Origin of the sequence: Streptomyces sp. NPDC001816 (genome assembly GCF_042892235.1) — a bacterium.
In the GTDB taxonomy this organism is placed as follows: domain Bacteria; phylum Actinomycetota; class Actinomycetes; order Streptomycetales; family Streptomycetaceae; genus Streptomyces.
In genome coordinates, this window is the sequence record NZ_JBIATY010000001.1 from 510955 (window position 1) to 625642 (window position 114688).

General features: G+C 71.5%; 100 protein-coding genes and 2 pseudogenes (1 of these 102 cut by a window edge). 50 read left to right on the forward strand and 52 right to left on the reverse strand.

The window, feature by feature from the left end; translation table 11 throughout:
- Positions 1-328 carry the 3' portion of an ATP-binding protein gene (locus ACFYZZ_RS02315; RefSeq protein ID WP_389170403.1) on the forward strand. Its footprint begins 71 nt before the window's first position, so the window shows 328 of its 399 coding nt (coding positions 72-399); the start codon falls outside the window, past its left edge; it ends in the stop codon at positions 326-328.
- Here ACFYZZ_RS02315 and ACFYZZ_RS02320 read toward each other — a convergent pair.
- From ACFYZZ_RS02320 to ACFYZZ_RS02355, 8 genes are all read right to left on the reverse strand, one after another.
- Positions 321-1640 carry a jacalin-like lectin gene (locus tag ACFYZZ_RS02320; RefSeq protein ID WP_389171969.1) on the reverse strand — a complete coding sequence of 440 codons (1320 nt, stop codon included), beginning with the start codon at positions 1638-1640 and terminating at the stop codon, positions 321-323. The two genes, ACFYZZ_RS02315 and ACFYZZ_RS02320, sit on opposite strands and share 8 nt — an antisense overlap.
- A 155-nt stretch (positions 1641-1795) precedes the next feature.
- Positions 1796-4666: a glycoside hydrolase family 2 TIM barrel-domain containing protein gene (locus ACFYZZ_RS02325; RefSeq protein WP_389170406.1), complete on the reverse strand. Its 2871-nt coding sequence runs from the start codon at positions 4664-4666 to the stop codon at positions 1796-1798.
- 12 nt (positions 4667-4678) lie between these two features.
- Entirely contained in the window at positions 4679-5545 is an 867-nt protein-coding gene (locus ACFYZZ_RS02330; RefSeq protein WP_389170409.1) for a carbohydrate ABC transporter permease, read from the reverse strand.
- Positions 5542-6507 carry a carbohydrate ABC transporter permease gene (locus ACFYZZ_RS02335; protein WP_389170412.1) on the reverse strand — a complete coding sequence of 322 codons (966 nt, stop codon included), beginning with the start codon at positions 6505-6507 and terminating at the stop codon, positions 5542-5544. The genes ACFYZZ_RS02330 and ACFYZZ_RS02335 overlap by 4 nt, the downstream gene beginning before the upstream one ends.
- A gap of 20 nt (positions 6508-6527) precedes the next feature.
- Positions 6528-7790, reverse strand: a complete 1263-nt coding sequence (locus ACFYZZ_RS02340; RefSeq protein ID WP_389170415.1) for an ABC transporter substrate-binding protein — start codon at positions 7788-7790, stop codon at positions 6528-6530.
- Between the two features lie 239 nt (positions 7791-8029).
- Positions 8030-9871 (reverse strand): glycoside hydrolase, encoded by a 1842-nt coding sequence (locus tag ACFYZZ_RS02345; RefSeq protein WP_389170418.1) that lies wholly within the window; start codon positions 9869-9871, stop codon positions 8030-8032.
- 122 nt (positions 9872-9993) lie between these two features.
- Positions 9994-11235, reverse strand: a complete 1242-nt coding sequence (locus ACFYZZ_RS02350) for an ROK family transcriptional regulator (protein ID WP_389170420.1) — start codon at positions 11233-11235, stop codon at positions 9994-9996.
- Positions 11236-11373: 138 nt separating this feature from the next.
- The gene (locus ACFYZZ_RS02355; RefSeq protein ID WP_389170423.1) at positions 11374-12627 is read right to left on the reverse strand and encodes an FAD-binding protein; all 1254 of its coding nucleotides are present in this window, start codon (positions 12625-12627) and stop codon (positions 11374-11376) included.
- 108 nt (positions 12628-12735) lie between these two features.
- On the opposite strand from ACFYZZ_RS02355, the gene ACFYZZ_RS02360 reads away from it, so the two are divergent.
- The 5 genes from ACFYZZ_RS02360 to ACFYZZ_RS02380 all read left to right on the forward strand — a co-directional run bounded on the left by ACFYZZ_RS02360 (position 12736) and on the right by ACFYZZ_RS02380 (position 18750).
- Positions 12736-13743 carry a hydroxyacid dehydrogenase gene (locus ACFYZZ_RS02360; RefSeq protein WP_389170426.1) on the forward strand — a complete coding sequence of 336 codons (1008 nt, stop codon included), beginning with the start codon at positions 12736-12738 and terminating at the stop codon, positions 13741-13743.
- A 55-nt stretch (positions 13744-13798) separates the two neighbouring features.
- Complete coding sequence (locus tag ACFYZZ_RS02365; protein ID WP_389170428.1) at positions 13799-14860, forward strand: LacI family DNA-binding transcriptional regulator; 1062 nt, start codon at positions 13799-13801, stop codon at positions 14858-14860.
- 103 nt (positions 14861-14963) lie between these two features.
- A complete protein-coding gene (locus tag ACFYZZ_RS02370) occupies positions 14964-15638 on the forward strand; it encodes a pyridoxamine 5'-phosphate oxidase family protein (protein ID WP_389170431.1) in 675 nt (224 codons plus the stop codon).
- Between the two features lie 57 nt (positions 15639-15695).
- Positions 15696-17015: a radical SAM protein gene (locus ACFYZZ_RS02375; protein ID WP_389170434.1), complete on the forward strand. Its 1320-nt coding sequence runs from the start codon at positions 15696-15698 to the stop codon at positions 17013-17015.
- Positions 17016-17250: 235 nt separating this feature from the next.
- Positions 17251-18750: a cellulose binding domain-containing protein gene (locus tag ACFYZZ_RS02380; protein ID WP_389170437.1), complete on the forward strand. Its 1500-nt coding sequence runs from the start codon at positions 17251-17253 to the stop codon at positions 18748-18750.
- A gap of 10 nt (positions 18751-18760) precedes the next feature.
- On the opposite strand, the gene ACFYZZ_RS02385 is transcribed toward ACFYZZ_RS02380, so the two are convergent.
- The gene (locus tag ACFYZZ_RS02385; RefSeq protein ID WP_389170440.1) at positions 18761-19714 is read right to left on the reverse strand and encodes a CHAT domain-containing protein; all 954 of its coding nucleotides are present in this window, start codon (positions 19712-19714) and stop codon (positions 18761-18763) included.
- 432 nt (positions 19715-20146) lie between these two features.
- Between ACFYZZ_RS02385 and rsgA the strand changes: the two genes are divergently transcribed.
- From rsgA to ACFYZZ_RS02410, 5 genes are all read left to right on the forward strand, one after another.
- Positions 20147-21241, forward strand: a complete 1095-nt coding sequence (gene rsgA / locus ACFYZZ_RS02390; protein ID WP_389170443.1) for a ribosome small subunit-dependent GTPase A — start codon at positions 20147-20149, stop codon at positions 21239-21241.
- 169 nt (positions 21242-21410) lie between these two features.
- The gene (locus tag ACFYZZ_RS02395) at positions 21411-22805 is read left to right on the forward strand and encodes an AlkA N-terminal domain-containing protein (protein ID WP_389171972.1); all 1395 of its coding nucleotides are present in this window, start codon (positions 21411-21413) and stop codon (positions 22803-22805) included.
- Positions 22805-23296, forward strand: coding sequence for a methylated-DNA--[protein]-cysteine S-methyltransferase (locus ACFYZZ_RS02400; protein ID WP_389170446.1), 492 nt, complete (start codon positions 22805-22807; stop codon positions 23294-23296). Before ACFYZZ_RS02395 ends, ACFYZZ_RS02400 begins: the two co-directional genes overlap by 1 nt.
- 44 nt (positions 23297-23340) lie before the next feature.
- Entirely contained in the window at positions 23341-23892 is a 552-nt protein-coding gene (locus tag ACFYZZ_RS02405; RefSeq protein WP_389170449.1) for a hypothetical protein, read from the forward strand.
- 123 nt (positions 23893-24015) lie between these two features.
- A complete protein-coding gene (locus tag ACFYZZ_RS02410; RefSeq protein ID WP_389170451.1) occupies positions 24016-25230 on the forward strand; it encodes a GDSL-type esterase/lipase family protein in 1215 nt (404 codons plus the stop codon).
- A gap of 143 nt (positions 25231-25373) precedes the next feature.
- On the opposite strand, the gene ACFYZZ_RS02415 is transcribed toward ACFYZZ_RS02410, so the two are convergent.
- A complete protein-coding gene (locus ACFYZZ_RS02415) occupies positions 25374-25856 on the reverse strand; it encodes a DUF456 domain-containing protein (protein WP_389170454.1) in 483 nt (160 codons plus the stop codon).
- A gap of 36 nt (positions 25857-25892) precedes the next feature.
- The gene (locus ACFYZZ_RS02420; protein ID WP_389170457.1) at positions 25893-26882 is read right to left on the reverse strand and encodes a helix-turn-helix domain-containing protein; all 990 of its coding nucleotides are present in this window, start codon (positions 26880-26882) and stop codon (positions 25893-25895) included.
- A 1141-nt stretch (positions 26883-28023) separates the two neighbouring features.
- On the opposite strand from ACFYZZ_RS02420, the gene ACFYZZ_RS02425 reads away from it, so the two are divergent.
- The 3 genes from ACFYZZ_RS02425 (at position 28024) to ACFYZZ_RS02435 (ending at position 31681) form a co-directional block, all read left to right on the forward strand.
- Entirely contained in the window at positions 28024-29046 is a 1023-nt protein-coding gene (locus ACFYZZ_RS02425; RefSeq protein WP_389170461.1) for a protein phosphatase 2C domain-containing protein, read from the forward strand.
- Positions 29047-29115: 69 nt separating this feature from the next.
- A complete protein-coding gene (locus ACFYZZ_RS02430) occupies positions 29116-30858 on the forward strand; it encodes a pyruvate dehydrogenase (protein ID WP_389170464.1) in 1743 nt (580 codons plus the stop codon).
- Between the two features lie 373 nt (positions 30859-31231).
- Positions 31232-31681, forward strand: coding sequence for an ATP-binding protein (locus ACFYZZ_RS02435; protein ID WP_389170467.1), 450 nt, complete (start codon positions 31232-31234; stop codon positions 31679-31681).
- 109 nt (positions 31682-31790) lie between these two features.
- On the opposite strand, the gene ACFYZZ_RS02440 is transcribed toward ACFYZZ_RS02435, so the two are convergent.
- A complete protein-coding gene (locus ACFYZZ_RS02440; protein ID WP_145880481.1) occupies positions 31791-32834 on the reverse strand; it encodes a DUF2637 domain-containing protein in 1044 nt (347 codons plus the stop codon).
- Between the two features lie 434 nt (positions 32835-33268).
- Here ACFYZZ_RS02440 and ACFYZZ_RS02445 point away from each other — a divergent pair, with 434 nt between their 5' ends.
- A complete protein-coding gene (locus ACFYZZ_RS02445; protein ID WP_389170470.1) occupies positions 33269-34024 on the forward strand; it encodes a GntR family transcriptional regulator in 756 nt (251 codons plus the stop codon).
- A gap of 125 nt (positions 34025-34149) precedes the next feature.
- On the opposite strand, the gene ACFYZZ_RS02450 is transcribed toward ACFYZZ_RS02445, so the two are convergent.
- The gene (locus ACFYZZ_RS02450; protein WP_389170473.1) at positions 34150-34917 is read right to left on the reverse strand and encodes a hypothetical protein; all 768 of its coding nucleotides are present in this window, start codon (positions 34915-34917) and stop codon (positions 34150-34152) included.
- A 166-nt stretch (positions 34918-35083) separates the two neighbouring features.
- Positions 35084-36757: a PucR family transcriptional regulator gene (locus tag ACFYZZ_RS02455; RefSeq protein WP_389170476.1), complete on the reverse strand. Its 1674-nt coding sequence runs from the start codon at positions 36755-36757 to the stop codon at positions 35084-35086.
- Between the two features lie 343 nt (positions 36758-37100).
- Between ACFYZZ_RS02455 and ACFYZZ_RS02460 the strand changes: the two genes are divergently transcribed.
- The 5 genes from ACFYZZ_RS02460 to ACFYZZ_RS02480 all read left to right on the forward strand — a co-directional run bounded on the left by ACFYZZ_RS02460 (position 37101) and on the right by ACFYZZ_RS02480 (position 43829).
- Positions 37101-37994 (forward strand): FAD binding domain-containing protein, encoded by an 894-nt coding sequence (locus tag ACFYZZ_RS02460; RefSeq protein WP_389170479.1) that lies wholly within the window; start codon positions 37101-37103, stop codon positions 37992-37994.
- Entirely contained in the window at positions 37994-38575 is a 582-nt protein-coding gene (locus ACFYZZ_RS02465; protein ID WP_389170482.1) for a (2Fe-2S)-binding protein, read from the forward strand. Before ACFYZZ_RS02460 ends, ACFYZZ_RS02465 begins: the two co-directional genes overlap by 1 nt.
- 1 nt (position 38576) lies before the next feature.
- Positions 38577-40961: a xanthine dehydrogenase family protein molybdopterin-binding subunit gene (locus tag ACFYZZ_RS02470; RefSeq protein ID WP_389170485.1), complete on the forward strand. Its 2385-nt coding sequence runs from the start codon at positions 38577-38579 to the stop codon at positions 40959-40961.
- A 208-nt stretch (positions 40962-41169) separates the two neighbouring features.
- The gene (locus ACFYZZ_RS02475) at positions 41170-42627 is read left to right on the forward strand and encodes an NCS2 family permease (RefSeq protein WP_389170488.1); all 1458 of its coding nucleotides are present in this window, start codon (positions 41170-41172) and stop codon (positions 42625-42627) included.
- Positions 42628-42677: 50 nt separating this feature from the next.
- Positions 42678-43829 (forward strand): XdhC family protein, encoded by a 1152-nt coding sequence (locus ACFYZZ_RS02480; RefSeq protein ID WP_389170491.1) that lies wholly within the window; start codon positions 42678-42680, stop codon positions 43827-43829.
- Positions 43830-43857: 28 nt separating this feature from the next.
- Here the strand turns inward: ACFYZZ_RS02480 and ACFYZZ_RS02485 are convergent, their stop codons facing one another.
- The 3 genes from ACFYZZ_RS02485 to ACFYZZ_RS02495 form a co-directional block, all read right to left on the reverse strand.
- Positions 43858-44019, reverse strand: coding sequence for a hypothetical protein (locus tag ACFYZZ_RS02485; protein WP_389170493.1), 162 nt, complete (start codon positions 44017-44019; stop codon positions 43858-43860).
- 75 nt (positions 44020-44094) lie between these two features.
- Positions 44095-44220, reverse strand: a complete 126-nt coding sequence (locus ACFYZZ_RS02490; protein WP_389170495.1) for a hypothetical protein — start codon at positions 44218-44220, stop codon at positions 44095-44097.
- Positions 44221-44702: 482 nt separating this feature from the next.
- A complete protein-coding gene (locus ACFYZZ_RS02495; protein ID WP_389170498.1) occupies positions 44703-45368 on the reverse strand; it encodes a TetR/AcrR family transcriptional regulator in 666 nt (221 codons plus the stop codon).
- A gap of 57 nt (positions 45369-45425) precedes the next feature.
- On the opposite strand from ACFYZZ_RS02495, the gene ACFYZZ_RS02500 reads away from it, so the two are divergent.
- The 4 genes from ACFYZZ_RS02500 to ACFYZZ_RS02515 all read left to right on the forward strand — a co-directional run bounded on the left by ACFYZZ_RS02500 (position 45426) and on the right by ACFYZZ_RS02515 (position 48286).
- Positions 45426-46874, forward strand: a complete 1449-nt coding sequence (locus tag ACFYZZ_RS02500) for an MFS transporter (protein WP_389170501.1) — start codon at positions 45426-45428, stop codon at positions 46872-46874.
- Entirely contained in the window at positions 46871-47266 is a 396-nt protein-coding gene (locus tag ACFYZZ_RS02505; RefSeq protein WP_389170504.1) for a cupin, read from the forward strand. Before ACFYZZ_RS02500 ends, ACFYZZ_RS02505 begins: the two co-directional genes overlap by 4 nt.
- A gap of 7 nt (positions 47267-47273) precedes the next feature.
- Positions 47274-47459: a hypothetical protein gene (locus ACFYZZ_RS02510; protein WP_389170507.1), complete on the forward strand. Its 186-nt coding sequence runs from the start codon at positions 47274-47276 to the stop codon at positions 47457-47459.
- Positions 47460-47728: 269 nt separating this feature from the next.
- Positions 47729-48286 (forward strand): GNAT family N-acetyltransferase, encoded by a 558-nt coding sequence (locus tag ACFYZZ_RS02515; protein ID WP_389170510.1) that lies wholly within the window; start codon positions 47729-47731, stop codon positions 48284-48286.
- Positions 48287-48299: 13 nt separating this feature from the next.
- On the opposite strand, the gene ACFYZZ_RS02520 is transcribed toward ACFYZZ_RS02515, so the two are convergent.
- A complete protein-coding gene (locus ACFYZZ_RS02520; RefSeq protein WP_389170512.1) occupies positions 48300-48740 on the reverse strand; it encodes an SRPBCC family protein in 441 nt (146 codons plus the stop codon).
- 193 nt (positions 48741-48933) lie between these two features.
- Here ACFYZZ_RS02520 and ACFYZZ_RS02525 point away from each other — a divergent pair, with 193 nt between their 5' ends.
- Entirely contained in the window at positions 48934-49950 is a 1017-nt protein-coding gene (locus ACFYZZ_RS02525) for a DUF2278 family protein (RefSeq protein WP_389170514.1), read from the forward strand.
- Between the two features lie 36 nt (positions 49951-49986).
- On the opposite strand, the gene ACFYZZ_RS02530 is transcribed toward ACFYZZ_RS02525, so the two are convergent.
- Complete coding sequence (locus ACFYZZ_RS02530) at positions 49987-50754, reverse strand: polysaccharide deacetylase family protein (protein WP_389171975.1); 768 nt, start codon at positions 50752-50754, stop codon at positions 49987-49989.
- 183 nt (positions 50755-50937) lie between these two features.
- On the opposite strand from ACFYZZ_RS02530, the gene ACFYZZ_RS02535 reads away from it, so the two are divergent.
- From ACFYZZ_RS02535 to ACFYZZ_RS02565, 7 genes are all read left to right on the forward strand, one after another.
- Positions 50938-51588: a phosphoribosyltransferase gene (locus tag ACFYZZ_RS02535; protein ID WP_389170517.1), complete on the forward strand. Its 651-nt coding sequence runs from the start codon at positions 50938-50940 to the stop codon at positions 51586-51588.
- A gap of 15 nt (positions 51589-51603) precedes the next feature.
- A complete protein-coding gene (locus ACFYZZ_RS02540; protein WP_389170519.1) occupies positions 51604-52062 on the forward strand; it encodes a TIGR03668 family PPOX class F420-dependent oxidoreductase in 459 nt (152 codons plus the stop codon).
- Between the two features lie 163 nt (positions 52063-52225).
- Positions 52226-53866, forward strand: a complete 1641-nt coding sequence (locus ACFYZZ_RS02545; protein WP_389170522.1) for a trypsin-like serine peptidase — start codon at positions 52226-52228, stop codon at positions 53864-53866.
- A complete protein-coding gene (locus ACFYZZ_RS02550) occupies positions 53863-56136 on the forward strand; it encodes a tetratricopeptide repeat protein (protein ID WP_389170525.1) in 2274 nt (757 codons plus the stop codon). Before ACFYZZ_RS02545 ends, ACFYZZ_RS02550 begins: the two co-directional genes overlap by 4 nt.
- Positions 56137-56175: 39 nt before the next feature.
- Positions 56176-57708: a VWA domain-containing protein gene (locus tag ACFYZZ_RS02555; protein ID WP_389170528.1), complete on the forward strand. Its 1533-nt coding sequence runs from the start codon at positions 56176-56178 to the stop codon at positions 57706-57708.
- Positions 57705-58739 carry a hypothetical protein gene (locus ACFYZZ_RS02560; protein WP_389170530.1) on the forward strand — a complete coding sequence of 345 codons (1035 nt, stop codon included), beginning with the start codon at positions 57705-57707 and terminating at the stop codon, positions 58737-58739. Before ACFYZZ_RS02555 ends, ACFYZZ_RS02560 begins: the two co-directional genes overlap by 4 nt.
- Positions 58736-60028, forward strand: a complete 1293-nt coding sequence (locus ACFYZZ_RS02565; RefSeq protein WP_389170532.1) for an extracellular solute-binding protein — start codon at positions 58736-58738, stop codon at positions 60026-60028. The genes ACFYZZ_RS02560 and ACFYZZ_RS02565 overlap by 4 nt, the downstream gene beginning before the upstream one ends.
- Positions 60029-60053: 25 nt before the next feature.
- On the opposite strand, the gene ACFYZZ_RS02570 is transcribed toward ACFYZZ_RS02565, so the two are convergent.
- The gene (locus tag ACFYZZ_RS02570) at positions 60054-60923 is read right to left on the reverse strand and encodes a LysR family transcriptional regulator (RefSeq protein WP_389170535.1); all 870 of its coding nucleotides are present in this window, start codon (positions 60921-60923) and stop codon (positions 60054-60056) included.
- A 152-nt stretch (positions 60924-61075) separates the two neighbouring features.
- Here ACFYZZ_RS02570 and ACFYZZ_RS02575 point away from each other — a divergent pair, with 152 nt between their 5' ends.
- Both ACFYZZ_RS02575 and ACFYZZ_RS02580 read left to right on the forward strand, forming a co-directional pair.
- A complete protein-coding gene (locus ACFYZZ_RS02575) occupies positions 61076-62296 on the forward strand; it encodes an MFS transporter (RefSeq protein ID WP_389170539.1) in 1221 nt (406 codons plus the stop codon).
- A gap of 7 nt (positions 62297-62303) precedes the next feature.
- Entirely contained in the window at positions 62304-63221 is a 918-nt protein-coding gene (locus tag ACFYZZ_RS02580; protein WP_389170542.1) for a TIGR03854 family LLM class F420-dependent oxidoreductase, read from the forward strand.
- Positions 63222-63242: 21 nt separating this feature from the next.
- On the opposite strand, the gene ACFYZZ_RS02585 is transcribed toward ACFYZZ_RS02580, so the two are convergent.
- Together ACFYZZ_RS02585 and ACFYZZ_RS02590 are read right to left on the reverse strand one after the other, a co-directional pair.
- Positions 63243-63842, reverse strand: coding sequence for an NADPH-dependent FMN reductase (locus ACFYZZ_RS02585; RefSeq protein ID WP_389170545.1), 600 nt, complete (start codon positions 63840-63842; stop codon positions 63243-63245).
- A gap of 67 nt (positions 63843-63909) precedes the next feature.
- Positions 63910-64032: pseudogene (locus ACFYZZ_RS02590) on the reverse strand (CorA family divalent cation transporter); the annotation flags it as partial.
- 495 nt (positions 64033-64527) lie between these two features.
- Between ACFYZZ_RS02590 and ACFYZZ_RS02595 the strand changes: the two are divergent.
- From ACFYZZ_RS02595 to ACFYZZ_RS02605, 3 genes are read left to right on the forward strand one after another with little or no spacing between them, the layout of a single operon-like run.
- Entirely contained in the window at positions 64528-66072 is a 1545-nt protein-coding gene (locus tag ACFYZZ_RS02595) for a circularly permuted type 2 ATP-grasp protein (protein ID WP_389170548.1), read from the forward strand.
- Positions 66069-67001 carry an alpha-E domain-containing protein gene (locus ACFYZZ_RS02600; RefSeq protein ID WP_389170551.1) on the forward strand — a complete coding sequence of 311 codons (933 nt, stop codon included), beginning with the start codon at positions 66069-66071 and terminating at the stop codon, positions 66999-67001. Before ACFYZZ_RS02595 ends, ACFYZZ_RS02600 begins: the two co-directional genes overlap by 4 nt.
- Before the next feature lie 2 nt (positions 67002-67003).
- Positions 67004-67858, forward strand: a complete 855-nt coding sequence (locus tag ACFYZZ_RS02605) for a transglutaminase N-terminal domain-containing protein (protein WP_389170554.1) — start codon at positions 67004-67006, stop codon at positions 67856-67858.
- A gap of 183 nt (positions 67859-68041) precedes the next feature.
- Here the strand turns inward: ACFYZZ_RS02605 and ACFYZZ_RS02610 are convergent, their stop codons facing one another.
- The 4 genes from ACFYZZ_RS02610 to ACFYZZ_RS02625 form a co-directional block, all read right to left on the reverse strand.
- The gene (locus tag ACFYZZ_RS02610; protein WP_389170556.1) at positions 68042-69064 is read right to left on the reverse strand and encodes a LacI family DNA-binding transcriptional regulator; all 1023 of its coding nucleotides are present in this window, start codon (positions 69062-69064) and stop codon (positions 68042-68044) included.
- 77 nt (positions 69065-69141) lie between these two features.
- Positions 69142-69978 (reverse strand): ATP-binding cassette domain-containing protein, encoded by an 837-nt coding sequence (locus ACFYZZ_RS02615; protein ID WP_389170559.1) that lies wholly within the window; start codon positions 69976-69978, stop codon positions 69142-69144.
- Positions 69975-70988, reverse strand: a complete 1014-nt coding sequence (locus ACFYZZ_RS02620) for an ABC transporter permease (protein ID WP_389170561.1) — start codon at positions 70986-70988, stop codon at positions 69975-69977. Before ACFYZZ_RS02620 ends, ACFYZZ_RS02615 begins: the two co-directional genes overlap by 4 nt.
- Before the next feature lie 168 nt (positions 70989-71156).
- Positions 71157-72173, reverse strand: coding sequence for a sugar ABC transporter substrate-binding protein (locus ACFYZZ_RS02625; protein ID WP_389170564.1), 1017 nt, complete (start codon positions 72171-72173; stop codon positions 71157-71159).
- A 245-nt stretch (positions 72174-72418) separates the two neighbouring features.
- Here ACFYZZ_RS02625 and ACFYZZ_RS02630 point away from each other — a divergent pair, with 245 nt between their 5' ends.
- The gene (locus ACFYZZ_RS02630) at positions 72419-73381 is read left to right on the forward strand and encodes a carbohydrate kinase (protein WP_389170567.1); all 963 of its coding nucleotides are present in this window, start codon (positions 72419-72421) and stop codon (positions 73379-73381) included.
- 51 nt (positions 73382-73432) lie between these two features.
- Entirely contained in the window at positions 73433-73735 is a 303-nt protein-coding gene (locus tag ACFYZZ_RS02635) for a putative quinol monooxygenase (protein ID WP_389170570.1), read from the forward strand.
- 251 nt (positions 73736-73986) lie between these two features.
- On the opposite strand, the pseudogene ACFYZZ_RS02640 reads toward ACFYZZ_RS02635, so the two are convergent.
- Positions 73987-75000: pseudogene (locus tag ACFYZZ_RS02640) on the reverse strand (glycoside hydrolase family 32 protein); the annotation flags it as partial.
- Positions 75001-75011: 11 nt separating this feature from the next.
- A complete protein-coding gene (locus tag ACFYZZ_RS02645; protein WP_389170573.1) occupies positions 75012-76154 on the reverse strand; it encodes a magnesium and cobalt transport protein CorA in 1143 nt (380 codons plus the stop codon).
- A gap of 156 nt (positions 76155-76310) precedes the next feature.
- Here ACFYZZ_RS02645 and ACFYZZ_RS02650 point away from each other — a divergent pair, with 156 nt between their 5' ends.
- The gene (locus ACFYZZ_RS02650; protein WP_389170576.1) at positions 76311-77420 is read left to right on the forward strand and encodes a winged helix DNA-binding domain-containing protein; all 1110 of its coding nucleotides are present in this window, start codon (positions 76311-76313) and stop codon (positions 77418-77420) included.
- A gap of 196 nt (positions 77421-77616) precedes the next feature.
- On the opposite strand, the gene ACFYZZ_RS02655 is transcribed toward ACFYZZ_RS02650, so the two are convergent.
- The 3 genes from ACFYZZ_RS02655 to ACFYZZ_RS02665 all read right to left on the reverse strand — a co-directional run bounded on the left by ACFYZZ_RS02655 (position 77617) and on the right by ACFYZZ_RS02665 (position 82464).
- Complete coding sequence (locus ACFYZZ_RS02655; protein ID WP_389170579.1) at positions 77617-78408, reverse strand: S1 family peptidase; 792 nt, start codon at positions 78406-78408, stop codon at positions 77617-77619.
- A 203-nt stretch (positions 78409-78611) separates the two neighbouring features.
- Positions 78612-81455 carry an ATP-binding protein gene (locus ACFYZZ_RS02660; RefSeq protein WP_389170582.1) on the reverse strand — a complete coding sequence of 948 codons (2844 nt, stop codon included), beginning with the start codon at positions 81453-81455 and terminating at the stop codon, positions 78612-78614.
- A 172-nt stretch (positions 81456-81627) separates the two neighbouring features.
- Positions 81628-82464 (reverse strand): response regulator transcription factor, encoded by an 837-nt coding sequence (locus tag ACFYZZ_RS02665; RefSeq protein WP_389170583.1) that lies wholly within the window; start codon positions 82462-82464, stop codon positions 81628-81630.
- Between the two features lie 137 nt (positions 82465-82601).
- Here ACFYZZ_RS02665 and ACFYZZ_RS02670 point away from each other — a divergent pair, with 137 nt between their 5' ends.
- The gene (locus ACFYZZ_RS02670; RefSeq protein ID WP_389170586.1) at positions 82602-84275 is read left to right on the forward strand and encodes an AMP-binding protein; all 1674 of its coding nucleotides are present in this window, start codon (positions 82602-82604) and stop codon (positions 84273-84275) included.
- A complete protein-coding gene (locus ACFYZZ_RS02675) occupies positions 84272-85864 on the forward strand; it encodes an AMP-binding protein (protein WP_389170589.1) in 1593 nt (530 codons plus the stop codon). The genes ACFYZZ_RS02670 and ACFYZZ_RS02675 overlap by 4 nt, the downstream gene beginning before the upstream one ends.
- 35 nt (positions 85865-85899) lie before the next feature.
- On the opposite strand, the gene ACFYZZ_RS02680 is transcribed toward ACFYZZ_RS02675, so the two are convergent.
- Positions 85900-86640 (reverse strand): hypothetical protein, encoded by a 741-nt coding sequence (locus tag ACFYZZ_RS02680; RefSeq protein ID WP_389170592.1) that lies wholly within the window; start codon positions 86638-86640, stop codon positions 85900-85902.
- 193 nt (positions 86641-86833) lie between these two features.
- Between ACFYZZ_RS02680 and gcl the strand changes: the two genes are divergently transcribed.
- Positions 86834-88621, forward strand: coding sequence for a glyoxylate carboligase (gcl, locus tag ACFYZZ_RS02685; RefSeq protein ID WP_386576327.1), 1788 nt, complete (start codon positions 86834-86836; stop codon positions 88619-88621).
- Between the two features lie 101 nt (positions 88622-88722).
- Here the strand turns inward: gcl and ACFYZZ_RS02690 are convergent, their stop codons facing one another.
- The 18 genes from ACFYZZ_RS02690 to ACFYZZ_RS02775 form a co-directional block, all read right to left on the reverse strand.
- Positions 88723-89448, reverse strand: coding sequence for a TIGR04222 domain-containing membrane protein (locus tag ACFYZZ_RS02690; protein WP_389170595.1), 726 nt, complete (start codon positions 89446-89448; stop codon positions 88723-88725).
- Between the two features lie 158 nt (positions 89449-89606).
- Positions 89607-89840, reverse strand: coding sequence for a hypothetical protein (locus ACFYZZ_RS02695; protein ID WP_053657434.1), 234 nt, complete (start codon positions 89838-89840; stop codon positions 89607-89609).
- A 351-nt stretch (positions 89841-90191) separates the two neighbouring features.
- Positions 90192-91649 (reverse strand): catalase, encoded by a 1458-nt coding sequence (locus tag ACFYZZ_RS02700; protein ID WP_389170599.1) that lies wholly within the window; start codon positions 91647-91649, stop codon positions 90192-90194.
- Between the two features lie 172 nt (positions 91650-91821).
- On the reverse strand, positions 91822-92736 hold the full coding sequence (locus ACFYZZ_RS02705; protein ID WP_389170602.1) for a 2-hydroxy-3-oxopropionate reductase: 915 nt from the start codon (positions 92734-92736) through the stop codon (positions 91822-91824).
- Between the two features lie 56 nt (positions 92737-92792).
- Positions 92793-93623: a TIM barrel protein gene (locus ACFYZZ_RS02710; protein ID WP_389170605.1), complete on the reverse strand. Its 831-nt coding sequence runs from the start codon at positions 93621-93623 to the stop codon at positions 92793-92795.
- A 152-nt stretch (positions 93624-93775) separates the two neighbouring features.
- The gene (locus ACFYZZ_RS02715) at positions 93776-94534 is read right to left on the reverse strand and encodes a hypothetical protein (protein WP_389170608.1); all 759 of its coding nucleotides are present in this window, start codon (positions 94532-94534) and stop codon (positions 93776-93778) included.
- A 34-nt stretch (positions 94535-94568) separates the two neighbouring features.
- Positions 94569-95042, reverse strand: a complete 474-nt coding sequence (locus ACFYZZ_RS02720; protein ID WP_389170611.1) for a hypothetical protein — start codon at positions 95040-95042, stop codon at positions 94569-94571.
- A gap of 11 nt (positions 95043-95053) precedes the next feature.
- Complete coding sequence (locus ACFYZZ_RS02725) at positions 95054-96328, reverse strand: MCE family protein (protein ID WP_389170614.1); 1275 nt, start codon at positions 96326-96328, stop codon at positions 95054-95056.
- Positions 96325-97599, reverse strand: a complete 1275-nt coding sequence (locus ACFYZZ_RS02730; RefSeq protein WP_389170617.1) for an MCE family protein — start codon at positions 97597-97599, stop codon at positions 96325-96327. The genes ACFYZZ_RS02725 and ACFYZZ_RS02730 overlap by 4 nt, the downstream gene beginning before the upstream one ends.
- A complete protein-coding gene (locus ACFYZZ_RS02735; RefSeq protein WP_389170619.1) occupies positions 97596-98720 on the reverse strand; it encodes an MCE family protein in 1125 nt (374 codons plus the stop codon). The genes ACFYZZ_RS02730 and ACFYZZ_RS02735 overlap by 4 nt, the downstream gene beginning before the upstream one ends.
- Positions 98717-99718 carry an MCE family protein gene (locus ACFYZZ_RS02740; protein ID WP_389171978.1) on the reverse strand — a complete coding sequence of 334 codons (1002 nt, stop codon included), beginning with the start codon at positions 99716-99718 and terminating at the stop codon, positions 98717-98719. Before ACFYZZ_RS02740 ends, ACFYZZ_RS02735 begins: the two co-directional genes overlap by 4 nt.
- Positions 99719-99987: 269 nt before the next feature.
- Complete coding sequence (locus ACFYZZ_RS02745) at positions 99988-101028, reverse strand: MCE family protein (RefSeq protein WP_389170621.1); 1041 nt, start codon at positions 101026-101028, stop codon at positions 99988-99990.
- Entirely contained in the window at positions 101025-102281 is a 1257-nt protein-coding gene (locus tag ACFYZZ_RS02750) for an MCE family protein (RefSeq protein ID WP_389170624.1), read from the reverse strand. Before ACFYZZ_RS02750 ends, ACFYZZ_RS02745 begins: the two co-directional genes overlap by 4 nt.
- A 5-nt stretch (positions 102282-102286) precedes the next feature.
- Positions 102287-103111: an MlaE family ABC transporter permease gene (locus ACFYZZ_RS02755; protein ID WP_386576312.1), complete on the reverse strand. Its 825-nt coding sequence runs from the start codon at positions 103109-103111 to the stop codon at positions 102287-102289.
- A 3-nt stretch (positions 103112-103114) separates the two neighbouring features.
- A complete protein-coding gene (locus tag ACFYZZ_RS02760; protein WP_389170627.1) occupies positions 103115-103885 on the reverse strand; it encodes an MlaE family ABC transporter permease in 771 nt (256 codons plus the stop codon).
- The gene (locus tag ACFYZZ_RS02765) at positions 103882-104811 is read right to left on the reverse strand and encodes an ABC transporter ATP-binding protein (RefSeq protein ID WP_389170630.1); all 930 of its coding nucleotides are present in this window, start codon (positions 104809-104811) and stop codon (positions 103882-103884) included. The genes ACFYZZ_RS02760 and ACFYZZ_RS02765 overlap by 4 nt, the downstream gene beginning before the upstream one ends.
- A gap of 123 nt (positions 104812-104934) precedes the next feature.
- On the reverse strand, positions 104935-105933 hold the full coding sequence (locus tag ACFYZZ_RS02770; protein ID WP_389170632.1) for an RNA polymerase sigma factor: 999 nt from the start codon (positions 105931-105933) through the stop codon (positions 104935-104937).
- A gap of 114 nt (positions 105934-106047) precedes the next feature.
- Positions 106048-107004: a lytic transglycosylase domain-containing protein gene (locus tag ACFYZZ_RS02775; RefSeq protein ID WP_389170635.1), complete on the reverse strand. Its 957-nt coding sequence runs from the start codon at positions 107002-107004 to the stop codon at positions 106048-106050.
- Between the two features lie 325 nt (positions 107005-107329).
- Here ACFYZZ_RS02775 and ACFYZZ_RS02780 point away from each other — a divergent pair, with 325 nt between their 5' ends.
- The 7 genes from ACFYZZ_RS02780 (at position 107330) to ACFYZZ_RS02810 (ending at position 113053) form a co-directional block, all read left to right on the forward strand.
- A complete protein-coding gene (locus ACFYZZ_RS02780) occupies positions 107330-107578 on the forward strand; it encodes a hypothetical protein (protein WP_386576306.1) in 249 nt (82 codons plus the stop codon).
- Positions 107575-107943: a helix-turn-helix domain-containing protein gene (locus tag ACFYZZ_RS02785; protein ID WP_389170638.1), complete on the forward strand. Its 369-nt coding sequence runs from the start codon at positions 107575-107577 to the stop codon at positions 107941-107943. Before ACFYZZ_RS02780 ends, ACFYZZ_RS02785 begins: the two co-directional genes overlap by 4 nt.
- Positions 107944-108071: 128 nt before the next feature.
- A complete protein-coding gene (gene uraD / locus ACFYZZ_RS02790; RefSeq protein WP_389170641.1) occupies positions 108072-108584 on the forward strand; it encodes a 2-oxo-4-hydroxy-4-carboxy-5-ureidoimidazoline decarboxylase in 513 nt (170 codons plus the stop codon).
- A gap of 4 nt (positions 108585-108588) precedes the next feature.
- Positions 108589-108990, forward strand: coding sequence for a hydroxyisourate hydrolase (uraH, locus tag ACFYZZ_RS02795; protein WP_386576302.1), 402 nt, complete (start codon positions 108589-108591; stop codon positions 108988-108990).
- 8 nt (positions 108991-108998) lie between these two features.
- Positions 108999-109934, forward strand: a complete 936-nt coding sequence (pucL, locus tag ACFYZZ_RS02800; protein WP_389170644.1) for a factor-independent urate hydroxylase — start codon at positions 108999-109001, stop codon at positions 109932-109934.
- A gap of 119 nt (positions 109935-110053) precedes the next feature.
- Entirely contained in the window at positions 110054-111433 is a 1380-nt protein-coding gene (locus ACFYZZ_RS02805) for an 8-oxoguanine deaminase (protein ID WP_389170647.1), read from the forward strand.
- A 225-nt stretch (positions 111434-111658) separates the two neighbouring features.
- Positions 111659-113053: a nucleobase:cation symporter-2 family protein gene (locus ACFYZZ_RS02810; RefSeq protein ID WP_389170650.1), complete on the forward strand. Its 1395-nt coding sequence runs from the start codon at positions 111659-111661 to the stop codon at positions 113051-113053.
- 107 nt (positions 113054-113160) lie between these two features.
- Here the strand turns inward: ACFYZZ_RS02810 and ACFYZZ_RS02815 are convergent, their stop codons facing one another.
- Both ACFYZZ_RS02815 and ACFYZZ_RS02820 read right to left on the reverse strand, forming a co-directional pair.
- Positions 113161-113757: a 3'-5' exoribonuclease domain-containing protein gene (locus tag ACFYZZ_RS02815; RefSeq protein ID WP_389170653.1), complete on the reverse strand. Its 597-nt coding sequence runs from the start codon at positions 113755-113757 to the stop codon at positions 113161-113163.
- Positions 113758-113801: 44 nt separating this feature from the next.
- Positions 113802-114599 (reverse strand): helix-turn-helix domain-containing protein, encoded by a 798-nt coding sequence (locus ACFYZZ_RS02820; RefSeq protein WP_389170656.1) that lies wholly within the window; start codon positions 114597-114599, stop codon positions 113802-113804.
- Positions 114600-114688: the final 89 nt, after the last annotated feature.

Genomic DNA, 114688 nt, shown 5'->3' on the forward strand with positions numbered 1-114688 from the left:
GAACCGGATGAATGTATGGGGGTTCGCACACGGAAGCGAGGTGAGCGACACCGTCACCCTCATCGCCGCCGAACTCGCCGCGAACGCCGTACGACACGGTCGGGTCCGGGGGCGCGGCTTCCGCGTACGGCTGTTGCTGGACGGGGAGGTCGTGCGCGTGGAGGTGCTGGATGCGCGCGTGGAACGGCTCCCCATGCGGGCGCAGGGGGAGCCGGACGAGGGCGGGCGCGGGCTGCTGATGGTCGAGGCGCTGGCGGAGAAGTGGGGTGTGGAACTCCGCCCGGACGGCGTGTACAAGGCGGTCTGGGCGGACGTCCCGCTCAGCTGATCGGTGCGTACAGCACTCCCAGCTTGTCGATCTCGTCGCCGGAGCGGCCGGTGAAGCCGACGATCTGCCAGCCGGACGGCGCGGTGAAGGTGGCGGTGTCCGTGGTGGCCGTACCGGCGGAGAGGGTGTGGCCCTTGTCGGTGCCGAAGGTGGCCGAGAAGATCCGGGTGCGGCCGTCCTTCTGGCCCTCCGTCAGTTTCACCGAGGTGAGGTGCTCGCCGGAGGCCAGGGTCAGGGAGGTCGCCGTACCGCCCGTACCGCCGTGGCCGAGGACCGTGCCGCCGTCGTGGGTGAGGGAGACCGCGTCCAGGCGGGCGGCGCCGCGCAGGGTCAGCGTGCGCGGGGCGAGGGCGGCCGGGAGGTCGTCGGCGTCGTTGAAGGCCGTGCCGTGCGGACCGCCGAAGAAGTCGCTCGCGCGGAGCTTGGGGTTGAGGGTGTAGGAGAAGTCGACGGTGTGCGGGAAGTGGTCGGAGAGGTTGCCGCCGGACGAGTCCAGGAACTTCGCCCACTCGTCGTTGTAGCGGGTGGCCGTCAGGTTCACCAGGTTGCTGCCGCGGTAGAGGACCTTGTCGACCACCTCGCAGTCGTTCGACGGAGCCGACGTCGGGCACAGCAGCGGGTCGGCGCCCTGCGTGGGTGCCGTACCGCTCGACACCTGCTGCACCCACGCGTCGGTCAGGCCGTTGTCGTCGACGAGTGTGCGGATGTTGTCGCCGGCGCGGGTGTAGCGGGTGTTGGTGTCGCCCATGACGATCACCGCGTTGCCCGCCGAGTTGGCCTTGATGAACGCCGACACCTGGGCGATGTTGGCGCGGCGGGCGGCGAGGGCGTCGTCGGTGTCGTCGGCGTTGGGGTGCAGGTTGTACAGGTCGACGAAGACACCCTCGGCCAGACGCACCCGGGCCAGCGTGAAGCCCTTCGGGGTCAGGCAGTTGGTGCCGGTGCAGTCGTTCCACTTGACCCGCTCGAAGTCCTCGAACGGGTACTTCGAGAGGGTGTTGAGGCCGTCTCCGATGCCGGCGCCGCCGCTGGTGGCCGTGCGGTACGGGTGGTTGTCGCCCGCGTACAGCGCCGCGTGGTAGTTGAAGTCCTCCTGGACGTTCACGATGTCGTAACCCGCCAACCGCGGTGAGATCAGCGGGGTGTTGGTGTCCGGATGGCTGGAGCTGAGGCCCTCCGGGAGGCCGGCCACGTTGTACGTGAGCACGTTGAACGTGCCGGTGGTGGTCGCGGCCTGGGCGGTGCCGGTGGAGGCGGTGAGTCCGGCGAAGGTCAGGGCGCCGGCCGCGAGGGCGGTGAGGAGTCGTCTCATGGGTCGCATGGAGAACATGTTCATGCCAAGTCCAGCCAAGATGTTGGATTTTGAAGGATAGTTGGGAAAACTGTTCAACATTAATGTGTGACGCACCCGTGGCCGGCCGGGCGAACAGGCGCCGTCCGGCCACGGGTGCGTCGGGACCCTGTCGGTCAACCGGTCTTCGAGGAGGGCGTCTCGGAGAGGACGAACGAGAACTCCGCGGGCTCGGCAAGCAGGTAGTACTGGGGCAGTGGGCCGGGGCCGCAGGACTGGGAGCCGAGGCCGTGCTGGCCGTGGTCGAGGTTGACCCACACAGCACTGCCGGGGGTGAGGTCGGTGCGGTGGGCCGCCGCGTCCAGCTGCTCCGTGGTCCAGCGGCGGGCGGTGAAGTAGAACTCCGGGTCGCCCTCTACGCGCAGGCCGCCGATCTCCGCCCAGCGGACGTCGGCCCGCGCGCCGTTCTCCTGCGGACGGACGTACGGCGTCTGCAGGTCGTCCACGGTCGACTCCCAGCGGCCGACCGCGGACGCCGTCCTGCCGTCCGGGTACGCCTCACCGGGGCCGCCGCCGTACCACCGCACACGGTCGGCCGCGGACAGTCCGAAGCGGATGCCGAGCCGGGGCAGCGGCACCGTCCAGTCGCCCTCCGGTGTCACGGACACGGTCAGCCGCAGACGGGTTCCGTCCGACGTCCAGCGGTACACGGTCGACAGCCCGATCTCCCGGGCCGCGGGCGCCACCCTGGTGCGGACCGTCAGCGCGTCGTCGCCCAGCTCCACCGCGTCGAGGCGGTGCCGCATACGGTGCAGGCCGAGACTGCGCCACAGCAGACCGTGGCGGATGCCCGTCTGCCAGGCCGCGCCGTCGTCGTTGTCGGTCGTCGCCCGCCACACGTCCAGGCGCAGCCCGGTGACGGCCACCCCGCCGACGGTGCGCAGCGCGCCGGTGCGGGCTTCGAAGGAGGCCGGGCCGAGGGTGATCAGGCCGTCCCCGAGCACCGGACCGTCGGTCGCCGCGACCGCCGGTGCCTGGCGCGCGGACACGGCGAACTGCCCCCAGGCGACGACATGGTCCCGGGGCGCCCAGGGGGTGTCGGCGGCGAGCACCGCCCGTACCGTCCAGTGAGCCTCGCCCGCGGGCGCGCCGGCCGGCGGCTCGGGCAGCTTCACCTCGGCCGACTCGCCGGGCGCCAGCGCGGGCACCGTCAGCGCGCCGGAGTCGACCGTCTCGCCCTCCACCTGGTACGACCACGTGAACGCCAGCGCGGACAGGTCGGCGAAGTCGTACTTGTTGGTGACGCGGACGGTGCCGCCGCTGCCGTCGCCCTCGACGGCGACCGGCTCGATCACCTTCTTGAACTCGACCAGGCCGGGTGAGGGCTGCCGGTCCGGGAACAGCAGGCCGTCGCAGACGAAGTTGCCGTCGTGCAGCTCTTCGCCGAAGTCGCCGCCGTACGCGTAGCCGTACCGCTCGTCCTTGATGCCGTGGTCGATCCACTCCCAGACGAAGCCGCCCTGGAGCCGGTCGTACGACTCGAAGAGCCGCTGGTAGTCGGCGAGTCCGCCGGGGCCGTTGCCCATGGCGTGCGCGTACTCGCAGAGGATGAAGGGGAGTTCACGGCGCTCGTGGGTGCCGCCGTCGAGACCGCGGCCGATCTGCTCGACCTCGGCGTGGTCGGCGTACATCCGCGAGTACATGTCCGTGTCACGGCAGTTGATGTCGCCCTCGTAGTGCACGAGGCGCGAGGAGTCCCGGCCGTGGATCCACTCGGCCATGGCGGTCAGGCCGCGGCCGGTGCCGGCCTCGTTGCCGAGGGACCAGATGAGGACCGAGGGGTGGTTCTTGTCCCGCTCGACCATGCGGGCGGCGCGGTCGAGCAGCGCCGGGGTCCAGCGGTCGTCGTCGACGGGGTTGTCCCGCCAGGACTGCTCGGTGAAGCCGTGGGTCTCCAGGTCGCACTCGTCGATCACCCACAGGCCCAGCTCGTCGCACAGGTCGAGGAAGGCGGGGTGCGGCGGGTAGTGGGAGGTGCGGACGGCGTTGATGTTGTGCCGCTTCATCAGCAGCACGTCCTCCCGCATGGTCTCCAGGTCGAGCGCGCGCCCCTTCTCCGGGTGCCACTCGTGCCGGTTGACGCCCTTGAAGAGCACTGCCCTGCCGTTGACCTTGATCAGGCCGTCCGACAGTTCCACCGTGCGGAAGCCGATGCGCAGTGGCACCCGCTCGCCCTCGGTGGCCAGCACGCCGTCGTACAGCTGGGGACGCTCCGCCGTCCACGGTTCGACCGGCACCGTCACCGGCTCGCCGGTCGCGGTGTCGATGCCGAGGCCGGGGACGGTCACCCGGCCGTCCACGTCGGAGTCGACCCGCAGCGTGCCGGTGCCGGTCACATGGTCGTAGGAGGCGTGCACGAAGAAGTCGAGGGCGCTGCCGGCCGGGCGGTGCAGCAGCGTGACATCACGGAAGATGCCGGGCAGCCACCACTGGTCCTGGTCCTCCAGGTAGGAGCCGGCCGACCACTGGTGGACGCGGACCGCCAGGACGTTTCCCTCCGCCTTCAGCAGATGGCCGACCGCGAACTCGTGCGGCAGCCGGGAGCCCTTGAACTCGCCGATGTCCGTGCCGTTCAGCCAGATCCGGGCACAGGACTCCACACCGTCGAAGCGCAGGACGGCACCGCCGTCGGCCGGCCAGTGGGCCGGCAGGTCGAAGACGCGTAGATGGTCGCCGGTCGGGTTCTCGGTCGGGACGTGGGGCGGGTCGACCGGGAACGGGTAGAGGTGGTTGGTGTAGATGGGGGAGCCGTGCCCCTGGAGGACCCAGTGGCCGGGGACCGACACCTCCGCCCAGCCACCGGCGTCGTACCCGTCCTGCGCGAAGGAGTCGTCCTCGGCGTCGGCCGTGTCCGACAGTCTGAAGCGCCAGCTGCCGTTCAGCGAGAGGGACGTGGCGTCCGAGGACGCGTACCAGGCCCGGGGCGGCAGCGCCCCGGATCCCGGCGAGACGTCCTCGACGTACTTGGTGGTGGTGCGGAAGGACATCGGTCTCCTAGCTCAGCCCTTGATGCCGGTCTGCGCGATTCCCTGGACCAGCCAGCGCTGGAGGAAGAGGAAGACGAACAGCAGGGGCAGGATGGAAATGGCGGTCGCCATGAAGATCAGGTGGTAGTTGACGGTCTGGTTGGTCATGTACGACGACAGCGCGACCTGGACCGTCCAGGCGCTCGGGTCCTGGCCGATGACCAGCGGCCACAGGAACGAGTTCCAGCCGTTGATGAAGGTGATCGTGGCGATCGCGGCGAAGAAGTTCAGCGAGTTCGGCACCACGACACGCCAGTAGGCGCCCCAGTAGCCGAGCCCGTCCACGCGCGCCGCCTCCTCCAGCTCCTTCGGGAACCCGAGGAAGTACTGCCGGAACAGGAAGCAGGTGAAACCGCTGAAGAGACCCGGGATGATGAGGCCGCGGTAGCTGTCGACCCAGCCGAGGGACGACACGAGGACGAAGCTCGGGACGAAGGTGACGGCCGTGGGGACCATGAGGGTCACCAGGACGCCGTAGAAGATCTTGTTGGCGTGCCGGTAGGGGATGCGGGCCAGGGCGTAGCCCGCGAGGGAGCACACGAGCAGCGTGCCGACCGTGTGCAGAATGCCGACGAACAGCGAGTTCCACATCGACTGGCCGAAGTCGACCGTGGGGTCGTCGAACGGCTCGGTGATGTTGCCCCACTGGAGGTGGGTGGGGAAGAACTTCCAGTTCTCGCCGGTGATCTCCGGGTCCGTGGACAGGGCGTTGCGGACCAGCAGGTAGAAGGGGACGAGGAAGAGGAGCGCGGCGACGCCGGTGGCGATGTAGAGGCCGGTGGAGCTCATCACGCCGCCGCGTCGGGCGCGCTTGCGGGTCCCGGGCACGGTGGTGGTCACCTGGACTCGTCACCCCTTCCGAATCCCATGATCCTGCCCTGGAACAGGGTGACGACGCAGATCAGCACGGTCAGCACCATGGCGCCGGCGCTGCCCTTGCCGTAGTTCTGGTCCTGGCCGAGGGCGGTGTAGTACAGGTCGACGAGCGGCGGGCGGCCCCAGGTCGTCTTGGACAGCAGGTTGAAGAACTCGTCGAAGGCCTGGTAGGCGGCGACGAGCAGCAGCAGGATCACGGCCGTGGACGTGGCTCGCAGCTGCGGCAGCGTGATGTACCGGAAGGTCTGCCAGCCGGGCCTCGCGCCGTCGATGGCCGCGGCCTCGTACAGCTCCTGCGGGATGTTCTGCAGCGCGGCCAGGAACAGGATCATGTAGAAGCCGGACTGCAGCCACAGCCGGGCGGTGACGATGACCAGCCAGTACCAGGGCGGGTCGGGGTTGGCGAGCCAGGCGACGTTGTCGACGCCGAACCAGCCGAGGACGGTGTTCGCCAGGCCGAAGCGCACACCGTTGAAGAGGGACATCTTCCAGATCAGCGAGGCCGCGACATAGCTGCACGCCGTCGGCAGGAAGAACACCGACCGGTAGAACGCCCGCATGAACCTCAGGCGGTTCACCAGCAGGGCGAGGCCCAGGGAGACCGCCCAGGTGGTGGGCACGATGAACGCGGCGAAGACGGTGAAGGTGACCAGCGAGCCGGTGAACTGGCTGTCCGAGAAGATGTCCCGGTAGTTGTCCAGGCCGACGAAGTCGCTGGGCGTGACGGTGAAGCGGGCCTCGAAGAAGCTGAGGTAGAGGCTCCAGAGGATGGGGATGTAGACGAAGACGATCAGCCCGAGCAGGAACGGGCTGGTGAAGAGCCAGAAGTTGAAGGTGCGGCCGGCGCGCAGCCCCCGCCGCGGCCGGGGCTTGGTGACCTCGGCCGGGGCGGGGCTCGCGAGGCCGCGCGTGGTGGTCGTCGACATGTCGTGGTCCGCCCGGCGGCCTATCCGAACAGCTTCTTCAGTTCGGCGTTCACCGTCTTGTCGCACGTGTCGAGCGCGGCCTCCGGGTCACCGCCCTTGCGGACGCAGTCGGCGAAGACGTTCTCCGTGGCGGTGATCATCGCCTGGGTCCAGCCGATGTTGTCGAAGTGCCCGTACTCGTCGAAGAGCTTCACACCCTCGGCCGGCAGGCCCGACTTCAGCTTGCTCGCCGACTGCGCGAGGGAGGCGCGCGGCGGGATGTGGAAGCCGTACGAGGTCGCCCAGTCCTCCTGGTACTTCTTCTGGTCGATCCACAGCCACTTCACGTACTCCTTGGCCGCCTCGACGTTCTTGCCCTTGGCGTTGACGAACATCGACCAGCCGCCGTTGTAGACGGACGGCTTGCCCGCGTCGGTGACCTTCGGGAACGGCATGACGCCGAGGTCGTCGCCGAGGGTCTGCTGGAACTGCGGCATGGCCCACATGCCGCAGAACTGGATGGCGCACAGGCCCTGGTTGAGCGCGGACGGGTCCCAGAAGTCGGCCGGGGCGTCGAGCAGCAGGTGGCCGCTGGTGAAGAGCCCCCGCATCTTCTTCAGACCCTCGACCACGCCGTCCGTGTGGTAGGCGATCTGGTTCTTGTCGTCGAGGGTGTCCGCGCCGGCCGACCAGATCAGCGGGTTGATCACCGCGTGCAGGTCGTTGCCGAGGAAGAGGCCCTTGACCTTGCTCGTGGTGAGCTTGGCGGCCGCTTCGATCAGCTCGTCCAGGGTGGTGGGCGGCTGGATGCCCGCCTTCTCCAGCAGGGACTTGCGGTAGAAGAAGAACTGCGGGTCGTCGATCATCCGGACGCCGTAGATCTTGCCGTCGACGGTGTGCGACTTGATGTCGGCCTGGTTGAAGTCGTCCTTGACCGGGTCGATGAGGTCGGTCAGGTCCGCCACCTGCCCGCTCTTGACGAGCTGGATCTGCGGGTGGAACTCGAACAGGTCCGGCGCCTGGTCGGTGAGCAGCGACGCGAACAGCTTGCTCTCGAAGTTCGAGCCGGTGATCCACTGCGTGGTCACGTCGGCCTTCGAGTACGCCTTGGCATAGCGCTTGATGGCCTGCTCGGTGCCGGCCTCGCCGTACGCGTGGAAGTACTGGACGAGGTTCTTGCCCGAACCGGAACCGCCGCCACGGCCGTTGTTGCCGCCGCACGCGGCGAGCGTGCCGGCGGCGGCCAGGCCCGCTGCGGCCCGGAATATCGATCGGCGGTCCCAGTTGCTGCTCAGTGCCGACATGCTGACGTCCTTGTCTGTCGAGTGCTGCCGCGGCTCTGCACCTGAAAGCCAGTTGGCTCGAATTGCCTTGCGGTGCGGGGACGTTAACCTTCGGCTAATGCTTCGGCAAGGGGTTGGACGAAGTCTGTTCGAAGCGTTGTGTCCGGTTCGGAATTCCGAACAGGGCTTCGGGGAAAGGGAGATGAGGGCCGCCGGGTTCAGGGATGTGGCCGGCGGCCCTCGGTCATGGGTGGCGCGGACTACTGCCTGGTCCAGGCCTCGTTGGTGCCGCCGTTGCAGCTGTAGAGGATCACCTTGCTGCCGTCGGCGGTCGCCTGCCCGCTGACGTCCAGACACTTGCCCGAGGCCTCGTTGACGATCTGGCCGTTGGAGTTCAGCAGCCAGCGCTGCGTTCCGTCACCGGTCGCGGCGGACGATGTCAGACCCGAACCCCCGGCCGTCAGATAGCCGTTGGCACCCTTGAGCGTGCCGTCCGCGTCGTACGACCACGACTGCCCGGCCGAGCCCGTGCAGGTGGCGAGCGCCGCACCCGTGGCGTCGGCGGTCAGGCACTTGCTCGACTGCTTGCCCACCAGCGCCCCGGTCAGCGCCGAACTGCCGTGACCCCGCTGGTCGAAGACGTACGTCGTGATCGAGCGGGCCGCGAGCGTCGCCGTGGCCGTACCGCCGCCGACGGCCGGCCTCGCGACCTTGGCCCAGTTCTCGTCGGCCGAGGTGCGCACGGCCTGGGTGGCCCGGACCGGCGTCGCGCTGTTGAAGTGAAGGTTCAGGGGGGTGGCTGTGGTGTTGTGGTTGTTCACCACGACGACCCACTGTCCGTCCCGGTCGTAGGCCGACACCTCCACGCCGTCCGGCGCCCCGGTCACGTTGTGCGCGACCGAGCCCGGCTGCACGAACTTGCTGTACTGGCCCAGCGCGTAGTAGCGCTTGGTGAAGTACAGGCTCTGGTTGCCGTTCGTGGCGTAGTTCGGGTCGTAGTAGATCAGGCCGTCGTTCCAGCCGTGGTCGTTCTTCGCCAGCGGGTCGCTGCCGGTCATCTCCGACAGGGCCACCCACCACTGGAACGCCGAGTCATGGGCGGTCGCGAAGTCCTTGTAGATGATCCGCGACAGGTTCAGCCCGCCGTCGATCGTCGGGTCGTACTCCTGCGCCCAGCCCGTACCGCCCTTGCCGAAGCAGCAGATCTCCGTCGACCAGGACTGCTTTCCGGCCGCCTTGGAGGTCTCGTAGACCTTCGCCCGGTCCGCGTCCGACGGGTTGTCGTACGTGTGGTGGGCCAGCTTGGACACGTACTGGGCGGTGTCCGGCTGCGAGATCCACTGCGGCAGCTCGGAGTTGAACTGAGTCGTCTTGCTGGACTCGTCCGCGATGATGCCGGTCTTCTGGTGGCGTGCCCGCTGCTCGGCGCCCAGTGCGCGCACGATGTCGTCGCGCTGGTCGACCGGCACCGGCATGCCCTCCTGACCGCAGTCGGCGAAGCTGTTGTCCGGCTCGTTGAAGGGGCTGATGTAGTCGAGCCGGACGCCCTGCCGGGCGAAGTGGTCCGTGACGTCGGCTATGTACTTGGCGAAGTCCTGCTCGTTCTCGGCCTTGAGATAGCCGCCGCAGCTCTTGCCGTTCGTCTTCCAGGCGGCGGGGGCGCTGTTGACGAACCCGATCAGGTCCTTCACGCCGTACTTGGCGGCCGCGTACAGGAAGTACCGGCCCGCCTTGTCCTTGCTCCAGTCGTAACCGCCGTCGGAGTTCAGGAAGTCCTCGGGGGCACGCGGCGCGTATGTCACGCCGGTGCCGCCTCCGCCGATGTTGTAGCGGTACGCGCTCAGGTCCAGGCCCTGCCGCGAGAACAGCAGCTCGGCGACGCGGGCCTGGACCTTGGGGTCGAAGTTCTTGAGGTCGTTGACCCACCAGGCGCCCGAGGCGCCGAAGTCGTCGATGGTCTGGGCGGCGTGGGGGGAGACCTCGGCGGGGGCGGGTTCGGCGGCGTTCGCGGCCGGGGAGGTGAGGAGCGCTCCGGAGACAACCAGCGCGGCCGCGGCTGTCAGCAGGACGGATCTCCTGGTGCGGGGGTGAGACACGTGCATCCCTTCCGTCGTCATGAAGGCGGTGCGGTACGGCTCCTTGCGGGTGCGGTGGTGCGCTTCGTGCCGGTCGTGTTGATTCCTTTGCGGGGCGCCTCAAGCCGGTGTCGAGGGCGCGACCGTGCTCAGCCCTTCGGGCCTCCGCGCGCTCGCGCCCTCGACACCGGCGCGCCCCGCTGCCCTACGGACTGCAGCGCCCCCTCCAGCGCGAACGTGGCCGCGCCCAGGGACACCGGGTCGGTGGGGATCGGGGAGAGGACGATCTCGGTGGCGGCCAGCGGCCGCCGCAGCGCGTGCCGGGCGACGGCCGCGCGTACCTCGCCGAGCAGCGGCTCGCCCAGCCGGGACGCCACCCAGCTGCTGAGCACGACCACTTCGGGGTTGAGGAGGTTGATCAGGTCGGAGATCCCGGCGCCCAGGTAACGGGCGGTGTCCCGGACCACCTTGAGCGCCACCGGGTCGTCCGCGGCGACCGCCCGGGCCAGCGCGTCGATGGTGGCCGTCTGGTCCTCGGGGTGCAACAGCGTGGACTGCGGGCTGAGTTCGCGCAGGTTCTGCATGATGCCGGGCGCGCCGACGTACGTCTCCACGCAGCCGTGGTTGCCGCAGTGGCACAGCCGCCCGTCCAGCACGAGTGTGGTGTGTCCCCACTCGCCGGCACTGTTGCTCACGCCCCGGTGCAGCCCGCCGCCGAGCGCCAGGCCGGCGCCGACCCCCGTGCCGAGATTGACCACCACGGCGTCCCCGCGGCCCCGCGCGGCCCCGAACCACAGCTCGGCCACCGCACAGGCGGGCAGCGGGTTGTCCAGATACAGGGGATAGGCGATGTGTTCGGCGAGCAGGTCGAGCAACGGGACGTCGTGCCAGTTCCAGTTGGGCGCGTACTCGGCGATGCCGGTGTCCCGGTCCACCTGGCCCGGCACGCTCACCCCGACGCCGAGCACCCGGGCCGCCTCGACCCCGGCCTGGGCGACCACCGAACCGACGGCGGCGGCGACATGGCCGACCACCTGCTCGGGACGGCTCTCGCCGGGCCGCATGTCCTCGTCGGCGCGGGCCAGCACGTTCAGCGCCAGGTCGAACAGCTCGACATGGACGTAGGTCTCCGCGATGTCGACGCCGATCAACGCGCCCCCCGACGCGTTGACGGCGACCAGGCCCCGGGGGCGGCCACCGGCGGAGTCCTCGAAACCGACCTCGGTGATCATGCGCAGGTCCAGCAGTTCGCCGACGAGGGTGGCGACCGTGGCGAGGCTCAGTCCGGTGGCCGCGGCCAGTTCCTGCCGGGAGGTGGGAGACTCGGCGATGATCTGGCGCAGCACCTCGTAGCGGTTCGCGGTGCGGATGTCACGTGATGTGCGCTTCACGGAGCTGCCCCTCCCATCCCGTCGGACCGGGCCGGGGCGAGGTCGGCACCGGCGCGGCGTCAGGCTATGGGCTGGGAGGGGCTTTCGACAAGGGGTTAGGAAAGGGGGTGGAGAAAGTCCGGCGTCCGTGGTTGTCCGTCAGTCTGCCAGGACGTCCCGGACGAAGGCGTTGGTGAACTTGCCCGTGGGGTCCAGGGCTTGGGCCAGGGTGCGGAAGTCGGCGAGGTGTTCATACCGTCGGCCGACGACGGTCGCCGGCAGGGTGAAGACCTTCCCCCAGTGCGGGCGCGGGTCGAAGGGGTCCAGCACCGCCTCCAGCCGGCGGACCACCGGCAGCACGGCCGCCGTGTCCTCGACCCAGGTGAAGTGCAGGGCCACCGAGTCGCGGCCGTGGGCCGGGCTGAGCCACTGCGGGTCGGCGGCGACCGTACGCACCTCGCAGGTCTGCAGGACAGCGGCGACCGTCGACCGCATGCCGTCGATCGCGGCCAGCGCGTCGACGGCGGCCGATCGCGGCAGCAGATACTCCGACTGCAGCTCGTCACCGCTGCTCGGTGTGAACTCCGCCCGGAAGTGTGGCAGCCGCTCGTGCCACGGCCCCGGCACCCCGAACTGCTCGGTGCAGTTGCCCGTGGGCATGCCCGGTACCGGATGCATCGCCTCGGTCGCGGGCGCGGCCCACGGGAAGTCCACCGGTGCCTGATCGGTGCGGCGCTTGGCCCACACCTGCCTGAAGCCCGGCTCCCGCCAGTCGGTGAACAGACTCACGCTGTACGCCGCCCCCGCCACTGCCCCGAAGTCCAGTGCCGCCAGCGGCAGTTCGGTGAACACGTACTGCTCCACCTCGTACGACGGCTCCAGGTCGAGCGTGAGCGCGGTGACCACACCGAGCGCGCCGAGGGAGGTCACGGCACCGTCGAAGCGGGCGTCCCCCCGCGCGATCGACACCGACGAGCCATCCGCGGTCACCAGCTCCACCTCCCGCACCGCCGCCGCGAGCGGTCCGTTGCCCACGCCCGAGCCATGGGTGCCGGTCGCCACTGAGCCGGCCACCGAAATGTGCGGCAGGGAGGCCATGTTGGGCAGCGCGAGGCCGTGGGCGTGGACCGCGCGGGCCAGCTCGGCGTACCGGACGCCGCCCGAGACCCGTACCGTACGGGCCCCGGTGTCCACGTCGATCACCGGTGGCAGGTCGGCGATCGACAGCAGAACGCCGTCGGCGCCCGGGTCGGCGATCTCGTTGAAGGAGTGGCCGCTGCCCAGCACACGCACCTTCGGGCTCCCGGCCACCAGGGTCCGGAGCGCGTCGAGCGAGCGCGGGCGGCGGAACTCCTTCGCCGTATAGGTGATGTTGCGCGCCCAGTTGGTCACCGTGCCGGCCGTTCCCGTCATCCTGTCGTCCCTCCGGGTGAGTGCGTGTCCATTGACCCTCTCATTCGCGGCGACCTACCGTAGAGACCGGTTGCTATCCGTGCGTCACCGAGCCGGAAGGTCACTTCCTTGCCCGAGCGTCCCCAGGCACTGTTCGCCATGACCGCCCAGAACGTGCCGCACATCTTTCCGCCGGAGGTGCTCGCGCGGCTGCGTGCCTGCGTAGAAATCGATCCCACTCTGGTGGCGCACGACTTCACCGAGCCACGGGTCCGGGAGGCCCTCGCCCGCACCGAGGTCCTCGTCACCGGCTGGGGCTGCCCCCGCCTGGACGCGGCCGCCCTGGACGCCGCCCCCAAGCTGCGAGCCGTGCTGCACGCGGCCGGCTCGGTCCAGGGGTTCACCACCCCCGAGGTCTGGCAGCGCGACATCGTCGTCTCCTCGGCTGCCGCCGCCAACGCGCTGCCCGTCGCCGAGTACACCCTCGCGATGATCCTGCTCGCCGGGAAGGACGTCTTCGCCTTCCGGGACCTGCTGCGCGCACGCCGCACCTTCCCCTACGGCGACGTCGTCCCCGGCATCGGCAACCACGGCCGCCGGGTGGGCGTCGTCGGCGCCTCGCGCATCGGCCGCCGCCTCATCGAACTCCTCCGGCCCTACGACCTCCACGTCAGCCTCGCCGACCCGTACGTGGACGCGGCCGAGGCCGCGCGGCTCGGCGTACCCCTGCTGCCCCTCGACGACCTGCTGCGCACCTCGGACATCGTCACCCTGCACGCCCCGCAGACCCCCGAGACCCGGCACCTCGTCGGCCCCCGCGAACTGGCCCTGATGCCCACCGGATCGGTGCTGATCAACACCGCGCGCGGCGCCCTCGTCGACCACGACGCCCTGATCGGGGAACTGCGCACCGGACGCCTGAACGCCGTCCTCGACGTCACCGACCCCGAGCCGCTGCCCGCCGACTCGCCCCTCTTCGACCTGCCCAACGCCTTCGTCACCCCGCATCTCGCGGGCTCCCAGGGCAACGAACTGGCCCGGCTCGGCCTGACCGTGGTGGAGGAGGCCGAACGACTGCTGTCCGGGGGCGAGTTGGCCTACGCCATCGACCACACCGCGCTGGAGAGGGCGGCGTGACGGGGCGCCCGCCTCGTAAGGTGACCTGAAGACGCGAGGAAGGGGGGGCCGAGCGGTGGTCAAGCGGACACAGCCCGCACCGAACGGGGACGCCTCGACCGTGCGGGACGTCGCCGCGCTGGCCGGGGTGTCCGCGTCGACCGTCTCGCGGGTGCTGGGCGGCACCTACCCGGTGGCCGCGGCGACCCGCGCCAAGGTGCTCAAGGCGATGCGCGAGCTGGACTACGTGGTCAACGCGCACGCACGGGCGCTCGGCGGCGCGACCAACAACACGGTCGCCTTCGTGGTGGACGACGTCACCGGCCCCTTCTACGCGCACATCGCCCGCGGGGTGGAGGAGCAGGCCTCGGCGGAGGGCCGGCTGTGCATGCTGTGCACCACGCACGGCGACCCGAAGCGCATCCTCGCCGTCGTCGAGACCATGCGCGAGCAGCGCGCCGACGCGGTGATCGTGGTGGGCGGCGCCTGGGAGGACAAGGCCTACCAGGACCGCATGACCCACTTCGCCCACGCCCTGGACCGGGCCGGATCCCGGCTGGTCCTGGTCGGCCGCCCGCCGCTCGGCCCTGGAGTCCCCGCCACGGTCGTCGACTACGACAACGAGGGCGGCGCCTTCGCCCTCACCACCCACCTGCTCTCCGCCGGCCACCGCCGCATCGCCCACCTCGGCCGGGTCCCCGGCCTGTCCACCAGCGCCCAGCGGATCAGCGGCTTCACCCGGGCCCATGAACTCCTCGGCCTCACCCCCGACCCCCGGCTGATCGTCGACGGCACCTTCTCCCGCTCGTTCGGCTACCGGTCCACCCGCGAACTCCTCACCTCCGGACCGGAGTTCACCGCGATCTTCGCCGCCACCGACATGATCGCCACCGGCGTGATCCAGGCCCTGCGCGAGGCGGGCCGCCGTATCCCGGACGACGTGGCGGTGGCGGGCTACGACGACATCCCGGTCGCCCGCGACGTCCACCCCGCCCTCACCACGGTCCACGTCCCCCAGGAGGAACTGGGCCGCGCCGCGGTCCGCCTGGCCCTGCACCGCACGGAACTGCCCGACAGCCAGCATCTGGTGCTGGGGACGCATGTGGTGTTGCGGGACTCGACCCGTAGGAGTGACTGACCGTGGCGGCGGGAAGCTACGGATTTCGTTGTTTGCATCCCATCAAGTGATGGAATGGAAATATCTCTAGCCTCAGATATGCGATATCGGTAACGTGCGGTCCATGGCTTCGACACCGCTGCCTCCCCGGCTCCCCGAAACCGACCTCACCCGCCACCGCCGCCTCCGCGACCAGGGCAGCCTGGAGCGGGCTGAGCTGGAGGCGATTCTGGACGCTGGTTTCGTCTGTCATCTGGGTGTGGTGGTGGAGGGGCGGCCGCTGGTCGTGCCGACCGTGTACGGGCGGGACGAGCGGGAGCTGTATCTCCACGGGTCCGTGGCCAGTCGCAGCCTGGCCGGTGATCTCCCGGTCTGTGTGACCGTCACGCACATCGACGGGCTCGTGCTCGCCCGGTCCGTCTTCGAGCACGGGGTGAACTACCGCAGTGCCATGATCCACGGCACCGCCCGCAAGGTCACCGACCCCGAGGAGAAGCTGGAGGGGCTGCGCCGGCTCACCGAGCACGCGACGCCGGGGCAGTGGTCGTACGCCCGGCGGCCGAACCGGAAGGAACTCGCCGCCACCACCCTCCTCGCACTCTCCCTCGAAGAGGCCTCCGTCAAGATGCGGAGCGGCGCTCCTGACGACGGCGACGGGCCCGACGCGGAACTCGGTCTGTGGGCCGGGGTCCTGCCGCTCACCTCCGTCTGGGGCGAGCCCGTCGCGGACCCGGCGCTGCCGTCCGGCACCGCCGTACCGGGACACGTCGCGCGCCGAGCGGGGACCCGGCACGGCTGACCCGGAGGCAGGGGCATACGGTGAGGGGCGAACGCCTGAGCCGGGAGGAGATGACGGATGGGCAGTCGCACCGCGCTGGTCGAGGATCTGATGGAGAGGTTCCCGCATGTACCGCGGGAGGCCGTCTTCAAGGAGGACCTGCTTCGAGGTGGCGTCGCCTTCGACCCGTCCGCACTCAGTGACAACGAGGGCGGCGAGGTCAAGCCGAAGTCGTACTTCATCTTCTCCTTCGACCACGGCACCCTCCCCGAGCTGGGCGAGGCCGCGCTGCGCCGGCCCCCGGAGGAGATCATCCTCACCGGCGGCCCGTACGACCTGCGCCGCACGGTGGTCTCCGTACGAGTGAACCCGGCCTCGCCGTACCGGGTCGCCGCCGACGACGAGGGGCTGCTCGGGCTGTACCTGGACGGGAAGCGGATCGCCGACGTCGGTGTGCCGCCGATGCCCGAGTACTACCGGCACACCCTGTCCAACGGGAAGTCCGTCATGGAGGTCGCCCCGACCATCCAGTGGGGCTACCTGATCTACCTCACCGTCTTCCGGGTCTGCCAGTACTTCGGCGCCAAGGAGGAGTGCCAGTACTGCGACATCAACCACAACTGGCGCCAGCACAAGGCGGCCGGGCGGCCGTACACCGGGGTCAAGGACGTCGAGGAGGTGCTCGAAGCCCTTGAGATCATCGACCGGTACGACACCCAGAAGGCGTCCACCGCCTACACCCTCACCGGCGGTGCGATCACCAAGACGGTCGCCGGCCGGGACGAGGCCGACTTCTACGGGCAGTACGCCAAGGCCATCGAGGAGCGCTTCCCCGGGCGCTGGATCGGCAAGGTCGTGGCCCAGGCGCTGCCGCGCGACGACGTGCAGCGGTTCAAGGACTACGGCGTGCAGATCTACCACCCCAACTTCGAGGTGTGGGACCGCCGGCTGTTCGAGCTGTACTGCCCCGGCAAGGAGCGGTACGTCGGCCGGGACGAGTGGCACAAGCGGATCCTGGACTCGGCGGAGATCTTCGGCGCGCGCAACGTGATCCCCAACTTCGTGGCCGGTGTCGAGATGGCCGAGCCGTTCGGCTTCACGACGGTCGACGAGGCGATCGACTCCACCACCGAGGGCCTGCGCTTCTTCATGTCGCAGGGCATCACGCCCCGCTTCACCACCTGGTGCCCGGAGCCCACCACCCCGCTCGGCAAGGCCAACCCGCAGGGCGCGCCGCTGGAGTACCACATCCGGCTCCTGGAGGCCTACCGGGCCACCATGGACGAGTTCGGCCTCTCCTCGCCCCCCGGCTACGGCCCGCCCGGACCCGGCCGCGCGGTGTTCTCCGTCAGCTCCTTCATGGACAGCCTGCCCGCCGCCGAGCCGGCGGAGGTGTGATCCGCGCCGAAAAACCGTCGGGGCGGTGAGCAGAACGGCGCCCGCATCCGTATCAGAGGCCGGAGTTGTGGCCCTGCGCGGATGCGGTCACGTCACGCGACCTCCTCGTCACCGGATTTGAATACAGCGCTTGTCAGTTGTGGCGAAGACGTGAAAGGCTCCTGTCGCCGCGAGGTTCCCCCCAACTTTATTTCCTCTATGGTGAGTTGACCTCGCACGTGGATGCAGGAGTCCCATGCCCGACCTGCCGACCCCCCAGGACGCCACCGAGGCCGCGCTGTTCTCGGAGTGCTGGGACGCGGTGCTCTCGTACGCCGACCTGTGCACCTCCGGCTCTCTGACGGCACATCAGCTGGCGACCGAGGCGTTCACCCTCGGCATGCGCGAGGTCCGCGCCTCCGGGACCGTGCCCGCGCGCGGCCCCGGCCGGCGCGCCGGCCGGCTGCCGACGATCCCGGAGCTGCTGACCGCCGTACGCAACACGGCCGCGAGCTGGGAGGCCGACGGCGAGGGGCACAAGCTGGACCCCGACCTGAGGCTGTGGCTCAACTCCGGCCAGGCCGCCCGCTACACCGGCCCGCCGCTGCAGCGCCCGGTCGCGCTGCGCGGCCTCAGGGACATGCAGGAGGCGGACGCCTCGCTGCTGTGGCTCGCCGAGGTGGAGGCGCTGCCGCTGCCGACCGTGGCCCGCCGGCTCGGCCTCGACCCGGCCACCATCGCCGAGGAACTCGACCAGGTCCGCGGCCTGTTCCGGGACCGCTGCCACCGCGCGCACGTCGACACCCCGATGGACGCGCAGTGCCGCAGCTACGCCCGCCTGCTGGACGCGGTCACCCGCTCGCCGGCCGCCGACACGCCGGGCGACCTCTCCCGGCACCTCGCCACCTGCGTCCAGTGCGCCGAGGCCGCCGCCTGTCTGCGGCTGCACGGGGGCGGGCTGCCCGCCGCGCTGGCCGGCGGGGTCATCGGCTGGGGCGGCCTCGCCTATCTGGAGCGCCGGCGCCGCGCCGCCGAGGTCCGGCTCGGGGTGGGCCGGCCGGGCGCGGCCGAGGCCGACGGCGGCGACTCCGAGGAGAAGGAGGGCCGCAGCCGCGTCCTGCGCAACGGCCTGCTCGCCGCCGCCGTCCTGCTGTCGCTCCTGGCCCTCGGCGTGTCGATGATGCCGTTCGACGGCTCGGGCGACTCCCGCGACGACAGGGCGGCAGCGGCCCGCGACGACCGACAGCCGGTCGCCGACCCCGCCGACCCCGAGACCGCAACCGCTACAGCCACCGACCCGACCCCCTCCCGCACGCCCTCGACCACCCCGTCCCCGACCGCCTCCAAGGGCAGGTCCGACCGCAAGAACCCCGACCCCGAACCCCAGGGCACCTCGGCCGCCACCACCAGCGCCGGCCCGACCCGTACGACCGCCCCCGCGGCCGGCTGCCGGGTCGACTACCACCTGGACAGCCAGTGGACCGACGGCTTCCAGGCCACCGTCACCGTCACCACCGACCAGGCCCTCACCGACTGGCAGGTCGCCTGGCGCTTCCGCGACGGCCAGCAGGTCGGCCAGATGTGGGACGCCACGGTCGACCAGGACGGCTCCCGCGTCACCGCCTCCGCCGCCGACTACAACAAGTCCGTGTCCGCGCACGGGACCCTGACGTTCGGGTTCCTGGGGTCCTGGCAGGGGGAGAACCGGGCGCCGTACGGCTTCACGCTCAACGGGGCGGCCTGCGCGACGGACTGAGCGGCTCGGCTCACGGGCCGACGTGCAGGAACGCCGCCCACCGCAGGGGATCGGTCGGATCCTGCGCGCGGTGCTCGGCCAGAGCCTCGTGCAGGGCACGGGCGGCTCCGCCGGCACCCGGCCGACCGGTGCGGGTCAGCGCGGAGTAGAAACGCGAGGCGATGTCCGGTGCCGATCCGTCCTGGATGCTCCACTGGGTGGCGACGACATGGCGGTAGCCGGCGGACTGCAGTGTCGAAGCCAGATGCATCCCTTCGTCCGGGAGGTTCACTCCGCCGACAGCCGTCTCGCACGCCGAGAGGTACGCCAGTTCCGCCGAGGGAAGATGCAACTCCAGCAACTCGGCGGTGGTGAGGCGGCCGCCGTGGAGGAGGAAGGCGCTCTGCGCGGGATCCATCAGGTCCTGTTCGGCGTGGCAGGCGAAGTGCACCCAGGAATGGTCGTGCAGCGCCTCTCGTACGGCCCCCGGCGTCGCCTTCGGGCCGATCAGATCGCCCGTCGCACCGCCGGTCGCCGGGATGCGCGCGCGGACCTCGCCGCACTCGCGTTCCACCCCGGGCAGCGCGGGACGACCGGGCGTCTGCGGCATCCCCACGGTCAGCAGGCCGCGGAAGACACCCTCGTCCGTACGCTCTCGGGCCCGGCGCAGCGCCGTGAGTGTCGAGGTGTACGAGGAGACGACACGGTCCGGCACGGACTGTGCCGCGCCCCCTCGGTCCTGGTTCCCCGCGGTGCGGTGGCGCGGATGGCGGCCGGCGGCGTGCAGCGGGAGCAGGGACAGCAAGCCCGCGGGGCACCACCACAGGCGGGGCAGCGGTTCGCCACTGCGGCCGTCGAACCCGAGATGGTCCAGCACAGGCCGCGCGATGCGTTCCCACAGCCACTCCAGCACGTCGTGCACCGCGTGCCGGCCGCGCTCCCGGCGTAGGAAGGGCTGCTCGCCCCGACGGCGGGCGAGCAGCACGTTGAGGGGCGCCGGCCGACGAGGGAAAGGACAAGCCGGTCTACCTCAAGGTGAGCCACCCCGGCGGGCCCAGCTGCGGCACGCTGGCCTCTGCCGACGGTGGCCGCTTCCGGCTGAGGATCCCCGGACGGCACGAGCCCGTCGTGGTGCCGCTCCGTGACGTCACCAACGTCGCCGTCGTCAGAAGCTGCCGGTGAGCGCGGACACCAGGGACGGGGGCGCCCGAAAAACCGGTGGCGCGCCATCGCCGTCCGGAACTAGGGTCTGACCCGACCGCACAAGCGAGCAGGAACTGGGAGGTGTTGACCGATGGCTGTCACTGCGCTGGGCGCTGCCCTCATCCAGGAACTCCTCAAGTCCACCTCCGTGGCCACCGGCTGACCGACCTGCGCTGAACGCGCCTGCCGGGGCCACCCTTGTGAAGGGTCTCCCTTGACTTCCAGCTCTGCTGTTTTCACCGCGCTGGCTCCCTACGGCTGGGACGACGCCTGGGCCGACGCGTTCACCCCGTACGAGTCCGAGGGGCTGCTGCCCGGACGGGTGGTCCGGGTCGACCGCGGTCAGTGCGACGTGGTCACCGCGGGCGGTGTGCTGCGTGCCGACACCGCCTTCGTCACCCCGCACGACCCCCTGCGGGTCGTCTGCACCGGCGACTGGGTCGCCGTCGAACCCGGCGGCAACCCCCGCTACGTGCGCACGTATCTGCCACGCCGCACCGCCTTCGTGCGCTCCACCTCCTCCAAGCGGTCCGAGGGGCAGATCCTCGCGGCCAACGTCGACCACGCCGTCGTCGCCGTGTCCCTCGCCGTCGAACTCGACCTCGGGCGCGTCGAACGGTTTCTGGCGCTGGCCTGGGAGTCCGGTGCACAGCCCGTGGTCGTGCTCACCAAGGCCGACCTCGTGCCGGACCCGGTGACGCTGGGCCACCTCGTCCAGGACGTCGAGACGACCGCGCCCGGCGTGCCCGTGCTCACCGTCAGCGCCCTGCACGGCGACGGCCTCGACGCGCTCGTCTCCCTCGTCGGCTCGGGCACGTCCGTGCTGCTCGGGCAGTCCGGCGCGGGCAAGTCCACCCTCGCCAACGCCCTCGTCGGCGACGACGTCATGGACGTACAGGCCGCCCGTGACGTGGACGGCAAGGGGCGGCACACCACGACCACCCGCAACCTGCTGCCACTGCCCTCCGGGGGCGTGCTCATCGACACCCCCGGGCTGCGGGGCGTCGGCCTGTTCGACGCCGAGAGCGGGGTCGGGCAGGTGTTCTCCGAGATCGAGGAACTGGCCGAGCAGTGCCGCTTCCACGACTGCGCCCACGAGAGCGAGCCCGGCTGCGCGGTCCGCTCCGCGGTGGACAGCGGTGCCCTCCCGGTCCGTCGGCTGGACAGCTACCGCAAGCTGATGCGGGAGAACCAGTGGATCGTCGCCAAGACGGACGCCCGGCTCCGCTCCGAGATCCGCAAGGACTGGAAGCGGAAGGGAGCGCAGGGCAGGGCGGCGATGGAGGCCAAGCGGGGCCGGTGGCAGTAGGGCCCCGAGGATGAGGGCGCGCTCCTGGCGGGTGGCTTCGGCCCCCGCCGGGAGCCGCAGTGCTCAGGCGCGGGCGGCGCGAGACGACTCCGCCCTCCAGGCGCCGCCCAGCTGCGCGTCCGATTTCCGCCAGCCCGCCCCGTCGCCACGCCTCACACTGGAACACGTGATAGACGAGGACACCAGGTACGAGGCGGTGCGCAGCCGGGACGGGCGGTTCGACGGGGCGTTCTTCTTCGCCGTCGAGACGACCGGGATCTACTGCCGGCCCAGCTGCCCGGCGGTCACCCCGAAGCGGCGCAACGTGCGGTTCTTCCCGACCGCCGCCGCCGCGCAGGGCTCCGGCTTCCGGGCCTGCCGGCGGTGCCGGCCGGACGCCGTGCCCGGGTCCGCCGAGTGGAACGTCCGCGCGGACGCCGTCGGCCGGGCCGTGCGCCTGATCGCCGACGGTGTCGTGGACCGCGAGGGCGTCGCGGGCCTCGCCTCCCGGCTCGGCTACAGCGCCCGGCAGGTGCAGCGGCAGCTCACCGCCGAACTCGGCGCCGGACCCGTGGCGCTCGCCCGCGCCCAGCGGGCGCACACCGCCCGGGTGCTGCTGCAGACCACCGAGCTGCCGATCACCGAGATCGCGTTCGCGTCCGGGTTCGCCAGCGTGCGGCAGTTCAACGACACCGTGCGCGAGGTGTACGACTCGACGCCGACCGAGGTACGGGCCGCCGCACCCCGGGGCCGGGGCACCCGCCGGGCCACCCCGGGCGCGGGCATCCCCCTCCGGCTCGCCTATCGCGGCCCCTACCAGGCCACCGCCGTCTTCGACCAGCTGGCCCGGGAGGCCGTACCCGGCGTCGAGGAGGTGAGCGGCGCCCCCGGCCGCCGCACCTACCGGCGCACCCTGCGGCTGCCGTACGGCACCGCGCTCGTGGCCGTCGAGGAGCGCACCCAGGGGCCGAAGGCGGGCGGCGGCACGCATCCGGGCGGCTGGCTCGACGCGCGCCTGCACCTCACCGACCCACGGGACCTGACCACGGCCGTGCAACGGCTGCGGCGGCTGTTCGACCTCGACGCCGACCCGTACGCGGTGGACGAACGGCTCGGCGCCGACCCGCGGCTCGCCCCGCTGGTCGCCGCCCGGCCCGGACTGCGTTCACCCGGCGCCGTCGACCCGCTGGAGCCCGCCGTACGGGCGCTGGTGGGCGTGACCGGAGCGGAGGACCTGGTCCGCCGGTACGGCAAGGCACTCGACGCCCCCTGCGGCAGCCTCACTCACCTCTTCCCGGAGGCCGCCGCCCTCGCCGAGGCCGGCCTGGGCGGACCACTGGGCGCACTGGCCCTCGCCCTCGCCGACGGCACCGTGCGCCTGGACCCCGGCGCCGACCGCGACGCCACCCAGGAGGCGCTGCTCGCCCTGCCCGGCCTGGCCCCGTCCGCCGTCGCCACCCTGCGCGTCCGCGCCCTCGGCGACCCCGACGTGGCTCCGCCCGGAGCGGACGTACCCGACAGCTGGCGGCCGTGGCGTTCCTATGCCGCCCAACATCTGTGCATCACAGGAGAGTTGAGAGACTGATGGAAGCGACCTACTGGACGGACATCGACACGCCGCTCGGCCGGCTCCTGCTCACCGCCGACCCGGACGGAGCGCTCACCTCACTGTCCATGCCGGGCCAGAAGGGCGGACGCACCGACCTGGACGGCCTGCGACACGACCCCGGCCCCTTCCGCGCGGCCGAGGAACAGCTCACGGCCTACCTCGCGGGCGAACTCAAGGAGTTCCACCTGCCGTTGCACACCCACGGCACCGAGTTCCGCGAACGGGTCTGGGCCGCGCTCGACTCCGTGCCGTACGGCGCCACCACCACCTACGGGGAGATCGCCGCCCGCATCGGCGCCCCGCGCGCCGCCGTCCGCGCCGTCGGCGGAGCCATCGGCGCCAACCCCCTGCTCATCGTGCGCCCTTGCCACCGGGTGATCGGCGCGGACGGCTCGCTGACGGGGTACGCGGGCGGACTTGAGCGCAAGGTGTGGCTGCTGACGCTGGAGGGCGCGCTGTCGGCTTAGGGTTTCCCTTTCGGAACAGGGAAAGGGAAGACGGGGGGCTCCGGATGACGGACACGGCCACGACCGACGAGTGGTGGAATCTGCTGCCGGCCGGGATCCGCGAACAGGCCGACGGGTACGTGCTTCAGGACTCCTATATGCAGGCGGTCCGTGTCGTCTGCGAAGGCGGACGTGCGCACGGTCTGGGGGTCATCGAGGCCCAGAGGGTCGTCCACGACCGCTACCTCCACCACGGCGACAGGATCGCCCGCACCCCGGACAGCCCCCTCGACCTGGAGTCACTGGCCGCCCGTGCGGCCGGCTGCCCCGGCCGCGTCCTGGCGATCGAGGCGGTCTGGGACGGCGACACCAGGCACGACTGGTTCGTGATTCTGCTGGCTGTCACCGCCGACCCCACCGGCGAGCATCCGCTGGCCACCATCTACCGGAGCACGGCCGTAAGGCACCTCGGAGAGGACGGGGATCACGGTCCGCTGCATCCCTCGGCGACAGCGGCCACCAGGGCAGGCACAGCCCTGGCCGCCCAGCTCTCGGTCCCCTTCCACTTCGCCAGCCCCGACACGCCGGACGACCAGGCACCGCGCTGGCGGCCCTGACGCGCCGACCCGTGCCGGACGCCGTACGCCGAGCGGGTGGACCGGTGCGGATGTTCCGGCGCCCTGAGGCGGGCGTGTGGGACGGTCACCTGCGACGGGCACGGGGGAAGGGCGGGTGCAGGCATGGGCAAGGTCGGACGGGTCCTCGGGTCGCTTCTGCTCGCGGTGCTGCCGGGCACGACGACGACGGCCGTCGCCCAGCCCACGAAGCCGGTGTGGACCGGCAGTTGGGAGACGGCCCCCTCCGGCACCGCAGCGGCGCTGCCCGGGGCCGCCGTCCGCAACGTCGTCCACCTCAGCGTCGGCGGCGCGGCCGTGCGGATCCGGCTCAGCAACCGGCTCGGCACCGCGCCCTTGCAACTCGGCGCGGTCACGGTCGCGCTGCGCCGGGGCACCGGACCGGACGCGGTGCCCGGCAGCCTGCGCACCGCCACCTTCGGCGGCGTCCGGACGGCCGTCGTCCCGGCGGGACAGGACCTGGTCACCGACCCGGTCCTGCTGCCCGTACCGGATGCCGCCGACCTGCTGGTCACCGTGCTCACCCCGGTCGACTCCGGGCCGGCCACCTACCACCGCACCGCCCTGCAGACCAGCTACCTCGCCCCCGCAGGCACGGGTCACGCGGCCGACGAGGACGGGTCCGCGTACACCACGCCCATCGCCTACTGGTACTACGTCACCGGCGTCGACGTCCTCGGCACCGCCGCCGGCAGCGTCGTCGCCTTCGGTGACTCCCTGACCGACGGCACCGGCTCCACCACCGACACCAACCAGCGCTGGCCCGACAGGCTCGCCCGGCACCTGCGAGACGACCGGCTCGGCGTCCTCAACGCCGGCCTCGCCGGCAACCGCCTGCTGCGCGACGGCGTCGGACCGAGCGCCCTGGCCCGCCTGGACGCCGACGCCCTGGACCGGGCCGGGGTACGGGCCCTGATCGTGTTCGAGGGCATCAACGACATCAAGGGCACCCCCGAGGCGAACGACCCCGCCGCCTTCGCCGACGCGTACCGCACCCTCGTCGCCCGCGCCCACGCCCGCGGCATCCGGGTCGTCGGCGTCACCCTCACCCCCTTCGGCGGCTACTCCGCGTACACACCGGCCCGCGAGGCGGTACGCCAGCAGGTCAACGCGTTCATCCGCACCGGCGGCGCCTTCGACGCGGTCGCCGACGCCGACGCCACCGTACGCGACCCGTCCGCCCCCGAACGCCTCCTGCCCGGCTACGACCCCGGCGATCACCTGCACTTCAACGACGCGGGGATGGGCGCGGTCGCCGACGCCGTGACGGGCGCCCTGACCGGCGCTCTGGCCGGGAGCGGCGCGGCGGTTGCCGGCTGACGGGTCAGCTTCCGAGCGCGTCCTGCCCGGGTACGACCCGGGCGACGATCACCCGCATTTCAACGATGCGGGGATGGGCGCGGTCGCCGACGCCGTGACGGGCGCCCTGGTCGGCAGCGCCGCGGCCGTCGCCGGCTGGCCAGTCAGCCCCACAGCACCGCACCCAGCCACGCCCCCGCGATCAGCAGACAGGCGAACAGCTCGGCGAGCACGCTGGAGCCGCCCGAGCGCATCGCCGTACGCAGCGCGGCCATCGCCTCGCCGTGCCGGCCGAGCCGCAGTCGCTCGTGCAGGTAGATCCCGGCCATGAAGCCAGGCAGCGCGCCCACCACCGGGATCAGGACGAAGCCCAGGAGCGCGCCGACTCCGGCGTACACCGCCATGCGGGGGGTGGCGCCGCTCGCGCGCAGCCGGCGCGGCGGCAGCGCCCAGCGCACCACCAACGACAGCAGCAGCACCCCGGTGGCGCCCACCAGAACGCCCCAGGCCACCGGCTGCGGGTCCTTCAGTGCCCACCACAGGACCGCGGCCCACACCAGCCACGACCCCGGCACCCCGGGCACCAGCACTCCGCACAGGCCGAGCACCAGCACCACGCCGACCAGCAGGAGTTCCCACGCTCCCATCTGCCCAGAGTGCCGGAGGAGGAAGGAACCCGCAGGTCACCGTGAGCCTTCGCGGGACACCCAGCCGCGCTCGTAGGCCTGCCAGCCCAGCTGCAGCCGGGTCGTCACCCCGGTCAGCTCCATCAGCCGCTTCACCCGGCGCTGTACGGTCCGCAGACCCAGGTCGAGCTGCTTGGCCACGCTCGCGTCGGTCAGCCCGGCCAGCAGCAGCGACAGCACCTCCAGATCGGTGGCGTCCGGGCCGTCCGGCTGCTGCTCGGTCACCCCGGACGCGCCCAGCCTCAGCGGCAGCGCCTCGCGCCACACCGACTCGAACAGCCCGGCCAGCAGCTCCAGCAGACCGCTCGCGTGCACCACCAGCGCGGCCGGCCCGGCCGTCCGCGAGGTCAGCGGCACCATCGCGAGGGAGCGGTCCGCGATCACCAGCTTGGTCGGCACCCGGTCCACCACCCGCACCTGCTCGTCCCGCCCGAGCGCGGCCGTCAGCTCGGTGAGCCCGTGCGGCAGGTCCAGCACCGCACGCTCCACCACCACCCGGTAGCGGACCCCGCGCCCGGCCGCCTGCTCCTCCGCGTCGTTCTCCATCCCGGAGACCACCACGGGATTGCCGGTGACCAGCGCGCACACCTCCTCGGCGGCGCCCAGCTGGAGCTGCAGGAAGCGCTGGGTGACCGCCGCGGCGCCGGTCACCACCTCCACCAGGTCGTGCACCTCCGGCTCGGCCGCCGCCGCCCGGTACTCCTCGGCCAGCAGCGCCGCCGCCAGCTCCGCCTTCTCCAGCTCGTGCCGCTGCTGGGTGAGCAGCGCCCCCAGCGCCACCCCGGGCGGGGCCGCCACCCAGCGGCCCGGCCGCGCGGGGGACTGGGCCGCTAGGCCCTGCCGCTCCAGCCGGCGCAGCGCACGCTCGGTGTCCGGCTCGGCCAGCGACAGGCGCCGGGCCAGATCGGCCACCTCGGCGGCGCCCGCGGACACCAGCGCCCGGTACGCCGACTCGTGCGTCTCGTCCAGGCCTATCGCTGCCAGCATCGGCCCACGTCCCTCCCCTGAGAACCAGCCGTCGGCGCCGTACGGCCTGGCGGAAAACGGCCACGGCGCAAACCCGCCGTCGCCCATCATCGCCGTACCTCAGGTGACTCTGCCAAGGTGGGGGCACCGAAGGACGCGGGGCCGTGCGCACGGTTCACAGCTGCGTCCCAGGAAACCAAGCCACAATCACGCCATTCGACCGGCGCCCTCGGCGGCTCGGCCGTGTGAGACGGTGACCCGGGCCCGCGCGTGCGCGAGCGCACGAGGGGATGTGGGACCGGGTCACTTCCGATGTCGCCGGGCGGCCCTCCCGTGGGGGGTGGGGTCGCCCGGCGGCCATCAACCTCGGTTTCCCGTACGGCTGTTCGTTCCATCCCTCGACGCGCCGTTCGAGTCGGCCACGTGCGCCGGTTTTTCCTGATGCCCCGTTTTCATCCGGCCCGTGCGGTGGACAATTAGGGGCATGAGCCAGCAGGGGGGTAGGCCCGCCCGTCGCGAGGACGACTGGTGGGGGGAGCTGTACGACGACTCCACCGAGGACACGGGCCCCACGGCCGCACCCGACTCCCTGGACGACCGCTTCGCCTCGGCGAAGGACACGGTGGCGGGGCGGCCGGGCGGGACGACGGGGCACACTGGGGACACGACGCCTCGGACACCGAGTCAGGAACCGCCGCACGAGCCCGCAGTACCACCACAGCGAGCCGCGTCACCCCCGACGACCCCGGCGCGCCCGGGCACCGCCCCGCCCAGCCGGCGCGCCCCCTGGGAACCCCCGCCGGCCGAACCCGAGGCGCCCGAGCCCTCGCCGCCCGGGTCGGGCCGAGCGGACGAATGGGCGGAGTCGGCGCACGCGTCGGCCCGGAGCGTCGGACCCGAAGTGCCCGAAGCCTCGCCGTCCGGGTTGGGTCGAGCGGGCGGATGGGCGGAGTCGGCCGGACCCGAAGTGCCCGAAGCCTCGTCGCGCGGGGCGGGGGAAACGGACCGACGGGCGGAGAAGGCGCCCGGACCCGTTCCGGGAGCGCGAGCGGCCTCCGGCGGACGGTCCGGCGTTCCGCCCGAGCGTGCCTCCGCCCCCGAGGCGTCCGAGTGGCCCGAGGGGGCCCGGGCCCCCGGTGGTGCCTTCACGAGCCCCCCTCCCGTGGCCACCCAGCTCGACCTCGCCGCCACCTCCGCTCCACCCCCACCGTCCTCCGCCCTCGACTACGTCGGCTCCGGGCCCCCCACCTACGACCCCGAGCCCACCGCGCTCCCCGCCGCCGACCCGGACGAACTCGGGGATCTGGTCGCCGACACCGTGCTGGACGGTGCCCGGTACGGGGCCTGGACGTTGCGGGCCGTGTCGCTGCGTGGGGACTCGGCGCGGTATCGGGGGGAGCCGCGGCGGGACGCGCTGCTCACCGCGCGGTTCGGGGTGGGGGAGCAGGCGCTGGTGCTGGTCGCGATGGCGACCGGCGCGCGGGCCACGCCGGGTGCGCACCTGGCGGCGGCCGAGGCGTGCTGGCTGATCGGGCGGGCCGTGGGCCGCAGCCGGCAGCGGCTGGTCGACGACATCCGGGCCGCCCGCCGCGGCGACCTGAAGTCGGGGCTGCACCGGCTCACCGACCGCAGTCTGGGCAAGCTGCGCGCCAGCGCCGTCGAGCAGGGCCTGGACCCCGAGGAGTACTCGGCGAGCCTGCGCTGTCTGCTGCTGCCCGCCGACCCCGACTGCCGTACCCGGGTGTTCTTCGGTGCCGGCGAGGGGGGTCTGTTCCGGCTGCGGGACGGCGACTGGCAGGACATCGAGCCTCGGGTGTCACCCGCCGACACCACCGGCGAACCCGTCCTCGGCTTCGGCTCCCCGCCGGCCGAGACCCCCGAGGGCGACCGCCTCACCATGGACCTCGGCATCCCGACCCCGCCGAGCCCGTACGAGCCGGCGCCCGAGCCGCCGCGCGAACCCTTCCGGTTCCGCGCCTCGGTAGCCCGCCCGGGTGACGTGCTGGTGATGGGCACCGGCGGCCTCGCCGACCCGCTGCGCGGCGAGCCCGCCTTCTGCGCCTACCTGGCCCGCCGCTGGTCCGGCCGCACCCCGCCCGGCCTCGCCGCCTTCCTCGCGGACACCCAGGTGCGGGTGAAGGGCTACTCCGACGACCGCACGGCGGCGGCCGTTTGGGAGGCGTAACCGTGGCCCCTGTGGATTGATGGAACGGGAGGGGCGGATCCCGGGACATCGAAGGGGCTGACGAGAGCCATGGCCAAGCAGAACGTCGCCGAACAGTTCGTCGACATCCTGGTCCGCGCCGGCGTACGCCGCCTCTACGGCGTCGTCGGCGACAGCCTCAACCCGGTCGTCGACGCCGTCCGCCGCAACTCCGCCATCGACTGGATCCACGTACGGCACGAGGAGACCGCCGCCTTCGCGGCCGGAGCCGAGGCCCAGATCACCGGCAGCCTCGCCGCCTGCGCCGGCTCCTGCGGCCCGGGCAACCTCCACCTCATCAACGGCCTGTACGACGCCCACCGCTCCATGGCCCCGGTGCTCGCCCTCGCCTCGCACATCCCCTCCAGCGAGATCGGCCTCGGCTACTTCCAGGAGACCCACCCGGACCGGCTCTTCCAGGAGTGCAGCCACTACAGCGAGCTGATCTCCAGCCCCCGGCAGATGCCCCGGCTGCTGCAGACAGCCATCCAGCACGCGGTCGGCCAGAGCGGCGTGAGCGTGGTCTCGCTGCCCGGCGACATCGCCGCCGAACCCGCCCCGGAGAAGGCCCCCCAGAGCGCCCTCGTCACCTCCCGGCCCACCGTCCGGCCCGGCGACGCCGAGATCGACAAGCTCGTGGAGATGATCGACGCGGCCGACAAGGTCACCCTCTTCTGCGGCAGTGGCACGGCCGGCGCGCACACCGAGGTCATGCGGTTCGCGGAGCGCGTCAAGTCGCCCGTGGGGCACGCCCTGCGCGGCAAGGAGTGGATCCAGTACGACAACCCGTACGACGTCGGCATGAGCGGTCTGCTCGGCTACGGCGCCGCCTACGAGGCCACCCACGAGTGCGACCTGCTGATCCTGCTCGGCACCGACTTCCCGTACAACGCCTTCCTGCCCGACGACGTGCGGATCGCGCAGATCGACGTACGCCCCGAGGTGCTCGGCCGCCGTTCCCGGCTCGACCTCGCCGTCTGGGGCGACGTCCGCGAGACCCTGCTCTGTCTTCTCCCGCGGGTGCGGGAGAAGACCGACCGGCGCTTCCTCGACAAGATGCTGAAGAAGCACGCCGACGCGCTGGAGGGCGTGGTCAAGGCGTACACGCGGAAGGTCGAGAAGCACGTCCCGATCCACCCCGAGTACGTGGCCGCCGTCCTGGACGAAGTCGCCGACGACGACGCCGTGTTCACCGTCGACACGGGCATGTGCAACGTGTGGGCCGCCCGCTACATCTCGCCCAACGGCCGGCGCCGGATCATCGGTTCCTTCTCGCACGGCTCGATGGCGAACGCGCTGCCCATGGCAATCGGCGCCCAGTTCACCGACCGGCGCCGGCAGGTCGTCTCCATGTCCGGGGACGGCGGATTCGCCATGCTCATGGGCGACTTCCTCACGCTCGTACAGCACGACCTGCCGGTCAAGGTCGTGCTGTTCAACAACTCCTCGCTCTCCATGGTCGAGTTGGAGATGCTGGTCGCGGGCCTGCCCTCGTACGGCACCGCCAACACCAACCCCGACTTCGCCGCCGTGGCCCGCGCCTGCGGTGCCCACGGGGTGCGGGTGGAGAAGCCCAAGCAGCTCGCCGGGGCGCTGAAGGACGCTTTCCGCCACAAGGGCCCGGCCCTGGTGGACATCGTCACCGATCCCAACGCCCTGTCCATCCCGCCGAAGATCAGTGCCGAGATGGTCACCGGGTTCGCGCTCTCCGCCTCGAAGATCGTGCTCGACGGCGGGGTCGGCCGGATGCTCCAGATGGCCCGCTCCAATCTGCGGAACGTCCCCAGACCCTGAGGGCTGGTGTCATATCCCGTGTCATATTCCTGAGCGGGCCGACCGGAGCGATGGTTTCCGGCCAGTTTCGTGCCGGGTGACGGCCCATCGCGGCACGGCTCGGCCTCCGCTGCCGGACGGCCGAGCCGTGCCGCGATGAGGCGTGCGTGACGTCGTACGGCGGGCTTGGCGAGTCCGGCGCGGGTGCCGGGGTGCCGGAGGGCCGGCCGGGCGGCCGTCCGGGGGTGGCCGAACAGACGGCCGTCGGCGGACCGCCATGCGTGCCCACAGGACCGTTGGGCATGGATTGCCGTGTACGCGTTCGATCAGGAGGGGCAGGTCCGGCAACGTGCAGGCGGGGGTCATGAAGAGGCAGGCACGAGGGGGCGGTCCCGTGGCCATCGGGGCCTCCTCGGCGAAGGCGGGGGAAGAGACCGACACCATCGCGGAACGGGCGCACCGGCCCCAGCTCAGGCGCAGGCTGGGGCGGGCGGACCTCAGGGCGGTGCCCGAGGCCCGACGGGAGCTGCGCGAACTGCTGCGGAAGTGGGGCAGGCCGGGCCGCTCGGAGATAGCAGAACTGCTGACCAGCGAACTCGTCACCAACGCGCTTGTGCACACCGACGACGACGCCGTACTGACCGCCGTCGTCTCACCGCGCGGACTGCGCGTGGAGGTACGGGACTTCGTGGCCCGCAGGCCGCACCTGCGCGCGCCGGACACCGGCGACGACACCCACGGCCGGGGGCTGGTCCTGGTGCAGTCCCTCGCGGACGCCTGGGGCGTACGGCCGCACGGGGTGGGCAAGTCGGTGTGGTTCGAACTCGGCGCCGAGGCAGCGTAGCCGCGTGAGAGGGACCGGAGACGGGGACGGAGACGGAGACAGGAACGGGACGGGGGCGTGACCCGCGTGGTCACGCCCCCGTCCCGTTCCGATCCGGAGTCCTGGCGTCCTAGCCGAACTGCTGTTCGAGATCCTTCAGCTTGCGCTCCAGCGAGTCCAGGCGCGGCAGGGCCATGGTGTCGTCCTCCGCGGTGAGGTCCACGGTGAGCGGCTCAGTGGCCTTGCGAACCGGCTGAAGGGACGGCCGAGAGCGTACGGGCAGCTGCTCCGGCGTCGATATGGCAGGCTCCGCGGTCGCCGACGCGGGCTCGCGCTCCAGCGCCTGGATCTCGACCTGCCGGCCGGCGGTGCGGCCGACGAAGCCGCGGTGGCCCCGGCTGATCGCCTTGAGCTGGGCGCGCTCCACCCGCTGCTGGTCGCGCCGGCGCTGCCGCGCCTGCTCCTTCTGCCGGGTGTCCTCGCGGACCTCCTCGACGGCCTCGTCAAGACTGCGCACGCCTTCGAGCAACATCAGCGACCAGGCCTTGTAAGTCTCGCGGGGGGCCCGCAGCCAGCGCACGATGCGGATCTGCGGCAGCGGACGCGGCACCAGGCCCTGCTCGCGCAGCGCGGCCCGGCGGGTCTGCTTCAGCGCGCGGTCGAACAGGACGGCCGCGGACAGCGACATGCCGGAGAAGAACTGCGGCGCGCCGTCGTGACCCACACCCCGGGGCGCGTGCACCCAGTTGAACCAAGCCGCGGCCGCTGCGAACATCCACACCAGTATCCGGGAGCCGAGCGCCGCGTCACCGTGGCTGGCCTCGCGCACCGCGAGGACGGAGCAGAACATCGCCGCGCCGTCCAGGCCGAACGGCACCAGGTACTGCCAGCCGCCGGTCAGGCCGAGGTTCTGCTCGCCGAAGCCGACCAGGCCGTGGAAGGAAAGTGCGGCCGCGACCGCCGCACAGCAGAAAAGAAGCACGTAGGAGGCCGTGCCGTAGATGGCCTCCTTGCGTCTGCGGCGCTCCTCGCTGCGCTCCCACGAGTCGTCCGCGCTCGCGTTCTCCCCGGAGGAGCGCTTGCCGCGCGCGAGCACCGCCACCGCCGCCAGCATGCCCAGGAGCAGTACGGCGCCCGGAAGCAACCAGTTCAGCGATATGTCGGTCAGTCTCATCAGGGGTCCCTTGCATTGGGATAGGGCGTAACGCCCGCCATAGTGGCCCACTCCCGACGGCCCTCAGGGGGTTTCGGGGCAAGAGGCCGCCAAGGAAGTGCAAGGGGATGCCCAGGGCGGCGTTCTGCTCGAACTGCCGCTTGAGGGGCGGGAGTTGAGTTCGAATAAGACTACCCGTACGGATGGTTCCGCGGAAAGTTCCCGTGGCAAGTGAGGGAGTTGTGAATTGCCCGTCCGGGGGCGGGGGGTCCGGATGCGGTGATCCTAGTGGACCCGGGAGGCTGCTCCGGACCAGAGCGGGATGATTAGGTAAGGCTAACCTTATCCTCCCTTCGGGGAGTTTGAACTGTCGCCTTGTGCGCCTATGGTGCTTGACGGACAAGTAACAAACCGCCGTTAATGACCCGAGTGCCGACCAGCCGGAGGAGGACCCCGTGAAGCAGGGCGTGCAGGGCTCCCCCCGGGTGCCTGCGCAGCAGCGCACGGTGAACGTGGACGTGGACGTGGCCCGGGAGCGGGGCACCGCCCTGCCGGGCGCGCGGGGCGAGCACACGCACTGTGAGCGGCCGATGCCGCAGCCGCGGGCGGTCGTGCAGCGCTCCTCGGTGCGCGGGCAGATCCTGGACGCGCTGCGTACGGCGCTGGTGGCGGGCGAGCTGAAGCCCGGCGAGGTCTACTCCGCACCGGTCCTCGGCGAACGCTTCGGCGTGTCGGCGACCCCCGTGCGGGAGGCCATGCAGCAGCTCGCGCTGGAGGGTGCCGTCGAGGTCGTGCCCAACCGTGGCTTCCGGGTCGTCGAGCGGGGTGCGCGCGAGCTGGCCGAGTTGGCCGAGGTGCGGGCGCTGATCGAGGTCCCGGTGATGCTGCGGCTGGCCCGCGCCGTTCCGGCCGAGCGGTGGGCCGAACTCCGGCCCCTCGCGGAGGAGACGGTACGCGCGGCGTCCTCCGGCTGCGCGGCGACGTACGCGGAGTCCGACCGGGCCTTTCACCGGGCCGTCCTGTCCCTGGCGGGCAACGAGCAGCTGGTCCAGATCGCGGAGGACCTGCACCGGCGGTCACAGGTACGGCACGGCGGGGCGGACCTGGTGGCGGACGCGGCGCAACACGCTGCGCTGCTTGACGCGTTGATCGCTCGGGATCTCGATGTCGTGCGCGTGCTGGTCGGGGAGCACTTCGCGGGCGCGAGCTGAGCGGGGTTTCGCCGTTGGGGTACGGGTTGTCTGCCGGGTGCGGCCCGGTGGGGGTTGGTCGCGCAGTTCCCCGCGCCCCTTAGGTACGTTGCGCTGACCGGCGGCGAGCCCGCACCCACCCTCCGCTAAGCCGTCGCAGCCCCCGGTGCCGGTGGAGTCAGCTGGCGGGCCAGCCACGTAGGGACACCGCCGAGCAACCGGAACAGCCGCCGGGCCTCCTCCCGCAGCCGTGAAGCCTCCGGCTCGGACTCCGCGTCCGCCAGCGACGCCAGCGCAGGGGCCGTACCCACCAGGTAGCCCAACTCCTCGCGGATGCGCAGTGATTCGGCGAAGCCGTGCCGCGCCTCCGCCAACTCGCCGTCACGCAGGGCGAGTCCGGCCAGGTGGCGCCAGGTGAAGGACAGGAGCAGCGGGTCGGCGTGCACCGTCGCACCCGCGTGGGCCCGGCGGTACGCGGCGCGGGCCGCCTGCGGGGAGCGGGCGAGGTTCTCGGCCAGCAGGCCCCGGCGGAAGTCCAGCAGGGCCCGGACCGCGGCCCCCGGAGGGATCAGCGCGGCCGCCCGTCCCAGCGCGGCCCGGGCTTCGTCCGCCCGGTCCCGTACCCCGTGCAGCGTGGCCGCGTAGGCGAGCTGGCCGCGTTCGCAGGCGGCCGCCCCCCGCTCCTCGTCGGTGTGCGCCTGCGCCTCGGCCGTACGCAGGGCGTCCTCCGCCTCCTCCCAGCCCCGCTCGGTGTACAGGCACCGTTCGACCAGCAGCGCGGCCCGCTGCAGGGTCGTGGCCGGTGTGTCCGCCGGGAGCAGCGCCGCCGCATCGGCCCAGCAGGCCCGCGAGCGCAGCCGCCATACCGCGGTCTGGAGAGGATCGTCACCGGCGGTCGTTCCGTTACCAGACATGGCGGAATGCGCCACGTTGCCCTCCCCGAGCACGCCATCGAGCTGTTGAGTGGTGGCGGCATTCCAGCACCAATGGCGGGGCCGGGCCAAGAGGGTGGGTGAAAGATTTCACAAAGTGGCGGGGCATTGGCGTGAGTTGGTTTGACCGCCCCGCGCCCGTCCGGCCTCAGCTCATGCGCAGTGCCAGGAAGAAGTCCAGCTTGTCCTCGAGGCGCGACAGGTCCCGTCCCGTCAACTGCTCGATGCGGCCCACCCGGTAGCGCAGCGTGTTGACGTGCAGGTGGAGCCGGGTGGCGCAGCGGGTCCAGGAGCCGTCGCACTCCAGGAACGCCTCCAGGGTCGGGATCAGTTCGGCGCGGTGGCGGCGGTCGTACTCCGTCAGGGGGTCCAGCAGGCGTGCCGTGAAGGCACGGCGGACGTCGTCCGGGACGAAGGGCAGCAGGAGGACGTGGGAGGCCAGTTCCTGGTGGCCGGCCGCGCAGACCCGGCCGGGACGGGCCGCGGCCACCCGGCGGGCGTGCCGGGCCTCCTCCAGGGCGCCGCGCAGCCCCTCAGCCGAGTGCACGGCGGCGCTGACACCGAGCGTGAGCCGCCCGTCGTCGTTCAGGCCCGCCGACAGCGGCTCCCGCACCGACTGCAGCAGCGCGTCGGCGAGCAGACCGGTCTCCGAGCCGTCGTGCTCGGTGGAGACCGCCGGGAGGGGGACCAGCGCGATCGCCTCGTCGCCGGTGTGTGCGACGGCGATGCGGTCCGAGGGCTCCGGGCCCGTGGCCATGGGGTCGACCAGGACCTCCTCCAGCAGCGACTGGGCGACCGGGCCGCCCTCGACCCCGTCGCCCTCCCACTCAACGCGGGCCACCACGACCTGCCAGTGCGGGGCCGCCCCGAGCCCGGGCAGCAGCACGGGTGCCGCCACCCGCAGGCGCGCGGCGATCTCGCCCGGTGCGGCGCCCGTCTGCACCAGCTCCAGCACCTCCTGGGCGAGCCGGCGACGCACCGTGCGCGCCGCGTCCCGGCGGTCCCGTTCGACGGCGATCAGCTGGGTGACGCCCTGGAGCAGGTCGAGGCGCTCCTCCGGCCAGTCCCCGGCGTCCGCCTCGACGGCCAGCAGCCAGTCCGACAGGACCGTCTCGCGCACGTCGCGGGCGGCCTGCGGGGAACGCCCGGAGGAGCGGATCGGGAACAGGGAGTAGCGGGTGCCGTCCAGCAGCAGCCGGTGCGGTCCGCGGCGGCCGGTGCGGGCGGCGGCCAGGTGCTCGGCGGCCAGCTTGGCGCAGGTCTCCGGCGGCAGCTCAGGGCCCGAGACCTTCGAGCCCGCGATCAGCCGGCCGGTGGGGGAGAGCACCCAGGCGCGCAGGTCCAGGTCGGAGCCGAGCAGGTCGAGGACCACGTCCGGGCCGCCGCCGGCCGGGCCCGAGGTCATCATCCGGCGGTGCCGGTCGACCACGGCCGCCAGGTCCCCGGCCCGCTCGCCGGAGACCTGCCGTACGACGTGCTCGGTGATGGTCGCGAACGCCACCGACTCGTGCACCGCGAACAGCGGCAGCCGGTGCCGGGCGCAGGCCAGCACCAGGTCGTCCGGCACATCGCCCAGCTCGGCCTCGCCGGCCGCGAGGGCCGCCACCCCGGCCTGCACCAGGATGCGCACGAAGGGTTCGGAGTCGTCGGCGTCCCGCCGCCAGGCCAGGCCCGTCAGCACCAGCTCGCCGCCGGAGAGATAGCGGCTCGGGTCGCGCAGGTCGGTGGTCATGACTCCGCGTACCGAGCGGTCCAGCTCGTCCTCGCCGCCGAGCAGCCGCAGGCCCAGCGCATCGGTGTCCAGAAGTGCGCGCAGCCGCATCTCGTCGCCGCCGTTCTTTGTCTCGAAACCTACGATGAATCTTGGATGGGTGACGGGGGAGGGACCCGACGCGGGGCGCACAGGCCGTTCTCCGGGGTCGTCGGGCCGTGTCCTGCGTTTCCCGAGGAAAACGGAGAGGTTACCGATGACCTCCGTTCATACGAATCTACAAGATGTCTCCCGTGGCCAGGCAACTCCTTCATGTTTTCGGTGACTGACCGGGTCGGAGTACGGGGCGGTGTACTGACTCCACTCCGCGTTAACAGGACATGAACGAGCCGGGCCCGCCGCACACGGATTGGCTCAATACGTACGACCCACGAGACGAAGAAGAGAGCCGGTCATGGACTTCCTTCGCCCCGCCAGCTGGGAGGAGGCGCTCGCCGCGAAGGCCGAGCACCCCACCGCTGTGCCGATTGCGGGTGGCACCGATGTGATGGTCGAGATCAACTTCGACCACCGCCGGCCCGAGTACCTGCTCGACCTGAACCGCATCGGCGACCTCACCGAGTGGGAGGTCGGCGAGGGCACCGTACGGCTGGGTGCCTCCGTCCCGTACACCCAGATCATGGAGAATCTCCGTGCCGAGCTGCCCGGCCTGGCGCTCGCCTCGCACACGGTCGCCTCCCCGCAGATCCGCAACCGCGGCGGCGTCGGCGGCAACCTCGGCACGGCCTCGCCCGCCGGTGACGCGCACCCCGCCCTCCTCGCGTCCGGCGCCGACGTCGAGGTGGAGTCGGCGGCCCGCGGCACCCGCCTGATCCCGATCGACGCGTTCTACACCGGCGTCAAGCGCAACGCGCTCCAGCCCGACGAGCTGATCCGCGCCGTCCACATCAAGAAGGCGGACGGCCCGCAGCAGTACTCCAAGGTCGGCACCCGCAACGCCATGGTCATCGCGGTGTGCGCCTTCGGTCTCGCCCTGCACCCCGAGACCCGTACGGTCCGGACCGGCATCGGCTCCGCCGCCCCGACCCCCGTGCGGGCCAAGGCCGCCGAGGACTTCCTGAACGCGGCTCTGGAAGAGGGCGGCTTCTGGGACAACGGAAAGATCATCACCCCGTCGGTCGCCAAGCAGTTCGCGGACCTGTGCTCGGCCGCCTGCAACCCGATCGACGACGTCCGGGGCACCGCGAGCTACCGCCGCCACGCGGTCGGCGTGATGGCCCGCCGGACGCTCACCTGGACCTGGGAGTCGTACCGCGGCGCCCGCCGCACCACCGAGGGAGCTGCGTAATGCGCGTCAACTTCACCGTCAACGGACGTCCGCAGGAAGCCGACGACGTCTGGGAGGGCGAGAGCCTGCTCTACGTCCTGCGCGAGCGCCTCGGCCTGCCCGGCTCCAAGAACGCCTGCGAGCAGGGTGAGTGCGGCTCCTGCACCGTCCGTCTGGACGGCGTCCCGGTCTGTTCCTGCCTGGTCGCGGCCGGCCAGGTCGAGGGCCGCGAGGTTGTGACCGTCGAGGGCCTCGCGGACTACGCCAAGCAGCGCGCCGAGGGCGGCTGCGCGAGTGGCGCCTGCGGTACGAGCCTCCAGGACGCACAGCAGTGGCAGGCCAAGAGCACCGACTCGCAGACCGGCGAGGGCACCCAACTCTCGCCCATCCAGCAGGCGTTCATCGACGCCGGCGCCGTCCAGTGCGGCTTCTGCACCCCGGGTCTGCTGGTCGCCGCCGACGAGATGCTGGAGAACAACCCGAACCCGTCCGACGCGGACATCCGCGAGGCGCTGTCGGGCAACCTGTGCCGCTGCACGGGCTACGAGAAGATCATGGACGCGGTCCGTCTGGCGGCTGCCCGCCAGTCCGAGGGGGTCTGACATGCCGACCAACGGCGCTCCTACGAAGATCACGCAGGGCACCCGGACCAAGGGCGGCATCGGCGAGTCCACGCTCCGCCCGGACGGCACCCTCAAGGTCACCGGCGAGTTCGCGTACTCGTCCGACATGTGGCACGAGGACATGCTCTGGGGCCAGATCCTGCGCTCCGCCGTCGCCCACGCCGAGATCGTGTCGATCGACACGGGCGAGGCCCTGGCCACGCCGGGCGTGTACGCGGTCATGACGTACGACGACCTGCCCACCGAGGTGAAGAACTACGGCCTGGAGATCCAGGACACCCCGGTCCTCGCCCACGGCAAGGTACGCCACCACGGCGAGCCGGTCGCGATCGTCGCTGCCGACCACCCGGAGACGGCTCGCCGCGCCGCCGCCAAGATCAAGGTCGAGTACCGGGAACTCCCGGTCATCACGGACGAGGCCTCCGCGACCGCCCCGGACGCGATCCTCGTCCACGAGAACCGCGACGACCACCACATCGGCCACGTCCCGCACCCGAACATCGTGCACCGCCAGCCGATCATCCGCGGCAACGCGGACGAGGCCGCGAAGCGAGCCGATGTCATCGTCAAGGGCGAGTACACCTTCGGCATGCAGGACCAGGCCTTCCTCGGCCCCGAGTCCGGCCTCGCCGTACCCGAGGAGGACGGCGGCGTCCACCTCTACATCGCCACCCAGTGGCTCCACTCCGACCTGCGCCAGATCGCGCCCGTCCTCGGCCTGCCCGAGGACAAGGTGCGCATGACGCTGGCCGGCGTGGGCGGCGCGTTCGGCGGCCGCGAGGACCTGTCGATGCAGATCCACGCCTGCCTGCTGGCGCTGCGCACCGGCAAGCCCGTCAAGATCGTCTACAACCGGTTCGAGTCCTTCTTCGGGCACGTCCACCGGCACCCGGCGAAGCTCTACTACGAGCACGGGGCCACGCGCGACGGCAAGTTGACGCACATGAAGTGCCGGATCGTCCTGGACGGCGGCGCCTACGCCTCCGCCTCCCCGGCGGTCGTCGGCAACGCCTCCTCCCTCTCCGTCGGCCCGTACGTCATCGACGACGTCGACATCGAGGCCATCGCCCTCTACACCAACAACCCGCCCTGCGGCGCCATGCGTGGCTTCGGCGCGGTCCAGGCGTGCTTCGCCTACGAGGCGCAGATGGACAAGCTGGCGAAGAAGCTGGGCATGGACCCGGTGGAGTTCCGGCAGCTGAACGCCATGGAGCAGGGGACCATCATGCCGACCGGGCAGCCGGTCGACTCCCCGGCCCCGGTCGCCGAACTGCTGCGCCGCGTCAAGGCGATGCCCATGCCGCCCGAGCGCCAGTGGGAGTCCAGCGAGGGCGCCGACGTACGGCAGCTGCCCGGCGGCCTGTCCAACACCACGCACGGCGAAGGCGTCGTACGCGGGGTCGGCTACGCGGTCGGCATCAAGAACGTCGGCTTCTCCGAGGGCTTCGACGACTACTCCACCGCCAAGGTGCGCATGGAGGTCATCGGCGGCGAGCCGGTCGCGACCGTGCACACCGCGATGGCGGAGGTCGGCCAGGGCGGAGTCACCGTCCACGCGCAGATCGCCCGCACCGAGCTGGGCGTCGCCCAGGTGACCATCCACCCGGCCGACACCCAGGTGGGCAGCGCCGGCTCGACCTCGGCCTCCCGGCAGACGTACGTCACCGGCGGCGCCGTGAAGAACGCCTGCGAGCTGGTCCGCGAGAAGGTCCTGGAGATCGGCCGCCGCAAGTTCGGCAGCTACCACCCCGCCTGGGCCACCGCCGAACTCCTGCTGGAGGGCGGCAAGGTCGTCACCGACGCCGGCGAGGTCCTCGGCGACCTGGTCGACGTCCTGGAGGGCGAGACCGTCGAGATCGAGGCGGAGTGGCGGCACCGGCCGACGGAGGCCTTCGACCTGCGCACCGGCCAGGGCGACGGACACGTCCAGTACTCCTTCGCCGCGCACCGTGCGGTCGTCGAGGTCGACACCGAACTCGGCCTGGTCAAGGTCATCGAACTGGCCTGCGCCCAGGACGTCGGCAAGGCCCTCAACCCGCTCTCCGTGATCGGCCAGATCCAGGGTGGCACCACCCAGGGCCTGGGCGTGGCGGTGATGGAGGAGATCATCGTCGACCCGAAGACGGCGAAGGTCAGGAACCCCTCCTTCACGGACTACCTGATCCCGACCATCCTCGACACGCCGACCATCCCGGTCGACGTCCTCGAACTCGCCGACGACCACGCCCCGTACGGGCTGCGCGGCATCGGCGAAGCCCCGACCCTGTCGTCCACCCCGGCCGTCCTCGCGGCGATCCGGAACGCGACCGGGCTGGAGCTCAACCGCACTCCGGTGCGGCCCGAGCACCTGACGGGGACCGCGTAACACCCCAGCTCTCCGGGCGGTGTGAGGGAACGTCACACACTCCGCCGCGCCGCCCGGAGGAACCCCTTTGAGTTCCGCACCGCTCGCGGTCCTTGAAGTACCAGGAAATTCGTTCGTCTCGGGCCGTCCCCCGGGTCGTCCATTCCCAAATCCCGTGACCGTCAGTGCGGTTGCACGGGTGCCCCTGTGAACCTTGGGAGATGGCACCATGACCCAGCAGTCAGTGGAGCCCAGGACCGCAGCCGACGACGCGGGCGATGGCAGCCGCGTCCCGGCCGGGCGTTCCTGGCTCGACCGGTACTTCCACATATCCAAGAGAGGGTCCACGGTCTCGACAGAGGTCCGCGGCGGCATCACCACCTTCATGGCGATGGCCTACATCCTCCTGCTCAACCCCCTCATCCTGTCCGGCAAGGACGCGGCGGGGGACACGCTCGGCCAGAAGGCGCTGATCACCGCGACCGCGTTCGCGGCGGCCTTCACCACGCTGCTGATGGGATTCGTCGGCAAGGTGCCGCTCGCCCTCGCCGCCGGCCTCTCCGTCTCCGGCGTCCTGTCCTCGCAGGTCGCCCCCGAGATGACCTGGCCGCAGGCCATGGGCATGTGCGTGATGTACGGCGTCGTCATCATGCTGCTGGTCGTCACCGGCCTGCGCGAGATGATCATGAACGCGATCCCGCTGGCGCTCAAGCACGGCATCACGATGGGCATCGGCCTCTTCATCGCCCTCATCGGTTTCTACAAGGCCGGCTTCGTGCACCAGGGTGCGCACACCCCCGTCACCCTCGGCCCCGCGGGCGAACTCGCCGGCTGGCCCGTGCTGCTCTTCGCCGGCACCCTGCTGCTGATCTTCATGCTGCAGGCCCGGAACATCCCCGGCGCCATCCTCATCGGCATCATCTCCGGCACGATCGTCGCCGCGGTCCTCAACGCCGCCGGCGTCATCGCCCCCAAGCAGTGGGCGAACGGCGCCCCCGAACTGCACGGCAGCGCGGTCTCGATGCCCGACTTCTCGCTCTTCGGGCACGTCGAGTTCGGCGGCTGGGGCAAGGTCGGCGCGATGACCGTCGGCATGATCGTCTTCACGCTGGTGCTCGCCGGGTTCTTCGACGCGATGGCCACCATCATCGGCGTCGGCACCGAGGCCAAGCTGGCCGACGACAAGGGCCGTATGCCGGGCCTGTCCAAGGCGCTGTTCATCGACGGCGCCGGCGGTGCGATCGGTGGTGTGGCGGGCGGCTCCGGCCAGACGGTGTTCATCGAGTCGGCGACCGGCGTCGGCGAGGGCGCCCGCACGGGTCTGGCCTCCGTCGTCACGAGCCTGTTCTTCGCGGCCTGTCTCTTCTTCACCCCGGTCACCGCGATCGTCCCGCAGGAGGTCGCCTCCGCCGCCCTGGTCGTCATCGGCGCCATGATGCTGATGAACGCCCGGCACGTGGACTGGGCCGACCGCGCCACTGCGATCCCGGTCTTCCTGACCGTCGTCCTGATGCCGTTCACGTACACCATCACCACCGGTGTCGCCGCGGGCGTCATCTCCTACGTGGCCATCAAGACCGCCCAGGGCAAGGCCCGCGAGATCGGCGCCTTCATGTGGGGTCTGACGGTCATCTTCCTGATCTACTTCGCACTGCATCCGATCGAGGGCTGGCTGGGCGTGCACTAGCCGGCCTGCCGAACGCCCCTTCCACGCAACCCCGTTAAGGAGACCGAGAGATGCTGGACATCGCCGAGGAGCTGAACCGGTGGGTCGAGCAGGGCCGTGACTTCGCCGTCGCCACCGTGGTGGCCGTCGGCGGCAGCGCCCCGCGCCAGCCCGGCGCCGCCCTCGCGGTGGACGCCGACGGCACGGCGATCGGCTCGGTCTCCGGCGGGTGCGTGGAGGGCGCGGTGTACGAGCTGTGCCAACAGGCGCTCGACGACGGGGAAACCGTCCTCGAACGCTTCGGGTACAGCGACGAGGACGCCTTCGCCGTCGGCCTGACCTGTGGTGGCGTCATCGACATCCTCGTCACACCGGTCCGGGCGGACGGTCCCGCCCGGCCGGTGCTCGCGGCCGCGCTGGCCGCCGCCGCCCTCGGAGAGGCGGCGGCGGTCGCGCGAGTCGCGTCGGGCCCGGCCGAACTGCTCGGCCGGGCCCTGCTGGTCCGCCCCGACGGCTCCTACGACGGCGGCTTCGGCGCCCACCCCGAACTGGACCGCACGGTCGCCGCCGAGGCCGGTGCCTTCCTGGACGCGGGCCGCACCGGCACCCTGGAGATCGGCGAACAGGGCTCCCGTTGCGGCGCCCCGCTCACCCTCCTGGTCGAGTCGTCGGTCCCCGCACCCCGCATGATCGTCTTCGGCGCCATCGACTTCGCCTCCGCCCTGGTCCGCGTCGGCAAGTTCCTGAACTACCACGTCACGGTGTGCGACGCCCGCCCGGTGTTCGCCACCCGCACCCGCTTCCCGGAGGCCGACGAGATCGTCGTCGAATGGCCCCACACGTACCTGGAGCGCACCGAGGTCGACGGCCGCACCGTCCTGTGCGTCCTCACCCACGACGCCAAGTTCGACGTACCGCTGCTCGAACTGGCCCTGCGCCTGCCAGTCGCCTACATCGGCGCGATGGGCTCCCGCCGCACCCACCTCGACCGCAACGAGCGCCTGCGCGAGGTCGGCGTCACCGAACTCGAACTGGCCCGCCTGCGCTCCCCGATCGGCCTCGACCTCGGCGCCCGTACGCCCGAGGAGACGGCACTCTCCATCGCCGCGGAGATCGTCGCAGGCCGGCGCGGAGGCAGCGGGATCTCGCTGACCGGAGCGCACACCCCGATCCACCACGACACGACGTCGCTGCCGGCCGGGCGGATCGGGTCGGTGGCCTGAGCGGCGCGGCGGAGCCCGGCGGACGGGCTCAGTCGCGCACGCCGTCGCCCAGGATCTGCCGGGCGACCTGCCGCCGCGCGTCGGTGAGTTCCGTGGTGACGGCGTGCGCCCGGTCGCCATCGGAGGTGATCGCCGCGGGTGCGGGCGCGCCGGCGAGCCCGATTATGGCGACTGTTGTTTCACTGTCCACGGCGAAGCATTGTGTCCCCCTGGCATGGCGCGGCCCCGGCCGGCGAGCTGCCGACCGGGGCCGCGGGGATTGCTGTCAGGGCTTGGGCGGGACGATGAACCCCCGCACCGGCCTGGGTTCCGGGGCACGCGAGTCCGGCTGCTGCGCGCGCTTCCACGCCGCCACCAGCTCCGCGTACCGCGGGTCGATCCACCTTGACATTGCGTCACCTCCGCCGTCAGCCTACGGGGGGCTCCGGCTTCGGCATGGGACGGATGGTGCACTCCGGCGCGTGCTGGCAGTTCGCCGCCACGGACACGAGCGTCTCGTCGGACGGCAGCCCCCACAGCTCCGGGTCCGTCCGTCTCCCACCCGAGTTCGGCGATCTTCTCGCGGGTCCGCTCCAGGATCGGCGGGTCGTAGTTCGTCGGGTCCCAGCCCGGGTGGTGGTGGACGAAGTCGCCGCCGAGCCGCTGGCACAGTTCCGCGTACATGGCGGTGTGCAGCGCGGGCATCGCCCGCCATTTCGTTCCGTTGTCGACCAGGTAGCGGATCGCGTCCAGCATCGCGCGGTGGCAATACGCCTCGGGCTGCCCGCCCCGACCCCGCAACCGACCCGGCACCGGCAGCAGCGGGAGCCTATCGGACGCCTCGTCACAGGAGTGTGTGGTTGCTGGTGGGCGACGTGGTGGCGGTGGTGTTCGTTACCGGGTGGCGAGGCCGTCCACCAGGGCTCGGAGCCCGTCCGAGTATGTGTCCTGGGCGGTCAGCGCCTCCCATCGGTCGGCGACTTGTGCCAACCGGGGAACCTCGTCGGGGTCGAGGTCGGCGAAGACGCTCTCTCGGTAGATGGGCCGGTCGTCGTCCGCGCGTCGCCGGGCCGCTGCCGCCCGGACCATGATCTCTCCGGCTGTGTAGTACCAGATCGCGCGGTAGCCGTGGACGGCTTGGTCGGGGGTCAGCCCGCAGTCGACCAGCCCGTCCACGATCTGCTCGACGAACCACAGCGCGGTCTTGGACAGCAGGTCGTCAGCGGTCAGCACCGTCACGATCCAGGGGCAGGCGGCCAGTACCCCGTGGATCGCCTCCGCGGCGACGATGATGCGCTCGCGGGGTTGGGCGGGCAGTTCGGGCCGGCGCAGTGTCCGTGTCGCGTAGTCGTCCAGCAGCAGCACGAGCAGTTCGTCCTTGTTGCGGACGTGATGGTAGAGCGCCATGGGCGTACTGCCGATCTCCGCGGCCAGCCGACGCATCGTCAGCCGGTCCACGCCTTCCTCGTCCAGGATCCGGAGGGCCGTTCCGATGATCTCCTCGCGGGAGATCCGGGGAGGTCGGCCGGGAGTCTTGCGCGGTGCGGGCGGTTGCGGCATGCCCCCATCATCCCCTGGGTGTCGACAGCGGGGTGCAGCAGGCGTTAATTTTCTTACATGTACAGAAACTTACGGGGGCGCCCCGGAACCGTGCTGGCCGCGGCTGCCGTCGCACAGTTCGTCGTCGCCCTGGACATGGCAGTGGTCAACGTCGCGCTGCCCACGATCCGCATCGCACTGGGATTCACCCCACTCGGCCTCTCCTGGGTCGTGCACATCTACGCGCTCACACTCGGCGGACTTCTGCTGCTGGGAGGCCGGGCCTGCGACCTCTACGGCCGGCGTCGGCTCTTCGTGCTGGGCCTGGCGGTCTTCGGGCTGTGCTCACTGTCGGGCGGGCTGGCCCAGGCGCCCTGGCAACTGGTCGCCGCCCGGGCCGGCCAGGGTCTGGGTGCCGCCGCAGCCGCTCCAGCCGCGCTGGCCATGCTGACCGCGACGTTCCCCGAGGGCCCTCGGCGCACCCGGGCGCTCGGGGTGTGGAGCGCGGTGAACGCCTCGGGCGGCGCACTGGGTGTGCTCGCCGGCGGGCTGCTGACGCAGTACGCAGGCTGGCGGTGGGTCATGCTGATCAACCTGCCCATCGTCGTAGCGGCTCTCGCGCTGGTCCCCGCAGGCGTGCCCGCCGACGCGCCTCCCACCCGGCGCAGGGATCCGGATGTGCTCGGCGCCGTCCTGGCGACCGGCGGAACCGGCCTGCTGGTGTTCGGCGTTGTGCGCACCGACACCGTCGGGTGGACCTCCCCGGCCACGCTGGTGGCCCTCGCCGCCTCGGCCGTACTGCTGGCAGCCTTCGTCGTCACCGAATCCAGGACCCCCGCACCGCTGTTGCGCCTCGGGCTGCTGCGCAGCCGGTGGGTCGCCGGCGCCAACGCGCTGGTGTTCCTCGCGGCGGCCGGGCAGTTCACCGCCTTCTACTTCGTGTCCCTGTACCTGCAACAGGTCCTCGGCATGGGCGCCGCTGCCACCGGCACCGCATTCCTGCCCTTCTCCGCAGGCCTGATCGCGGGCACCGTCGCCGCGACCCGCATCACCTCCTCCCGCTCCCCGCGCGCAGCCCTGGTGCCCGGCGCTCTGCTGGCCGCCGCAGGGCTGGCCTGGTTCGCCACCATCAGACCGGACGGCGGCTACCTCACCGACGTACTCGGCCCGTCCCTCCTCACCAGCATCGGCACCGGACTGGTCCTGGCTCCGGTCGCCGCCGCCGCGACCGCAGGCGTCACCCCCCGCGAGGCCGGCATGGCCGCAGGAGTCTTCAACAGCTCCCGCCAACTCGGCGGCTGCGTGGGCCTGGCCGTCCTCGCGACCGTCGCGGCGCACCGCACCGGCGCGGCCACCAGTCCCGCCGCACTGAACGACGGCTACGCCCTGGGGCTGGCGGTCACCGCAGCGCTCTTCCTGCTCGCCGCGGTCGTGGCGATCGCTGTACTGCCCCGCCACCGCGCTGCGACAACCACCCCGCAGGCCGCCACCCTCACAGAGAATCAACCGGAAGGCACACCGTCATGACGACGACACCTGTCGACCTGTTCGCCTCGGCACTGTTGTTCCACCCCGACGGCGACGTCCGAGCCGCCGAACGCCGCATGACGAGCAGCGCCTTGGGCGCATGGCAGATGGCGACCTTCCACGTGGAGACAGAAGCCGACGTCCACGCCGACCACTGGGAAATGCACCCGGAGGCGGACGAGGCGGTGTGCTGCGTGACAGGCGGTGCGCGGCTCTACTTCCGTCCCACCGGACCCGGCGAATCCAGCGAGGCGGTGCAGTTGCCGGCGGGCGCCGCCGTGATCGTTCCCCGCGGCCGCTGGCACCGCCTGGAACTGGACGCTCCGAGCGACCTCATATCGATCACCCTTCGCCACGGCACCCGCCTCGAAAAGCGCACGGACACCCACTGACCGAAGTGTGGCCCGGCAGACCCTGCTGCCGGGCCACCACCCGCTGCCCGGTGCTCACGGCAGCTGCGTCGAGGCGCTGGCGGCCGTGCGGCCAACGGACCCGAGCAGTGCGGAGTCTCACCACGCCGCGATCACCCAGTCGGGCCTTCATTCGATCGGCAACGCCTTTGATCGGTACGACAACGGCTTCTGAAGCGCGTCTGGGCCCGGTGTCTGGCCGAAGTCACTCAGGTTCGGTGTTCTCTCACCCAATCGGCTGAGGTCGGCGAGTGGATGAATGGGTCTCGCAGGAGGCGGGAGGCTTCCCCTAGTCCTGACGGTGCATCAAGGTCGAATCACTGGGCATCTTCGGTTTCATCGTGGCCGGCGGGTGTCCACGGTGGGGGCAGTCTCGGGGGCGAACTCCCGACGGCACCGGCCCTCGCCTTTCCGGGCAGCCGCGCCCGGATCTACGATCTTGACATGAATGACGGGGGCACGACATTCGAAGAGCTGCAGACCGCCCGGCTGTCACTACGACGCCCGGCCGAAGCCGACATCGACGCGATCTTCGCCGTGCACAGTGATCCTGAGACGTGCTCCCACAACCCGTCCGACGCGCTCACCCGGTTCGAGGAAGCGGAGGCGCTCTACCGGCGCTGGGACGACCAGTGGCGGCGGCACGGATACGGGTACTGGGTCGTCCGGCGCCACGGTTGTGACCAGCAGCTCGGGTTCTGCGGAGTCAAGCCCATGGAGCTGCACGGGGAGCGGGTCCTGAACCTCTTCTACCGCTTCGCCCCCTCGGCTTGGGGCCAGGGCTTCGCCGGTGAGGCCGCCGGCGCGGTCACCGGCTGGGCGTCCCGGCACATGCCCGGCCTCCCGCTGATCGCACGCATACGGCCGGCGAACACCGCCTCCCAGCGCGTGGCCCTGCGCGCCGGACTCGGCCGGGCACAGCATCTCGACACAGAGGGATACGACGGCTTCGACTGGATCTACGTCGCACAACCGGAGCACTGGGCCACGAAGGGCCGCTGAGAGCGAAGCTCGCTCACGCCCGTCTGAGGAGCCTGTTCACCGCCCGTCCGAACACCGCGCGTGACGTTCGCTCCACCACGCCGTCGAAGAAACGGGGAAGGAGGCGGACCCGCAGTTCCTCCCGCCACACCACCCGGGCACGGCCCCCGGGTCCGGGCCGGACCTCGATCTCCACCCAGCCCAGGACGATCCGCCCGCGCTTCTCCAGCCTGCACAGCCCGGGCTCGTCGTCCACCGGCGGATGCCAGACCGTCACTTCCATGGGATCGTTGAAGGAGAGGGGCCCGAGGCCCGAACGGGCCACGAAGCGTGTGCCCTCCCGGGTCGGCGCGGGCGTGACCACGGTGATCCGGGTCAGCGGGACCACGTCACCGTGGCGGGGCCACTCCGTGAGCCGGCGCCACGCCTCGTCGAGGGGGAGCGGCACCGTGCGTTCGAATGAGAAGAAGGGCACGGCACGATCGTAGGGAATCGTCGCCCGCCACCTGCACCTTCGCGCCCGGCTCCGCTCCATCGCACAGCCGGGTGTCCGTGAGGAGTCGTATCCGGTAACAGTCGGTGCGAGGGGCCTGACAACGACCGCCACGCGTCTACGCTTCCTGCCATGGGCCGGGCAACCTGCCCGCACGCAGGGGGAGTTGATCCACATGCCACTGAAGACCTACGGCGTTCTCATCGCGCGGGCCATAGACACCCGGCGCGAGGGGGCACTGGAAACTCCGCACTACCAGATCCATCTCACCGACGACCAGGGCACCCACTACCGCGCTGCGGTCAACGTGCTCTCCCAGCAGCGGCCCGCCGAGCTGCTGTACCTGGTGGCCGACGACTTCCGGCACCCGGTGACCGCCCGTCTGGAGGGCCTGTCCGGCGGCTGGAACCCGCTGCCGCCCGGCCCCGGCGGCCCGAACCTGGACTTCGTGCGCGGCAACCTGTTCGACCCGGCCGGCCTGCGCACGCTGCCGCCGGAGGCCGCGGGCCCCGACAACGACCTCGCGGACCTCCTCGACCACTATGTGCAGCGCGCGATCGACGACCCGGACGCGCGCCTGTACCTCTTCGGTGCCCGCTTCGGCCCCGAACCGAAGGTCAAGGACAAGGTGTTCGGCTTCCTGCCCGGCAACGGCGTCCATGACATCCACATGAACCAGGGCAACAGCGGCCGCTTCATGGGCGACGACGGCGTCTGGCAGGACGGTGGACTGCTCCTGCACTTCCCCGGCCAGTCCCGCTGGGTCGCGATCTTCCTCGCCTTCCAGAGCCAGTCCTGGCACACCGACGACACCACCGGCCGCCCCCTCGACGGCGTCGACGGCACCAGGCCGGAGCCCGGCACGCGGCCCGTGCGGATCGTGGCGGCGCTCGTCAACCCTAAGGGCCCCGCCCCCGAGGCGGAGACCGTGACCCTCCTCAACGCCTCGCCCGACCCGGTCGATCTGACCGGCTGGCGCCTCGTCGCCCGCCTGGGCGGCCAGGGCACACAAGTGCCCGCCACGGCCCCCCTCACGCCGGGCGCCTGGCTCAACGTCCCCCTCACCGACGGCACCCAACTCGGCAACCACGGTGGCGAGATCACCCTCCTCGACGCGGAGGGCCTCAAGGTGCACGGAGTCTCGTACACCGCCGAACAGGCCACGCTCGAAGGCTGGTCCGTGGTGTTCTGAGCCGTGACGCCCCTTCCCGGCCCGCCGCCCGGCGGGTCAGGGCCGGTACACCTTCCCCGGTTCGGCCTTGCCGGGGGCCAGGAGCTGAGGGACCGTCACGAAGACGTACCCGCGCTGCTTCAGGGCGTCGATGATGCCGGGCACCGCGGGCACGGTGCCCTGGTAGATGTCGTGCAGCAGGATGATCCCGTCCCGGGACGCCTGCGCGAGGACCCGCTCGGTGATCAGCGCGGAGTCGTTGGTCGTGTAGTCCTTCGCGGTGACGCTCCACAGCACCTCGGCGAGGCCCAGCTGCTTGGCGATCTTGTGCACGTTCGCGTCCGTGCGGCCCTGCGGCGGGCGCATCAGCGTGGGCTTGTGCCCGGTGAGCCGCTCTATCGCGTCGTTGGGCCGCTTCAGCTCCTCGCGTATCTGCGCGTCGGAGATCCGGGTGAGGATCTTGTGGTCCCAGGTGTGGCTCGCCACCTCGTGGCCCTCGGCGGCCATCCGCTTGACCAGCTCCGGGTACTTCTCGATGTGCCGCTTGCCGAGCAGGAAGAAGGTCGCCGGGACCTTCTTCTCCTTGAGGATGTCCAGCAGTCGCGTCGAGTTCTCGCTGGGTCCGGCGTCGAAGGTGAGCGCGATGCACTTGGCCTCGCGGCAGTCGACGGACCCGAAGTGGGCCGGCGCCCCGTGCGCCGCCTCGGCCCGCGCCGTGCTCGGCGCGGTCGTGTCGACCTCCGCGCAGCCGGACAGGGTCAGCGCCAGGCAGGCGGCGGCCGACGTGAGCGCGGACAGACGCAACCTTCGGCCGCCTGTGCGCATCTTCTTGGTCGTGTGCTGCCGGACCGGGTTCGTCTCGGTCAAAGTCGAAAAAGGCATGCCGGAACTATACACTCCGTGTATAGTTCGCGCGTTCGAATTCGTGAGTGTTTTCCGACGCCAGGTCCGGCCGCCGTAGCACCATGGAGGTACGGGGGGAGAGGACCCCGGCGAGAGGACGGGCCCATGTACTACCGGGACCGCGCCGAGGCCGGACGGAAACTCGCCGGCCTGCTGAGGGACCTGCGCGACAGGGGCGACCTTCCCGACCCCGTCGTCCTGGCCCTGCCCCGCGGCGGTATCGCGGTCGCCGCGCCCGTCGCCCGTGCCCTCGACGCCCCGCTCGACGTGCTCGTCGTACGCAAGATCGGCGCCCCGCACCACGCGGAGTTCGCCGTCGGTGCCCTCGCCGCCGGCGACCCGCCCCTCTTCGACTCGGACACCCTCGACCGCCTGGGCCTGACCGAGGAGCGCCTCGCCCCGACCGTCGAGCGGGAACGGGCCGAGCTGGCCCGGCGGGAGCAGCGCTACCGCGGCGACCGCCCGCCCCCCGAACTCAAGGGCCGTACCGTGATCATCGTGGATGACGGCCTGGCCACCGGTGCCACCGCCCGCGCCGCCCTGCGCCACGTATGGCGCCGGGCCCCGGCCCGGGTCGTGCTGGCCGTCCCGGTCGGCGCCCCGGACTCCCTCGCCCTGCTCGAGGACGAGGCCGACATGATCGTGTGCCCGCGCCGGCCGGCCGGGTTCGGCTCCGTCGGACAGTGGTACGCCGACTTCGGGCAGCTGACCGACGCGGACGTGCTCGACGTGCTCGACGCACTGCACGCGCGCTGAACACCGGGAGCGAGGATGCCCGCACTGAACGCGGCGGAGGCGCGGCGCCGGTTCACCGCCGCCCGGGTCGCCCGGCTGGCCACGGTCGACGCGGCGGGCCGCCCGCACCAGGTGCCGGTGGTCTTCGCCCGGCACACCCTCGGCGGCACCGACCGGCTCGTGACCGCCGTCGACCACAAACCCAAGACCACCGCCCGCCTCAAGCGGCTGCGCAACATCGCCGCACACCCGGCCGTGTGCCTGCTCGCGGACGCCTACGACGAGAACTGGGACCAGCTGTGGTGGGTCCGCGCCGACGGCGAGGCCAGCGTCCTGCCGCCCGACGCGCCCGACCCGGCCGTACGCGAAGCCCACGAGACCGCCGTACGACTGCTGCGCGAGAAGTATCCGCAGTACCGCGACCACCCGCTGCACGGGCCGGTGATCGCCGTCAGCGTGCGGAGTTGGACCGGGTGGGAGGCCCGCGCGCGGTGACGCCGGACCCGGCGGGACATCCGGTGCGGACGCCCGCATCCCGCCCGTCCGCGACAACCCCGTGCACACCAGTAGTACCGGAGGGGCACGCGGAGTAACCTCTCGTGACATGACGCGCACGGGGGAGCGAGCCGTCAAGTCGCGGTTAAGGACGCCACCTTGGGTGGCTCGCATCGAAGAGCAGGACGGACGGGTGCTTGGCGCGGGGGTGCTCCTCGCCCCCGACCGCGTGCTCACCGCGGCCCATGTCGTCCGGCCCGGCCGGCCCTACGTCGTCCACTTCGTCGGCGTGCCCGGCGTACCGGGCGTGGCCGCAACGGTCCGGGCGGACGAGCATGTGCCGCAGCGGGAGGACGCCTTCGGCGACCGCATCGGAGATTTGGCCCTGCTGCGGCTGGCGCAGCCGCTGCCCGCCGAACACACCACCCGGCTCTACCGGCTGGCCTCGCCGCACGGACCGGTGAGCATGTACGGCTTCCCGGCCGGCGACGACGGCGGCCGCTGGCACGGCGCCACCCTCGTCGCCGCCCGCGGCCGGGACCACCAGGTGCAGCTGCGCCCGCAGACCCAGGGTGAGCTGGCCGCCCCGGGCTTCAGCGGCGGGGGAGTGGTCGACCACGAGACCGACGAGGTCATCGGGATCGTCCTCAGCGTCGACGAGGGCCCGGGCTCCGTCTTCAGCTACATGAGCCCCACCGAGACCATCCTGAGCCATCTGCCGCAGGCCGCCGCCTGGAGCGAGGGCGCCGAGGCCGTCGACCCGACGCTGCGCCCCGGTGCGACGGGCACCGCCGGCCGGCTCGACGTGCCGTTCGCCACCGAACTCGCCTCCTGGTTCCGGGGCGAGGGCTGGCCGGTGCTCGTCACCGTCGTCCCCGCCCGCAGCGGCCGCGCCTGGACCCTCACCCGCGCCGTCACCCTGGCCGACCGGGAGCTGCGCACCCAGCAGAACACCAGCGCCTTCAGCCACGACCCACCCGAGACCGTACCGCCGGCCGGCGGCCACGATCTCGCCCTGGACGTCAAGGGACTGACGGTCCATCAGGTAATGGACCGGATCGCCGGGCGACTGGGCATCCGCGGCGACCCGAGGCCGGAGCGGCTCGGCGCCCTGCGCGTGCCGCTCGCCGCCGTCCTGGTCGGCGTCGACCAGGCCGCCGAACCCGACGCCCTGCTCGGCCTGCTGGACCGGCTCGCTCAACAAGGGGCCCGGCTGCTCCTGGTCTTCCGCCGCCGGGGCGGCCGCGCGGCCCAGGCTGCCGAATCCTTTGTCCAGCGTCCGCTGCGCCACCGCTGGACCCGGCTGCACCGCGAACTCGACCACATCGTCGATGAGTTGGGGCCCGCGCTCGACGAGCGCCGGGACCGCGTGGCGGCCGACCCCGGCACCCGGCAGCTGCTGGACCAGGCCGAGGCCGGCGTACGGCGCACCCGGATGCTGCTCGCCTGGGTCGCCCACACCCCCGAGCGGGAGCGGGAACCCCGCCACGCCGACCTGCTGTTCACCTTCGAGGACGCCGCCGAGCGCCGCCGCCAGCGCCTGGAACAGGCGGTCTCGGTCCTCGACGACCGGCTGCGCCGCCGCGAGGAACTCCTCGGCCGGGTCACCGCCGAGTGGCCGCTGTGCCGGGAACGGGCCGCGGCCCAGGGCGGTGACCGGGTCATGGAGGCCTACCGGCTCTATGAACGCGCCCTGTCGCTGCTGCGGCAGAGCCCCTGCGACGTGGACGAGGCGGAGACCGCCGCCCGGCGCTTCGTCGGCTTCTGCTCCGGAACGGCACCCGGAAGGGAGGGCACCCCATGACCTCGTGCATCCGGCCCGGCTGCGCGGGCCACATCATGGGCACCGGCTACTGCGACACCTGCGGACACCGGCACCTGGAGCCACGGACCGAGCCGCGGTCCGAATCGCGGTCCGAGCCACCGTCCCCGCCGCCCGGCACCGGCGCCGAGGAACCGCCCGGCCCGCAGCCCGTCCACGCCGTCGCCGGAGTCGGCGAACTCGACCAGCACGGACTGGTCCTGCTGCCCGACGTCCCCGCCCCCGAGGGCGGGCTGGTCGAGGACCCCCGGCCGCCCACCGGCGGCCGCCGTTGCGGCGCGAACGGCTGCACGATGATCGTCGGCATCGGCTACGGCGGCCAGCCCGCCCCGGTCAAGGGCCGATGTCCCCGCTGCGGCACCCCCTACTCCTTCCTGCCCCAGCTGGACAAGGGCGACCTGGTCGCCGGCCACTACCGGATCCTCGGCTGCCTGGCCCGCGGCGGCCTCGGCTGGATCCACCTCGCCGAGGACACCAGCGCCGACGGCCACCGCGTCGTCCTCAAAGGGCTGATCGACGTCCACGACGCGCTCGCCCGCCGCAACGCCGTCGAAGAGCGCCGCTCGCTCACCGGTCTGCACCACCCCGACATCGTCCGCATCATCACCTACGTCGAGCACCAGGCCCCCGGCAGCTCGCCCACCGGCTACCTGGTCATGGACTACATCGGCGGCCGCTCCCTGCAGCAGCTCTTCGACGCCGACGACGCCGAGCGCGTCTTCCAGGGCCGACCCCGCCTCGACCACGTCCTCACCTACGGCTGCAAGATCCTCGGCGCCCTGCAGTACATGCACGAACGCGGGCTGCTCTACTGCGACATGAAGCCCGCCAACGTCATCCACTTCGGGCGGGCGATCAAGGTCATCGACCTCGGCGCGGTCCGCGCGATCGGCGACCGCGGCTCCGCCTACGTCTACACCGCGAGCTTCGCCCCGCCCAAGGAGGAGGTCGACAGCCGAGGCTGGCACGTCGACAGCGACCTCTACACCGTCGGCATGACCCTGCAGGCCCTCGCCCGGGGCACCGAAGCGGCCCGCGGTCTCGCCCCCGACTCCTTCCGCCGCCTCATCGACCGCGCCACCCACGCCGAACCCCGCGCCCGGTTCCGCTCGGCCGCCGAGATGTCCCGCCAGCTCTGGGAGGTCCTGCGCGAGTTCCGCTCGCTGCAGTTCGGCGAGCAACTGCCCGAGAGCAGCACCCGGTTCCGCGCCACCGAGGCCAGCCTCGACGCCGGACTCGGCGCGATCCCCTCCCTGGACCACTGGACCGGTCGGCCCGGTGCACACCCCGCCGATCTCGACGTCTCCCCGCCCGCGGCCGCCGAGGTCGCCGGCGCCCTGCCGGAACCAGTCCCCGACCCCGACGACGGCGCCGCCCTGCTGCTCGACACCTTCCCGCCCGACGCCCCCGACCGGGTCGCCCGGCAGTGGCCCCGCGAATCCCGCCTCGGCACCCCCGAAACCGCGCTGTGGCTGTGCCGCGCCTATCTGAGACAGGGCGCGCAGGGCGAGGCCCAGAGCTGGCTGGCCGAGGCCGAGACCCTGCTCGGCGAGCGCGCCGCCGCCTACGACTGGCGCATCGCCTGGCACCGCGGCGTGCTCCACCTGAGCAAGGCCGAGGTACGGCAGGCCGGCAGCTGCTTCGAGGCCGTCTACCGGGCGCTGCCCGGCGAGTACGTGCCCAAACTGGCCCTCGGGTACTGCGCCGAACACGGCGGTGAGCAGCGCACGGCCCGGGCCATGCGGTTCTACGAGGCCGTGTGGGCCCGGGACTTCGCCCACACCGCCGCCGCGTTCGGGCTGGCCCGCGGCCACCTGGCCACGGGGGACCGGGACGCGGCCGTACGCGTCCTCGACGACGTGCCCGCCACCTCCCGTCACTACGACGCCGCCCGCATCGCGGCCGTGCGTGTCCGCGCCGGTGTCCTGCACGGCCGGGCCCCGTCGGTGGCCGATCTGCGGGACGCGGACCGCCGGCTGCCCGAGCTGCACCTGGACGGCGGCGCCGCCGTCGGCGAGTCGCGGGCCCGGCTGGTCGCCGAGGTCCGGGAGAACGTCCTGCACTGCCGCCCGAAGCCGGGCTGGGGACCTCAGTTCCCGGCCGGCGACCTGCTCGGAGCCGGCGGCGAGGACGCCCTGCGCACGCTGCTGGAGCAGTCCTTCCGGCAACTGGCCGCACAGGCGCGCACAGCGGGCGAACACGGCCGGCTGCTCGACCTGGCCCACGCCGTGCGGCCGATGAGCAGATTCTGAGAACGCGGACGACATCGGGGAAACGAGGGGGACGAGGCCATGAGTGTGGCCGGGAGAGGCGAGAGCACCGAGGACATCACGGTGACCCTCGCAATCGGCCAGGAGAAGGAACTGCCCGTCGCGCCGACCGCGGCCGGGCGGTCCCAGGACCGGGAGATGCACGCCATCCTGGAGATCGGGGTCAGCAGCAACGGCACGCCGGGCATCGTCACCGGGGGCGCCCGCGGGGCAGGGCCCGCCCTCGCCGAGGTGCTGATCGTCGACACCTCCCGCTCCATGCTGCACCCGGACGCCAAACTGCGCGCCGCCAAGGACGCCACGGTCGCCGCCCTGCGGCTGCTGCCCGAGGGCACCGCGTTCGCCGTGCTCTCCGGCCGGTTCGACGCCACCGTGGTGCACCCCGGCCCGGACCGTGAGGGCATGGCCGTCGCCGGGACCGCCGAGCGGGAGGCCGCCGAACGCGCCGTACGGATCCTGGACGCGAACGGCGGCACCGCCATCGGCCACTGGCTCGACCTGGCCCGGCGGCTGCTGAGCAAGCAGTCCGCGCCCGTCAAACACGTCCTGCTGCTCACCGACGGGCGCAACGAGCACGACCACCGCGCCGGTATGCGTCTGGACACCGCCCTGGAGGCCTGCGACGGCCGGTTCGTCTGCGACGCGTGGGGCATCGGCGACGACTGGGACGCCGACCTCCTCCTGGGCATCACCCGGCGACTGCACGGCCGGGCCGGCGCGGTCCGCCGCGAGTCGGAACTGCCCGCCGCGTACGAGGAGTTGGTGAACGGACTGCTCGGCACCGCCGTCCCCGAGCTGCGCATCAGGATCACCCCGACGCCCGGCACCGTGATCCGTCAGGTCAAGCAGGTCGTGCCGAACGAGCAGGAACTCCTCGCCACCGGCGCCGAGTTGGGCGCACGCGGCGCCGAGTACGTCACCCGCGCCTGGGGCGAGGAGACCCGGCACTTCCAGGTCGTGCTGACCGCCGACCCGACCGGCCGCGAGATCGACGAGGACCTCCAGCTCGCCGCCGTGGACGTGGTCGTACCCGACTTCGGGCCCGCCGTACGGCTGCCCGCGCCGCAGCCCGTCCTGGTGCGCTGGACCGACAACCCGCTCGACGCTTCCCGGCAGCATCCCGGGGTCCGCCGCCACGAGCTGTACCAGCAGGCGAGCGCCGCCGTGGCCCGGGCCTACCGGGCCTGGCTGCGCCGCGCGGAGGGCAGGGCGGAGGCGGACCGGGAACTCGCCCGGGCACTGGCGCTGGCCGGAGAGCTGGGCGACGCCCACCTGCTGGGCGCCCTGCGCCGGATCGAGGCCGAGCCGGGCACGGGCCGGGTCCGCGACGGCCTCAAGGACGTCGACTGGCAGCACCTGATCCTCTCCAGCGCCATGACCACCCCACCGGAACAACCCGCCGCGGGCCCGCCCGAGGCAGGTCCGCCGGCCGCCGGTCCGCAGGCCCCGCCCGATACCGACGAGCTGATCGAGTGCCCGGAATGCAAGTGGCTCGGCCCGGCGGACTCCGTGTACTGCGGCAGGTGCGGACGTCTGCTGGGGGGAGCCCTGTGAGCGTCGACGCCCGCACCAGGCCGGGCCGGCGGGTGCACGCCACCACCAGCCCCCGCGACCGGGCCCAGCTGCCCCGCCTCCTCGGCCGCCTCCTCGGCTCCGGGCGGCGACCGCCGGACCCGGGCAGCACGACCGCGTACGAACTCGGCGTGCGCCGCCGCCTCTTGCTGGCCCTGACGGCCGTGCTGACCCTGTCCCTGTTCCTGTCCTACGAGGGGGTGCACGCGGACGCCAACCCGCTGCGCACCTCCAGCGCCCCCGCCGTCGTCGCCATCGACACCGCGCTGTACGCGCTCGGCGAGGCACAGGCGGACGCGACCGGGGGGACCCCGTCGACCAGCGAGTTCCAGAAACAGATCTCGGTGGCCGCGCAGAGCCTCGCCCTGGCCGCCACCGACGACGTGGGCGGCCCGGGCGGCCGGCAGGCCCTGCAGACGGTCGCCGGACTGATCATCGGGTACACCGGCATGGTCGAGAAGGCCCAACTGGAGCCACAAGGGAGCGTGTTGCGGGACGCCTACCTCAGCTACGCGACCAGCATGCTGAAGACCGCGAAGGCCGGCATCGAGGACCGGCTCAGACGGCTGCAGGACGAACAGCGGGCCGTGGTCGGGCGGCAGACCTCCTTCGGATGGGCGCTGTGGCTCGGCTGGAGCGTGACCGCGCTGCTCGTCCTCGCCCTGGGCGCGGCCCTGGTGGAGACCCAGCTCTTCCTGCGCCGCCGCTTCCGCCGCAGGTTCAACCGTCAACTCATCGCCGCATGCGCCCTGTTGGCCGGAGGGTTCACGACCCTCGTGCTGTTCACGGTGTGGACGCGCCAGGGCATGACGGACACCCGCTCTCTGCTCGACCAGCTGGTGTCCGGGCAGGCCGTCACGGACGCGGGGCAGCACACCGCCGGGTACCTGGCGCACACCGGTCTCCGCGCGGCGGCCTCGGCGTGGATCGTGTTGGGAGGCATCGTGCTCATGGCGCTGACCGAGACAGGTCTGCGACAGCACATCAACGACTACCGGTTCAGGCCCCGGTGAGCGCCCCCGGCAGCGGCCCCGCGGCCGCCACCCGGCGCCGCCCGGTGCGTACGGTCACCGTGCTGGTGAGCTGCCTGGCCGTGCTGGCGGCGGCCGTCGTGCTCGGCGTACGCGCCCTCGGACAGGAACCGACCGTCACCCTGCTGGCCAACTGGACGGGCAAGGACGAGCAGTACTTCCGGGAGGCGGTCATCGACCCCTTCGAGCGCAAGTACCACGTCCACGTCGACTACCAGGGCAGCTCCGCCGAGAGCCAGGTGCTCAGCGCCGACGTCGAGGCCGGCACCCCGCCCGACGTCGTGGTGCTCACCGGCCCCGGCGAACTCGCCGCCTACGCCGACCAGAAGCAGCTGCAGCCGCTCGAAGATCTCGTCCCACAGGGCGACTTCAGCAAGTCCTGGGTAACGCCCAGGAACGGGCACGTGTACTGGTTCCCGCTCAAGGCCGACCTCAAGAGCATGGTCTGGTACCGGCCGGGGGTCGGTGCGCAGCAGCGCCAGGACGCTGCGAAGCGGCCGGACCAGTGGTGCCTCGGCATGGGCTCGGGCGCCACCAGCGGCTGGCCCGGCACCGACTGGATCGAGGACATCCTGCTGCAGCGGTACGGCCCGGGCGTGTACGAGCGGTGGGCGCGCGGCCTGCTGCCCTGGCAGTCCAAGGAGGTGAAGGAGGCCTGGACCACCTGGGGGAAGATGGTGGGCGCCGGTGGCTCCAGGGACCTCGTCCTGCGCGCACTGCAGACCGAGTACCAGAAGGCGTCCGAGCTGGTGACGATGAACCCGCCCCAGTGCACCCTGGAGCACCAGGCCTCCTTCATCCGCAACCTGGATCCGTGGAAGAAGGCGCGCGGTCGCTACGAGCCCTCGACCGGCCTCATTCCCGGCGCCACCACGGACAACGCCTGGGAGGTCTCCGGCGACCTGGTCGCCCTGCTGCACGCCACCCCGCAGGCCCAGGACCTGATCCGGCACCTCGCCTCCGCCGTGACCCAGCGGGCGTGGAGCACCAAGGAGGCCGGTCTCTCCGTCAACGCCCACGCGCAGCCCGCGGCAGATGACTCCACCCCCGCCTGGCGCCGCTCGCTGGCCCGGACCCTCCTCGACCGCGGGGCGGTCCACTGCTTCGACGCCTCCGACGCCATGCCGCCCCCGGTGCGCGACGCCTTCGCCCAGGCGACCATCGACTTCCTCGCCGATCCGCGCCAACTGGACGACCTGCTGAAGAACCTGGACAGCCTGGGCAGCGCGGAGAGCCTGAGCTGGCTGACATCCGTATGCGACCGCACGTAGAGAGGAGACGATCGATGAACGGCTCTCAGGGCTCGGTCGCGTCGAGCGCCGCCTCGGCGACGCGTCGTACCACGGTCCTGCGGTCGGCGCTGCGCCAGGCGAGCGCGGTCGAGCAGTGGATGTTCCCGGACAGGGGCACGATGACCACGTTCGCCCGGGCGTAGTGCTCGTCGGTGCTCTCCGAGACCAGCGCGACACCACGGCCGAGGGAGACGAGTTCGAGGGTCTCCTCGATGGACCGCGACATGACCATGTCGCGCAGGTCGGTGATGCCCACGGCCTGTGGGGTGCGGAACTCGGCCCAGGTCCGGTCCTCGGAGAGCGGAACGACCCAGGTGCGCCCGGCCAGTTCGGCCGGTTCGACACGATCACGGCCGGCCAGGGGATCGTCCAGGGGGAGGGCGACGGCCCGACGATCACTGGCCACCGTCAGGCTGCGGATCGTGGGGTCGTCCAGCGGCGGCCACACGATGGCGAGGTCGGACCGACCGGACGTCAGACCGCAGCTCGGGTCGGCGTAGTCATAGCGGCGCAGGGTGATGTCGGCGCCGGTCTCGTCCCGGACGAGCTTCATGAGCCACGAGGTGCGGCGGCCGGCCGCCTCCCCCATGAAGCCGATCGTGAGACTCGGTCTGCGGTCCGCGAGCAGCGCGTCGACCCGGTCGGCCGCGTCCACGGCCGCGAGGGCGTCGGCGAGCAACTGCCGCCCGAAGTCGGTGAGATGCACGCCGTCGCGGGTGCGGCTGAAGAGCGGCCGGCCGGCCTCGGCCTCCAGCCGGCGGATCGCGTCGCTCACCGCCGGCTGCCGCACCTTGAGCGCGTCGGCCGCCCGCTGGAACGAGCCCGTACGAGCGACGGCGGCGAAGGCACGCAACATGGCAAGCGTCGTGGGCATCACCGGAGCATAACCGCCACCCCCTGCCATCGCTTATGTCCATCGACTCTGCTTATGGGGCAGAAAGCGCGTGAGGGCTGATCATCGACGTCGTGCGGCCGGGCTGCCGCACCCTCCCTCCAGGAACCGAAGGACAAGGTGTACCTCGTCTGATGCTGCGCAGCACTCTGCACGCGGTCCGCGGGCTCGCGCCCGAACTGCGGACCCTGTTCGTCACCACCCTCCTCTTCCGGTCCGGAACCATGGCGTTCCCGTTCCTGTCCGCCTACCTGGTGGCACAGAACGACTACTCCGCGAGGCAGGTGGGCTCGATCGTCGGTGCCTACGGTGTCGGCGCGCTCGCCGCCGACCTCGCGGCCGGGCCGGTCCTGCGGTTCGTGTCCGCGCGGACCGTGATGATCAGCGGGCTGGTGGGCAACGCGGCGCTGGTGCTGGTCCTTCCGCTCGCGGAAAGCGCCGCGCTGCTCACGGTGGGCACCCTCGTATGGGGCTTCTTCTACGAGGCGTTCACGCCGGCCGCGTACGCGGAGACTGTGCGGTACTCGCAGGAGAGCGACCGCAAGGTCGCCTTCTCCTGCAACCGGCTCGCCATCAACGTCGGCATGGGCATCGGACCGGCGCTGGGCGGACTCGTGTTCGCCTGGCGGCCGGCCGGCCTCTTCCTCATCAACGCCTGTGTCGTCCTCGCGACCGCCGTCCTCCTCACCCTGCGGACCTCCAAGGGGGCCGTGGCGGCGGGGGAGAAGCCGGTCCGGGGGCGCCTGGTGGCGCCGACCCTCAAGGGCGAGACCCGGTTCTGGACGATCTTCCTGCTGGCCCTCCCGATCCATCTGGCGTACGCGCTGCCGCCGACCTTCCTCAGCGCCTACGTGATCCACGAGCGCGGCCTCGACAGCTTCTGGGCCGGCCTCGTCTTCTTCGTCAACGCCGGCGCCATCGTGCTCTTCGAGGTGCCGCTGAACACGGCGATGCGGAACGTGAGCCACTACGCCTCGCTGCTGGCCGGCTATCTGCTGGCCGGCGCGGGCTTCGCACTGATGGGCCTGTCCGGTTCGGGCCCCACGCTGGTGGGCGCGACGCTGCTGTGGACCGCGGCCGAGATGGTCGTCTTCCCGGCGCTCCTGCACTACGTCAGCGAGGTCTCCGACCCGTCCGTCACCGGCCGCAACATGGGGCTCTACTCGGCGGGCGTCAACGTGGGCCTGATCGCCGTGCCCCAGCTGAGCCTGATGCTCACGGCAGGCGGCCACGCGGCGACCCCGTGGTACCTGGTCGGCGTCGCCGTCGGCGTCGCGCTCGTCCTGATCGTCACCGTCCGGCGCAGTTCCCACCTCTGGCTGACCGAGCCCGAGCCCGTGACCCAGGAGATCTGATACCGGTATGAAGATTCGCATCGGCGTGGGGAACGTGCCCGAGCGCGCCACACCGCCCGGCAACCCCGATCTGACCCGTCTGGTGGCCGAGTTGGAGACGCACGGGGTCGACTCGGTGTGGTTCTCGGACCTGGTCTCGGCGCCGGGAGTGGTCGATCCGCTGGTCGCCGTCGCCTACGCGGCGGGCCGTACCGAGCGGCTGAAGCTGGGCATGAGCGTGGTGGTCCTGCCCGGCCGCAACCCGGCGGTGCTCGCCGCGCAGCTCGCGGGCCTGGCCGCGCTCGCCCCGCGCCGCGTCCTGCCCGTCTTCGGCGTCCGCCCCGCCCGGCCCGCCGACCGCACGGTGTTCCCGGTGCCGGACGGGCGGCGTTCCGAGGTGTTCGAGGAGGCTCTGGGCGTGGTGCGGGCCTTGCTGACCGGGCCGGTCGTCACCCACCACGGCCGGTTCTTCCACCTGGACGAGGCCTCGGTCGCCCCGCTGCCCACGCGGCCCCTGGACCTGTGGCTCAGCGGCCGGGTGCCGGCCGCGCTGGACCGGGTCGGTCGGCTCGGCGACGGCTGGCTCGGCAGCACCATCACCCCGGCCGAGGCAGAGGCCTGCCGTGCCCGGATCGTCCGGGCCGCCGACCACGCGGCCCGGACGATCGACGAGGACCACTACGGCACCTACCTGACGATCGTCCAGGACGACGCCGACGAGCAGGCCGTGGACGCCCTGCTGGCCCGCCTGCGCCAGGACCGCCCCGACGTGGCCGACCCGCGCACCCTGCTGTGCTGGGGCTGGGCCGACGCCCGCGACCAGCTGCGCCGGTTCACCGACGCGGGCCTGTCGAAGTTCGTGGTGCGCCCGGCGGGCCCGGTGACCTCCCGCCGTGCCTTCGTCGAGGCGTTCGCGACCGAGCTGCTGCCCCTGGAGAACCGCTGACGTGCCGCCGCCCGCCGGGCTTCAGACAGCGGCCCGGGAAGCCGCACGCAGCGGGCGGAGCGCCCCCGCCCACGCCAGCAGCTCGTCGACCAGCCCGCGCACCTCCGCCACGTGCGGCTCCTGCGGCTTGAAGTCGGCGAAGTCCACGAAGTCCACGAAGTCCTCGTGCAGCGACAGCGCCACCTGCGGACCGATGTCCGCCATCCGCAGCGGCCCCGCCTGCGCGCGCAGCTTCTGCACCGCGATGACCGCGCCGAAGATGCCGTAGCCGACATAGCCGACCGGCTTGCCGCCCCACTCCTCGTAGAGGTAGTCGATGGCGTTGGTCAGGGCGGCGGGCGGGGCGGTGCCGGATGCCCGATGTGCGTACGGTCCCCGCCACCACCCCCACCGGGGTGGTCCAGCGTCCGGCGGGGCATGACACCCAGGCTCCAGCCCTCCACGGGCCGGTGCCAGGTCATGGAGTACCCGCCCCACCCCGGCCGGAGCCTCCTCCGGCCGGGCCGGGTGCGGCTCTCCCACGGAACCTGTCGACGACGCACCCGCGCCGCCGAGCGGACCGGCTTCCACCGCCCGCACGCCGCCGAAGTCCACCACCTCCCCCCGAGGTTCGGACCCCACGATGGCGGCAGACGACCACGCCGCGCCCGAAAAGCCTGTAACCCTTAGGTACACGCAGAGTTCCCGAGACGCTGACGCAGACGACCCCCATCAACCCGATTGCGAAGGGGTATCCGAAGCTCCCGCCCAGCTCCGGCATGTCGTGGAAGTTCATGCCGTAGATCGTCCCCACCAGCGTCGGCGCGAACAATGGCGTATTCCGACGTCGCGGTTTCGGCAAGCCACACCACCTGGTTCCTGCCTGCTCACTGTCGCCGTCGACTTCTGCCCCTCCGGCGAGCACCGTGTCCTGGCGTGAGTCCCCTACCGCGAAGCCGCCGAGCGGTTTCGTGTCTGGTTGGCCGAGACGGCGCCTGCCGTGGCCGCCGCGGCCGGTCCTGACCGCTTGGACGGCCTCCCTGCCCAGTTCCGGCCAGTCATCGCGGACACCAGCGGCGAGGGCCTGGCACTGTTCTGAGCGGGCACCAGGAGACCTGCGCAATTGCAGGACGTGGCCGGTGATGCGACGGGAGGCGCACGGGGACCGGGTGTGACCAGATGCGAGGGGAGTCAGGCCGAACATCCGACAATCCGTACTCGGGGTGCACCCGAGACTTTTGGCGCCCCACAGGGTGGGCGGCCGCGGGTGCGCTGCCGGAAATCACGTAGAGATCGTCGCGTTACGAGCCGCACTTAATGTCCCCTCATGGCGGATATATTTGACGCATACGCGTTGGCCGACGCGTGGGACGAGATGTTTGTGCGGCCGGGTGAGGTCAGGACCGCCTATGAGCCGGTACTGGCGGCGCTGCAGCCGATCGCACCCAGTGAACTGCGCTTCAGGGCCGACCAGATGGCGCGGGCGTTCACCGACCGTGGTGTGACCTACGCCTTTGCGGGCGAGGAGCGGCCGTGGCCGCTGGACCTCGTGCCGCGCATCCTCGACGCCCTCGAATGGGATCTCATACAACGCGGCGTCGGCCAGAGAGTCAGGGCCCTGGAGGCCTATCTCACCGACGCCTATGGTCCCTGCCGTGCCTTCGAGGACGGCGTCGTGCCCTGGCGGCTGCTCCTCAACTCCCCCCATTTCCACCGTGTCGCGCAGGGGATCGAGCCTCCCGGTGGTGTGCGCATCCACGTCGCCGGCATCGACCTCGTGCGTGACGAGGCCGGGGACTTCCGGGTGCTGGAGGACAACGTGCGGGTGCCCAGCGGGGTGTCGTACGTGATCGAGAACCGGCGTGCGATGACCCGCATCTTCCCCTCCCTCTTCGCCGAGCAGCACGTGCTGCCCGTCGACGGTTACGGGCACCGCCTGCTGGCCGCCCTGCGCGCCGCCGCGCCCGACGGGACCGCCGACCCCAGGGTCGTGGTACTGACCCCCGGGCCCAACAACGCGGCCTACTTCGAACACGCCCTGCTCGCCCGGCTGATGGGCGTGCAACTAGTGGAGGGGCACGACCTGCTGTGCCGGAACAACCGCGTGTGGATGCGGACCACGCGCGGCGAGGTGCCCGTCCACGTCGTGTACCGGCGTCTCGACGACGACTTCCTCGATCCGCTGCACTTCCGGCCCGACTCGGTGATCGGCTGCCCGGGGATCATGAACGCGGCGATGGCCGGCAATGTCACGCTCGCGAACGCCGTCGGAAACGGGATCGCGGACGACAAACTGCTCTATACCTACGTCCCGGATCTGATTCGGTACTACCTGTCCGAGGAACCCGTCCTTCCCAACGTGGAGTCCTACCGGCCCGACGAACCCGGGCAGTTGGAGGCAGTCCTCGACCAGATCGAGCAGCTCGTCGTCAAGCCCGTGGACGGTGCGGGCGGTCAGGGCATCGTCATCGGGCCGAAGGCCGACCCCGACACCCTCGAACGCACCTGCAAAGCCGTCATCACCGACCCCCGCGGCTTCATCGCGCAGCGGCCCGTCGCCCTGTCCACCTCCCCCACCCTCGCCGGCGAGCGCATGGCCCCGCGCCACATCGACCTGCGCCCGTTCGCCGTGCACGACGGCAACGACGTCTGGGTGCTGCCCGGCGGCCTCACCCGCGTCGCCCTCCAGGAGGGCAACCTGATCGTCAACTCCAGCCAGGGCGGCGGCTCCAAGGACACCTGGGTACTCGCCGAGGGCCCCGCCGAACGGCCGGCCCCTGTCGGCTCCGGCGATCTGCCCGACGTCGCTCCCCGCCAGCTGGGTCCCGACGGCACCCCTACGGTCGTACAGGAAGGGGCACAGCAGCAGTGAACGACGTGATCCTCTCCCGGATAGCGGAGGCGCTGACCTGGACCGGGCGGTACGTCGAGCGAGCGGACGCCACCGGCCGGATCCTCGACGCCTATCTGCACCGCATGCTGGAGGACCCCTGGCGCGACGAGGACACGGCCTGCCGGTCGCTGTACGCGATCCTCGGCGTGGACGCGGGGGCGGAACCGGTCGACATGCAACAGGTGCTGGACCAGCTCGCGTTCGACGCGCGCTCGACCGGTTCCATCGAGGGTGCGCTGGGTGCTGCCCGGCTCAATGCCCGCAGCGCCCGTGAGGCCGTCTCCTCGGAGATGTGGGAGTGCCTCAACTCCACCTGGCACGCTCTCGCCGACCAGCGGCTCGCCGCCCGCCGTACGGGTCCGTACGCCTATCTGGAGCTCGTCCGGCGCCGCGCGGCTCTCTTCTTCGGGCTCGCCGACTCCACGATGAGCCGGGACGACAGCTGGCGGTTCGTGGTCCTGGGGCGGAGTCTGGAACGGGTCGACATGACTGTACGGCTGTTGAGCGTGCGCGTGCTGGACGCGGCGCACGCGCCGGACTGGCCGACGCTGCTGAGCGCGAGCGGCGCCGACGAGGCGTACGCGCGCGTCTACGGCGGTTTCGGCGACACCCCGCGCGTGGCCGAATTCCTGCTTCTGGACCGGGACTTCCCACGTTCGGCGCTGCATGCGCTGACCACGGCCGAGGAGTGTCTGACCGCGCTGGGCCGCCCGCGCCAGGACCTGGCACGCCGCCCGATCGGCCGCCTGCGTACCCGCCTGGAGTACCTGGACTCACACGCCCTTGAGGAGCAACTACCAGTACTGCTACGGGACTTGCAGCAGGCTTGCATGACGTCCGCCGACGCGGTGGCGGAACGGTTCTTCCCGTACCAAGGGGCCGTCGAGTGGGCCCAGGAAGGGGCGTGAGCGTGACCGGCAAGGGAATCCGCCGCCTCCGCATCCGGCACGTCACCCGCGTCTCCTACGCGCAGGCCGCCGTCTCCTCGCACAACGAGGTCCGGATGACCCCGCTGACGCTGCCCGGCCAGACCACCCTGGACGGTCGGGTGACTGTCGGCCCGGCGGCCGCGACCTGGTCGTACTGGGACTACTGGGGCACCCAGGTGACCGGCTTCGACCTGATGGACCCGCACTCCGACCTCACGATCACCGCGTCCAGCCTGGTCGAGACGGCCCCGCCCGGTCCGCTTCCCGAGCCGCCCGGCTGGGCGGAGGTGGCCGAACGCACCGCGCGCTCCCGTCTGCTGGAGTTCGCGAACCCGACGGTGCGTACGACGGTCCCGGCGGAGCTGATCGCCCACGCGCGGGAGGTCACGGCGGGCCTCGACCCGCACGAGATGGCCGTCGCCGTCTCCTCGCTGGTCGCCGACCGGGTGTCGTACCTGCCCGGCACGACCGGCGTGAACACCTCCGCCGCCGAGGCCTGGGAGCAGGGCACGGGCGTCTGCCAGGACATCGCCCACGTCACCATCGCCCTGCTGCGGGGCCTGGGGCTGCCGTCCTGCTATGTCTCCGGCTACCTGCACCCGGAGAAGGAGGCCGAGCTCCACCGCCCGGTCGCCGGGCAGAGCCACGCCTGGATCGAGTACTGGGCGGGCGACTGGTGCGGCTACGACCCGACCAACCGCACCCGCGCCGACGAGTCCCACGTGGTGGTCGGCCGCGGCCGCGACTACGACGACGTGCCCCCGCACAAGGGCGTGTACCGGGGGGTGGCGGGCGGGCCGCCGGAGGTGACCGTGGAATTCACACGGGTCGCCTGAACGCGACGGAGGGTCGGGAACCGCTCCCGGCCCTCCGGACGACTGGTCGGTGCTCGGAGCGGGGTCGCTTAATTCATGGCACGCGACGGCGCCGCAGACGATCGACGGCACATCGTGGCACGGCCGGCGGTGCGCCTCACCCCGCAGGCGCGTGCGATTCGTCGTCCGACGGAGCCATGCCTCCTACGGCTTGGGCGCGAGTTGCTCCCCCGAGCCTCGGACGATCAGGCGGGTGGGAACGGTGATGGTGCGTGCCCTGGAGCGATCGCCGTCGAGGCGGGCCAGGGCGGTGGCTGCCGCGCTGCGGCCGATTTCCTCGGGGTCCTGGGCGACGACGGTCAGGGCGGGTTCCAGTGCCTCGGCGAGCGATACGTCGTCGAAGGCGACGACGGCTACGTCCTTACGCTTGCTGCGGGCGAGTTCGGCGACGATGCCAAGCGCCATGATGTTGTTGCCTGCGAACAACGCCGTGGGGGGATCGGCCAGTTCGAGGAGTTGGGAGGTCGCGGCCTCCGCGCCCTGCTGGTCGTGTGCGTCGGCGACCAGCGAGCGGTCGTAGGGGATGTCTGCTTCCTGCAGGGCCGCGCGGTATCCGGCGAGGCGTTCGCGGCGGGTGTACAGCTTGACGGGCAGGTCGCCAACGAATCCGATGCGGCGGTGCCCGTGGGCGATCAGGTGGGCGACGCCGTCCTGGGCCCCCGCACGGTTGGAGCTGACGATGCTGTCCGTGGACAGGCCGACTCCTGGCCGGTCGAGGAAGACGATGGGCAGTCCCGCCGTGCGGTGCGACTTGAGGTGGGAGTGGTCGGCGCCGACGGACGGCACGACGATCAGGATGCTGACGCGCCGGGCGAGGAACTTGTCCGTCAGGGCGCGTTCGCGGTCGGGGTCGTCCGCGGAGGAGCCCATGAGCAGGGTCAGTCCGCGTTCGCGAACAGTGTCCTCTATGGCGCGGGCCACAGCTCCGAAGAAGGGGTTGGCGACATCGGGGATGACCAGGCCGATGGTGGTGTCCGGGCCGCCGACGCGGATGTTGCGGGCCATGAGGTTCGGCTGGAATCCCAGCTTGGCCACCGCGGCGAGTACCTGTTCCCGCGTCTGCTCCGAGACGGGTCCGTCCTCGTTGAGGACGCGGGAAACCGTCTTGGCGCTGACACCTACTTCTCGTGCGACATCGGCCAGGGTGGGGCGGCGGCTCGCTGCCATGGAGGAAACCTTCTCCTGGATGCTCTCGGATTCCGGCCGCGGCCTCGGCCGGAAACAGTGAGAGCTGGGTTGTGCTGTCAGGTGGCCTGTACTCCGGCGGCCTTCGCGGCCTCCGAATCCGCTACGACAGTACCTCCGGCCTCGTCGACGCTGAGCGCGCCGGTCATGATCGCGACGACCTCCGCCATGGAGTAGTCCGAGGGCTTGATCACGGCGGCGCGCCGGCCCAGCCGGTGGACGTGGATCCGGTCGGCGATCTCGAAGACGTGGGGCATGTTGTGGCTGATCAGGACGACCGGCATGCCCTTGTCGCGGACGCGGCGGATGAGGTCGAGGACCTGGCCGGACTCCTTGACGCCGAGGGCGGCGGTGGGTTCGTCCATGACGACGACGCTGCGGGCCCAGGCGACGGCGCGGGCGACCGCCACGGCCTGGCGCTGTCCGCCGGAGAGGGTTTCGACCGACTGGGTCAGCGAGCGCAGGCCGATCTTCAGGTCGGCCATGTGCTCGGCTGCCTCCTGGCGCATGCGCTTCTTGTCGAGCATGCGGAAGGCGCTGCCGAGGATGCCGGGGCGGCGGAGCTCGCGGCCGAGGAACATGTTGGAGGCGATGTCCATGGAGGCGGCGACGGCGAGGTCCTGGTAGACCGTCTCGATGCCGTGGGCGCGGGCGCTCTGCGGGCCGGAGAAGGTGATGGGTTCGCCGTTGAGGCGTATTTCGCCCGCGTCGGGGACCACCGCGCCGGTGAGGGCTTTGATCAGGCTGGTCTTGCCGGCGCCGTTGTCGCCGATGACGGCGAGGACCTCGCCGGGCAGCAGGTCGAAGTCGGCGCCGTCGATGGCGGTGACGTGGCCGTAACGCTTGACCAGCCCGCGGGCCTGCAGGACAGGGGTGGGGGAGCCGGTGATGGTCATCGGGCCTTCTTCCGGGAGATCTGGTCGACGGTCACCGCGAGGATCACCAGGACTCCGGTGATGAGGGTCTGGTAGATGGAAGCGACGCCCATCAGCTGCAGGCCGTTGCGGAAGACGCCGACGATGAGGACGCCGATGAAGGTGCCCAGGACCGAGCCGCGTCCGCCGAAGAGGCTGGTCCCGCCGAGGACCACGGCGGTGATGCTGTCGAGGTTGTCGGTCTGCCCGGCCTGGGGGTCGCCGACTCCGGTGCGGGAGATGAGCAGGAGGGCGGCGATGCCGTACAGGAGGCCGGCCACGGTGTAGACGCCGATGGTCAGGCGGGAGGTGCGGATGCCGTTCAGCCGCGCCGCTTCCGGGCTGTTGCCCAGGGCGTAGACGTGCCGGCCCCAGCTGGTGCTGCTCAGGGCGTAGGCGAGGAGGAGGAACAGGCCGATCGTGACCAGCGAGCCGTAGGTGATGTCGGTCTTGCCGAGCGGGAAGGTCTGGCCGAGGGCCGTCAGCGGACCGGGCAGGCTGGTGACCGTCTGCTCCTCGGAGTAGATGTGGGTCAGCGCGAACGCCACGTTGAGCATGCCGAGGGTGACGATGAACGGCGGCAGCGGGATTCTCTGCACCAGCGCCCCGTTGAGCAGGCCGAAGCCGCCGCAGACGACGAGGCCCAGCGCGATGGCGGCGAGCGGTGGCAGGGAGCCCTCGGCGGCCATCTTGGCGATCATGATGCTGCCGAACGCCATCACGGCTCCGCAGGACAGGTCGATGCCCGCCGTGAGGATGATCAGGGTCTGGCCGATGGCCAGCGTGCCTACGACCATGACCTGCTGCACGATCAGCGAGAAGTTCCCGCCGGTGAGGAACTGGTCGGTCGAGACGGAGAAGAAGACACAGGCCAGGAGGAGGGCGACCAGTGGGCCGGTGGTCGGCTGCGTGAGCAGTCTGCGGATCGTGGTCGGTGCTTTGAGCTCCGCGTACGGCGTGGACGTGGAGGGTGGCGTGGACGTGGCAGTCATGCGAGGTCCTTGTCGGAAGACTCAAGTCCTTGTCGGTCCTTGTCGGACGGCAGGAGGACGAGGGGGCGGCCGTCCCCGGTCGGGGAGGAGGGGCAGGCCGCCCCGCTGAGGGGTTTCGAACGGCGGCAGCTGCGGGGGTTTCGAGCGGCGGCAGCTGGGGTCGGCGACTCAGCCCCAGCAGTTCTCCAGGCCGTAGGCGGTGTCCTTGGACGTGACCCCGTCCTGCGCCTTGTCGGTGATCAGGGTGACGCCGGTGTCGGTGTAGCCGGACGCCTTCTTGCCGTCCTTGGCGTACGTCGCCACGGCCTTGACGCCCTCGGCGGCCATCTTCAGCGGGTACTGCTGCGAGGTCGCGGCGATCTTGCCGTCCTTGACGGCCTGGGTGCCGGTGCAGCCGCCGTCGACGGAGACGATCAGTACGTCCTTCTCCCGGCCCTTGGCCTTCAGCGCGGTGTACGCGCCCAGCGCGGCCGGTTCGTTGATGGTGTAGACGACATTGATGTCGGGCGCCTTCTGCAGGCAGTTCTCCATCGCGGTCTGGCCCTTGGCCTGGTCGCCGCCGGTGTCCTGGGCGCAGACGACGTCCTTGTCCGTGGCGCCGAAGCCCTTCAGGAAGCCGTCGTGCCGCTGGACGCCGACGGAGACGCCCGGCGCCAGGTCGAGGGTGGCTATCTTGGCCGTCCTGCCCTTCATGGCGGCCTTGGCGTACTCGCCGATCAGCTCGCCGGCCTTGAGGTTGTCGGTGGCGAAGAGGGCGTCGACCGCGCTCTCCGGGTCGGTCGGGGTGTCCAGGGCGATGACCAGAACACCCTTGGCCTTGGCCTTCTCGATCGCCGGCACGATCGCCTTGGAGTCGCTGGGGGTGATCAGGATGCCCTTCACCCCGGCAGCGACCATGTTCTCGATGGCGGTGACCTGACCGGCGTTGTCCCCGTCGAACTTGCCCGCCGCGGTGGACAGTTCGACGCCGTTCTCCTTGGCGGCCTTCTCCGCGCCCTCCTTCATCTTCACGAAGAACGGATTGGTGTCTGTCTTGGTGATCAGACCGACCTTGACGCTGCCCGATCCGGCGTTCGCCGTGCCCGATCCGGATCCGGATCCACAGGCAGTCAGGGTGAGGGCCGCGATGCCCGTGCAAGCGGCGGCTCTGAGCAAGGAGGAGGGCAGACGAGAGATGCGAGACATGGACTACTCCTGCGGGATTGCGGGCGAGCGGCCGGCATCGAGGCATGCCGTCCAGGGTGTCATCGTTGACTTATGTCATCGTTGACACTGCATGGCGAGGATGATGGACTCCGCCTGCAGGCAACGTCAATGCCTTGTACCCGTCACAAATCGGCAACGCCCGTGGCCGTCATCCGCCCGAAGCCGTCCAGCGACTGCCCGCGACGTGCCCGTTTCGCCGGCGCGTGCCAAGAGAAGAGCAGCCCATGCCCCCACCTCAGATCACCGTCCTGGGAGAGTGCGTCGCCGACGCGTTCACCGAACCCGCAAGTGCCCTGAACGAACTCGCCCTGCGAGTGCTGCCGGGTGGCGGACCAGCCAACACGGCGGTGGCCCTCGCCCGGCTGGGCACGCCGGCCCGCTTCCTCGCGCGGCTGTCCGGCGACGTGTTCGGCCGCCTCTTCCGGGCCCACCTGGCGGCTTCCGGGGTGGACCTGTCGCATGCCGTCGAGGCCGCCGAGCCCAGCACGCTGGCCGTGGCCGAGCTGGACACCCAGGGCCAGGCCACGTTCTCCTTCCACGCGCAGGCCACTGCCGACTGGCAGTGGACGAGCGGGGAACTGGCCGGAGTGGACCTTGCCGACACCGCCTGCGTACACACCGGGTCACTGGCCCTGGTCAAGGAACCTGGGGCGGTGGTGGTGGAGGACTTCCTGGCAGCGGCCGCTCCCCGATCCACCATCAGCATCGACCCCAACGTCCGCCCGCTCCTGGTGCACCCCGAGGTCTACCGCGCCCGGCTGGCGCACTGGTGCGGTTTCGCGGATGTGCTGCGGCTGAGCGAGGACGACCTGGATCTCCTCCTGCCCGGAACGATGCCCGAGCAGGCGTGCGACACCTGGCATGCGGCAGGGGCGCGGCTTGTCGTGATCACGCGTGGTGCCGACGGCGCCCTGGCCTCACTCGACGGGAAGCGGGTGCAGGTGCCCGCGGTGGCGACGCAGGTCGTTGACACGGTCGGTGCAGGCGACGCCTTCACCGCCGGACTGCTGCACCACCTCGGCACCCGCGGACTCCTCGGCGGCAGGCTGACGGAGTTGCGTCTCGGCGATGTCGAGGCAGCCTGTCGGTTCGCCACGCAGGTCGCGGCCCTGACCTGCTCGGTTTCCGGCCCGAACCCGCCATGGGAGGGCCAGTTGGCGCAGCCGGCGACCGCCGCCGACGCCTGACGGACCGCACGTTGTCCACCTTGACTCCCCCACTGACAAGGACACGAAACCATGACGAAAACCCTGCTCGCCGAGTTCACCGCCCGAGAGGGAGCGGAGGACGAGGTCGCCCGCCTGATCCGGGATTACGCCCTGAAGGTGCGCGAAGAGGAAGGCAACCTGGCCTTCGACGTCTACACCAAGGCGGCCACCCCGCGCGCCTACTGGATCTTCGAGGTCTACCGGGACGAGAACGCCTTCAAGGCACACCTGGACGCCCCGTACGGTCCCCCGTTCAACGCCGCCCTCACCCCGCTGATCGAGGAGGACGCCTCCGTACTGACGTTCCTCGATCCGCTGGCCGTGCGTCCGTAACGAGCATTGAACACCAGCGGCGACCCGGAGCTGAAGCGCAGGGAGACGAACTGCTGCTCCAGCTCCGGGTCGACGGGGTTTGCACGCGTGCATGTACCACGGGGTTGTGGAGGTGCCGGAGCAGTTGTGGCGCAACGGCCCACAGCGCTGCTTGCGGGCGCCTGGCTCACCGAGAACCGTGCGCCGGAAGCCGCTCCTGGCCGACCGGCGCACGGCCCCCCGGCTCGTCACCGCCAGATGGACTTCACCTGTCACGCCTGCAAGTGGTCGAGGGTGGCGGTGCCGCCTTCGGCGAAGACCTCGACGCCCGTGCTGGAGGGGTCGGGGAAGGTCTGGTCGGTGATCACGGCTTCGCCGTTGCCGCTGAAGACCTCGACGGATGACCAGTCGACGAGGATGCGCAGCTTGACCTTGCCGTTCTTGGGCTTCAGGGGCGCGGTCCGGACGCCGGGGAAGGTGCTGTTGAAGTCCACGGCGCCGGAGCGGGTGCGGTCGACGTACAGCTCCTGCGTCGTGGTGTCGTAGCCGATGACGGTCTCCTCGCCGCCCGCGCCGGTGCGGACCTTCAGGCCGAAGCGGTCGGCGTCCTTGAGGGAGAAGGTCGCCTCGATGTCGAGCGCCCTGCCCTTGGCCGTGGGGCCGATCAGGGGCTTGGAGGTGCTCCTGACGGTGACGCCGGACGCGGTCGCGGCCGGACGCTTCTGGCGGAGCGACTCCAGGCTGTCCACCGGCTTGCTGGTCAGCCGGATCTGGCCGTCGACGGTGCGCAGGGCCATCTCCCTCGGAACGCTCTGCGCGCTGCGCCATGGGGAGGTGGGGATGGACTGGCCGTAGTCCCAGTTGTTCATCCAGCCGATCATGTACCGCTTGCCGCCCGGCGCGTTCTCCCAGGACACCGCCGCGTAGTAGTCCTTGCCGTAGTCGGCCAAGTCGGCGCGCTGCACGACGGACTTGGCGGGCTTCTCAGCGGCGGTGAACTGGTCGGCCATGACGTGGCCCCAGCCGGCGGTGTTCATGTCGACGACCTGGATCTGCGCCTTCTTGCCGACGCACGGGCGCATGTCGAAGGACGCCCAGTCCAGGGTCTCGCTGTCGGCGCCGGTCGCGCTGCGGACGACCTCGCCGTCGACGAGCAGGTTGACGGACGTCTCCTGGGAGACGCGCTGGGTCTGGGTGTCGGACAGCACGATGTGGTCGACGTTGAGGTGGCCCCAGCCGCCGGTGCTGTCGCGCAGTCCGGTCAGTGCGTCAACGGTTCGGACGCGATTTCGATTACTCAGAGCCAATCCCGGCGCTTGAAGATGATGTACAAACTGATGCAAACAGCCCCCATTAGGGCGATCGCGAAGGGGTATCCGAGCACCCAGTGCAACTCCGGCATGTGTCGGAAGTTCATCCCGTAGATCGTCCCGACCAGCGTCGGCGCGAACAGGATCGCCGCCCACGACGAGATCTTCTTGACCTCCTCGTTCTGCTCGAACCCCGCCTCCGCCAGGGCCCGCATCTCCGCGTTCTGCTGCTGGGTCACCAGGGTCGCGTTGACGGTCAGGATCTCGGTGAGGGCCTGGCGGAAGCCGTCGACCCGTTCGCTGGTGTGGGTGACGTGGTCGGCGACGTCACGGAGGTAGCGCTGGAGTTCCTCGTCGGTCTCGTACTTGGCGAAACCCGCCATGAGGCCGTGCAGCATGCCGACCAGCGGGCGGGTGGCGCGCTGGAACTCGACCATCTCGCGGGAGAGTTCGTAGATACGGCGGGAGACCTCGGGGTCGCCGCGGAAGACCTCGGTCTCGATCTCGTCGATGTCGTTCTGGACGCCGGAGACGACCGGCGCGTAGCCGTCGACCACGGCGTCGAGGATCGCGTACAGGACCGCCTCGGGGCCCAGCTTCAGCAGTTCGGGGGAGTCCTCCATGCGGCGGCGGACCGCGGACAGGTCGGGTGCCGCGCCGTGCCGGACGGTGATGACGAAGTCGGGGCCGACGAAGACGTGCAGCTCGCCGAAGTCGACCTCCTCCGGCGCGTCCAGGTAGCGGGCGGCACGCAGGACGACGAAGAGCGTGTCGCCGTACCGCTCCAGTTTCGGGCGCTGGTGGGCCTCCATCGCGTCCTCGACGGCGAGCGGGTGCAGATCGAACTCGGCGGCCAGGGAGAGAAGTTCCTTCGCCGTGGGCCGGGCGAGGCCGATCCAGGCCATGCCCGAGGGCTGTTCGCGCAGCTCGCGGAAGGTCTCGGCGAGCGTGGCGGGGGAGGAGACACGGACGCCGTCCCGGTACAGCGCCGCCTGGACGACACTGACGGGCTCGGCCGGCTCCGAAGGCTCCGGGGCTGCCGTGGTGGTCTCGGCGGAGGGGGCTGCGGTGACGGCACGGCGCCAGACGGATCTGCGGCCGCCGTTTTTGCCATGGGGGCGCTCGGACATCGGCCGGCCTCTCCGTCGAGCCTGCGTACGGCGTGATCACGAAGCGGAATACGTGCAGGATAGCCGCGGTCTCCCGGTCCGGGCGCCCGGATCCGGTGCTGGGTTCGGTGAGAGTTACGGACAGAAAGTGTCCGCAACCGGCGCTAGCGTGCGGGCATGACGAAGAGCAGCGCGGCGCGGGCTCCCCAGCTGGACACCCGTGCCCTGAACCGTGCCACCCTCGCCCGGCAGCTCCTGCTGCGCCGCTCCCCGCTGTCCGCCGCGGACGCCGTACGGCACCTCCTCGGCCTGCAGGCACAGAACGTCAGACCCCCGTACTACGCCCTCGCCGCCCGCCTCGACGGCTTCGCCCCCGAGCAGCTGTCCGCGCTCCTGGCCGACCGCGCGGCCGTCCGGATCGTCACCCTGCGCTCCACCATCCACACCCACACCGCCGAGGACTGCCTGACCCTCCGGCCGCTCGTCCAGCCCGCCCGGGACCGGGAGCTGACCAACTTCCGCAAGGGCCTCGCCGGAGTCGACCTCGACCGGCTGGCCGCACTCGCCCGGGAGCTGGTCGAGACCGAGCCGCGGACCATGGCCCAGCTGCGCGAGGCGCTCGGCGCCCAGTGGCCGGACGCCGACCCGCAGTCCCTCGGCGTCGCCGCCCGCTGCCGGCTGCCCCTGGTCCAGGTGACCCCACGCGGCCTGTGGGGCCGCAGTGGACAGGTGGCCCTGACGACGGCCGAGCACTGGCTGGGCCGCCCGGCCGAGCCGGCCCCCGCCCCGGACGCCGTGGTCCTGCGCTACCTCGCCGCGTTCGGCCCCGCCTCCGTCAGGGACATGCAGACCTGGGCCGGACTCACCCGGCTCAAGGACGCCTTCGAACGCCTGCGCCCCACGCTCCTCACCTTCCGGGACCCGAACGGAGTCGAACTGTTCGACCTGCCCGACGCGCCCCGACCCGACCCCGACACCCCGGCCCCGCCCCGCTTCCTGCCCGAGTTCGACAACCTGCTCCTCTCCCACGCCGACCGCACCCGCGTCATACCCGCCGAGTACTGGGGCCGCAGCTGGCAGCGCAACCAGGCCTACCGCACCCTCCTCGTCGACGGCTTCCTGGCCGGCCTGTGGAAGCTGGACGGTGACACCCTGGTCATCGAGCCCTTCGGGGAGCTGACGAAGGCTCAACGGGAGGACGTGACCGCGGAGGGCGCCCGGATGCTGGCGACGCTGCACCCGGAGACGTCGTACGACATCCGGTTCGGCACCGTCGTACGGCGCTGAGCCGCCCCCCGGACGTCTCAGCGCCGTACGACGCATGGAGAGGGGGGGGGGGGGGGGGGGGGGGGGGGGGGGGGGCCCCCCCCCCCGGGGGGGGCGGGGGGGGGGGGGGGGGGGGGGGGGGGGCGCCCGCCCCCCCCCCCCCCCCCCCCCCCCCCTGGTATCTACCTGAGGGATGCTCAGGTGTTCTGCTTCCGGGTCACGAGTTGACCTGCGTGGTCACGAGGTTCGAGAAGGTGGTCAGCCGGGTGTACACACCCGGGTGACCGGCCTCCGCGCACCCCTCGCCCCAGGAAGTGATCCCTGCCAGGACGCCCCCGATGAGCAGGGGACCGCCGCTGTCGCCCTGGCAGGTGTCTACGCCGCCGGACGTGTATCCGGCGCAAACCATGTCGGTCTGGACGAAGTCCGAACCGTAGGAGCTCTTACAGCTGGAGTCGGACACGGTCGGGATGGTCGCGGTCCGCAGCTGGTTGGAGGAGCTGCCGTTCTCCGAGGTGGTGCCCCAGCCGAGGATGCGGGCCGTGGTGCCGGCCGCGTACACGCCCGTCTGGGACGAGGTGACGTACTTCGCCGCGGTGTACGGCATCGACGTCGAGAGGGTCAGGACGGCCACGTCGTCGCCGTTGGTGGCGTCGGTGTAGTCCGGGTTGATCCAGATCTTGCTCACCCGGCTGACCGTGCCGTTGGTGCCGTTCAGGTAGGTCCGGCCGCCGACCACACGGACACTGCTGGTCGACTCGCCGATCATGCAGTGCGCGGCCGTCACGACCTTCTTGGCGGCCACCAGGGTGCCGCCGCAGAACTGGCTACCGGACGCGTCCGTGATCTGCATCATGAACGGGTACGCCGAGGTGGTGGTGGTCGTACCGCCCACGATGGGCTGGGGTGCGGCGCTCGCCGTGGGGGAGGCGAACAGCGCGGTCACCGCGGCGGCGGCGGTGGCCACCAGGCTCGCGGCGGTCTTTCTGGCACGTCTTGACCCGAACATGAGTCTCCTCAGTGGGGGTTGCCGGTGGGGGGTCGCGCGGGTGGGTGTTGAGCACGGGGGTCGCGGGACCGACCCCCGTGTGCCCGGGCGAGCGGCACGCCCTTTACGCTAGGACCCGGATCCCTCGGCTCCCAATGAGGGAACCCCCTAGGGGGTTGGGTGAGGGAAAACCCTCGGTCCGGCTCAGTTAACCTGGCGCGCCGTCACTTTGCGCGCCGCGCCGCCGCCAAACGGACGATGTCCACCCGCGAGCGGATCCCCAGCTTGCGGTAGACCCGGGTCAGCGTCGCCTCGACCGTCTTCACACTGACGAACAGCCGGGACGCGATCTCCCTGTTCGTGGCGCCCTCCATGACGAGCGCGGCGACCTGACGCTCCATCGCGGCCAGGCCCGCGAGCGCGTCGAGCCCGTCCAGCGTGTCCGGCACGGCGAGGGCCGGCTCGGGCTCCGGGGCGGTGCGGGCCTCGTCCACCTGGCGCAGCCACGGTAGCGCGCGGCAGCGGCGGAACAGCCGGGTCGCCTCGTCGTACGCCGTCGACCTGCGCGGGCCGCCCTCCGGGCGCCGGGTGCGCAGCTGGGCCAGCGCGAACGCGGCCCGGGCCTCCTCCAGGCCGTAGCCGAGCTTCGCGAGCCGGTCCTGAGCGGACGTCAACTGGGCGACGGCCGCCTCGTGGTCGCCGTGCGCGGCGCGCACCAGCGCCTGAGCACGGTCGAGCACGGCGATGACGCTCTCCCGGCCGAGCCTGAGGGCGTGCTCGCGGCTGGCGTCGATGACGTCCTGCGCCTCGGCCGGCTCACCGATGCGGACCAGCGCCTCGGCGAGGTCGCCGTGCCAGCGGCCGCGCGCCGGGTCGGTGATGCCGAGGTCAAGCTCCAGGCGGCGCACCCGGCGCAGCGACCGCACCGTGCCCGCCGGATCGCCGGCCACCAACTGGGCGTACCCGAGCGCGGCCAGCGCCCGGGACAGGTACATCTGGTCGCCGTCCTCCTCGGCGTGCTCCACCGCCTCCCGGGCCAGGGCCAGCGCCCGGTCCACGTCCCCGCCGGAAGCCTCCGCGAGCGAGGTGAGCATCGCCGAGGCGGTCTCGCCGATCCCGGAGTCCCGGGCGAGCCGCAGGCTGTCGCGGGCCAGCTCCAGGGCGCGGCCGCAGTGCCCGGCGTGCAGCTCGGTCTCCGCGAGGCCGCGCAGGAAGTGCACCTCGCTCTCCACCGAGCCGCGCCTGCGCACCTCGCGCAGCAGCGCGGTGACCGTCGCCCGGGCCTCGGTCAGCTGGTCGCCCATGACCAGCCAGCGGAACCGGGCGCTGCCCGCGCCGTTGTGGTGGCAGGCCACCATCGGGTCCTGGGGCTCCTTCAGGGCGCGCTTGATGGTCCGGGGGGCCTCCGGATGGCCCATCAGGGTCTCGGTCTGCGCCTGGAAGGCGAGGGAGAGCAGCTCGGTGCGCCGGTCGCCGCCGCGCTCGGCCAGCTCGGCGGCGTGCGCGGCCGCCTCGCGGGCCTCGGTGAAGTCGCCCTCCACGATCAGCGCCCGCCAAGCCAGTTGGTAGTGGACGAGGGCCAGCAGCCGCGGGTCGTCGCCGGCGTCGGCGAGGGCCTGCGGGAAGACGGCGTCGACCTCGGCCATGGTGTGGCCGGCGGTGTCGATGACGTAGATCCAGGCCCGTACCCGGTCGGCGGGCACGGTCGCCCGGGTGAGCACCTCGCGGGCGATGTCCCGGGCCAGGTCGAGATCGCCCGCGGTGATCGCGTCCTCGGCCGCCTGCAGCCGCCGCTCCTCGGGGCCGGGCGCGCTGTCGGCGGGGGTGTGCCGGGCGGCGAGGAGCCCCAGCTGGGCGGCGACCGACGGGGCGCCCCGGTCCCGGGCGAGGGCCGCGGCCTCGGCGAGCCGGGCGGCCACCTCGGGGTCGGTGCCGGTGGTGGCGAGGGCGAGGTGCCGGGCCCGTTCGATCGGGTCGGAGGCGGCGGTGGACAGGGCCGCGTGCGCGGCCCGCCGTTCCTGTGCAGGTGCCTCCGCGTACAGCGCGGCGGATATGAGCGGGTGCGCGAACCGTACGGCCGGTGCGTCCGGTTCGGTGGCGAGCAGCCCGAGTTCGGCGGCCTGGGCGCACTCGGCCTCGGCGTTCTCCCGGCCGGCCGCGTGCAGCAGCGCCGGGGTGGGGCGGGCGCCGGCGCTGGCCACCAGCAGGGTGCGGCGGGCCTCGACCGAGAGCATGTCCAGGCGGCTGAGCACCAGGGCGCGCAGCGAGGTCGGCACCGGCAGCGGCTCGCCGGGCCGGGGCGGGGTGGGGCTGTCGGCGAGGGCGCGGCCCAGCTCCAGGGCGAACAGCGGGTTGCCGCCGCTGGTGCGGTGGATCTCGCGCACCGTGGAGCGGGGCAGGCTGCCGTGGCCGCGGTGGTCGAGCAGTTTGGCCACCTGGGTGCGATTGAGCGGGCCGAGCCGGACGGCGAGCGTGTCCGGCGGGCAGGCGCGCAGATGGCGGTCGTACTCCTGGCTCTCCTGGCCCTCCGTGCGCACCGCGCACAGCAGCTGCACCGGGGTGCCCTCCAGGCGGCGGGCGGCGAAGCCGAGCAGCTCGGCGCTGGCCGGATCCAGCCACTGCAGGTCGTCGGCGACGACCAGGACCGGTCCCCGGGCGGCGAGCGCGCGCAGCGCGGAGAGCACCGCGAGGCGCAGGGCGAGGCCGTCGCGCTGGAGGCTGGACTCGCCGCGTCCGGTGAGCGCCGACTCCAGGGCGGTGCGCTGGGCGGCGGGCAGCCGCGGGGAGACGTCGTCGAGGACCAGTCCGAGGAGGTCGGCGAGGGCCAGGAAGGGGAGGTGGGATTCGGACTCGGTGGCGGAGCAGCGCAAGACGGTGCGCGCGGCGGCGCCGTATTCCTCGGCCAATGCCCGCAGGACGGTGGATTTCCCTATTCCGGCGGGGCCGTGCAGGAGCACACTGCCGCCCGAGCCCAGTTGGTCACGGGCCGCAGCGAACAGCTCCTCGCGGCCGATGAGCAGGTCGGGGCGGCATCGGGCAGGCTCCTGGAAGTCCCGTCGCACGGTCACCGCTCCCCTCCTGTGTCGTGTCCGAGCCAAATTCTAAGCAACAATCCTTTAAATTCGGACGGAAGCCGTGGTGAGGGAAATAACAAACGGTCACGCATAGGTAAATTCAAAGCGACGTCGCCTGAATGGGAAAGGTTCCTTACGGCTGCTGTGAAGAGCCTCACGGGCCCGCCTACGGCAGCAGTCCCGCCCGCCTCGCCGCGGTCACCGCCTCCCCTCGTGTGTGTGCGCCCAGCTTCCGCATCGCCGAGCGCAGATACCCTTTCACCGTCTCCGGGCGCAGGCCCAGCCGTTCGGCCACGGCCGCGTTCGTGGCGCCCGCCGCCACCCAGGACAGCACGTCCAGCTCGCGTGGCGCCAGGCTCGCGCCCCCGGCGGGGCGAGGTACGGCCAGCAGCCCACAGGCGGCGAGCAGTTCGGCGCGCAGGCCCGGGTCGGCGATCCGGGGCGCCAGCGCGCGCAGCGCCGCATGGACCTCGCGCACCTGCTCCCAGGCGGCACCCTGCCCCTCGGGCCCGTCGGCGGGCTCCGGCCGGGCCGCCGCCAGCAGTACCCGCGCCTCGTCCCGCACCACCAGCGCCTGCTCCACGTCCCGTGCCACCGCCACCGCCTCGCCCAGCGTGCGGTCGCCCAGCGGCTGGGCCGACCGCAGCGCGCCGTACAGCACCCCGCGCACCCGCCGCCGTACGACGAGCGGCACCGCGAGCACCGAGCGGATGCCCTCGGCGGCCACCGGGACGTCGTACTCGTGGCTGATCTGCCGGGAGCTGGAGTAGTCCGTGACCGCGCACGGCCGGGCCAGCGCGACCGCCTTGCCGCCCAGCCCGTTGCCGGAGGTCACCGCGAGCGAGCTGAGGGCGGCGGTGGCCGTGCCGCTCAGCTCGCTGATGCGGATCTGCGGCCGGCCGTACTCGACCAGGCCACCGAAGGCGACCGGAAGCCCGGTGGTGCGCCGCAGCCGGACCAGCGCACCGCGTATCTCCACCGCCGCCACGCCCTGTGCTGACACCCCTGACACCTCTTCACTCCTTCGGTGCGGTCACGTGGGGGGACCACACCCCCGTTCGGGGGTAGTGAGACCTGCATCACGGATTAGACGATGCCAGAGAGCCGCCCGGCAATGGTCCGGAACAGTAGGAGGAACCGATGACGACGGCGACCGAGGTCTTCAGGAGTGCCCGGGACTTCCTGCTGGAGCACCGCGAGGACTACGCCACCGCCCACGAGGGCTTCACCTGGCCGCGGCCCGAGCACTTCAACTGGGCGCTGGACTGGTTCGACGTGATCGCCGACGGCAACGACCGGACCGCCCTGCACATCGTCGAGGAGGACGGCACCGAGACCCGGCTGTCCTTTGCCGAGATGGCCGAGCGCTCGAACCGGGTCGCGAACCACCTGCGCGCGCGGGGCGTCGCCGCCGAGGACCGCATCCTCGTCATGCTCGGCAACCAATCCGAGCTGTGGGAGACCGCGCTGGCCGCGATGAAGCTGCGCGCCGTCGTCATCCCGGCCACCCCGCTGCTCGGCCCCGCCGACCTGCGCGACCGGGTCGAGCGCGGCCGGGTGAAGCATGTGCTGGTACGGGCCGAGGACGCCGCCAAGTTCGTGGACGTGCCCGGCGCCTACACCAGGATCGCGGTCGGCGGGGTGCCGCAGGAGGGCTGGGAGGCGTACGAGGACGCGTACACCGCCCCCGCCGAGTTCACCCCCGACGGGCCCACGCTGGCCGACGACCCGCTGATGCTGTACTTCACCTCCGGCACGACCGCCCGCCCCAAGCTGGTCGAGCACACCCACACCTCGTACCCCATCGGCCACCTGGCCACCATGTACTGGATCGGCCTCAGGCCCGGTGACGTGCACCTGAACATCTCCTCGCCCGGCTGGGCCAAGCACGCCTGGTCCAACCTGTTCGCCCCCTGGAACGCCGAGGCGACCGTCTTCATCCACAACTACGCGCGCTTCGACGCGGGCCGGCTGATGGCCGAGATGGACCGGGCCGGGGTGACCACCTTCTGCGCCCCGCCGACCGTGTGGCGCATGCTCATCCAGGCCGACCTGAGCCAGCTCGCCACCCCGCCCCGCGAGGTCGTCGCGGCGGGCGAACCGCTCAACCCTGAGGTCATCGAGCAGGTCCGCCGGGCCTGGGGCGTCACCATCCGGGACGGCTTCGGACAGACCGAGACCGCCGTCCAGGTCTCCAACAGCCCCGGCCAGCTCCTGAAGACCGGCTCCATGGGCCGGCCCAGCCCCGGCTACCGCGTGGAACTCCTCGACCCGGTCTCCGGCGCCCCCGGCGCCACCGAGGGCGAGATCGCCCTCGACCTGTCCGAGCGCCCGGTGGGCCTGATGACCGGCTACCACGGCGACCCCGACCGCACCGCCGAGGCCATGGCCGGCGGCTACTACCGCACCGGCGACATCGCCTCCCGGGACGAGGACGGCTACCTGACGTACGTCGGCCGCGCCGACGACGTCTTCAAGGCCTCCGACTACAAGATCAGCCCGTTCGAGCTGGAGAGTGCGCTGCTGGAGCACGAGGCGGTCGCCGAGGCCGCGGTCGTGCCCGCACCGGACGAGCTGCGCCTGGCCGTGCCCAAGGCGTACATCGTCCTCGCCGAGGGCTGGCAGCCCGGACCCGACACCGCGAAGGTGCTGTTCGAGCACTCCCGTGAGGTCCTCGCCCCCTACAAGCGCATCCGCCGCCTGGAGTTCGGCGCCCTGCCCAAGACCGTCTCCGGCAAGATCCGCCGGATCGAGCTGCGCGAGGCCACGGCCGCGGGCTCGCAGGACGAGTACCGCGAGGAGGACTTCCGGTGACCTCGGAATCGTCGTACACGCACGGCACGAGCGGGACGGCCCTGCTCGGTGACACGATCGGCGCCAACCTGGACCGGGCCGTCGCCGCCTGGCCGGACCGCGAGGCGCTCGTCGACGTGCCGTCGGGGCGGCGCTGGACGTACGCCGAGTTCCGCGCGGACGTGGACGCGCTGGCGTACGCGCTGCTGGCGAGCGGGGTCGCCAAGGGCGACCGGGTGGGCATCTGGGCGGTCAACTGCGCCGAGTGGGTACTGGTCCAGTACGCCACCGCCCGCATCGGCGCGATCATGGTCAACATCAACCCGGCCTACCGTACCCACGAGGTCGAGTACGTCCTCAACCAGGCCGGAATCTCCCTGCTGTTCGCGTCCCTCAGCCACAAGACCAGCGACTACCGGGCGATGGTGGAGGAAGTACGGGGCAGGTGCCCCGAGTTGCGGGAGACCGTGTACATCGGCGACCCGAGCTGGGAGGCGTTGCTCGGCCGCGCGAACCCGGACGTCCCGTTCGAGGTCCTGTCCTGCGACGACCCCATCAACATCCAGTACACCTCGGGCACCACAGGGTTCCCCAAGGGGGCCACCCTCTCGCACCACAACATCCTCAACAACGGCTACTTCGTGGGTGAGTCGATCGCCTACACCGAGCAGGACCGCATCTGCATCCCGGTGCCCTTCTACCACTGCTTCGGCATGGTGATGGGCAACCTCGCGGCGACCTCGCACGGCGCCTGCATGGTCATCCCGGCGCCGTCCTTCGACCCGAAGGCCACGCTGGAGGCGGTCCAGCAGGAGCGCTGCACGTCCCTGTACGGCGTCCCGACCATGTTCATCGCGGAGCTGAACCTCCCCGACTTCGCGTCGTACGACCTCTTGTCCCTGCGCACCGGCATCATGGCGGGCTCGCCCTGCCCGGTCGAGGTGATGAAGCGGGTGGTCGCCGAGATGCACATGGAGGAGGTGTCCATCTGCTACGGCATGACGGAGACCTCCCCGGTCTCCCTGCAGACACGGATCGACGACGACCTGGAGCACCGCACCGGCACCGTGGGCCGTGTCCTGCCGCACCTGGAGGTGAAGATCGTCGACCCGGCGGACGGCGTGACGCAGCCCCGGGGCGTCGCGGGCGAGCTGTGCACCCGCGGCTACAGCGTGATGCTCGGCTACTGGAACGAGCCCGAGAAGACCGCCGAGGCCGTCGACCCCGGGCGCTGGATGCACACCGGTGACCTGGCGGTGATGCGCGAGGACGGGTACGTGGAGATCGTCGGCCGGATCAAGGACATGATCATCCGGGGCGGCGAGAACATCTACCCGCGCGAGATCGAGGAGTTCCTCTACGCCCACCCGAAGATCCGGGACGTGCAGATCGTCGGGGTGCCGCACGAGAAGTACGGCGAGGAGGTCCTCGCCTGCGTGATCCCGCAGGACGCGGCCGACCCGCTCACCCTGGAGGACCTGCGCACCTTCTGCCAGGGCAGGCTCGCCCACTACAAGATCCCGAGCCGGCTGCAGATCCTCGACGCCTTCCCGATGACCGTGTCCGGGAAGGTGCGCAAGGTGGAGCTGCGGGAGAAGTACGGGATCTAGGTGTATTGATCACGAGCGTCCCTGGACCCTGGCGGTCAGACCACGCCCGACCGGGCGAGTTTCCGGCCCGGACCGTTCACCGGGGTCGGGGTGCCCGTGAGGTCGAGGACGAACAGGGGGACGCCCAGCGTGTCGGCGCGAGCGCGGGCGTCCTCGGCGTATCCGGCCAGGGAGAAGTAGACACAGCCCGCCGACTCCGTCATGGCCGTCAGCCACAGGCACTCCACGTCCCGCAGCGAGGCCGGGCGCACGGCGGGGTCCACCTGGGCGACCAGGCCGTGCGCGGCCAGGCCTATGCCGGACGGGGGCCGCTGGTCGGCGCGGCGGATGTCCCGGTAGCCGAGCCAGCGTAAATACAGCGCGGTGACGGTGACGGCGTCCCGTGCGGTGCGGATGGTGACGGGCTGGAACGGGATCCGTCCGTCGTACCGCGGGGTGGCGGCTCCCGGCCGTGGTGCGGCCGGCGCCGGGGTGTCACTCGGCACGGCCGCACCCGGGCGTGCCCCCGGTGAGGGTGCGTCGCTCACCGGAATGCGCAGGACCGTGCCGCACGGGCAGCCCAGCTCCGGGTGCGGCAGCTGATTGGTGCGCCGGCAGGCGGTGCAGCGCACGGTGACCCAGTCCTCGTCCCAGGTGCGGTGCGCGAGTACGGCCGGCGCGGCCGCCGGGTCCAGCCGCGGGGCGCACGGCCTGCCGCAGGCGCAGGGATACGGCGGCGCGGTGTAGACGTGCTCGCGCCGACAGGCCGGACAGCGCACCGGCACGCTCTCGGGCATGGCCACTCCAGGCGTCGCATCGGGACTGCGCCCCATCGTGCTCCTGTCGGACCCTCCTTGTCCCTCTCTTGACGGTCTTCGGTGACCCCCCTACATTGATTTCAGATAGTAGAAATTACTTTCCGCAATACGGAAGTACTCGCCGCGGGGCGCGACGGGAGTACGCATCCGACAGCCGAAGCAGGAGTACTCGATGGCTCGTATGACCGCTGCCCGCGCGGCAGTTGAGATCCTCAAGCGCGAGGGCGTCACGGACGCCTTCGGTGTGCCGGGCGCGGCGATCAACCCCTTCTACAAGGCGCTGAAGGAGGGCGGCGGGATCAACCACACGCTCGCCCGCCACGTCGAGGGCGCCTCGCACATGGCCGAGGGGTACACCCGGACCAGGCCGGGCAACATCGGCGTCTGCATCGGCACCTCGGGCCCCGCCGGCACCGACATGATCACCGGCCTGTACTCGGCCATCGGCGACTCCATCCCGATCCTGTGCATCACGGGCCAGGCGCCCACGAGCGTGATCCACAAGGAGGACTTCCAGGCCGTCGACATCGCCTCGATCGCCAAGCCGGTCACCAAAATGGCGGTCACCGTCCTGGAGGCCGCGCAGGTCCCCGGCGTCTTCCAGCAGGCCTTCCACCTGATGCGCTCCGGCCGGCCCGGCCCGGTCCTCATCGACCTGCCGATCGACGTCCAGCTCACCGAGATCGAGTTCGACCCGGAGACGTACGAGCCGCTCCCGGTCTACAAGCCGGCCGCGACCCGCGCCCAGATCGAGAAAGCCCTCTCCTTCCTCCTGGCGTCCGAGCGCCCGGTCCTCGTCGCCGGCGGCGGCATCATCGGCGCCGACGCCGCCGACCTGCTGGTCGAGTTCGCCGAGCTGACCCAGACCCCGGTCATCCCGACCCTGATGGGCTGGGGCACCCTGCCCGACGACCACGAGCTGAACGCCGGCATGGTCGGCGTCCAGACCTCGCACCGCTACGGCAACGCGAACTTCCTGGAGTCCGACTTCGTCCTCGGCATCGGCAACCGCTGGGCCAACCGCCACACCGGCTACAAGCTCGACGTCTACCGCCAGGGCCGCAAGTTCGTCCACGTCGACATCGAGCCCACCCAGATCGGCAAGATCTTCCCGCCGGACTACGGTGTCGTCTCCGACGCCAAGGCCGCGCTGGAGCTGTTCGTCGAGGTGGCGAAGGAGCTGAAGGCCGAGGGCAGGCTGCCCGACCGCGCCGACTGGGTCGCCTCGACGCAGGAGCGCAAGGCGACGCTGCTGCGCCGTACCCACTTCGACAACGTGCCGATGAAGCCGCAGCGCGTGTACGAGGAGATGAACAAGGCCTTCGGACCGGAGACCCGGTACGTCACCACGATCGGCCTCTCCCAGATCGCCGGCGCGCAGATGCTGCACGTCTACAAGCCGCGTCACTGGATCAACTGCGGCCAGGCCGGCCCGCTCGGCTGGACCATCCCGGCCGCGATCGGCGTCGCCAAGGCCGACCCCCAGTCCCCGGTCGTCGCCCTCTCCGGCGACTACGACTTCCAGTTCCTGATCGAGGAGCTGGCGGTCGCCGCCCAGCACAGGATCCCCTACGTCCACGTTCTCGTGAACAACGCCTACCTGGGCCTGATCCGTCAGGCGCAGCTCGGCCTGGACATCAACTTCCAGGTCAACCTGGAGTTTGAGAACATCAACACTCCGGAGATCGGCGTCTACGGCGTCGACCACGTCAAGGTCGCCGAGGGCCTGGGCTGCAAGGCGATCCGGGTCACCGAGCCGGACCAGCTGGGCGCCGCCTTCGAGCAGGCGAAGAAGCTGGCCGCCGAGTACCAGGTGCCGGTCGTCGTCGAGGCGATCCTGGAGCGCATCACCAACATCTCGATGAGTCGGACGATGGACATCAGCGACATCTCCGAGTTCGAGGACCTGGCCACCGAGCCCGGCCACGCGCCGACGTCGATCAAGCCGCTGAAGGTCTGATCCGGCACAGCGCGCGAGAACACGCCAGGGGCGGTCCGTCCGAGCGGGACGGGCCGCCCCTTCCACGTGTCCGCGGACGCAAGGGGCCGCCAGGGCGGCTCTCAGTCGAAGCCTCCGCCTCCCCATCCGCCGCCGTAGTCGTGGCCGTAGTCGTGGCCGCCATGCGCGTGGCCGCCGTGGCTGCTGTGGCCGCCGTGTGTGCCGCCACTGGCATCGCGGTCGTCGCCGCCCCAGCCGGTCAGGCCCTTGTCGCCGGCGATGCCGCGGACGCCGCCGCCCCGGCCGAACGGGAAGAGGCCCTCGTCCGCGAGCGCGCCACGGCCGGTGAGGCCGGAATCGCGGGCGAAACCCGGCAGCAGAGCCGTGAGGGCCCGCGCGCCGTACAGTGCGACGGCGATCAGCACCTCCTCCTCCGCCAAGCCGTCGCGGCCGTCGCGGCCCTCCGGGAGCGGGTGGTGCTCGCGCAGTTCCGCCAAGTAGCGGCGGGCGGCTCGCGTGCGGCCGGGCGGGAGGGCCCGCAGCAGGCCCGTCGCCGCGAGTTCGGCCCGCATCCCGGCCAGGGCCCGCCGCACCACCGCCCTGCCGGGCAACTCCCGCGGCCCGGCGGGCCGGTAGAGACCCGTGCGTACCGCCTTCTCCAGGGGATGGCGGAAGGACACGGCGTTCCCCGCCCTGGACCCGGACTTCCGCAGGGTGCCCGGCCGGCCGGCTTCGACCGCGCCGCGCAGATGCAGTCCGACCACGGCGACGGTCACGGCGGCGCGGTCGCCGCCCCGCAGCAGGGCGACCGCGCAAGGGTCCGGCGGAATCGACGTCGTACGGTCCATGAGGCACCCCCCGTACGGGACCCGCCGCCCCCGTGCCGGCGGGCCCCGTGTCGGTGTTGTGCCCGCCGGTGCCGGTTGTCGAAGCCTCTCTCGCGGTGTTCAGAGGTTGATTTGAGGATTGCGTAGGCCGGGTACGGCCGCTGTCGTACCCGCCTTCCCTAGACCTCGTGCTCGGACAGGCCCGGCCAGTCGTCGGGCCCGCCGCCCTGCCACTCGATGAGGTCGCTCTCCTCGACCTCGATGCGGTCCAGGTCGGCCAGCCGCAGGATCTCGACGACGTCGTCCAGGTGGGAGGCGAGCCCCAGGGTCACGTCCCCCTCGGTGACGCGCCGGGAGCCGTCGAGGGCCGGAGCGTGGACCACGATGTGCGGGTACTGCGTCGGATTGCCCATGGGATCAGCGTCCTGCGGAAGCGGCGGGAGCGCACCCCCGGAGCCCGGACAGCACGAGAGCGCCCCCTGTGACCAGGGGGCGCTCTCGGTGCCGTGTTCCGTGTGATGGCCGTCCGACGGTGCGAGGCTGGGCGTGCCAGGACATTCGCGCCGCCGGACGGAGCCGGTGTGGGCTGGGACCGCGACGGATGCGACGGAGCCGGGCGCCCTCCCCTCTGGTCGAGAAGGGGACTCGGATCCTTCACCACCGCACTGGCTCACACGCCGCCGCGGTCCTCGCCCTGCCCGCGAGCTGTTCCGACCGGCCACCCCTCATCCGGGCCGTTCGGCTGCCGCGGGCCGTCCGTGGCCTCAGTCCTCGCGCAGGGCGCGGACCGCCTCCTCGACGCGCTTGCCGTACTCGGGGTCGGCGGCGTGGAAGTGGGCCAGGTTCTTCGCGATCACGTCCTCGCGGGAGACCTGCGAGAGGCCGCCGGCGATGTTCGCGATCAGGCGGGACTTCTCCTCCTGCGACATCAGGCGGTACAGCTCGCCCGCCTGGTAGAAGTCGTCGTCCTTGGTGTGCAGCGGGGCCTCGTGGGTGCCGGTGTGGCCCGAGACCGCCAGCGGGGCCGACAGCGGGCGGCCGGTCTCCACCGGGCCGTCGTACGAGTTCGGCTCGTAGTTCTTGGCGTGGCGGCCCTGGGCGTTGGACGCCATGAGGCCGTCGCGGCCGTAGTTCTGCGCGGTCGTCGCCTTCGGGGCGTTGACCGCGAGCTGGGTGTGGTTGACGCCCAGGCGGTAGCGGTGGGCGTCCGCGTAGGCGAACAGCCGGCCCTGGAGCATCTTGTCGGGGGAGGGGCCGATGCCCGGAACGAAGTTGTTCGGGGAGAACGCGGCCTGCTCGACCTCGGCGAACACGTTGTCCGGGTTGCGGTCCAGGACCAGGCGGCCGACGCGCTGCAGCGGGTAGTCGTTGTGCGGCCAGACCTTGGTCAGGTCGAAGGGGTTGAAGCGGAAGTTCGCCGCCTCGGCCGCCGGCATGATCTGGACGTACAGGGTCCAGGACGGGTGCACCCCGCGTTCGATGGCCTGCAGCAGGTCCGTCTGGTGCGAGTTGGGGTCCTTGCCGGCCTGCTCGGCGCCCTGCTCGGCGGAGAGGCAGCGGATGCCCTGGTCCGTCTTGAAGTGGTACTTGACGAAGAAGGCCTCGCCCTCGGCGTTCGTCCACTGGTAGGTGTGCGAGCCGTAGCCGTTCATGTGGCGGTACGACGCCGGGATGCCGCGGTCGCCCATCAGCCAGGTCACCTGGTGCGTGGCCTCCGGGGCGTGCGCCCAGAAGTCCCAGACGTTGTCCGGCTCCTGCTTGCCGGTGAACGGGTCCCGCTTCTGCGAGTGGATGAAGTCGGGGAACTTGATCGGGTCCTTGATGAAGAACACCGGGGTGTTGTTGCCGACGAGGTCGTAGTTGCCCTCCTCGGTGTAGAACTTCACCGCGAAGCCGCGCGGGTCACGGACCGCGTCCGCGCCGCCGAGGGAGTCGGCGACCGTCGAGAAGCGCACGAACACCTCGGTGCGCTTGCCGATCGCGTTCAGGAAGTCGGCGTGGGTGAAGCCGGTGACGTCGTCCGTCACCTCGAAGCGGCCGTACGCGCCGGAGCCGCGGGCGTGCACCACACGCTCCGGGATCCGCTCGCGGTTGAAGCGCGCCAGCTTCTCCAGGAGGTGCTGGTCCTGGAGCAGAAGCGGGCCGCCTGCGCCGGCGGAGGCGGAGTTCTGGTTGTCGGCGACTGGGGCGCCGGACTCTGTCGTCAGCACGCGCTTCGACATCAGGGACCTTCCGTGCGGGAGTCAGCGGAAATCTGTTTCCGCTTTGTGGAGCCTAAAAGTGGGGCGATCCGAGCGTCAACAGTTTGTTGAAGCTGATTCCGGGTCGCGGTGCCGCCTGGGCGCGACAGGACAGTTGTCAGCGGCACCGCGGCCCGGAAGCCTCAGGAGGCCGTCAGACCTGGGCGCCGGACAGGCGCTCCACGGCCCGCAGCAGGGCCGAGTGGTCCAGGCCGCCGTCGCCCTGGGCGCGCAGCGAGGCGACCAGTTGGGCGACCACGGCACCGACCGGCAGGGCGGCGCCGACGTTGCGGGCGGCGTCGGTGACGATGCCCATGTCCTTGTGGTGCAGGTCGATGCGGAAGCCCGGCTTGAAGTCGCGGTTCAGGAAGTTGTCCTTCTTGCGCGTCAGCACGGTCGAGCCCGCGAGGCCGCCGCCCAGGACGTCCAGCGCGGCCTGCAGGTCCACGCCCGACTTCTCCAGGAAGACCACGGCCTCGGCGCAGGCCTGGATGTTCACGGCCACGATCAGCTGGTTGGCCGCCTTCACGGTCTGGCCGGAGCCGTGCGGCCCGCACAGCACAATGGTCTTGCCCAGCGCGTCGAAGATCGGCTTGGCCTGGTCGAAGTCGGCCTGCTCACCGCCGACCATGATCGACAGTACGGCCTCGACGGCGCCGGCCTCACCGCCGGAGACGGGGGCGTCGAGGACGCGGATGCCCTTCTCCTTGGCGTTCTTCGCGAGGTCCACCGAGGTCTGCGGGGTGATCGAGGACATGTCGATCAGCAGGGCGCCCTGCTTCGTGTTCTCCAGGATGCCGTCGGGGCCGTAGGCGATGGCCTCGACCTGCGGTGAGGCGGGCACCATCGTGATCACCACGTCGGCATCGCGCACGGCCTCGGCGATCGAGCCGGCCGCGGTGCCGCCGGCGGCCGCCAGACGGTCCAGCTTGTCCTGCTCCAGGGTGAAGCCGGTGACGTCGTAACCCGCCTTGATCAGGTTCTCGGACATGGGGGAGCCCATGATGCCGAGGCCGATCCAGGCGATCGCAGGGCGGGCCGGGCGGGAGGAATCTGCAAGATTGCTCATCAGGGGTGCCTCTCTAACTGCTGTGCAAAGTCAGGGGGGTTCGGCGCGTCAGCGCGTCAACGCGCTTCGCGCGGGAGCCACTCGAAGGACTCGGCGCTCGGGCGGTCGCCGGCCTTGTACTCCAGGCCGACCCAGCCGTCGTAACCGGCCTTCTTCAGCTGGTCGAGCAGCTCCTCCAGCGGGAGCGAACCCGTCCCGGGGGCGCCGCGGCCGGGGTTGTCGGCGATCTGGACGTGGCCGGTCTTCGCCGCGTACTGCTCGATGACCGAGGGCAGGTCCTCGCCGTTCATGGACAGGTGGTAGAGGTCCATCAGGAACTTGGCGTTCCCGAGGCCCGTCGCCGCGTTGACCTTGTCCACGATCTCGATCGCCTTGGGTGCGCTCACGATCGGGCACTTCGGCGACTCGGGCTGGTTCAGGGCCTCGATCAGGATGATCGCGCCGACCCGGTCGGCCGCGCGGGCCGCGAGGGTGAGGTTCTCCAGGGCGAGCGCGTCCTGCTCGGCCGGATCCACGCCCTCGACCCGGTTGCCGTACAGCGCGTTGAGCGCCTTGCAGCCGAGGGAGGCCGCGAAGTCCGCCGCCACGTCGATGTTGGCGCGGAACTTCTCCGACTCCTCACCCGGGATCGACAGGGCGCCGCGGTCCGGGCCCGGCAGCTGTCCGGCGTAGAAGTTCAGCCCCGTGAGCTGGACGCCCGCGTCCTCGATCGCCTTCTTCAGGGCGTCCAGCTCGGACTGCTCGGGGGTGGGGGAGTCGACCCAGGGCCACCACAGCTCGACCGCCGTGAAGCCCGCCGCGGCGGCGGCCGCGGGGCGCTCCAGGAGCGGGAGTTCCGTGAAGAGGATCGACAGGTTGACGTTGAAGCGCTGGTCTGCAAATCCCATTCGGGCCGCGCTCCCTTCCGTTTAGTGATTCCGTATCGCGGAAGTTCGTTTCTGCGTAATGGAAGATTGCCTGCGATCGTGGGTGACTGTCAAGACCGGCCACGAAAAAGTGCCCCCGCGCGGGCTGCGCGGGGGCACTTGCGGTGGCCTGGTCAGAGGGCGTCCACGCCACTCACCTTCCAGCCGTCGGAGGTACGGGCGAGCGTCATCCGCACCCGGTTGAGGTCCAGGCGGGAGCCCGACACCTGGGTGCTCTGCGTGACCTGGTTGACGAAGAGCAGGACGACCACCTTGTCCGGTGCGGCGGACACGACGGAGACCGCGGGCGCGCCGCCGTCCGTGGGCGCCGCCACCGCCGCCTTCACCACGCCGTGGTACTTCCTCGCGGTCGGCCCGACCACCGTCCTCGTGGTCTTGCCGTACTGGTCGTGGAACGCACCCGTCAGCAGGGCACGGGCCCGGGCGAAGTCGCGGTCCAGGTGCCGGTAGTCGTACGACAGCACGACCGGCGCGGCCTTCCGGGCGGCGGCCAGGGCCTCGGCGCGCGCCCGTGCGGTCTGCTGTCCCTGCCGGTACTGCCACCCGAGTACGGCGGCCACGGCCAGGGCTGCCGCGAGCGCGAGGCAGAGCGCTGCCGTGAGCAGCCTCCGGAGGCCGGGCGGGCGCGCGGGCGCGCTCTCCTGCTCGTCGGTCTCCGGCTCCTCCGCCGCCGGCTTCGGCTCCGGCGGGTCGTCCCAGCCGCCCCGGGGCTCGATGAGCACGGTGCGTCCCGAGGGCCGTCCCTCGGCCTGCGGGGCGGTCTCGTCGTGCTCCGGCCGCCTGGCGCGCTTGGCCGCCGCGCGGGCGGCCGCGGTCATGGTGCGGCGGGCCGGGGAGCCGGTGCCGCGGGTTCGGGTGGTCGGGTTCGCCACGGTGTCTCTCCTCACTGCGTGCCTCACTGCCGGGTCAGCCCACGAACTCGACGTCGGAGGTCAGCCAGCGGCCGTCCACCCGGACGAGGTCGAGCTGGAGCCGGTAGGTGCGCGCCTGTCCCTCGGGCGCGGCGGTGTTGGTCACCTTGCTGTCGGCCACGACCAGGACCCGGGCCGAGCGCTCGTCGGACCGCACGATGCCGGCCTCCAGGACCTGCCCCTCGGACACCGACTTGTTCTGCGCGACCAGCCGGGTGAGCTGAGCGGTCTGTGCGGCGAACTGCTTCTTGAAGTCGCCGGTGGCGCCCTTCAGCACGTTGCCGCTGTCCCGGCCGTAGTGCCGGTAGTCGAGCGAGGTGAAGTTCAGCGCCGACTGGCGGGCCGCCGCCAGGACGTCCTGGCGGCGCTGCTGCGCCGCATGCTGGTCGGACAGCCGCAGCCCCAGCCAGACGGACAGCGCGGTCGCCAGGACGGTCGCGGCGACGAGCCCCACCCACAACGGCCTCATACGCCCCCCTTTCATGCCATCGGTCCCACGAGCAGCCATTGCCACGACTCCTTTCCGAACACGGTCTGTTCGCCGCCCGTCGAACCGATCTCGACGGGCGTTCCGTCCGGGCCGGTGGAGGTACCGGTCTCCGGGTCGTACGGGGCCACGTACGCGGCCTGGTTCGCACTGCTCGAACCGGCCGAGGCGCCCGGGGCGTTCTGCGCGCCGCGCACCGAGGTCTTGCCGCCGCGGGGTGCCGTGCAGTGCGCGCCGGTGTTCGCCGGGCGCGTACCGGTGTCGGCGGGGTCGCGGCGCTGCGTGCCGTAGCCCCGGGTGCACGCCGGTGGGTCGTCGACGCCCAGGACCAGCCCGAAGTGGGTGGTGCCGTCGCCGGGGACGACGGTGTAGCTGCCGGCGACGTTGAGCGGGAAGGTGACCAGGGCCTGTTCCACGCCGGGCAGCCGCGCCACGGTGACCTGACCGCCGCTGATGAGGTTGGCCAGCAGGACCGGCAGGTGCGGCTGCGTGGACTTCAGCAGGGAGTTGATCTCCTGCGCGGCGGGCGCCGCGTTGCCGATCAGCCGGCGCAGGTCCCCGTCGCTCGACTTCAACTGCGCGGTGAGCGTGGCAAGATCACGGGAGAACGACTTGATCGCCGAGCCCTGGTCGGCCTGCGTCTTGAGCACCTTCCGCGAGTCCTCGATCAGCGAGACCGTCTCCGGGAGCGACTCGGACGCCGACTCGACCAGCTCGTTGCCGGAGTCCACCAGGCGGCTCAGGTCCGGGCCGGTGCCGGCGAAGGCCTTGCCCAACTCGTCGACGGTGGTGCGCAGATCGTCCTTGCCCACGGAGTTGACCAGCCGGTCGAGGCCGAGGACGAGGTCGGTGACCGGCAGCGGGGTCCGGGTGCGGCTGCGCGGAATCGGGCTGCCGTCCATCAGGTACGGGCCGCCCGAGCGCCGGGGCTGCAGGTCGACGTACTGCTCACCCACCGCCGAACGGTTGGCGACCACCGCCAGCGTGTCGGCCGGGATCCGCGGCGCGCCGTCCTCGATCTTCAGCGGCACCGAGACCCCGGAACCGGTCAGCTTCAGCTCGCCCACCCGGCCCACCGGCACCCCGCGGTAGGTGACCTCGGAGCCGGGGAAGACACCTCCGGACTCGGCGAAGTCGGCGTGCACGGTGTACCCGCGGTCGAGGACGTCGTCCACCAGACCGGTGTACTCGGCGCCGACGTACGACACCCCGACGGCGGTGACGGTCGCGAAGGCGAGCAGCTGGGCCCTGACCGTACGTGTGATCACGGCAGTATCCCCTTCAGCATCAGCTCGGCGAGGCCGAGGTCGATCCCCTGCGGGAGGCGGTGCGAGCCGTCCCCGGTGCCGTAGGACGCGGTGCAGACCGGCGGGCACAGCAGGGTGCTGCCGTCCGTGGGCGTCGAGGGCACGGCGGGCACCGACGGGGTGTCCGGCAGGGGCGGGGTGGACGGGAGCGGGGTCGGTGCGGGGACGCTGGGCACAGTCGGCAGGTCCGGGGTGCCGGAGCCGGAGCCGCCGCCCTTCCTGCCCGGCTTGTCGGTGACGTTGCCGTAGACGCCCGCCAGGTCCAGGTCGGCGGTGATCTTCAGGTTGACGTAGTCGCCCTTGATGGCGTCGGCCACGTTGCGCGGGAACGGATAAGTGGTCAGCAACTCAAGGGAGTTGGGAAGGTCGTCGCCCGCCTTGTTCAGCTCTTGCAGGATGGGCCTGAGCGCCTTGAGGTTGGCGACGGTGTCGTCCCGCGAGGCGTTCACGACCCTGGTGCCGGTCCTGCCGAGCCTGGACAGGCCGGTGAGCATCTTCGTCAGGTCGCGGCGCTGGTCGGCGAGGACCTTCAGGGCGGGCGGCAGGGTGTCGACGGCCTCGGCGATGGTCTTCTTCTCCGCCTTCAGCCGCTTGGCCAGCCGGTCCACGCCGCCCAGCGCGCGGACGATCTCCGCCCGCTGGTCGTCGAGACCGCCGAGGAACGTGTCGAGCTGCTTGAGCAAGGATCTGACCCGGTCCTCGCGGCCGTCCAGGGCCCTGTTCAGCTCGACGGTGATCGTCTTGAGCTGGGCCACCCCGCCGCCGCCCAGCAACGCGGACAGGGCGGACAGCACCTCCTCGACGTCCGGGTTGCGGCCGCTGCGGGACAGCGGGATACGGTCGCCGTCGCGGAGCCGGCCGACCGGCGCGGTGCCGGCCGGGGCCGACAGCGCCACGTACTTCTCGCCGAGCATGCTGGTCTGCCGCAGTTCGGCGACCGCGTTGCCAGGAAGCTTCACCGAGTCGGCGATCCGCAGGCGCACGCGCGCGTGCCAGTCGTCCAGCTTCACCTGCTCGACCGCGCCGACGGTGACGTCGCCGACCTTGACCGCCGACTGCGGCACCAGATCCATGACGTCCCGGAACTCGACCGTGACGTGGTAGGCGCGGCCGTCCGCGGCGGCGCCTCCGGGGAGCGGGACGTCGTACCAGCCGTTGAACTCGCAGCCGGTCAGCAGCAGCGAGCCGACCGCCGTCCAGGCGGCCACCCGACCCAAGCGCCGAACTCTCATGCCCGTGCCCCCAGGATTCCGCCGAGGGTCCGGTCGACCGAGCCCGTCGCCGCCGGGGCCGTCGGGACCTTCGGCAGGGAGTCGAAGAGCTTCCTGAGTCCCGCACAGTCGTCGTGGTCGTCCCCGGTCGTCTTCAAAAGAGAGCACAGCAGGGACGCCGGGTCCTGCGGTGTCTGCGCGTTGTTGCGGGTGTCGAGGGTGCCGGCGGCGGGGTTGTAGGCGTTCTGCAGGTTCGACAGACCCGTGGGGGCGACGTCCAACAGCTCCTCCAGTGCGGCCCGTTGGGTGACGAGGACCTTGGTGACCTTGCTGAGGCCCCGCACGTCCGAGGTCAGCGCCTTCTTGTTGTTCTTCACGAAGTCGGACACGTCGCCCAGCGCCGCGCCGAGGTTCTTCAGCGCCGCCGCGAGGTCCCCCCGCTCGCCGGCCAGCTGCGCGGCCACCTCGGCGAGGCTGGTGTCGAACGACCGCACGCTCTTGTCGTCCGCCGCCAGCGCGGCCGTGAACACCTGGAGGTTCCGCACGGTGCCGAACAGGTCACCGCGTCCGTCGGACAGCGTGGTGACCGCCTGCGAGAGGTCCTCGACGGTCTGGTTGAGGTTCTGGCCCTGGCCTTCGAGGTTGTCCGCGCTCACCCCGAGCAGCCGCGACAGCGACCCGTCCTTGTTCGCGCCCTTCGGGCCGAGCGCCTCGGCCGTGGTGTGCAGGCTGTCGAAGATCCGGTCCAGCTCGACGGGGACGGCCGTACGCGACTCGGGGACGACGGCGCCGTCCCGCAGCACCGGGCCCTTCCGGTACACCGGCAGCAGCTGCACATAACGGTCGCTGACCACCGAGGAGTTGACGATGGCGGCCTGTGCGTCCGCCGGAACCCTGCGGCCCCGGTCGTACTCCAGCTCCACCCGCACCCGGCCGCCCTCCGGCGTGATCCGCTTGACCTCGCCGATGCGGACGCCGAGGACGCGGACGTCGGAGCCGGGGTAGATGCCGACGGTACGCGGGAAGTACGCCGTCACGCGGACGGGGTCGGGGTGCGGCCACAGGAGGACGGTGAGTGCGACGGCGACCGCGAGTGCGGTGAACAGCGCCAGGAGTCTGAGCGCCGGGAGTCTGCGGGTCATCGGGTGCCTCCCGTCCGTGGCGTCACCGGGGCGGCGACCAGGTTCTGGACGTACGAGTCGAACCAGCGGCCGTTGCCGAGGGTGTTGGTGAAGAGCCGCACATAGGGCGCGAGCAGCCTGACGCTCCGGTCGAGGCTCGCCTGGTTGCGTTCGAGCATCTTCACGAAGGTGTTGAGGTTCTTGAGCGCCGGCCCGATCTCCTTCCGGTTGTCCTCGACCAGGCCGGAGAGTTCGATGCCCAGCAGGGCGGAGGTCTTGAGCAGCCGGTGGATCGCCGTGCGCCGTTTGCTGATCTCCTTGAACAGTTCGTCGCCGTCCGTCACCAGCGCGGAGAAGTCCTTCGTGCGGCCGGCCAGGACCTTGGTGACTCCGTTCGCGTGGTCGAGGAGGTCACGCAGCGCCTTGTCACGCGAGGCGACCGTCCTGGAGATCCTCGACAGTCCCTTGATCGACGCGCGCACCTCCTCGGGCGAGTCCTGGAAGGTGACGGAGATCGTGTCCAGCGCCTTCGCGAGCCGGTCCGTGTCGACCTCCTCGGTGGTGGTCGTCAGGTCACTGAACGCCTGCACGACGTCGTACGCCGACACCGTCCGCCGCAGCGGGATCTCGCTGCCCGGCTTCAACCGGCCGGGCCCCTGCGGGTGCAGGGCCAGGTACTTCGCGCCGAGGATCGTCCTGACCCGGATCGACGCGCCGGTGTCGGTGCCGAACGCCGGGTCGCCCTTGACCTTGAAGGTCACCTTGACGTGGTCGCCGTCCAGGTCGACGCCCTCGACCTTGCCGACCTTGACCCCGGCGATCCGCACCTCGTCGCCCGGCTTGAGCCCGCCCGCCTCCGAGAAGGCCGCGCTGTACGTCTCGCCGCCGCCGATCAGCGGCAGGTTGTCGGCGTTGAACGCGGCGACGGTCAGCAGCGCGAGGACGGTGAGGCCGACGGCGCCCACGACGACGGGTCTGCGGTCGCGGAACGGCTTCGGACGGGGGCGCTTCAGCCGGATCCGCGGCAGCTTCGGTGGCAGGATGCGGACCTTTACGAGGGGTTCGGGTCGGCGGGGCCTGTGCTTGTCCGGCTTCGGCAGCTTCGGCAGCTTCGGCAGTCTCAGGAGTTTCGGCGGCAGGATGCGGACCTTCACCAGGGGTTCGGGCCGGCGGGACCTGCGCCTGGGCAGCTTCGGCGGCCGCGGCAGCTTCGGCAGCTTCGGCGGCAGGATCCGTACCTTGATCAACGGCTCGGGACGGCGGCGACGGCGCCGCACGATGCGCAGGCTCATCCGCCGCACCTCGCCCGTGCCACGTGCAGCTCCGGAGTGAGTACCTGCTTCGTCTTCGGCAGCACGATCCGGCCGTCGAAGTCGCAGAGGTAGAAGTTGAACCACGAGCCGTAGGACGCCGTCCCGGTCAGCTCGTCGAGCTTGTTCGGCAGCCGCTTCAGCACGCCCTCCACGGTCTTCTCGTTGTCGTTCAGCGTTCCGGTCAGGTCGTTCAGACCCGCGATGTCGTCCTTCAGCGGCGGGCGCGCGTCCGTCAGCAGCCCGGAGGTGGCGTCGGCGAGGGCACCGATGTTCGTCAGGGAGTCCCCGATGGGCCTGCGGTCGGCGGACAGCCCGGAGATCACCCGGCGGAGCTGCTTGAGCAGCCCCGAGAAGCGGGAGCCGCGCTTGTCGAGCGTCGCCAGCACGGTGTTGAGGTTGTCGATCACCGAGCCGATCAGCTCGTCGCGGTCGGCGAGGGTCGTCGTGAGCGACGCCGTGTGTGCGAGGAGACTGTTCACCGTGCCGCCCTCGCCCTGCAGCGTCCTGATGATCTCGGTGGCGAGCTGGTTGACGTCGCCCGGACTGAGCGCGGCGAACAGCGGCTTGAAGCCGTTCAGCAGCGCGTTGAGGTCCAGCGCGGGCCGGGTCCGGGACAGCGGGATGGTCCCGCCCGGCCGCAGCCGGGTCGTGCCGTCGCCCGCGCCCTCGGTCAGCGCGATGTACCGCTGCCCGACCAGGTTCCGGTAGCGGACGACCGCGTGGCTGCTGGTCAGCAGCGGACGGTCGGCAGTGACGGTGAAGGTGACCTCGGCCAGCGTCCGGTCCTTGATCCGGATGCCCTCGACCTCGCCGACCCGCACCCCGGCCACCCGGATGTCATCGCCCTCCTCCAGCCCGGTCACGTCGGTGAACACCGCGTGGTACGTGTCCTTCGGGATGAAGGAGACGTTGACGATGGTCGCGGCGAGCAGGGCCGTCGCCGCGATCGTGACCAGCGCGAAGAGGCTGAACTTGAGCAACGGGGCGGCGGTCTGCCGGGCTCCTGTGGTCCTCATGCGACGCTCACCGCCGTCCCGCGGGCCAGCGGCCCGAACAGCAGGGTCGCGACGGGCGGCACCTCGTCGGCGGGGACGCCCATGACAGGGGCCACGAGCGAGCCGACGGCCCGCTGCTCGGCCTCGGTGGCGGACACATTGGCACCTCCGGGGATCGCGCCGCCCGGACTTCCGGCCGACGTACCGTCGTTGAGATGGGGTTTCGGCCCGGGCACCCGCGGATGGGGCAGCCCTCGGCAGTCCGGCCCCGACCGCTCGCCGTAGCGCGGCTCCTCGCCGGGCCGGTACGCGGCCTGCGGGCGGACGACCTCGAGGGTGATCCGCATCTCGCCGCCCCGGAACGCCTCCTCCGAAGCCTTCTCCTGCCGGACCAGGCCCTCGAACACACAGGGGTACTCGGGGGAGTAGCGGGCGAACAGCTCCAGCGTCGGGCGGGAGACCCGGCCCAGGGTGATCAGCCGGTCGCCGTTCTCGGACAGGAAGTCGTCGGCCGTGCCCGCCACGGAAGCGGTCGAGCGGAGCGCGGCGGCCAGCTGGTCCTCCTTCTCGACGATCGTCCGACTGGTGGTGACCGTGTTGCGCAGGATCCGCAGCAGATCGGGCGCGGCGTCGCCGTACACCTCGGCGACGTCGGCGAAGCGCGCGATGTCCTCCTTCAGGGACGGCAGGTGCGGGTTGAGCCGGCGCAGATAGCCCTCCACCCGGGTCAGGTTGTCGCCGATCCGGTCGCCGCGGCCCTCCAGCGCGGTGGCGAACGCCGAGAGCGTGGCATTGAGTTCGCCCGGCCGGACGGTCCGCAGCAGCGGCAGCAGGTCGTTCATCAGCTGCTGCACCTCGATGCCGACCTTCGTACGGTCCTGGGTGATGACGTCCCCGGCGCGGATGGGCCGAGCCGAGGAGTGCGCAGAGCGGGCGGGTGCCACGAGGTCGACGTACTTCTCGCCGAACAGCGTCTTGGGCAGCAGCCGCGCGTGCACGTCCGCCGGGATGAAACGGACGTACTCCGGCTTGAGCGCGATGCCCAGCGTGGCCTTCGTGCCGTCCGCGTGCACCTCGCGCACCTCTCCGACCAGCAGCCCCCGCAGCTTGACGTCGGCCCGCGGATCGAGCTGGTTGCCGAGGCTGTCGGCCTCCAGGGTGATCCGCACGACGGGCGTGAACGCCTGCTGGTAGACGGCCACGGCGAGCGACAGCAGCAGCGCGAGCACGGCGATGAACGCGATGCCGTACAACCTGAGCCTCAGTACTCTCATCGGCCTCACCCCGCGATCCGTACGGTCGTGTTGGCGCCCCAGATCGCGAGGCTCAGGAAGAAGTCCAGGACGTTGATGGCGACGATCGACGTCCGCACCGCACGCCCCACCGCGACGCCGACCCCCGCCGGACCGCCGCTCGCGTAGTAGCCGTAGTAGCAGTGCACCAGGATGATCAGGACGGCGAAGACGATCACCTTGCCGAAGGACCACAGCACGTCGACGGGCGGCAGGTACTGCTGGAAGTAGTGGTCGTACGTGCCCGTGGACTGCCCGTAGTAGCCGGTGGTGATGGTGCGGGCGGCCAGGTACGACGACAGCAGCCCGATGACGTACAGCGGGATCACCGCGACGAAACCGGCGATCATCCGCGTCGTCACCAGGAACGGCAGCGAGGGCACGCCCATCACCTCCAGCGCGTCGGTCTCCTCGCTGATCCGCATCGCGCCGAGCTGCGCGGTGAAGCCGGCTCCGACGGTCGCGGACAGGGCGAGACCGGCCACCAGCGGGGCGATCTCCCGGGTGTTGAAGTACGCGGACAGGAACGCCACGAAGTTGGAGGTGCCGAGCTGGTTGAGGGCCGCATAGCCCTGGAGGCCGACCTCGGTGCCGGTGAAGAAGGACAGGAAGGCGATGACGCCGACCGTGCCGCCGACGACGGCCAGCGCACCGCGTCCGAAGCTGACCTCGGCCAGCAGCCGCAGGATCTCCTTCTTGTAGCGGCGCAGAGTGCGGCCCGTCCACGCCAACGAGCGACCGTAGAAGGAGAGTTGGGTGCCCAGCTCTTCGAGGGAGCGCAGCGGGCGTCCGAGGAGTCTGTGTGGTCGCATCGGCTAACCCCTCTGCGGGACGACCTGGAAGTACACCGCGGTCATCACGAAGTTCGTCACGAACAGCAACATGAAGGTGATCACCACGGACTGGTTGACCGCGTCGCCCACGCCCTTGGGGCCGCCCTTCGCGGTCAGCCCCTTGTACGAGGCGACGATCGCCGCGATGGCTCCGAACACCAGCGCCTTGATCTCGGCGGCCCACAGGTCGGACAGCTGGGCGAGGGTCGTGAAGGACGCCAGGTACGCGCCGGGCGTGCCGTTCTGGAGGACGACGTTGAAGAAGTAGCCGCCCGCGACGCCGACCACCGACACCAGCCCGTTCAGCAGCACGGCGACGACCATCGAGGCCAGCACGCGGGGCACGACGAGCCGGTGGATCGGGTCGATGCCGAGCACCTGCATCGCGTCGATCTCGTCCCGGATCCTGCGCGCCCCGAGGTCCGCGCAGATCGCCGTGCCGCCCGCGCCCGCGATCAGCAGCGCGGTGACGATCGGCGACGCCTCGCGCAGTACGGCGAGTACCGAGGCGGCACCCGAGAAGGACTGCGCTCCCAACTGCCGGGTGAGGCTGCCGATCTGGAGGGCGATCACCGCTCCGAAGGGGATCGAGACGAGCGCCGTCGGCAGGATCGTGACGCTCGCGACGAACCACGCCTGCTGGATGAACTCCCTTGCCTGGAAGGGACGTCGGGGGAGGGCCCGGACCACGTCCAGCGCCATCGCGAACAGGAGGCCCGAGTGCCGTAGCGCTCCGGTCGGCGAGAGTCTCATGCGCCCGCCACCTCCTTGCCGTGCAGCTCGGCCTCCCGTCTCGCGATCGCCTGCCAGCGGGGCGGGCGGACGATGCCCGGACTCGGCAGCAGGCGGGGCGTGAGCACCTTGCCCCCGCCGCCCTCGTCGAGCTGCGCCAGCTCCTGCTCGACCTGCGCCGCGTCCTTCTCCTCCGCCATGCCGATCGGCCCCTGCATCCGGCCGTTCAGGAACTGCCGTACGACGGGCTCGTCGCTGGTCAGCAGCTCCTCGCGGGGCCCGAACAGCACCAGCTCACGGCGGAACAGCAGCCCGATGTTGTCCGGGACCTGGCGGGCCGAGGCGATGTCGTGCGTGACGATCAGGAAGGTCGCGTCGATCTGCGCGTTGAGGTCGACGATGAGCTGGTTGAGGTAGGCCACGCGCACCGGGTCGAGGCCCGAGTCCGGCTCGTCGAAGAGGATGATCTCCGGGTCCAGCACCAGGGCGCGGGCCAGCCCGGCCCGCTTGCGCATGCCGCCGGAGATCTCGCCGGGCAGCTTCCCCTCGGCACCGATCAGCCCGACCATGTCCATCTTCTCCAGCACGATCCGCCGGATCTCGCTCTCGGACCTGCGGGTGTGCTCGCGCAGCGGGAAGGCGATGTTGTCGTACAGGGTCATCGAGCCGAACAGCGCGCCGTCCTGGAACAGCACGCCGAACAACTTCCGCACCTCGTAGAGGTCGTGCTCACGCAGCTCGGTGATGTCCCGGCCCGCGACCTTGACCGACCCGCGCTCCGGCCTGAGGAGCCCGACGAGCGTCTTGAGGAACACCGACTTGCCCGTCCCCGAGGGGCCGAGCAGCACCGACACCTCGCCGGCGGGCAGCGTCAGCGACACGTCCTGCCAGATGACCTGGTGGCCGAAGGACTTGGTCAGCCCTTCCACACAGATCTCGACACCCATCCGGTCCCACCCTTCGCCCGTGGAGCAGCTCCGACATCTGCTCTACGGGGAGGGGCGGGGCGTCCGTCGCGGCGGAGGCAAGATTTTTTTCGGACGCGTTGACGGGGGGTTACGGCAGCTTGGCTAGGGCAGCTTCGGCAGCTTCAGGGATGGCGTGGGTACGGCGACGGGAACGGACGGCACGGCGGGTGCACCCGTGACCGAAGGGAGCTTCACCGAGGGGAGGGCCGGCACCGACGGCACCGCGGACTCCACCGGCAGGTCCGGAAGCGGAGGCGGCGAGACCTTGGGCAGAGGGGGCACGGAGAGCGGTTCGGCAGATCCGCCGGCCGGCCGCTGAGTGGCCACCCGGCTCGGAGCCGCCGTCGCCGACGGCCTGCGCGGCTCCGGAGCACCCCCCTGCCCGGTGCTGTCCGTCCGGAGCACGTGCGCGCCGCTGGACACACCCGGCCGTGGAGCCGGGGCGTGAGCGCCACCGCCTGCGTCGAGCGCGTACGGCAGCACGAACCCCGCCACCGCCAGGGTCGCCGCCGTCGAGGTGACCGCCACGGCCTGCGCCTTTCCCGCCCCGCGCGGCCGCCCGCGCCCGAGCAGGAGCAGCACGAGCCCGAGCGTCCCGGCCAGCGAGGCCCGCAGTGTCCGCCGGGCCCGGGCCAGCAGGGACTCGACCGTCCGATAGCTGAGCCCCATCCGCACGGCGACCTGGCCCACGTCCAGATCCTCGGACTTCAGCCGCAGCGCCTCCGCCTGCCGGGCGGGCAGCTCTCCGCTGCGGACGGCCACCCACTTCGCCTCGGCGCGGTCGCACACCGCCTCCTCGACCGGCACCGGGCCCGGCGCGTGCAGCGTGGGGCTGCTGCGTACCTCGGCCTCCCGGTTGACCTGCCGGTGCCGGTCGACGCACAGCCGCATCGTCACCGTGGTCAGCCAGGCGCCGAGGCGCTCGTCGTCGAGGTCCGGGCGCTCCGCCGCGCGCAGCATCGCCTCATGCACGGCGTCCTCGGCGTCCTCCAGGCTCATCGACCGGCGCCGGGCCACCTTGAGCAACTGCTCACGGTGGCTCCACATGCGCTGCCAACGCTCGTCGGCGGCCTGTGTGTCCGCAGGCATGTCCGTCGCCATGAGGGCCCCTTTGCGCTCACCCGCCGGTCCGTGCTTCCGGCGGGTGGCGACATTACCGCCGAGTATCGGCGGTTGTGGAGGGGCGGAGGCTCATCGTGTTCCAGCCGTTGCAGGTCAGCGGGCCGGGTCGGGCAGCACGCCGCCGCCGGGCAGGGTGAGGGTCGGTGCGGGGACAGGGATCAGCGGCCCCTCCGTCTCCTTCGGGGCCTCGGCCGTCGGCGACGGGCTGGGGGAGGGCGAGGCGGGCGGGGCGGACGGCGCGCGGGACGGGGCGCCCGTGCCGGGCTCGCGGTCCGACGGCTTCGGCGCGGGCTTCGGGGTGCTCGGGTGGGACGGCTCCGGCCGGCGCCGGGCCTCGGCCGGCCGGTCCGGCACCACCCGGTGTCCGGTCAGGTAGTACGCGTACCAGGCCCTGACCGTGCGCAGATAGGCCTCCGACCGGTTGTAGCCGAGGATCGCCCGGTCCAGGTCGGCGGGGTTCGAGAGGTCCCGGCCGCCCGCGCAGAGGTAGCGCCCGGCGGCGAGCGCCGCGTCGTAGACGTTGTCCGGGTCCGCTCGCCCGTCGCCGTTGCCGTCCGCGCCCCAGTGGGCCCAGGTCGACGGGATGAACTGCATCGGGCCGACCGCGCGGTCGTACACCGCGTCCCCGTCGTGGGCGCCGCCGTCGGTGTCCCGTACGACGGCGTAGGCGCCGCCGGTCAGCCGGGGCCCGAGGATCGGCGTCACGGTCGTACCGTCCGGGGTCACCCGGCCGCCCCGCGCCTGCCCGGACTCCACCTGGCCGATCGCGGCCAGCAGCTGCCAGCGCAGCCGGCAGCCGGGAGCGGTGCGAGCCAGCTCCGACTCGGCGCGCCGGTACGCGGCGAACACGGTCGCGGGCAGGGCCCCGCCCGGCACCCCCGGCGTCGAGCGGGGCCTCGGTGCACCGGTCCGCAGCGGCGGGAGATCGGTGCGGTATGGGGTGTCACCGGACACGCTCGGCCCGTGTTCCGTGGCTGCCGGCTTCCGCACGGGCTCCGAGGCCCGCGCCGGCACCGCCCCCGGCGCCTGGGACGCGGTCAGCGCGGCCATGGCCGCCGCCGCGATCGCCGTACCCCTGGCACCCCTGGCACCTCTGAACCTGCCTGTCCCGAATGTGCGCACCTCGTGGCCCCTCCCTGTACGGATCCGTCCCCTGCTCTACGCGGGCGGGCGGTCCGTCCGTCGCGGGAAGGCCGCAGAAAGCTGCAGAAGGTCGCAGAAGTCCGCAGAAGGTCGCGGGAAAGCCGGACCTTCTCGGGAGGCCGGGCCGGCATGCACGTCCGTTAAGGTCTCCCCAAGCGGCCGGGGCGGTCCGACCCCCGTCGCCGCGGACCTGGCGGAACGCGCGGGTCGGAGCAGATGCCATGGGGGCACAGTGCGACTGAGAGTGGAGTTCACGACCGAGCCCTTCGACCTGGACGAGGCGCCCGCGCACGCGCTGGCGGCCCGCGAGGTGATCGAGGCGGCGGAGCTGGACGCGGTGGACGTCGGCCCGTTCGGCAACACGGCGGAGGGCGGCGCCGACGCGGTGCTGACCGCCGTGGACGCGCTGCTGCGCAAGACCCTGGAAGCCGGTGCCACCCGGATCTCGCTGCAGGTCAACGTGGTCGGAGCGGGCGAATGACCGGCAACGGGGACGAGGACTTCATCGGGGCCGTGAAGCCGCTGGTCGACGCCATGGGCGGGGAGATGCTCCCGCCCGACGAGGCGAGCCCCGAGGACGTCGTCCTCGCCTGGCAGGGCGTCGACGTCGTCGCCGTACGCCTGCCCCAGCTCGCCGACTCCCTCGACCACATCCTCGCCGCCATGGAGCGCAAGCAGGGCAGGCCCCTGGCCGACCTGGACCGCAAGGCCAAGCAGGAGGTCGTACGGATACTGGAGGCGCGCGGCGCCTTTGCCGTGCGGCACGGCGTGGAGACCGTGGCGAGCGCGCTGGGCGTCAGCCGCTTCACGGTTTACAACTACCTCAACCGGGAGAAGGGCGCCTGACGACCCCCGGGTGCCCCGCGTGCTTGTTACGCGGAATTTTCAACAAAGTGTTGACGTCGTGTTTCGGAGGGCGTTAGCTGTTCGCAGCCCGATCAGCACGAAGGCCGTTTCCGGCCACGGAGGCTCCCGTGACTACGACTTCCACGCCCCCGGGCCTGGCCCGGTTCAACGTCCTGGAGGAGCACGAGGCCCTCGCCGCCCTCCACGAGGCGTGCGCCTCCACCGAGTGGGGCCGGCGGCTGCTCGCCGCCCGCCCGTACGCCGCCGCCGACGACCTCTACGCCGCGAGCGACGCCGCCATGGCCGAGCTGAGCACCGCGGACCTGGAAGAGGCCATGGCCGGCCACCCGCCGATCGGCCGGCCCAAGCCCGGCGACCCGACCTCCGCGCGTGAGCAGCGCGGCATGGCCGGCGCGACCGAGGAACTCAAGGCGGAGATGCTCGAACTGAACCTGGCCTACCAGGACAGGTTCGGCCACGTCTTCCTGATCTGCGCCACCGGCCGTACCGGCGAGCAGATGCGGGACGCGGTCAAGGAGCGGATCGGCAACTCGCCGGAGCAGGAGCGGGAGATCGTCCGCACCGAGCTGGGCAAGATCAACCGCATCCGACTGGCCCGACTCGTCGAAGAGGACGCCTGAGACCATGAGCACCAGCACCACCGCCTCCGTGTCCACGCACATCCTGGACACCTCGATCGGCCGCCCCGCCGAGGGCGTCGCCATCCAGCTCAGCGCCCGTAGCGGCAGTGAAGCGGACTGGCAGGCGCTCGGCGGCTCGGCGACCGACGCCGACGGCCGGTGCAAAGACCTGCCGGCCCTGCCGGAAGGAACCACACACGTACGGCTCGACTTCGCCGTCGAGCCGTACTTCGAGAAGAAGCAAGCCGCGGCCCAGCAGGACGCCCCCGCGCTTCGGGACAGCGAGAACGGCCGGCCGGTGTTCTTTCCCGAGGTCACCATCGCCTTCGCGGTGGTGCCCGGCGAGCACTACCACGTTCCGCTGCTGCTCAACCCGTTCGGCTACTCCGTTTACCGAGGGAGCTGACCGACAACATGACCCGTTTCGTCCTGGGACAGAACCAGTACGGCAAGTCCGAGAACCGCGTCGTCAAGATCACGCGTGACGGCGACACGCACCACATCAAGGACCTGAACGTCTCCATCGCCCTGTCCGGCGACATGGAGGAGGTCCACCGCAGCGGTTCCAACGCCAACGTCCTGCCGACCGACACCACCAAGAACACGGTGTACGCCTTCGCGAAGGAGTACGGCATCCAGAGCGCCGAGGACTTCGGCGTCCGGCTCGCCCGCCACTTCGTCGACGACAACGAGCCCATCCACCGGGCCCGCATCCGCATCGAGGAGTACGCCTGGGAGCGGATCGAGACCTCGCAGTCCGGCGCCCGCTTCGTCGGCGCGGACGAGGTCGCACACTCCTTCGTCCGCAAGGGCCAGGAGACCCGCGTCGCGCAGATCACCTACGACGGCCACGGCATCCAGGTGCTCTCCGGGTTCAAGGACCTGACCGTCATGAACTCGACCAACTCCGAGTTCTGGGGCTTCCTGAAGGACAAGTACACCACCCTCCAGGAGGACCACGACCGCATCCTCGCCACCACCGTCGCCACCTGGTGGCGGCACAACTGGGACGGTGTCGACTCGCACGCCCCGGACTGGGACCGCTCGTACAACGGGGTGCGCAAGCACGCGTTGCAGGCGTTCGCCGAGACCTACTCGTACTCGCTCCAGCAGACCCTCTTCGAGATGGGTGTGCGGGTGCTGAACACCCGCGACGAGATCGACGAGATCCGCTTCTCGATGCCCAACAAGCACCACTTCCGCTCGGACCTGTCGCCCTTCGGGATCGACAACGAGGCCAAGGACGGCGCCGTCTACTACGCCGCCGACCGCCCCTACGGCCTGATCGAGGCCACCATCCTGCGCGACGGTGCTGAGCAGCTCATCCCGGTCGACATGACCAACCTCTGACACATCCCACTTTTTTCGGCACCCGTGACCGGGGGGCGCCTCCCCGGTCACGGCACTCAAAACTCCTAGGGTCCTGCCGTGCCCTTCCCCTTCAGTCCGCTGAGCGAAAAGGACGAATCATGGCAGCAGCCCAGCGCATCGTCATCGAGAACTGTTCGATCGCGACCGTCGACGCCGCCGACACCGAGTACGCCTCCGGGTACGTGGTCATCGCCGGCAACCGCATCGAGGCGGTCGGCGCGGGCAAGGCCCCCGAGGGCCTGGAGAACGTCGTACGCCGTATCGACGCCACCGGGCATCTCGTGACCCCCGGCCTGATCAACACCCACCACCACTTCTACCAGTGGATCACCCGGGGCCTGGCCACGGACCACAACCTCTTCAACTGGCTGGTCGCGCTCTACCCCACCTGGGCGCGCATCGACGAGCCGATGGCGTACGCGGCGGCCCAGGGCTCGCTCGCGATGATGGCCCGCGGCGGCGTCACCACCGCCATGGACCACCACTACGTCTACCCGCAGGGCTCCGGCGACCTGTCGGGCGCGATCATCCGCGCCGCCCGCGAGATGGGCGTCCGCTTCACCCTGGCCCGCGGCTCCATGGACCGCAGCGAGAAGGACGGCGGCCTGCCCCCGGACTTCGCCGTCGAGACCCTCGAAGGCGCCCTCAGCGCGACCGAGGCGACCGTCAAGGAGCACCACGACGCCTCCTTCGACGCCATGACCCAGGTGGCCGTGGCCCCCTGCTCGCCGTTCTCCGTCTCCACCGAACTCCTGCGTGAAGGCGCCGAGCTGGCCCGCCGCCTCGGGGTGCGCCTGCACACCCATGGCTCGGAGACGGTCGAGGAGGAGAAGTTCTGCCACGAGCTGTTCGGCATGGGCCCGACCGACTACTTCGAGTCCACCGGCTGGCTCGGCGAGGACGTGTGGATGGCGCACTGCGTCCACATGAACGACTCCGACATCACCGCCTTCGCCCGCACCAGGACGGGTGTCGCGCACTGCCCGTCCTCCAACGCCCGCCTCGCGGCCGGCATCGCCCGGGTCCCCGACATGCTGAAGGCGGGCGTCCCGGTCGGCCTCGGCGTCGACGGCACCGCCTCCAACGAGTCCGGTGAACTCCACACCGAACTGCGCAACGCCCTGCTGATCAACCGCCTCGGCAGCCACCGCGAGGCCGCGCTCAACGCCCGCCAGGCGCTGCGTCTCGGCACCTACGGCGGCGCCCAGGTGCTCGGCCGTGCGGCCGAGACCGGCTCGCTGGAGGCCGGCAAGCTGGCCGACCTGGTGCTGTGGAAGCTGGACACCCTCGCCCACGCCTCCATCGCCGACCCGGTGACCGCGCTGGTGTTCGGAGCGGCGGCCCCGGTCACCGCCTCCTTCGTGAACGGACGTCAGATCGTCGAGGACGGCCGCCTGCTGACCGTCGACGAGGACGCCATCGCCCGCTCCACGCGGGACGAGGCCCAGCGCCTGGCGCGGATCGCCGCCCAGAGCTGAGCCACCGCCGGACTCCGGCCGGGAGGGACGGCTCCCGGCCGGCAGCCGTGGACCCGAGCGGGGTCCATGGCGGCCGTCTCCGGGGCGCGCGTTCACGCGCGCGCCCCGGAACGGTCACCGTCCCCAAGCCCTCGAAGGGCCTTCGGTCCCGCACGACCGCCGCGCACCACCTCCTTGAAACCCACGTCAGAGCCGACGTGTCTAACCGCGACCGGAGGAGCCGCCGTGTCCGCTCAGATCGTTGAACCCGTCGACGAGACCCACCCAGTCGACGAGAAACTCCCCGCACTCAAGATGGCGACGAGCGGCCTGCAGCACGTTGCCGCCATGTACGCCGGAGTCGTCGCCCCGCCCCTGATCGTCGGCGCGGCCGTGGGCCTGACCGGCACCGAACTCACCTTTCTCACCGGCGCCTGCCTCTTCACCGCGGGCCTCGCCACCTTCCTGCAGACCCTCGGCATCTGGAAGGTCGGCGCCCGGCTGCCCTTCGTCAACGGCGTCACCTTCGCCGGGGTGGCGCCCATGACGGCGATCGTCGCCTCCCAGCACGACAAGTCCGACGCGCTGCCGGTCATCTTCGGCGCCGTGATCGTCGCAGGCCTCCTCGGCTTTCTCGCGGCCCCCTTCTTCAGCAAGGCGGTCCGCTTCTTCCCGCCGGTCGTCACCGGTACGGTCATCACCCTGATCGGCGTCTCCCTCCTGCCGGTCGCCTTCAACTGGGCCCAGGGCCCCGACCCCGCCGCGCACGACTACGGTTCGGCCACCAACCTCGGCCTGGCCGGCATCACCCTGCTGATCGTCCTGGCCCTGCGCCGCTTCACCCGGGGCTTCGTGAAGCAGATCGCGGTCCTGCTGGGCCTGATCGCGGGCACGCTGGTGGCGATACCCTTCGGGGTCACGGACTTCGGCCCGGTGGCGGACGCGGACGTGATCGGCTTCCCGACCCCGTTCCACTTCGGCGCACCGCAGTTCCAGGTCGCCGCGATCCTGTCGATGTGCGTGGTGATGGTGGTCTCGATGACCGAGTCCACGGCCGACATGCTGGCGCTCGGCGAGATCGTCGAACGCCCGGCGGACGAGCGGACCATCGCGGCCGGCCTGCGCGCCGACACCCTCGGCTCGGCCCTCAGCCCCCTCTTCAACGGCTTCATGTGCAGCGCCTTCGCGCAGAACATCGGGCTCGTCGCGATGACGAGGATCCGCAGCCGGTTCGTCGTCGCCACGGGCGGCGCCTTCCTGGTCCTGATGGGCCTGTGCCCGATGGCCGCCTCGCTGATCGCGGTCGTCCCGCGTCCCGTCCTCGGCGGAGCCGGCGTCGTCCTCTTCGGCTCGGTGGCGGCCAGCGGCATCCAGACCCTGGTCCGGGCCGGCCTGGAGAAGGACAACAACGTCCTGATCGTCGCGGTGTCCCTGGCGGTGGGCCTGATCCCCATCACCGCACCGGGCTTCTACCACGCCTTCCCGGAGACGGCGAGGATCGTCCTCGACTCGGGCATCTCGACGGGCTGCGTGGCCGCGGTCCTGCTGAACCTGGTCTTCAACCACCTGGGCAAGGGCCGTGACGCGCAGGACGTGACCCACCCGATGGAATCCGGGGAGGAACTCGCCCCGGCGCACTGACCCGGCACACCGATCCGGCACGGGGTACGGCGGAGGCCGCACCCCGTGCCGTCGTCTGGGGCAGGCCCCGGCGCCCCTCTCCTACGGCTTCAGCCAGGTCCCGGTGCCTACGCCGCAGGACCCGGCCACGCCATGAGGTTGGCCAGCAGTTCGGCCTGTTCGACGGCGTCGTCGAGGGCGTGGTGGGTGTGACGGCGGCGGGACAGCAGATGCCTCGGCATCGTGCCCTTGGCCACCGCCCGCAACGGCAGCCCCGCCTTGGTCGCGTACAGCGTCTTCATGTCGAGGCAGCCCGAGTGGCCGAAGGGGCTCTCGCCGGTGAAGCGGATCAGGTACCAGTACAGGAACGTCCAGTCGTACGACGCCGGATACCCGCACATCACCGGCTGCGCACCCGCGCTCACCTCGCGGACCCAGGAGCTGAACTCGGCGAGGGCCACGCCCGGTTCCGCGCCCTCGGTCTGCAGTCGCGCCCGGTCCAGGCCGCTGACCGCCAGTGCTTCGGGGACGAACTCGTCGGAGATGGGGCGGAGTTCCCGGTAGAAGGTCTGCTGCTCGGGGTCGGCCGGGCGGAAGCCGTCGGCGTCCTGGGTGCCGGCGACGGCCGCGCCCAGGCTCAGCATGGAGTACGGCCCCGGGATCGGGCCATCTGCTTCGATGTCGACGGAGATGTAGCGGCTGGGCTTGACGCGTCGTGCGGACATGGGACCGGAGCATGGCAGCAGGGGGCCTCCGTGCGCATCCGGATTCAGCCGCGGGGGACCGCCCGGCACGGGGACGTCGCGGGCAGGCGGCCGGTGACGTACGAGCGGGGTGGGACGCCCATCAGGGCGCGGAAGTCGGATGTCATGTGGGACTGGTCGTAGTAGCCGGTGGCGGCGGCGAGTTCGGACCAGGGGGCGGTCGTGGCGCGGTCGATGACCGTGCGGACGCGGTTGATGCGGGCGTAGTGCTTGGGGGAGACGCCGACCCCTTCTGTGAACAGGTTGCGCAACTGGCGTTCGCTGACGGCCAGTTCGCGGGCCACGTCACGGACCTGGGCCGGCGCCCGGTCGGTACGGACCGACAGCGCGTCGACCCCTGCCCGCAGGAGCGCCGTCCGGGCGGGGTCCGTTCCGGTGGACAGCAGCTCGGGCAGCGCCTCGGCGAGGTGCGGCACCGCCTCACCCGGATCCAGCCAGCGCACCTCGCGCGCGAGCCGGCGTGCCGCCCGGCCCGGCAGCCTGTCCAGCGGTACGACCCGGCCGGCCAGCTCGGCCGCCGGGACACCCAGCAGGGGACGGGCCGTGCCGGGCGCGAGGCGCAGCTCCACACAGGAGACATGGGTCTTGCCCTCGTAGTACCCGGCGCGCACCCGCGGTCCGACGGCCAGGATGTCGCGGTGTCCGTCCGGGGCCACGCGCAGCACCACCTTGGTGACCGCGTCGGGGAGGTGGACGAAGGCCTCGGCGGGCGGGCCGGTGACGGATACGGTCCGCACCCCCGTGATCCAGGGGCGCAGGGCCTCGGGTGTGGTCAGGGCCTGCTCGGCGGTCGCGTTCGGCACCCCTCCACCGTACGGGTGCCCGACCGCCTCGCGGGCGGGCCGATCGTGCCGGAATTTCCAAGAGACGGGCACCCCGTTCAGCCCACCGT

Bases quoted from the DNA above. Each gene is read 5' to 3' on its own strand.
- ACFYZZ_RS02320 (WP_389171969.1), bottom strand. From the start codon at position 1,640: ATGAGACGACTCCTCACCGCCCTCGCGGCCGGCGCCCTGACCTTCGCC.
- ACFYZZ_RS02325 (WP_389170406.1), bottom strand. From the start codon at position 4,666: ATGTCCTTCCGCACCACCACCAAGTACGTCGAGGACGTCTCGCCGGGA.
- ACFYZZ_RS02335 (WP_389170412.1), bottom strand. From the start codon at position 6,507: ATGTCGACGACCACCACGCGCGGCCTCGCGAGCCCCGCCCCGGCCGAG.
- ACFYZZ_RS02340 (WP_389170415.1), bottom strand. From the start codon at position 7,790: ATGTCGGCACTGAGCAGCAACTGGGACCGCCGATCGATATTCCGGGCC.
- ACFYZZ_RS02345 (WP_389170418.1), bottom strand. From the start codon at position 9,871: ATGCACGTGTCTCACCCCCGCACCAGGAGATCCGTCCTGCTGACAGCC.
- ACFYZZ_RS02355 (WP_389170423.1), bottom strand. From the start codon at position 12,627: ATGACGGGAACGGCCGGCACGGTGACCAACTGGGCGCGCAACATCACC.
- ACFYZZ_RS02370 (WP_389170431.1), top strand. From the start codon at position 14,964: ATGGCTTCGACACCGCTGCCTCCCCGGCTCCCCGAAACCGACCTCACC.
- ACFYZZ_RS02375 (WP_389170434.1), top strand. From the start codon at position 15,696: ATGGGCAGTCGCACCGCGCTGGTCGAGGATCTGATGGAGAGGTTCCCG.
- ACFYZZ_RS02380 (WP_389170437.1), top strand. From the start codon at position 17,251: ATGCCCGACCTGCCGACCCCCCAGGACGCCACCGAGGCCGCGCTGTTC.
- ACFYZZ_RS02400 (WP_389170446.1), top strand. From the start codon at position 22,805: ATGGAAGCGACCTACTGGACGGACATCGACACGCCGCTCGGCCGGCTC.
- ACFYZZ_RS02405 (WP_389170449.1), top strand. From the start codon at position 23,341: ATGACGGACACGGCCACGACCGACGAGTGGTGGAATCTGCTGCCGGCC.
- ACFYZZ_RS02410 (WP_389170451.1), top strand. From the start codon at position 24,016: ATGGGCAAGGTCGGACGGGTCCTCGGGTCGCTTCTGCTCGCGGTGCTG.
- ACFYZZ_RS02415 (WP_389170454.1), bottom strand. From the start codon at position 25,856: ATGGGAGCGTGGGAACTCCTGCTGGTCGGCGTGGTGCTGGTGCTCGGC.
- ACFYZZ_RS02420 (WP_389170457.1), bottom strand. From the start codon at position 26,882: ATGCTGGCAGCGATAGGCCTGGACGAGACGCACGAGTCGGCGTACCGG.
- ACFYZZ_RS02430 (WP_389170464.1), top strand. From the start codon at position 29,116: ATGGCCAAGCAGAACGTCGCCGAACAGTTCGTCGACATCCTGGTCCGC.
- ACFYZZ_RS02440 (WP_145880481.1), bottom strand. From the start codon at position 32,834: ATGAGACTGACCGACATATCGCTGAACTGGTTGCTTCCGGGCGCCGTA.
- ACFYZZ_RS02450 (WP_389170473.1), bottom strand. From the start codon at position 34,917: ATGTCTGGTAACGGAACGACCGCCGGTGACGATCCTCTCCAGACCGCG.
- ACFYZZ_RS02455 (WP_389170476.1), bottom strand. From the start codon at position 36,757: ATGCGGCTGCGCGCACTTCTGGACACCGATGCGCTGGGCCTGCGGCTG.
- ACFYZZ_RS02460 (WP_389170479.1), top strand. From the start codon at position 37,101: ATGGACTTCCTTCGCCCCGCCAGCTGGGAGGAGGCGCTCGCCGCGAAG.
- ACFYZZ_RS02465 (WP_389170482.1), top strand. From the start codon at position 37,994: ATGCGCGTCAACTTCACCGTCAACGGACGTCCGCAGGAAGCCGACGAC.
- ACFYZZ_RS02470 (WP_389170485.1), top strand. From the start codon at position 38,577: ATGCCGACCAACGGCGCTCCTACGAAGATCACGCAGGGCACCCGGACC.
- ACFYZZ_RS02475 (WP_389170488.1), top strand. From the start codon at position 41,170: ATGACCCAGCAGTCAGTGGAGCCCAGGACCGCAGCCGACGACGCGGGC.
- ACFYZZ_RS02480 (WP_389170491.1), top strand. From the start codon at position 42,678: ATGCTGGACATCGCCGAGGAGCTGAACCGGTGGGTCGAGCAGGGCCGT.
- ACFYZZ_RS02490 (WP_389170495.1), bottom strand. From the start codon at position 44,220: ATGTCAAGGTGGATCGACCCGCGGTACGCGGAGCTGGTGGCGGCGTGG.
- ACFYZZ_RS02495 (WP_389170498.1), bottom strand. From the start codon at position 45,368: ATGCCGCAACCGCCCGCACCGCGCAAGACTCCCGGCCGACCTCCCCGG.
- ACFYZZ_RS02500 (WP_389170501.1), top strand. From the start codon at position 45,426: ATGTACAGAAACTTACGGGGGCGCCCCGGAACCGTGCTGGCCGCGGCT.
- ACFYZZ_RS02505 (WP_389170504.1), top strand. From the start codon at position 46,871: ATGACGACGACACCTGTCGACCTGTTCGCCTCGGCACTGTTGTTCCAC.
- ACFYZZ_RS02515 (WP_389170510.1), top strand. From the start codon at position 47,729: ATGAATGACGGGGGCACGACATTCGAAGAGCTGCAGACCGCCCGGCTG.
- ACFYZZ_RS02525 (WP_389170514.1), top strand. From the start codon at position 48,934: ATGCCACTGAAGACCTACGGCGTTCTCATCGCGCGGGCCATAGACACC.
- ACFYZZ_RS02530 (WP_389171975.1), bottom strand. From the start codon at position 50,754: ATGCGCACAGGCGGCCGAAGGTTGCGTCTGTCCGCGCTCACGTCGGCC.
- ACFYZZ_RS02535 (WP_389170517.1), top strand. From the start codon at position 50,938: ATGTACTACCGGGACCGCGCCGAGGCCGGACGGAAACTCGCCGGCCTG.
- ACFYZZ_RS02540 (WP_389170519.1), top strand. From the start codon at position 51,604: ATGCCCGCACTGAACGCGGCGGAGGCGCGGCGCCGGTTCACCGCCGCC.
- ACFYZZ_RS02550 (WP_389170525.1), top strand. From the start codon at position 53,863: ATGACCTCGTGCATCCGGCCCGGCTGCGCGGGCCACATCATGGGCACC.
- ACFYZZ_RS02555 (WP_389170528.1), top strand. From the start codon at position 56,176: ATGAGTGTGGCCGGGAGAGGCGAGAGCACCGAGGACATCACGGTGACC.
- ACFYZZ_RS02570 (WP_389170535.1), bottom strand. From the start codon at position 60,923: ATGCCCACGACGCTTGCCATGTTGCGTGCCTTCGCCGCCGTCGCTCGT.
- ACFYZZ_RS02575 (WP_389170539.1), top strand. From the start codon at position 61,076: ATGCTGCGCAGCACTCTGCACGCGGTCCGCGGGCTCGCGCCCGAACTG.
- ACFYZZ_RS02580 (WP_389170542.1), top strand. From the start codon at position 62,304: ATGAAGATTCGCATCGGCGTGGGGAACGTGCCCGAGCGCGCCACACCG.
- ACFYZZ_RS02595 (WP_389170548.1), top strand. From the start codon at position 64,528: ATGGCGGATATATTTGACGCATACGCGTTGGCCGACGCGTGGGACGAG.
- ACFYZZ_RS02610 (WP_389170556.1), bottom strand. From the start codon at position 69,064: ATGGCAGCGAGCCGCCGCCCCACCCTGGCCGATGTCGCACGAGAAGTA.
- ACFYZZ_RS02615 (WP_389170559.1), bottom strand. From the start codon at position 69,978: ATGACCATCACCGGCTCCCCCACCCCTGTCCTGCAGGCCCGCGGGCTG.
- ACFYZZ_RS02620 (WP_389170561.1), bottom strand. From the start codon at position 70,988: ATGACTGCCACGTCCACGCCACCCTCCACGTCCACGCCGTACGCGGAG.
- ACFYZZ_RS02625 (WP_389170564.1), bottom strand. From the start codon at position 72,173: ATGTCTCGCATCTCTCGTCTGCCCTCCTCCTTGCTCAGAGCCGCCGCT.
- ACFYZZ_RS02630 (WP_389170567.1), top strand. From the start codon at position 72,419: ATGCCCCCACCTCAGATCACCGTCCTGGGAGAGTGCGTCGCCGACGCG.
- ACFYZZ_RS02635 (WP_389170570.1), top strand. From the start codon at position 73,433: ATGACGAAAACCCTGCTCGCCGAGTTCACCGCCCGAGAGGGAGCGGAG.
- ACFYZZ_RS02645 (WP_389170573.1), bottom strand. From the start codon at position 76,154: ATGTCCGAGCGCCCCCATGGCAAAAACGGCGGCCGCAGATCCGTCTGG.
- ACFYZZ_RS02650 (WP_389170576.1), top strand. From the start codon at position 76,311: ATGACGAAGAGCAGCGCGGCGCGGGCTCCCCAGCTGGACACCCGTGCC.
- ACFYZZ_RS02655 (WP_389170579.1), bottom strand. From the start codon at position 78,408: ATGTTCGGGTCAAGACGTGCCAGAAAGACCGCCGCGAGCCTGGTGGCC.
- ACFYZZ_RS02670 (WP_389170586.1), top strand. From the start codon at position 82,602: ATGACGACGGCGACCGAGGTCTTCAGGAGTGCCCGGGACTTCCTGCTG.
- ACFYZZ_RS02680 (WP_389170592.1), bottom strand. From the start codon at position 86,640: ATGCCCGAGAGCGTGCCGGTGCGCTGTCCGGCCTGTCGGCGCGAGCAC.
- gcl (WP_386576327.1), top strand. From the start codon at position 86,834: ATGGCTCGTATGACCGCTGCCCGCGCGGCAGTTGAGATCCTCAAGCGC.
- ACFYZZ_RS02690 (WP_389170595.1), bottom strand. From the start codon at position 89,448: ATGGACCGTACGACGTCGATTCCGCCGGACCCTTGCGCGGTCGCCCTG.
- ACFYZZ_RS02695 (WP_053657434.1), bottom strand. From the start codon at position 89,840: ATGGGCAATCCGACGCAGTACCCGCACATCGTGGTCCACGCTCCGGCC.
- ACFYZZ_RS02700 (WP_389170599.1), bottom strand. From the start codon at position 91,649: ATGTCGAAGCGCGTGCTGACGACAGAGTCCGGCGCCCCAGTCGCCGAC.
- ACFYZZ_RS02705 (WP_389170602.1), bottom strand. From the start codon at position 92,736: ATGAGCAATCTTGCAGATTCCTCCCGCCCGGCCCGCCCTGCGATCGCC.
- ACFYZZ_RS02710 (WP_389170605.1), bottom strand. From the start codon at position 93,623: ATGGGATTTGCAGACCAGCGCTTCAACGTCAACCTGTCGATCCTCTTC.
- ACFYZZ_RS02720 (WP_389170611.1), bottom strand. From the start codon at position 95,042: ATGAGGCCGTTGTGGGTGGGGCTCGTCGCCGCGACCGTCCTGGCGACC.
- ACFYZZ_RS02730 (WP_389170617.1), bottom strand. From the start codon at position 97,599: ATGAGAGTTCGGCGCTTGGGTCGGGTGGCCGCCTGGACGGCGGTCGGC.
- ACFYZZ_RS02735 (WP_389170619.1), bottom strand. From the start codon at position 98,720: ATGACCCGCAGACTCCCGGCGCTCAGACTCCTGGCGCTGTTCACCGCA.
- ACFYZZ_RS02745 (WP_389170621.1), bottom strand. From the start codon at position 101,028: ATGAGGACCACAGGAGCCCGGCAGACCGCCGCCCCGTTGCTCAAGTTC.
- ACFYZZ_RS02750 (WP_389170624.1), bottom strand. From the start codon at position 102,281: ATGAGAGTACTGAGGCTCAGGTTGTACGGCATCGCGTTCATCGCCGTG.
- ACFYZZ_RS02755 (WP_386576312.1), bottom strand. From the start codon at position 103,111: ATGCGACCACACAGACTCCTCGGACGCCCGCTGCGCTCCCTCGAAGAG.
- ACFYZZ_RS02760 (WP_389170627.1), bottom strand. From the start codon at position 103,885: ATGAGACTCTCGCCGACCGGAGCGCTACGGCACTCGGGCCTCCTGTTC.
- ACFYZZ_RS02765 (WP_389170630.1), bottom strand. From the start codon at position 104,811: ATGGGTGTCGAGATCTGTGTGGAAGGGCTGACCAAGTCCTTCGGCCAC.
- ACFYZZ_RS02770 (WP_389170632.1), bottom strand. From the start codon at position 105,933: ATGGCGACGGACATGCCTGCGGACACACAGGCCGCCGACGAGCGTTGG.
- ACFYZZ_RS02775 (WP_389170635.1), bottom strand. From the start codon at position 107,004: ATGGCCGCGCTGACCGCGTCCCAGGCGCCGGGGGCGGTGCCGGCGCGG.
- ACFYZZ_RS02785 (WP_389170638.1), top strand. From the start codon at position 107,575: ATGACCGGCAACGGGGACGAGGACTTCATCGGGGCCGTGAAGCCGCTG.
- uraH (WP_386576302.1), top strand. From the start codon at position 108,589: ATGAGCACCAGCACCACCGCCTCCGTGTCCACGCACATCCTGGACACC.
- pucL (WP_389170644.1), top strand. From the start codon at position 108,999: ATGACCCGTTTCGTCCTGGGACAGAACCAGTACGGCAAGTCCGAGAAC.
- ACFYZZ_RS02805 (WP_389170647.1), top strand. From the start codon at position 110,054: ATGGCAGCAGCCCAGCGCATCGTCATCGAGAACTGTTCGATCGCGACC.
- ACFYZZ_RS02815 (WP_389170653.1), bottom strand. From the start codon at position 113,757: ATGTCCGCACGACGCGTCAAGCCCAGCCGCTACATCTCCGTCGACATC.